This is a genomic window from Leptotrichia sp. oral taxon 218, from assembly GCF_018128225.1.
In the GTDB taxonomy this organism is placed as follows: Bacteria; Fusobacteriota; Fusobacteriia; order Fusobacteriales; family Leptotrichiaceae; genus Leptotrichia.
This window is the reverse complement of sequence record NZ_CP072377.1, coordinates 461,372-576,714: the sequence shown is the minus strand read 5'-3', so window position 1 is coordinate 576,714 and position 115,343 is coordinate 461,372. Positions and strand designations below refer to the sequence as shown.

The 115,343-nt window shown below is 29.3% G+C and carries 103 protein-coding genes, 3 tRNA genes and 2 pseudogenes (2 of these 108 running past the window's edge); 23 read left to right on the top strand and 85 right to left on the bottom strand.

Features of this window, described 5'->3' with window-relative positions:
- On the top strand, window positions 1-800 hold the 3' portion of the coding sequence (locus J5A73_RS02745) for a Gfo/Idh/MocA family protein (RefSeq protein WP_211616409.1). 181 nt of this gene lie to the left of the window's left edge; the window shows 800 of its 981 coding nt (coding positions 182-981); its start codon lies beyond the left edge, outside the window; the stop codon is at window positions 798-800.
- 290 nt (window positions 801-1,090) lie between these two features.
- Here J5A73_RS02745 and J5A73_RS02740 read toward each other — a convergent pair whose 3' ends face one another.
- The 11 genes and pseudogenes from J5A73_RS02740 to J5A73_RS02690 all read right to left on the bottom strand — a co-directional run bounded on the left by J5A73_RS02740 (window position 1,091) and on the right by J5A73_RS02690 (window position 13,607).
- Window positions 1,091-2,212, bottom strand: coding sequence for a hypothetical protein (locus tag J5A73_RS02740; protein WP_211616407.1), 1,122 nt, complete (start codon window positions 2,210-2,212; stop codon window positions 1,091-1,093).
- An 8-nt stretch (window positions 2,213-2,220) separates the two neighbouring features.
- Window positions 2,221-3,357, bottom strand: a complete 1,137-nt coding sequence (locus tag J5A73_RS02735) for a phosphoheptose isomerase (protein WP_211616405.1) — start codon at window positions 3,355-3,357, stop codon at window positions 2,221-2,223.
- 427 nt (window positions 3,358-3,784) lie between these two features.
- Entirely contained in the window at window positions 3,785-4,972 is a 1,188-nt protein-coding gene (locus tag J5A73_RS02730; RefSeq protein WP_211616403.1) for a YARHG domain-containing protein, read from the bottom strand.
- A gap of 203 nt (window positions 4,973-5,175) precedes the next feature.
- Window positions 5,176-5,832 (bottom strand): hypothetical protein, encoded by a 657-nt coding sequence (locus J5A73_RS02725; protein WP_211616401.1) that lies wholly within the window; start codon window positions 5,830-5,832, stop codon window positions 5,176-5,178.
- 115 nt (window positions 5,833-5,947) lie between these two features.
- A complete protein-coding gene (locus J5A73_RS02720) occupies window positions 5,948-7,045 on the bottom strand; it encodes an RNA-guided endonuclease TnpB family protein (protein WP_211616399.1) in 1,098 nt (365 codons plus the stop codon).
- Between the two features lie 273 nt (window positions 7,046-7,318).
- The gene (locus J5A73_RS02715; RefSeq protein ID WP_211616397.1) at window positions 7,319-7,627 is read right to left on the bottom strand and encodes a DUF898 family protein; all 309 of its coding nucleotides are present in this window, start codon (window positions 7,625-7,627) and stop codon (window positions 7,319-7,321) included.
- Window positions 7,628-7,710: 83 nt separating this feature from the next.
- On the bottom strand, window positions 7,711-8,184 hold the full coding sequence (locus J5A73_RS02710) for a hypothetical protein (protein ID WP_211616395.1): 474 nt from the start codon (window positions 8,182-8,184) through the stop codon (window positions 7,711-7,713).
- Window positions 8,185-8,387: 203 nt separating this feature from the next.
- Window positions 8,388-8,464 (bottom strand) — tRNA-Lys (locus tag J5A73_RS02705).
- Between the two features lie 180 nt (window positions 8,465-8,644).
- Window positions 8,645-10,243, bottom strand: a complete 1,599-nt coding sequence (locus tag J5A73_RS02700; protein ID WP_211616393.1) for a subtype B tannase — start codon at window positions 10,241-10,243, stop codon at window positions 8,645-8,647.
- Window positions 10,244-10,426: 183 nt separating this feature from the next.
- Window positions 10,427-11,389, bottom strand: coding sequence for an AEC family transporter (locus J5A73_RS02695; protein WP_211616391.1), 963 nt, complete (start codon window positions 11,387-11,389; stop codon window positions 10,427-10,429).
- Window positions 11,390-11,502: 113 nt separating this feature from the next.
- Window positions 11,503-13,607, bottom strand: a pseudogene (locus J5A73_RS02690) (glutamine synthetase III).
- A 453-nt stretch (window positions 13,608-14,060) separates the two neighbouring features.
- Between J5A73_RS02690 and gltB the strand changes: the two are divergent.
- Window positions 14,061-18,572 (top strand): glutamate synthase large subunit, encoded by a 4,512-nt coding sequence (gene gltB, locus J5A73_RS02685; RefSeq protein ID WP_211616389.1) that lies wholly within the window; start codon window positions 14,061-14,063, stop codon window positions 18,570-18,572.
- A gap of 2 nt (window positions 18,573-18,574) precedes the next feature.
- Window positions 18,575-20,023 (top strand): glutamate synthase subunit beta, encoded by a 1,449-nt coding sequence (locus J5A73_RS02680; protein WP_211616387.1) that lies wholly within the window; start codon window positions 18,575-18,577, stop codon window positions 20,021-20,023.
- A gap of 111 nt (window positions 20,024-20,134) precedes the next feature.
- On the opposite strand, the gene J5A73_RS02675 is transcribed toward J5A73_RS02680, so the two are convergent.
- The 49 genes and pseudogenes from J5A73_RS02675 to J5A73_RS02440 form a co-directional block, all read right to left on the bottom strand.
- On the bottom strand, window positions 20,135-21,079 hold the full coding sequence (locus J5A73_RS02675) for an acetyl-CoA carboxylase carboxyltransferase subunit alpha (RefSeq protein WP_211616385.1): 945 nt from the start codon (window positions 21,077-21,079) through the stop codon (window positions 20,135-20,137).
- Window positions 21,080-21,115: 36 nt separating this feature from the next.
- On the bottom strand, window positions 21,116-21,967 hold the full coding sequence (gene accD, locus J5A73_RS02670; RefSeq protein ID WP_211616383.1) for an acetyl-CoA carboxylase, carboxyltransferase subunit beta: 852 nt from the start codon (window positions 21,965-21,967) through the stop codon (window positions 21,116-21,118).
- Between the two features lie 133 nt (window positions 21,968-22,100).
- Window positions 22,101-23,027, bottom strand: a complete 927-nt coding sequence (locus J5A73_RS02665; protein WP_371813411.1) for a pseudouridine synthase — start codon at window positions 23,025-23,027, stop codon at window positions 22,101-22,103.
- A 29-nt stretch (window positions 23,028-23,056) separates the two neighbouring features.
- A complete protein-coding gene (rodA, locus tag J5A73_RS02660; RefSeq protein WP_211616381.1) occupies window positions 23,057-24,160 on the bottom strand; it encodes a rod shape-determining protein RodA in 1,104 nt (367 codons plus the stop codon).
- Between the two features lie 14 nt (window positions 24,161-24,174).
- Window positions 24,175-25,392 (bottom strand): pitrilysin family protein, encoded by a 1,218-nt coding sequence (locus J5A73_RS02655; RefSeq protein ID WP_211616379.1) that lies wholly within the window; start codon window positions 25,390-25,392, stop codon window positions 24,175-24,177.
- Window positions 25,393-25,412: 20 nt separating this feature from the next.
- Window positions 25,413-26,431 (bottom strand): annotated as a pseudogene (locus J5A73_RS02650) (LptF/LptG family permease).
- Window positions 26,432-26,521: 90 nt separating this feature from the next.
- Window positions 26,522-27,625, bottom strand: coding sequence for an LptF/LptG family permease (locus J5A73_RS02645; RefSeq protein ID WP_211616377.1), 1,104 nt, complete (start codon window positions 27,623-27,625; stop codon window positions 26,522-26,524).
- Window positions 27,626-27,642: 17 nt separating this feature from the next.
- The gene (locus tag J5A73_RS02640) at window positions 27,643-27,951 is read right to left on the bottom strand and encodes a hypothetical protein (protein WP_211616375.1); all 309 of its coding nucleotides are present in this window, start codon (window positions 27,949-27,951) and stop codon (window positions 27,643-27,645) included.
- A gap of 2 nt (window positions 27,952-27,953) precedes the next feature.
- The gene (locus tag J5A73_RS02635) at window positions 27,954-28,214 is read right to left on the bottom strand and encodes a hypothetical protein (protein ID WP_211616373.1); all 261 of its coding nucleotides are present in this window, start codon (window positions 28,212-28,214) and stop codon (window positions 27,954-27,956) included.
- Between the two features lie 10 nt (window positions 28,215-28,224).
- Window positions 28,225-29,307, bottom strand: coding sequence for an alanine racemase (alr, locus tag J5A73_RS02630; protein WP_211616371.1), 1,083 nt, complete (start codon window positions 29,305-29,307; stop codon window positions 28,225-28,227).
- Between the two features lie 52 nt (window positions 29,308-29,359).
- A complete protein-coding gene (gene secF / locus J5A73_RS02625; protein ID WP_211616369.1) occupies window positions 29,360-30,331 on the bottom strand; it encodes a protein translocase subunit SecF in 972 nt (323 codons plus the stop codon).
- Window positions 30,324-31,538: a protein translocase subunit SecD gene (gene secD, locus J5A73_RS02620; RefSeq protein WP_211616367.1), complete on the bottom strand. Its 1,215-nt coding sequence runs from the start codon at window positions 31,536-31,538 to the stop codon at window positions 30,324-30,326. Before secD ends, secF begins: the two co-directional genes overlap by 8 nt.
- Before the next feature lie 19 nt (window positions 31,539-31,557).
- A complete protein-coding gene (ruvX, locus tag J5A73_RS02615) occupies window positions 31,558-31,974 on the bottom strand; it encodes a Holliday junction resolvase RuvX (RefSeq protein WP_211616365.1) in 417 nt (138 codons plus the stop codon).
- Between the two features lie 98 nt (window positions 31,975-32,072).
- Entirely contained in the window at window positions 32,073-34,688 is a 2,616-nt protein-coding gene (gene alaS / locus J5A73_RS02610) for an alanine--tRNA ligase (protein WP_211616363.1), read from the bottom strand.
- Between the two features lie 71 nt (window positions 34,689-34,759).
- On the bottom strand, window positions 34,760-35,494 hold the full coding sequence (lptB, locus tag J5A73_RS02605) for an LPS export ABC transporter ATP-binding protein (RefSeq protein ID WP_211616361.1): 735 nt from the start codon (window positions 35,492-35,494) through the stop codon (window positions 34,760-34,762).
- 149 nt (window positions 35,495-35,643) lie between these two features.
- On the bottom strand, window positions 35,644-38,172 hold the full coding sequence (locus J5A73_RS02600) for an LptA/OstA family protein (RefSeq protein ID WP_211616359.1): 2,529 nt from the start codon (window positions 38,170-38,172) through the stop codon (window positions 35,644-35,646).
- Window positions 38,173-38,181: 9 nt separating this feature from the next.
- Window positions 38,182-40,878, bottom strand: a complete 2,697-nt coding sequence (gene mutS, locus J5A73_RS02595; protein ID WP_211616356.1) for a DNA mismatch repair protein MutS — start codon at window positions 40,876-40,878, stop codon at window positions 38,182-38,184.
- A 65-nt stretch (window positions 40,879-40,943) separates the two neighbouring features.
- Window positions 40,944-41,300, bottom strand: coding sequence for an arsenate reductase family protein (locus J5A73_RS02590; RefSeq protein ID WP_211616354.1), 357 nt, complete (start codon window positions 41,298-41,300; stop codon window positions 40,944-40,946).
- 142 nt (window positions 41,301-41,442) lie between these two features.
- A complete protein-coding gene (uvrB, locus tag J5A73_RS02585) occupies window positions 41,443-43,416 on the bottom strand; it encodes an excinuclease ABC subunit UvrB (RefSeq protein WP_305798729.1) in 1,974 nt (657 codons plus the stop codon).
- 66 nt (window positions 43,417-43,482) lie between these two features.
- Window positions 43,483-44,235 (bottom strand): tetratricopeptide repeat protein, encoded by a 753-nt coding sequence (locus J5A73_RS02580; RefSeq protein ID WP_211616352.1) that lies wholly within the window; start codon window positions 44,233-44,235, stop codon window positions 43,483-43,485.
- A 200-nt stretch (window positions 44,236-44,435) separates the two neighbouring features.
- Window positions 44,436-45,227, bottom strand: a complete 792-nt coding sequence (locus J5A73_RS02575; protein WP_211616351.1) for a lipopolysaccharide assembly protein LapB — start codon at window positions 45,225-45,227, stop codon at window positions 44,436-44,438.
- A 106-nt stretch (window positions 45,228-45,333) separates the two neighbouring features.
- Window positions 45,334-45,768: a HutP family protein gene (locus tag J5A73_RS02570; protein ID WP_211616349.1), complete on the bottom strand. Its 435-nt coding sequence runs from the start codon at window positions 45,766-45,768 to the stop codon at window positions 45,334-45,336.
- 18 nt (window positions 45,769-45,786) lie between these two features.
- Window positions 45,787-46,227, bottom strand: coding sequence for a type II 3-dehydroquinate dehydratase (locus J5A73_RS02565; protein WP_211616347.1), 441 nt, complete (start codon window positions 46,225-46,227; stop codon window positions 45,787-45,789).
- Between the two features lie 19 nt (window positions 46,228-46,246).
- Window positions 46,247-46,741, bottom strand: coding sequence for a shikimate kinase (locus tag J5A73_RS02560; RefSeq protein ID WP_211616345.1), 495 nt, complete (start codon window positions 46,739-46,741; stop codon window positions 46,247-46,249).
- 127 nt (window positions 46,742-46,868) lie between these two features.
- Entirely contained in the window at window positions 46,869-48,116 is a 1,248-nt protein-coding gene (locus J5A73_RS02555; protein WP_211616343.1) for an RNA-guided endonuclease TnpB family protein, read from the bottom strand.
- A gap of 426 nt (window positions 48,117-48,542) precedes the next feature.
- Window positions 48,543-48,659 carry a MarR family transcriptional regulator gene (locus tag J5A73_RS02550; protein ID WP_080667958.1) on the bottom strand — a complete coding sequence of 39 codons (117 nt, stop codon included), beginning with the start codon at window positions 48,657-48,659 and terminating at the stop codon, window positions 48,543-48,545.
- Window positions 48,660-48,698: 39 nt separating this feature from the next.
- Window positions 48,699-48,857, bottom strand: coding sequence for a DUF4250 domain-containing protein (locus tag J5A73_RS02545; RefSeq protein WP_211616341.1), 159 nt, complete (start codon window positions 48,855-48,857; stop codon window positions 48,699-48,701).
- A gap of 18 nt (window positions 48,858-48,875) precedes the next feature.
- Window positions 48,876-49,685 carry a hypothetical protein gene (locus tag J5A73_RS02540; RefSeq protein WP_249069359.1) on the bottom strand — a complete coding sequence of 270 codons (810 nt, stop codon included), beginning with the start codon at window positions 49,683-49,685 and terminating at the stop codon, window positions 48,876-48,878.
- Between the two features lie 215 nt (window positions 49,686-49,900).
- Window positions 49,901-50,362, bottom strand: a complete 462-nt coding sequence (locus J5A73_RS10640; RefSeq protein ID WP_256438647.1) for an RNA-guided endonuclease TnpB family protein — start codon at window positions 50,360-50,362, stop codon at window positions 49,901-49,903.
- A complete protein-coding gene (locus J5A73_RS02535; protein ID WP_256438646.1) occupies window positions 50,305-51,078 on the bottom strand; it encodes an RNA-guided endonuclease TnpB family protein in 774 nt (257 codons plus the stop codon). The genes J5A73_RS10640 and J5A73_RS02535 overlap by 58 nt, the downstream gene beginning before the upstream one ends.
- Window positions 51,065-51,667: an IS607 family transposase gene (locus J5A73_RS02530; RefSeq protein WP_211616339.1), complete on the bottom strand. Its 603-nt coding sequence runs from the start codon at window positions 51,665-51,667 to the stop codon at window positions 51,065-51,067. The genes J5A73_RS02535 and J5A73_RS02530 overlap by 14 nt, the downstream gene beginning before the upstream one ends.
- Before the next feature lie 68 nt (window positions 51,668-51,735).
- The gene (locus J5A73_RS02525; RefSeq protein ID WP_211616337.1) at window positions 51,736-52,590 is read right to left on the bottom strand and encodes a hypothetical protein; all 855 of its coding nucleotides are present in this window, start codon (window positions 52,588-52,590) and stop codon (window positions 51,736-51,738) included.
- Between the two features lie 37 nt (window positions 52,591-52,627).
- On the bottom strand, window positions 52,628-53,446 hold the full coding sequence (gene aroE / locus J5A73_RS02520) for a shikimate dehydrogenase (protein WP_211616335.1): 819 nt from the start codon (window positions 53,444-53,446) through the stop codon (window positions 52,628-52,630).
- Between the two features lie 91 nt (window positions 53,447-53,537).
- Window positions 53,538-54,293 (bottom strand): pseudouridine synthase, encoded by a 756-nt coding sequence (locus J5A73_RS02515; RefSeq protein WP_211616333.1) that lies wholly within the window; start codon window positions 54,291-54,293, stop codon window positions 53,538-53,540.
- A gap of 51 nt (window positions 54,294-54,344) precedes the next feature.
- Window positions 54,345-55,526 (bottom strand): chorismate mutase, encoded by a 1,182-nt coding sequence (locus J5A73_RS02510; protein WP_211616331.1) that lies wholly within the window; start codon window positions 55,524-55,526, stop codon window positions 54,345-54,347.
- A 136-nt stretch (window positions 55,527-55,662) separates the two neighbouring features.
- Window positions 55,663-56,910, bottom strand: a complete 1,248-nt coding sequence (locus J5A73_RS02505) for an RNA-guided endonuclease TnpB family protein (protein ID WP_211616329.1) — start codon at window positions 56,908-56,910, stop codon at window positions 55,663-55,665.
- A 465-nt stretch (window positions 56,911-57,375) separates the two neighbouring features.
- On the bottom strand, window positions 57,376-57,492 hold the full coding sequence (locus J5A73_RS02500; protein ID WP_211616327.1) for a MarR family transcriptional regulator: 117 nt from the start codon (window positions 57,490-57,492) through the stop codon (window positions 57,376-57,378).
- Window positions 57,493-57,588: 96 nt separating this feature from the next.
- A tRNA-Cys gene (locus tag J5A73_RS02495) sits at window positions 57,589-57,663 on the bottom strand.
- 15 nt (window positions 57,664-57,678) lie between these two features.
- Window positions 57,679-57,764: transfer RNA gene (locus tag J5A73_RS02490), tRNA-Leu, on the bottom strand.
- 217 nt (window positions 57,765-57,981) lie between these two features.
- Window positions 57,982-58,356, bottom strand: a complete 375-nt coding sequence (locus J5A73_RS02485; RefSeq protein WP_211616325.1) for a DUF333 domain-containing protein — start codon at window positions 58,354-58,356, stop codon at window positions 57,982-57,984.
- A gap of 121 nt (window positions 58,357-58,477) precedes the next feature.
- Window positions 58,478-59,119 (bottom strand): MliC family protein, encoded by a 642-nt coding sequence (locus tag J5A73_RS02480; RefSeq protein ID WP_211616323.1) that lies wholly within the window; start codon window positions 59,117-59,119, stop codon window positions 58,478-58,480.
- 248 nt (window positions 59,120-59,367) lie between these two features.
- Window positions 59,368-59,790: an integrase core domain-containing protein gene (locus tag J5A73_RS02475; protein ID WP_249069457.1), complete on the bottom strand. Its 423-nt coding sequence runs from the start codon at window positions 59,788-59,790 to the stop codon at window positions 59,368-59,370.
- Between the two features lie 5 nt (window positions 59,791-59,795).
- Window positions 59,796-59,975, bottom strand: a complete 180-nt coding sequence (locus tag J5A73_RS02470; RefSeq protein ID WP_211616321.1) for a hypothetical protein — start codon at window positions 59,973-59,975, stop codon at window positions 59,796-59,798.
- A 262-nt stretch (window positions 59,976-60,237) separates the two neighbouring features.
- On the bottom strand, window positions 60,238-60,855 hold the full coding sequence (locus J5A73_RS02465) for an SAP domain-containing protein (protein WP_211616319.1): 618 nt from the start codon (window positions 60,853-60,855) through the stop codon (window positions 60,238-60,240).
- 12 nt (window positions 60,856-60,867) lie between these two features.
- Window positions 60,868-62,295, bottom strand: a complete 1,428-nt coding sequence (gene rlmD / locus J5A73_RS02460) for a 23S rRNA (uracil(1939)-C(5))-methyltransferase RlmD (protein ID WP_211616317.1) — start codon at window positions 62,293-62,295, stop codon at window positions 60,868-60,870.
- 69 nt (window positions 62,296-62,364) lie between these two features.
- Entirely contained in the window at window positions 62,365-63,633 is a 1,269-nt protein-coding gene (locus tag J5A73_RS02455) for a M20 family metallopeptidase (protein WP_211617254.1), read from the bottom strand.
- A gap of 333 nt (window positions 63,634-63,966) precedes the next feature.
- Window positions 63,967-64,806, bottom strand: a complete 840-nt coding sequence (locus J5A73_RS02450; protein ID WP_211616315.1) for a metal ABC transporter permease — start codon at window positions 64,804-64,806, stop codon at window positions 63,967-63,969.
- Between the two features lie 125 nt (window positions 64,807-64,931).
- Window positions 64,932-65,648, bottom strand: coding sequence for a metal ABC transporter ATP-binding protein (locus J5A73_RS02445; protein ID WP_211616313.1), 717 nt, complete (start codon window positions 65,646-65,648; stop codon window positions 64,932-64,934).
- A gap of 48 nt (window positions 65,649-65,696) precedes the next feature.
- Window positions 65,697-66,614: a metal ABC transporter solute-binding protein, Zn/Mn family gene (locus J5A73_RS02440; RefSeq protein WP_211616311.1), complete on the bottom strand. Its 918-nt coding sequence runs from the start codon at window positions 66,612-66,614 to the stop codon at window positions 65,697-65,699.
- Window positions 66,615-66,854: 240 nt separating this feature from the next.
- Between J5A73_RS02440 and J5A73_RS02435 the strand changes: the two genes are divergently transcribed.
- Window positions 66,855-67,916, top strand: coding sequence for a succinate dehydrogenase/fumarate reductase iron-sulfur subunit (locus J5A73_RS02435; protein ID WP_211616309.1), 1,062 nt, complete (start codon window positions 66,855-66,857; stop codon window positions 67,914-67,916).
- A gap of 70 nt (window positions 67,917-67,986) precedes the next feature.
- Here the strand turns inward: J5A73_RS02435 and J5A73_RS02430 are convergent, their stop codons facing one another.
- From J5A73_RS02430 to speD, 9 genes are all read right to left on the bottom strand, one after another.
- On the bottom strand, window positions 67,987-68,781 hold the full coding sequence (locus J5A73_RS02430) for a viral A-type inclusion protein (protein ID WP_211616307.1): 795 nt from the start codon (window positions 68,779-68,781) through the stop codon (window positions 67,987-67,989).
- Window positions 68,782-69,046: 265 nt separating this feature from the next.
- Window positions 69,047-70,048 carry an aspartate-semialdehyde dehydrogenase gene (locus J5A73_RS02425; RefSeq protein WP_211616305.1) on the bottom strand — a complete coding sequence of 334 codons (1,002 nt, stop codon included), beginning with the start codon at window positions 70,046-70,048 and terminating at the stop codon, window positions 69,047-69,049.
- Window positions 70,049-70,175: 127 nt separating this feature from the next.
- Entirely contained in the window at window positions 70,176-71,021 is an 846-nt protein-coding gene (speE, locus tag J5A73_RS02420) for a polyamine aminopropyltransferase (protein WP_211616303.1), read from the bottom strand.
- Between the two features lie 114 nt (window positions 71,022-71,135).
- Window positions 71,136-71,339 (bottom strand): putative peptidoglycan-binding domain-containing protein, encoded by a 204-nt coding sequence (locus J5A73_RS02415; RefSeq protein WP_211617252.1) that lies wholly within the window; start codon window positions 71,337-71,339, stop codon window positions 71,136-71,138.
- 88 nt (window positions 71,340-71,427) lie between these two features.
- On the bottom strand, window positions 71,428-72,675 hold the full coding sequence (locus tag J5A73_RS02410; RefSeq protein WP_211616301.1) for an RNA-guided endonuclease TnpB family protein: 1,248 nt from the start codon (window positions 72,673-72,675) through the stop codon (window positions 71,428-71,430).
- A 419-nt stretch (window positions 72,676-73,094) separates the two neighbouring features.
- Complete coding sequence (locus J5A73_RS02405; RefSeq protein WP_080667958.1) at window positions 73,095-73,211, bottom strand: MarR family transcriptional regulator; 117 nt, start codon at window positions 73,209-73,211, stop codon at window positions 73,095-73,097.
- A 40-nt stretch (window positions 73,212-73,251) separates the two neighbouring features.
- On the bottom strand, window positions 73,252-73,569 hold the full coding sequence (locus tag J5A73_RS02400) for a glycosyl hydrolase 108 family protein (RefSeq protein ID WP_211616299.1): 318 nt from the start codon (window positions 73,567-73,569) through the stop codon (window positions 73,252-73,254).
- A 162-nt stretch (window positions 73,570-73,731) separates the two neighbouring features.
- Window positions 73,732-75,198, bottom strand: coding sequence for an aminotransferase class I/II-fold pyridoxal phosphate-dependent enzyme (locus J5A73_RS02395; RefSeq protein ID WP_211616297.1), 1,467 nt, complete (start codon window positions 75,196-75,198; stop codon window positions 73,732-73,734).
- Window positions 75,199-75,240: 42 nt separating this feature from the next.
- Entirely contained in the window at window positions 75,241-76,068 is an 828-nt protein-coding gene (speD, locus tag J5A73_RS02390) for an adenosylmethionine decarboxylase (protein ID WP_249069356.1), read from the bottom strand.
- Window positions 76,069-76,323: 255 nt separating this feature from the next.
- Between speD and J5A73_RS02385 the strand changes: the two genes are divergently transcribed.
- From J5A73_RS02385 to speB, 6 genes are all read left to right on the top strand, one after another.
- Window positions 76,324-77,313: an ABC transporter ATP-binding protein gene (locus tag J5A73_RS02385; RefSeq protein ID WP_211616295.1), complete on the top strand. Its 990-nt coding sequence runs from the start codon at window positions 76,324-76,326 to the stop codon at window positions 77,311-77,313.
- 311 nt (window positions 77,314-77,624) lie between these two features.
- A complete protein-coding gene (locus tag J5A73_RS02380; protein ID WP_211616293.1) occupies window positions 77,625-78,545 on the top strand; it encodes an ATP-binding cassette domain-containing protein in 921 nt (306 codons plus the stop codon).
- A gap of 30 nt (window positions 78,546-78,575) precedes the next feature.
- Window positions 78,576-79,538, top strand: coding sequence for an oligopeptide ABC transporter permease (gene opp4B / locus J5A73_RS02375; protein WP_211616291.1), 963 nt, complete (start codon window positions 78,576-78,578; stop codon window positions 79,536-79,538).
- A 16-nt stretch (window positions 79,539-79,554) separates the two neighbouring features.
- Window positions 79,555-80,448 carry an ABC transporter permease gene (locus J5A73_RS02370; RefSeq protein ID WP_211616289.1) on the top strand — a complete coding sequence of 298 codons (894 nt, stop codon included), beginning with the start codon at window positions 79,555-79,557 and terminating at the stop codon, window positions 80,446-80,448.
- Entirely contained in the window at window positions 80,445-82,217 is a 1,773-nt protein-coding gene (locus J5A73_RS02365; RefSeq protein WP_211616287.1) for an oligopeptide ABC transporter substrate-binding protein, read from the top strand. The genes J5A73_RS02370 and J5A73_RS02365 overlap by 4 nt, the downstream gene beginning before the upstream one ends.
- 89 nt (window positions 82,218-82,306) lie before the next feature.
- Complete coding sequence (gene speB, locus J5A73_RS02360; protein ID WP_211616285.1) at window positions 82,307-83,170, top strand: agmatinase; 864 nt, start codon at window positions 82,307-82,309, stop codon at window positions 83,168-83,170.
- Between the two features lie 170 nt (window positions 83,171-83,340).
- Here the strand turns inward: speB and J5A73_RS02355 are convergent, their stop codons facing one another.
- Entirely contained in the window at window positions 83,341-87,828 is a 4,488-nt protein-coding gene (locus J5A73_RS02355; protein WP_249069355.1) for an autotransporter-associated N-terminal domain-containing protein, read from the bottom strand.
- A gap of 338 nt (window positions 87,829-88,166) precedes the next feature.
- Between J5A73_RS02355 and J5A73_RS02350 the strand changes: the two genes are divergently transcribed.
- From J5A73_RS02350 to secG, 5 genes are all read left to right on the top strand, one after another.
- A complete protein-coding gene (locus tag J5A73_RS02350) occupies window positions 88,167-88,355 on the top strand; it encodes a hypothetical protein (protein ID WP_211616283.1) in 189 nt (62 codons plus the stop codon).
- A 189-nt stretch (window positions 88,356-88,544) separates the two neighbouring features.
- Window positions 88,545-88,982 carry an NfeD family protein gene (locus J5A73_RS02345; protein WP_211616281.1) on the top strand — a complete coding sequence of 146 codons (438 nt, stop codon included), beginning with the start codon at window positions 88,545-88,547 and terminating at the stop codon, window positions 88,980-88,982.
- A 32-nt stretch (window positions 88,983-89,014) separates the two neighbouring features.
- Window positions 89,015-89,929, top strand: coding sequence for an SPFH domain-containing protein (locus J5A73_RS02340; protein ID WP_211616279.1), 915 nt, complete (start codon window positions 89,015-89,017; stop codon window positions 89,927-89,929).
- A gap of 129 nt (window positions 89,930-90,058) precedes the next feature.
- Entirely contained in the window at window positions 90,059-90,826 is a 768-nt protein-coding gene (tpiA, locus tag J5A73_RS02335) for a triose-phosphate isomerase (RefSeq protein WP_211616277.1), read from the top strand.
- A 37-nt stretch (window positions 90,827-90,863) separates the two neighbouring features.
- Entirely contained in the window at window positions 90,864-91,070 is a 207-nt protein-coding gene (gene secG / locus J5A73_RS02330) for a preprotein translocase subunit SecG (protein WP_211616275.1), read from the top strand.
- A 117-nt stretch (window positions 91,071-91,187) separates the two neighbouring features.
- Here secG and J5A73_RS02325 read toward each other — a convergent pair whose 3' ends face one another.
- From J5A73_RS02325 to J5A73_RS02315, 3 genes are all read right to left on the bottom strand, one after another.
- A complete protein-coding gene (locus tag J5A73_RS02325) occupies window positions 91,188-91,385 on the bottom strand; it encodes a cold-shock protein (protein WP_068156890.1) in 198 nt (65 codons plus the stop codon).
- A 148-nt stretch (window positions 91,386-91,533) separates the two neighbouring features.
- Entirely contained in the window at window positions 91,534-92,403 is an 870-nt protein-coding gene (locus J5A73_RS02320; RefSeq protein ID WP_211616273.1) for a patatin family protein, read from the bottom strand.
- Window positions 92,404-92,506: 103 nt separating this feature from the next.
- Window positions 92,507-93,076 (bottom strand): hypothetical protein, encoded by a 570-nt coding sequence (locus J5A73_RS02315; protein ID WP_249069353.1) that lies wholly within the window; start codon window positions 93,074-93,076, stop codon window positions 92,507-92,509.
- 447 nt (window positions 93,077-93,523) lie between these two features.
- Here J5A73_RS02315 and J5A73_RS02310 point away from each other — a divergent pair, with 447 nt between their 5' ends.
- The 6 genes from J5A73_RS02310 (at window position 93,524) to J5A73_RS02285 (ending at window position 101,094) form a co-directional block, all read left to right on the top strand.
- Complete coding sequence (locus J5A73_RS02310; protein WP_211616271.1) at window positions 93,524-94,669, top strand: cysteine desulfurase family protein; 1,146 nt, start codon at window positions 93,524-93,526, stop codon at window positions 94,667-94,669.
- Window positions 94,670-94,721: 52 nt separating this feature from the next.
- The gene (locus J5A73_RS02305) at window positions 94,722-95,366 is read left to right on the top strand and encodes a Type 1 glutamine amidotransferase-like domain-containing protein (protein WP_211616269.1); all 645 of its coding nucleotides are present in this window, start codon (window positions 94,722-94,724) and stop codon (window positions 95,364-95,366) included.
- Between the two features lie 96 nt (window positions 95,367-95,462).
- Complete coding sequence (thiI, locus tag J5A73_RS02300; RefSeq protein WP_211616267.1) at window positions 95,463-96,653, top strand: tRNA uracil 4-sulfurtransferase ThiI; 1,191 nt, start codon at window positions 95,463-95,465, stop codon at window positions 96,651-96,653.
- A gap of 26 nt (window positions 96,654-96,679) precedes the next feature.
- Window positions 96,680-98,266, top strand: coding sequence for a YihY/virulence factor BrkB family protein (locus tag J5A73_RS02295; protein ID WP_249069352.1), 1,587 nt, complete (start codon window positions 96,680-96,682; stop codon window positions 98,264-98,266).
- Window positions 98,267-98,284: 18 nt separating this feature from the next.
- Window positions 98,285-99,109, top strand: coding sequence for a multifunctional transcriptional regulator/nicotinamide-nucleotide adenylyltransferase/ribosylnicotinamide kinase NadR (gene nadR, locus J5A73_RS02290; protein ID WP_249069351.1), 825 nt, complete (start codon window positions 98,285-98,287; stop codon window positions 99,107-99,109).
- 335 nt (window positions 99,110-99,444) lie between these two features.
- Complete coding sequence (locus J5A73_RS02285; protein ID WP_211616263.1) at window positions 99,445-101,094, top strand: Na/Pi cotransporter family protein; 1,650 nt, start codon at window positions 99,445-99,447, stop codon at window positions 101,092-101,094.
- A gap of 58 nt (window positions 101,095-101,152) precedes the next feature.
- Here the strand turns inward: J5A73_RS02285 and J5A73_RS02280 are convergent, their stop codons facing one another.
- From J5A73_RS02280 to J5A73_RS02225, 12 genes are all read right to left on the bottom strand, one after another.
- Window positions 101,153-101,767, bottom strand: a complete 615-nt coding sequence (locus J5A73_RS02280; protein ID WP_211616261.1) for a hypothetical protein — start codon at window positions 101,765-101,767, stop codon at window positions 101,153-101,155.
- Window positions 101,768-101,926: 159 nt separating this feature from the next.
- Window positions 101,927-102,925: an ABC transporter substrate-binding protein gene (locus tag J5A73_RS02275; RefSeq protein ID WP_211616259.1), complete on the bottom strand. Its 999-nt coding sequence runs from the start codon at window positions 102,923-102,925 to the stop codon at window positions 101,927-101,929.
- 161 nt (window positions 102,926-103,086) lie between these two features.
- A complete protein-coding gene (gene rpmF / locus J5A73_RS02270) occupies window positions 103,087-103,281 on the bottom strand; it encodes a 50S ribosomal protein L32 (RefSeq protein ID WP_211616257.1) in 195 nt (64 codons plus the stop codon).
- 212 nt (window positions 103,282-103,493) lie between these two features.
- Complete coding sequence (gene nadR, locus J5A73_RS02265) at window positions 103,494-104,618, bottom strand: multifunctional transcriptional regulator/nicotinamide-nucleotide adenylyltransferase/ribosylnicotinamide kinase NadR (RefSeq protein WP_211616255.1); 1,125 nt, start codon at window positions 104,616-104,618, stop codon at window positions 103,494-103,496.
- A gap of 149 nt (window positions 104,619-104,767) precedes the next feature.
- Window positions 104,768-105,169, bottom strand: coding sequence for a transcription antitermination factor NusB (gene nusB, locus J5A73_RS02260; RefSeq protein WP_211616253.1), 402 nt, complete (start codon window positions 105,167-105,169; stop codon window positions 104,768-104,770).
- Between the two features lie 158 nt (window positions 105,170-105,327).
- Window positions 105,328-105,960: an alkaline shock response membrane anchor protein AmaP gene (amaP, locus tag J5A73_RS02255; protein ID WP_211616251.1), complete on the bottom strand. Its 633-nt coding sequence runs from the start codon at window positions 105,958-105,960 to the stop codon at window positions 105,328-105,330.
- A 10-nt stretch (window positions 105,961-105,970) separates the two neighbouring features.
- On the bottom strand, window positions 105,971-106,354 hold the full coding sequence (locus J5A73_RS02250) for an Asp23/Gls24 family envelope stress response protein (protein ID WP_211616249.1): 384 nt from the start codon (window positions 106,352-106,354) through the stop codon (window positions 105,971-105,973).
- A gap of 142 nt (window positions 106,355-106,496) precedes the next feature.
- On the bottom strand, window positions 106,497-107,852 hold the full coding sequence (gene accC / locus J5A73_RS02245; protein ID WP_211616247.1) for an acetyl-CoA carboxylase biotin carboxylase subunit: 1,356 nt from the start codon (window positions 107,850-107,852) through the stop codon (window positions 106,497-106,499).
- 30 nt (window positions 107,853-107,882) lie between these two features.
- Window positions 107,883-108,278: a biotin/lipoyl-containing protein gene (locus tag J5A73_RS02240; RefSeq protein WP_211616245.1), complete on the bottom strand. Its 396-nt coding sequence runs from the start codon at window positions 108,276-108,278 to the stop codon at window positions 107,883-107,885.
- 134 nt (window positions 108,279-108,412) lie between these two features.
- Window positions 108,413-112,117 (bottom strand): DNA polymerase III subunit alpha, encoded by a 3,705-nt coding sequence (dnaE, locus tag J5A73_RS02235; protein WP_211616243.1) that lies wholly within the window; start codon window positions 112,115-112,117, stop codon window positions 108,413-108,415.
- Between the two features lie 15 nt (window positions 112,118-112,132).
- Window positions 112,133-112,924 carry a Cof-type HAD-IIB family hydrolase gene (locus J5A73_RS02230; protein WP_211616241.1) on the bottom strand — a complete coding sequence of 264 codons (792 nt, stop codon included), beginning with the start codon at window positions 112,922-112,924 and terminating at the stop codon, window positions 112,133-112,135.
- A 190-nt stretch (window positions 112,925-113,114) separates the two neighbouring features.
- A complete protein-coding gene (locus J5A73_RS02225; protein WP_211616239.1) occupies window positions 113,115-114,248 on the bottom strand; it encodes a cysteine desulfurase family protein in 1,134 nt (377 codons plus the stop codon).
- A 298-nt stretch (window positions 114,249-114,546) separates the two neighbouring features.
- Here J5A73_RS02225 and tnpA point away from each other — a divergent pair, with 298 nt between their 5' ends.
- The gene (gene tnpA, locus J5A73_RS02220) at window positions 114,547-114,948 is read left to right on the top strand and encodes an IS200/IS605 family transposase (RefSeq protein ID WP_211616237.1); all 402 of its coding nucleotides are present in this window, start codon (window positions 114,547-114,549) and stop codon (window positions 114,946-114,948) included.
- Between the two features lie 9 nt (window positions 114,949-114,957).
- Window positions 114,958-115,343, top strand: partial view of an RNA-guided endonuclease TnpB family protein gene (locus tag J5A73_RS02215; RefSeq protein ID WP_211615249.1) — the 5' end (the start) only. 1,042 nt of this gene lie beyond the right edge of the window; the window shows 386 of its 1,428 coding nt (coding positions 1-386); the start codon lies at window positions 114,958-114,960; its stop codon lies beyond the right edge, outside the window.

Genomic DNA, 115,343 nt, shown 5'->3' with positions numbered 1-115,343 from the left:
TTTATGACGATGAAACTGATATTATCTACATTACTACGCCTCATAATACTCACATAAAATTTATGATTGAAGCATTGAAAAATGGAAAACATGTGTTATGTGAAAAATCAATTACATTAAATAATGAAGAATTAGAAGAAGCTGTAAAATTGGCAAAAGAAAAAAATCTTATCTTAGGCGAAGCAATGACAATTTTCAATATGCCACTTTACGGTGAACTTTTGGAAATTGTAAATTCTGGAAAACTTGGCGATGTGAAAATGATACAAGTTAATTTTGGAAGTTACAAGGAATATGATATGACAAACAGATTTTTCAATAGAAATCTTGCAGGAGGAGCGTTGCTTGATATAGGTGTTTATGCAATTTCAATTACAAGATTATTCATGACTTCAAAACCTAATAACATACTTTCTCAAGTGAAATATGCACCAACAGGAGTGGACGAACAAGTAGGTATAATTATGATGAATAAAGAACAACAAATGTCAACAATCGCTCTTACACTTCATTCAAAACAGCCAAAAAGAGTTGTAATCGCTTGTGAAAAAGCATACATTGAAATCACAGAATATCCAAGAGCTGACAAAGCTAAAATCGTTTATACTGAAACAGGTGAAGTTCAAGAAATTCTATCAGGAATAACAGCAAATGCACTTCAATACGAACTTCAAAACATGGAAGAATCTGTAAGAACTGGAATTAATAAAATGAAACTTGATTATACTGTGGATGTTATGGATATTATGACAAAATTGCGTAAAGATTGGGGAATGACTTATCCTGAAGAAGAAGTGTAGAAAAATTTTATTGAGTGCTGTGATGGTGCTCAACAGTTTAACTACTTTGATATTTAAAATAAAATAAGGGTGTGTAAAAGTTTTTACACACTCATATTCTCAGTTAAGTATTTATTTTGAAGGAAGAATTTAAAAACAGGATGATAAAACTACCATCCTGTACCATAAATTCTGAACACTCTCACACACTCTCTTTCTTTTCCTTTTAATTTTTTAAAATATTTAATTTTTTTTTATAATTACAAATAAATTTTAATATTTTTTCAATCAATTTGGAAAAATTATAAACTTTATTTATCTAACTTCTGATGCCGTGGACAATCAATCAAAAAACAGTCATATAAAAATTTAGGATAAATTTTCACTTCTGGTTTATAATCTGTTTTCAATATTTTTTCATATTCTGCCTTCAAATTCTTTATTTGTCTTTTTATCTCCCTAATTTCTTCTTTTTTATACGATTTCGTACATTCTGTTAAAAATTCTCCATTTTTAATGCTCTCTACTTCTTCATCTTTAATCTTCAAAACTATTTTAAAATTTTCTTGTAATTTTTCTATTTCATTTAACTGCTTTAGAGAATAAAAATAGAATCTCAGCCACCAAGCTGGAAATTGATAATCTTGTATTTTAAACTTTGAATAAATTTTTCGGCTTTTCTCATAACTTCCCACCAAATAATATAGCTCTGCAAATTCTTCCTCAAAAAAATCATCTTTATTAACTGTTTCTAGCATTAATTCATTAATTTCATTCTCAATATTTTCAAATTTCCCTAATTGAATTTTATTTGCAATATAACTATATTTTATCTTAGCAAAATCCTCTTTTCCAAACTCAAAATCTTTTTTTATTAATTCTTCCAAAATTATTTTTGCCTCTCGATATTTTCCATTAACCATTAGCAAATTCGCATATTCAAACTTATAAATTGGATTATCCTCCAATTCACAAGCTCTTTTATACATTTCTTCCGACTTATCATATTTCCTTGCCCCATAATAATCCGCCCCAAGCCCATAATAAGCCTTTGAATTATTTGGATTAAATGCAACAGCCTTTCTCAAAGTTCTAATTGCTCTCTTACTGCCATATCTCTGATCATCATAATAATACCCTAAATTAGTATAAATCCGTGATTTTTCCTCATCAGTCAATTCATTTTCATATTTTTTAATAAATTCATTCAATAATTTATAAATCTCCTCCCATTGATAAGTTAATTCATTGTAAACTGCCGCTAATTGACAAATAACTTCCACATTTTTGGGATTTTCTTTCAATTCATTTTCCAAAAATGTTTTATACTCTTCATAAACAGAATCGTAATCACTATTATTTCTAATTTTTTCTTGAATATATTTTATCCATTCTTTTATCGTTTTTCTTTCTAAATTTTTTTGTTTTTCCAATTTTCCTCCTAATCTAATTTCTGATGCATTGGACAATCAACTAAATAGCAAGTTTTATACATTTTTTCTAAATTTATTTTTGTATTTTGAGGCTTATAATTACTATTCATTATCTTTTTATATATCTCCAAAATCTTTTTTATTTCATTCTTTTCTTCTTCAATAAATTCATCAATCTCTTCTTCATTCCAGTATTTTTTGTCATAAATTTCTCCAACTTCAATTTTTTCAATATACTTATTATGTTTTTGAATCAATTCTGACAATTTGTTTTCTGCTTTCTTAAAATTTCCTAATTTTTTTAAACTGTAAAAATAAAATGAAAAACCCATATTATAATAAAAACGTTCTTCCCAGTCAAGTTCATCTATCTCTTTTTCAAAAACCAAGACACACCTATCGTATTCTTCAAATAAATAATATAAGTCTATAAGTTCTTCAAATAAAATTTGCTCATCATAATAATATTTCTCTAACGACACTTTCTCTAACAATTTATCCAGAATTGGCTCAGCCAATTTTTTATCATTGGTATAATGTAAGCACAGTGCCAATGCATATAAAATTCCTGCACTTTCAGGTTCCTTTTCATAACATCTCAATAACATTTCTTTCGCTTTTTCAAAATAACCACAATAAAACAACGTTATCCCATAATTATAATCATCTTCTATTTCCTTCTCATCTGAAAATTTTTCCATTTCCTGAAAACATTCAAGTGCCTTTTTGTATTTTTTTCTTTTTAAATAATATTCTCCCAATACTTCCCATACAACCACTGATTGTTTCCCCATTTTAATTAATTTTGTCAAATAATACTTACACATTTTATCATCATAAGCATCTTTTTCATATAAATCAGCCAAATCCTGATAAATAATAGCCTTCTCATCATCATTTAAATCTTTTGAATATTTTTTCAAAAACTCCTCTAATACATTCACACTCGTTTTTCCATCTTGATACACCGTAAAATAAGCTATCGCTAATTGACATACCTTTTCTACATCTCGCGGATTTTTCAAAAGATATTTCTCTAAATAATCCTTATATTCAATAAACGCATGCTTATAATTATCGTAACTATCATTTTTTTGGATTTCATCCTGAATATATCTCGCCCATTCTTTTTGTGTTTGTTTCATAATTTTATTCCTTTCGTATTTCTTCAATCCTCATCAATTACCAAATGTTGTGGACAATCCACTAACCAACATTTATTTTCAAAAAACATAAATATTTCCATCTTAGGCTTAAATTCCGTATTTAATGTCTTTTGAGATATCAAAATAATATTTTTCAAACTATGTTCTTTATCTATTCACATAAATACCCCCATCAATATATTCTAAATTTTCACTATTTGTCAAAGTGCATTCTCATATTCTGTTCTATTTTCGCTCAAAGCCTTTTCCCTTATTTTCTCTATATACTCTTTCATTTTTTTACTCAATTTAACTTTAATATCCAATTTATTTCATTTCTCCTACTTTATTTTCCTTACATTATAACATTCTTTACAAAAATAAAAAAGGCTACAATAAAATCCCGTAACCTTTTTCTATCTTCAAATTATCTACTTCCATTCTTCCTATCATTTATAACTTTATCCACATCTTTAACATACTCATAATCAGCTTCTCCCAATTTCACATCTTTTCCAGTTGGCACATACCACAAAAATTTTGAAAAATAGTCTTTCAATTTTTTGTCTGAAAAATCATAACCTGCCATCGCATAAGGATAATTTCTCATTATTTTCAATTCTTCATCTGAAATACCTTTTATTTCATCTTTATCTAAATATTTTATCGCATAGGCATCGTCTGTCAAATCATCTTTAAATTTAAAACCTTTTTCCGTTTTATCAGGAAATACATAATTAACTCTCAAACCTTTTATTTCTGTCAATTCAAATTCTTCTTTAGGCTTGAAATTATTTGTTTTAAAATATAAATAACCTTTTTTTAATTTTGCATAAAGAACTTTGTATGGCTCATTTGTTTCATAGTTTTCTTTGTAAGCATAATCAACATTTCCTTCTCCAGCCAATTGCCATTTTATTTCTTTCCCATCTTTTGTTTTTACCACAGGCATCGCAATAAGAGCATCTCCTGGCTCAACAATCACTTCAAAATCATCCACCTTCTGATTTTTCCATTTTGAAATAGTCGACCAAACATAGTTGAAATCAACAGTTCCAACACCGCTACTTCCATCATAATGATAACTGTGCTCAACTACATTTTCTCCCTTTTTAAAATTAGCCTTAAAATAGTAAACATAACTCTTTTTGTAATATTCATATTCTTTTAGTATCTTTTCTTCATCATATTCCTTAAAATATTTTTTAACTTCTTCCAGTTGTTTTACATCTTTCGGTGCAAAATCAGTCAATCTATACGCTTTTGTACTCACACTTTGTCCATTGACAGAAGTCTTAAAATCCTTGAAATGATCTCTTTCGTCCCATGCTTCATTCCCACCTTCAGGCGTAATAAATCCAATATATCTCTCCCCAGCTTCAGGACTATCGAATACAAATCTAACAGTTACCACCATTTCATTGTCTATCGTCCCATACTCCGACTTAAATTTTTCCAATTTAAAACGAAGCCTCTCACTCTTTATCGAAACATTCGACACATTCATTGGCACAATATGCCCACCTTCCGACCCAAATTCCCAGTCATTCGCCAATAAGTTCGCACCAAAAATCATAACTAGAGCAAATAATAGCAGTATTCTGATTTTTTTCATGACTACCAACTCTCTTTCTTTTATTTTTATATTTCATTAAAATTATACCTTATTTTTAATTTTTATCCAATATATTTATTTTTATTTTTAAGAAACTTGAAAAAAATTAGAATATTTTTATAATTAAAAAAAATAGTAATTAAATATTGTTTAAAAAGTCTAAAAATTTTTTTGTTTCAGTAATTTTTTAATTAATCAATATTTTATTTTCCAAATAATGCTAAAAAAATATCTTTTGAATTTTCATTTCCAATAACATAGACACCTTCTTTTAGTATTTTAACATATGTTATTTTAACTATTGGTTCATTTGACATTTCAAGTTTTTCAGTAATCTTATACGCATTTTCTCCTATTTTTTCTACATCAGTTGATAATAATCTTAATTTGTATTCGGCTTTTTCTTTTTCATAATATTCTTTATATTTTTCATCTTTCCCATCATTAATTATTTTTTCAAAATCTTTTTTATCTTTTTCAACTATAAACAATCTTTGTAAAAATAAATTTTTCTTTTCTTTGTCATATAATTCTGAGATTACATTACTGTACTCATATTCTCTAGGTTCTTTTACTTTTCTAAACTCAAGTTTTTCAGGCATCAATATTGAAATATTTTCAAAAATTTCTTTATTTTTTCTTTTACTCAAAATTGTATTCTGAATATAATTTTTTTCTTCTATTTCTTTTTTCAATTTTAGTTTTTCATCTCTTTCAATTTGTTTTGGAGTCCTAGACTTTGGTTCAGAACATACTCCAAACTCACTACATGAAATTGCTACAACCCACGGTACTGCATATCCCACACCAGCTGCCACTCCTAATGCAACACAAGAATTTAATCCAAATATCCCTAACAACAGTGAACTACTCCCGCTTTTAGAAGTGGGAGCTTCTTGGGAAGTACCTGCTTTTGCTAGCCAAATATATTTACCAAGCTCTTCGGACAGTCCCTGCCCTGTTTTCTTTATTTTCCTAATATTCCAACATCAATTTTCCAATGTTTTTTATATTCACTGCAGCATTGTAATCTCTATCAATTTCAATTCCACAGTACTCACATTTATAACTTCTTTCTGATAATTCCAGTTTCTCTTTAACATTTCCACATTTACTACAAGTTTTCGACGATGGAAACCACTTATCTATCTTCAAAAATTGTTTTCCTAAAAACATTAACTTGTACTCAAGCATCCTCAAAAACATTCCCCATCCATTATCTCCTACACTTTTACCAAAATTTAATGCCTGGCTCATCCCTTTCATATTCAAATCTTCAACAACCATAGCATTATATGTTTCAGACAATTTTTTCGATAATTTATGTAGAAAATCTCTTCGACAATTTTTGATATATTCATGCAATTTTGATATTTTCGCTTTTTGCTTATACCAATTTTTAGAAAATTTCACTTTTCTTGACAATGACTTTTGTAATTTTTTCAATTTTTTCTCCAATATCCTAAAATATCTTGGATAATCAGCTCTTTGGTTTTCAGAGCTGACAAATAATTCAGACATTGAAAAATCAAGTCCAATTACTTTATCATTACTTGAATTTTTTTGAATTTCTTTTTCAAATTCTGTCAAAATAGAAACATAGTAATTTCCATTACTGTTTGTCAATGTTACCGACTTTATTCTATAATTCTTTGGTATTTCTCTATGATATTTTAATTTTATTCTTTTCAATTTTGGCAAGACCAAATATTTATTCTCCTCAATTCGTATCGAATTATTCACACAATTTGTCGTATAACTTTTAACATTATTCTTTTTAGATTTGAACTTTGGAAACTTCGCTCTCTTTTGAAAAAAATTCGTAAACGATCGTCTCACATTCAATTGAGCATTTGAAAGTGCCAGACTATCTACTTCTTTTAAAAATTGATTTTCACTTTTCAAACTGGCAGGTGTAATTATTTTATTTTTTCCAGTTTCTTCATAAATTTTATTAGCAATATATAAAATCGTATTGTAAACAAAACGGACACATCCAAAAGTCTTATTTATCAATAATTCCTGCTCCTTATTTGGATAAATTCTGTATTTGAATGCTAAATTATATTTCATAAATTACACCTCCTTTTGATTTTGAATATTATTTTTAATGACTTCTCTTCAATATTTTATACAAAAATTGTATCATAAGTGTATCCTTTTTTCAAATTTTTAAAAAAAGCAATTCATCTCCCACTTATAGAAAGCCTACGACTTCTTGCTATCTTTTTGTTAAAATAATTAATCCTAACATTCTAAAAAATTTTTTCATAAACACAATTCTCCTTCGTCAAAAATTATTCAATAAATACAAAAAGACTGAAATAATCAGCCTTCTATTAAAAATTAATTTAAAAATGTTGTATTTTTTACTTTCCACTGTTCCAGTTTTATTTGTACCCAAAAACCATATATTCCCAATGTTACTATTATTAATAATAACCATTTTATCCAGTTTCCAAACAATCCTACTGCAGTTCCATTAAATTTCAGTCTTCTTCCTTCTATAACAGTATGGTTTATTTTCCAGCCATAAATCATGCACAAAGCCCAAGGATAACAAATTCCAAATGTACATGAAGTTATTAGGCTTCCCAGAATAATCCATCCAACATAACTTAATAGCCCTCCATCGAAATGACTTCTATTTTCCAAATTTCCTCCTCACAATATATTTTTTTGTCAGTAACATAAAAAATGTCAATTTTCCAAAGAGTTTATATTGCTAATTTTTTTTATTATCTATTTTTTTTCAAATAATTAATAAGTTCTTGCTTATTATATTCATTTTTTTCTTTCAAAATATTTAACGAACTTGATAAAAATTTAAATGCATCAGCAATCCATTTGGTCTCTTTTGAAATATAAATCATTGCTTTTTCAAACATATTTTGTGATTTTTCTATAAGTTTTAACTGATCATCACTTGGTTTATTAAAAATATTTCCATACTGATCAGAAAATTCATATTTTTTCTTAAAATCATATTTTATTGTTTCTTTTCCATTCATCATCGCAATAATATGACCTTCAATCACAACTTCAATTTTTCCTTGAAATAAGCTTAAAAAATCACACTCTTGAACATCTAACAATTTTTCTAATCTTGGAAGATTTTCCACTGTCGAATTTTCATCAAAAAAGATTTCATCAACAAGTCCTTCTTTCCAAATGTTTAGTTCTACTCTCGTTTTATCATTTTTTAAAATCATCTCAATCCTTCCTTTCTTTTCTTTTTCTTTTTTTCTTTTCTTTATTTTATTTTATATAAATTTCAACTTAAGAATATTATAATTTTAAAAATAATCTCAGCTATTTTATTAATATAACTGTTATATCACATTATTAATATATTGTCAATTAATAATAAAAAAAGAGCTCTAAGAACTCTCATCAACTATTTTTAAAATTTTAGTGGTGGGACCGGTGGGGATCGAACCCACAACCTACCGATTAAGAGTCGGTTGCTCTGACCAGTTGAGCTACGGTCCCAAAAAAAACTTTCAAACAACATAATTATATTATCATAATTTATCACTTTTGTCAAGGATTCTATAAATTTTTTCTAAAAAGAAATTTGTAAATCTCTCACAAGTAAACAACTTGTATTATAAAAGTGAGAGATTTTTTTCTGATAATTATTTATTAAATTTTTATTTATTTTTTTAATTTCTATTTCCCTTCAGCTACAACTTTATCCATCCATCTGAATAATTCATTTAGATCATAATCCCCCGAATGCGGTGTCGCCCAAGGTGATGAAAAATCAACTTTTTTCCCAAGATTTTCCAATTTTATCGCAAGTATCGCAGGTATTGCAAGTGAAGTATCTTTGTCAACTGCACCGTGTCTTATTCTCCAATATTTCACTTTTGAATTTCCAATATAATTCATCGGATTCATCATTTTTATAATTTTCTTATCAGCCATTGTTCCATTTACTGTCGAATGTTCTAGCATATATTCTGTAAAATGCTTATTATTCGTAGTTTCATCTCCAAATTCATTATTTTCTCCTGTTGACAAATCCACATTATCAAAGGCTCCAGGCGTTTTTTGTCTACCCATATAAGCAATATATTTATCATAATCTAAATCTACAACTTTTCCATTTTTTATTGTTAAAAAGTCAAATTCTGATAAATCAGTTCCTTTTTTCAAAGCCGCATTTGCAGAATCAATGTAATACTGCTTAATTTGATTTTTAAAACTTCCATTTCCATCTTTATCCAACATTAAAAGTTTACCGTTTTTGTCCTTCAATTTCAAACTATTCACATAATCAGGAAACATTTTTTTCAAATCATTTGAACGTAAAATTTCATCATCAGTCAACGTACCCTCAGTGTATTTTCTTTCCACATTGTAATCTAGCATTGAAATTTCTATCTTTTTATATGTTTTCACATCATTAAACATCCATTCATACGCTGTATTTGCATTTTCTAAATTAGTTATTGGACAATAAGATGATACTGCATAAATATCATCTCTAGCCTTCAATGCTCCAATTTCCTTCAAATAAGGTTCGTAATCCTTGTTATTCCCAGTTGCACCTAACAGAGCTGAAACTGCTCCTCCAGCACTTGTCCCGTTAGAAATAATTCTGTCAGCTCTACCAGGCATTTTGTTATCATTATAACGCAAATATCTTACAGCTGCCTTCAAATCTACAATTACAGCAGGTGCCTTTCCTGTATATTTTCCATCTTTTTCCAAAGTTCTACCTCTAGCTCCAGGACTTGCCACAACATATCCATTTGACAAGGCAACTAATGAAGCATCAGGTTTCCCATCTCTTCCATTTCCAGGCACTCCAGCTGCTCCAGGCATGTATCCTCCAACTGTATTTGGGAAAAATATTGGTGCACTTTTTGCATTGTATTTCCCAACTGATTTATTTTTAAAATATTCTTCTGGAATATAGATATTTATAGTTTGATATGCAGTATCAACTGGTTTTGCAACATAAACTATATTTTCATAAGCACGATAAGTAACAGTTTTTCCATTAACAGTCGCTGTTTTTGTTGTATAATTTTTATTTGCATCAAAATTTAAGTTGTAACCATTTTCTATTTTATTTGTTATCATATCTTCGGTTATTACTTTTTTATTCATAGGTGCTCCCATTTGTGATTTTTTATCTTCATTCTTATTTACTTCAGTATTTTTCTGATATTTGCTGAAATCTGTTAATCCTTTTTCACTATCCATAGCCATTGAAAAAGCTGAAATCAATAAACTTAATATAATTAAATTTTTTTTCATATTCATAAATTCTCCTTCTACTTTATTTATAAACAAAATTTGATATTATTATACCCTATTTTAATTTTTTGTCAATTAAATTTACTTTTTTATTTTTCTAAAATTAAAAAAAAAAAATTCAAATTTTATATTTCAAAAACTTGAATTTTTTTATTAATTAATTTTTTTAAATTTATTTTAATTTTACAAAAATTTTAAAATTGTCATAAGTAAAGGTACTATTATTATAAATAAAATTGTACTTGTAGTTACGACATTTGTGGCATATCCAATATCTCCTTTTGTTTCGTTTGTTAATATTGGAAGTGCGGCAAATACTGGCGTTGCTGATTGTATTACATATGTGTTTAGATCATCTCTTGTTATATCCATATAATGAGCCGACAATTTTACCAAGACTATCATTACAATTGCCGAAATTACAAATCTTCCAACTAGTGCTAAAATTGTATCTTTGTCAAATCTAATGCTATGAAGTCCAGCGTCAGCTAGTACAATTCCAATGTATAAAAGTGCAAGTGGAGTAACTATTTCTCCAACATAGTCAAGCGTGTTAAATATTGGCTTAGGTATTTCCACTTTTAGCGCCAAAAATATGAATGATATTACAAATGCTACAAGTGCTGGAGATAACAATTTTTTCCAGTTAATTCCACTTCTTTTCCTATTTTCTGGATCCACTTCTGCAGGATCATTTTCTAAAAAAATGTATCCCAAAGTCCAAATTGATATAGTATTTGTAATATAATACATTAAATAATAAGGTAAGCTCTGCTCTCCAAAAAGTGCAACATTTAATGGCATTCCGATAAAAATTGTGTTACCATTTACGACAGCGTTGTAAAATGCTCCACGACGACCATCTCTCATCTTTACCGCCTTTATCATTAAATAAGCAACTAAATAACCTATGATTACTGACAAAAATGTAAAAATAAGTCTATTTGACAATTTTTCCAATACTTCTAATTTTAAATATTTGAATACTGAAACAAATATTGAAGCGGGTAGTGATACATTCATAATTAATTTTGACACATTTTCACTGAATGTATGATGAAACCAGTGTCTTTTTTTTAGAACATAACCTAGTGCGATTATAAATATAACGGGAAAAATACTTCCCAGCGATGTAAAAAATACCATTTTTTCTCCTCTCAAAACATTAATTTTTTTACAAAAACAGTATAACATTATAAAAAAATAAAATCAAGATAAAAAAATAAGAGGAGAAATTTTATCTCCCCTTATATTTTTTATTATAATTTAAATAATAAATCAGTATATGTTGGGAATTTCCATAAGTCTTTATCAATAATTTTTTCCAAATTATCGCAAGGAACTCTCAATGCTTCAAGTCCTGATACTAATTTTTCTTTTGCTAAATCAGTTTGTTTAGGTAAATCTTCTTCGTTTGAAACTCTTGCAATTTCTTTTTCAAGTGATTTTGTTTCTTTTCTCAATGCTGTCACATTTGATAAAACATCTTTTAGCAATTCTTCCTGTTCTTTTATGAAGGCTTTTCCGTATTTTGAATTTTTTTCAATGTGGTCTGCCAATAAGTTTGCAAATTTTAGAGCTGATGGCAAGATGTTTTTGTTTACGATGTCAATTAATGTTCTTGATTCGATAGTAAGCTGTTTTACATATCTTTCAGCATAAGCATTGTATCTTGCTAATGATTCTTGTTCTGACAGCATTCCGATTCCATCTACTAATTCCAAAATTTCTGGCTCAACCATTTTTCTAAGTGCTGTGTTTGCAGAAACTTCGTTTGTAAGTCCTCTTCTTTTTGCTTCTTTAACCCATTCTTCGCTATATCCATTACCGTTGAAAATAATTCTGTGGTGTTTTTTGTAAGCATTTGCGATGATTTCATTTATTACTTTTGGTAAAGTTTTTTCAGTCGCTTTTTCCAATTTGTCGGCATATTCAGACAATACTTTTCCAACTGCTGCATTGATTACTGCTGCTGTTGTTGCTGGAGTTGAACTTGAACCTGGCATTCTAAATTCAAATTTGTTTCCTGTGAATGCAAAAGGTGAAGTTCTGTTTCTATCTCCTGCATCCATACTGAATGTTGGAAGTACATCAACTGACAAGTTTACTTCTGAAGCTTCTGACACAGGTGCATCTTTTTTGTTGGCGATGTTGTCTAAAATTGTTGTCAATTCTTCACCTAGGAAGATTGAGATAATTGCTGGAGGTGCTTCGTGTCCTCCTAATCTGTGGTCATTTGTAGCAGTTGCAGTTGAATATCTCAACATTGGATAATATCTGTCAACAGCTTCAATTACTGCAGATGTAAAGATTAAGAAATTTGTATTTGTTTTAGGGTCTTTTCCTGGACTGAATAAATTATCCCCATCATCAGTTCCAAGTGACCAGTTGTTATGTTTTCCTGAACCGTTTACCCCATCAAAAGGTTTTTCGTGAAGTAATGCAACTAATCCGTGTTTTAGTGCAGTTTTTTCAATTGTTTCCATTATAATTTGGTTTTGGTCTGAAGCCAAGTTTGCAACTGAGAATAATGGTGCAACTTCAAATTGGTTTGGTGCAACTTCATTATGTCTAGTTTTTGATGGAATTCCTAATTTCCATAATTCAACATCGACATCGCTCATAAAGTTAATAACTTTATCTTTAATTTTTCCAAAGTAGTGGTCGTTCAATTCTTGACCTTTTGGTGCTGGAGCTCCAAATAATGTTCTTCCTGTAAGAAGTAAATCATCTCTTGCTTCAAACAATTCTTTTTTAACCAAGAAATATTCCTGTTCAACTCCAAGTGTGTTAAATACATGTTTTGAAGTTGTATTTCCCAATGCTCTTAATACTCTTAGCGATTGTTCGCTTATATATTTCATTGTTCTAAGTAAAGGAACTTTTTTATCCAATGCTTCTCCTGTAAATGAAATAAATGCAGTTGGAATATATAATGTAACTCCATTTTTATTTTCTCTTATAAATGGATATGAACTTGTATCCCAAATTGTGTATCCTCTTGCTTCAAATGTGCTACGAAGTCCTCCATTTGGAAATGATGAAGCATCAGGCTCACCTTTTATCAAATTGCTTCCTGAAAATTTGTAAATTAATTCTTCACTTTCAGTTGGTTCCAAGAATGAATCGTGTTTTTCAGCTGTTAAATCTGTTAGCGGTTGAAACCAGTGGCAGTAGTGAGTTGCTCCTCTTTTAGTTGCCCAGTCTTTTATTGCATTTGCAATTACTTCTGCTGCTTCTTTTGATAATTCTGTTTTTCCTAATTGCGATGCTTTAAATTCTTTGAAAACTTCTTTAGAAACTCTTTTTTAAGGTTGCTGTCTCTAAAGACATTTTCTCCAAAACTTTTCATAGCATTTTCCATAAATTTACCTCTTTCCTATTTCCTAATTTTCTAAATTTTACATTTTTTAAAGATTGAAAATGTGGTAATAAACTACACTTTTTCAAAACTCTTCCAAAACTTTTCATAGGCTTATTATACAATGTGCAAAATTATAAGTCAAATAAAAATTTTGATAATATTTTATTTTAAAAAATCTTTTTAAGTTTAGTGTTTATCGTGTTTTTATCCATTTTTTTTAAATGGATACTTTGGTTATCAAATTTTTTTTTATGTTTGCAAAATGATTTTGTGAAATGTATAATTGGTTCATAGCATATAATAAGGTTAAAATATTTTGTTAATATTACTTATATTTCTTATATTAATATATATTTCTTAACTAATATATTGATATATTAATATTCAATTATTAAATTACTTAATATAATAAAATATTTTATGAGAAAATCTAAAACATTGGAGGTACAGACTTTGGATAATAACATTCAAAATGTAAAATCACAAAAATATGAGCTTTCTAAAAATTCACTTTATGAGCCGTATTTTGAAAAAGACAACTGCGGTATGGGATTTATCGCAAATATTGACAATAAAAAAACTAATCAAGTTGTAAAAGGTGGAATAAGAATTTTAGCTGGATTGGAACACCGTGGAGCTGAAGGATATGACAGTGAAACTGGAGATGGAGCTGGACTTTTATTTGAAGTGCCACACAAATTTTTTGCAGAAATAGTTCCAAATCTTCCAGAATTTGGAGATTATGGAGTTGCTAACATATTTTTCCCGACTGTAAAAGAAGAATTTGAAAAAATAAAGGAAATTGTCGAAGAAACTGTAAAAAATTCAAAAGATGAAATCCTAACTTGGAGAGAAGTTCCTATAAAAAAAGATGCCGTTGGAGTTCAAGCGCAATCTACAATGCCATCTGTCTGGCAACTTTTCATAAAAAGAGTAAATTCATCAAAAGAAGATTTTGAAAAAAATCTTTATATTTTGAGAAGAAAAATTGAAAATGCCGTAAAAAAAGCAAACTGCGACACTGAAGATAAATTTTACATAACAAAATTATCTTCAAAATCAATAATTTATAAAGGTCTAGTAAAACCTGATCAAATCGAGAACTTCTATATCGACTTGCAATCAGACAAACTTGTAAGTTCTTATTGCCTAGTTCACCAAAGATTTAGTACGAACACTTTCCCATCTTGGAAACTTGCTCACCCATTCAGATTTTTAGCACATAATGGTGAAATTAATACTGTTAAAGGGAATGTAAACTGGATGAAAGCTAGAGAAATTGCATTAGCGTCTCCGAATTACGAAGATATTAAAGAATTATTCCCAATAAATGATGAAGAATGGTCAGATTCAGCTAATCTTGATGCAGTGATTGAATTGCTTGTATTTTCTGGAAAAACTTTGATGGAAGCGATTTCAATTTTAGTTCCTGCGGCTTGGGAAAAGGATCATACTAAATCTGAAGATCTAAAAGCATTTTATGACTATTATTCAGGATTAATGGAAGCTTGGGATGGACCTGCAGCTATGATTATGACTGATTCCAGATATTTGGTTGCAAAACTTGATAGAAATGGACTTAGACCTCTTAGATATATTTTAACTGATGATAATCAAATGCTTGTCGGTTCTGAAGTTGGAACTTTACCAATAAAACCTGAAAATATTGTTCAAAGTGGAAGAGTTAAACCTGGAAAAGTTTTTGTAATTGATCTAGAAAAGAAAAAATTGTATAGTGATGATGAAGTTACTGAAAAAGTCTTGAACGGAACAGACTTCAAAAAATTAATTAAAGATAAGAAAAATGTAAATGATTTAATGAAAGAAGCTAATTTTGATTACAACAAAACTAGCGATTTAGATGACATTTACAACAAATTAAAATTATTTAGCTATTCAAGGGAAGATTTACACATCTTGATTTCAAGAATGGCTATAACTGGACAAGAACCACTTGGTTCAATGGGAAATGATGCAGCACTTGCTATTTTTTCCGAAAAGCCAAAATTACTTTACAGCTACTTTAAACAATTGTTTGCACAAGTAACAAATCCTCCAATTGACCCAATTAGAGAAAATTTTGTTATGTCGCTTAGAACTCAGCTTTACAGAAAAGCAAATATTTTAGAAGAAATTCCTGAAGCTGGAGAAACTGTAGTTTTGGATTCTCCAATTATGGACAACAAAACTATGGAATTTTTGAAAAATTATGAAAGAAATGGGAAAAAACCTGCTGTTTTAGATATAACTTTCAAACCAACTGAAAACTTAGAAGAAAGACTGGATAAAATATTTAAACTTGCTGAAGATGCAATTGATAGTGGAGTAAAATCTATTATTTTATCTGACAGAAATGCTGATACTGAAAATGTGGCAATTCCAGCTTTACTTGCTGTTGCTGGGCTTCATCACTATTTAATTAGAAATAAAAAACGAAATGAAATTGATATTTTAGTGGAAACTGGGGAAGCTAGGGAAATTATGCATTTTGCATTGCTGATCGGATACGGTGCAACTGCAATTAACCCTTATTTGGCACTTGATTCAATTGAATATATGGTAAAAAATAAACTTTACTTGAATGCTGATGAATCTGAAATAAAAGATTTGCAATACAACTATTTGAAAGCTCAGAAAAAATCAATTTTGAAAACTATGTCAAAAATGGGAATTTCAACTGTTGACAGTTATAGAGGAGCACAAATTTTTGAAGCTGTTGGATTATCAACTGAATTAGTTAAAAAATATTTCACAGGAATTGTTTCAAGAATCGAAGGACTTACAATTAAAACATTGGAAGATGAAGTTCTAAATAATTTTGACGATGCAATTGATTCAATTAATCTTGGTGCTGAAACACTTTATGTGGATGGAGAATATTCTTGGATGAAGGAAGGAACAAATAGAATCTTGACTCCTGATGCGATTTCAAAAATTCAAGATGCAGCAAATAGAGATGATTATAACACTTATAAGGAATTTGCAAAAATTGTAAACGACCAAAGTCAGCATTTGCTTACAATAAGAGGAATGCTAAAATTCCATTCTGACAGAAAACCTGTTTCAATTGATGAAGTTGAACCTGTTGAAGCAATTATGAGAAGATTTGTTACTGGAGCTATGTCATTCGGTTCAATTTCAAAAGAAGCTCACGAAGCGATTGCAAGAGCATTAAATACGATTGGTGGTCGTTCTAATTCTGGAGAAGGTGGAGAAAATCCTGAAAGATTTTTAGACAACAGAAGAAGTGCTACAAAACAAATTGCATCTGGAAGATTTGGAGTTACAACCGATTACTTGGTAAATGCCGATGAGTTGCAAATTAAGATGGCTCAAGGGGCAAAACCTGGAGAAGGTGGACAATTACCTGGATTTAAAGTAAATAAAGAAATTGGTGCTACTCGTCATACAACACCTGGAATTAGCTTGATTTCACCACCACCACACCACGATATTTATTCAATCGAAGATTTGGCACAATTAATTTTTGACTTGAAAAATGTAAATGAAAAAGCTAGAATTAGTGTTAAATTGGTGTCTGAAGCTGGAGTTGGAGTCGTTGCTTCTGGAGTTGCTAAGGCAAAATCTGAAATGATCTTAATTTCTGGACATGACGGAGGAACTGGAGCATCACCACTATCTTCAATTAAACATGCTGGATTACCTTGGGAATTAGGACTTTCTGAAGCTCACCAAATTTTAAAGGAACATAAATTGAGAAGTAGAGTTACTCTTCAAGTTGATGGAAAATTAAAAACAGGTAGAGATTTAGTAATTGGAGCGATTTTAGGAGCTGAAGAATTTGGATTTGCAACAATGCCGCTTGTAATTTTAGGATGTATTATGATGAGAAAATGTCATACAAATATGTGTCCAGTTGGAGTTGCAACTCAATCTGAAGAACTTCGTAAGAAATTTACTGGACAATATGAAAATATTATTAGATACTTTAGATTTATCTCACAAGAAGCAAGAGAAATTATGGCTGAACTTGGAGTTACAAAACTTGATGAATTAATTGGAAAAGCTGATGAATTCTTGGAAGTTTCTAAAACTTCAAAATTAGAAAAAGTTAAAAATGTAGACTTAGGAAAAATTCTTTACACTAACAAGAATATCGACAGTCCAAATGTAAAAACTCAAAATCAAGACTTCAAAATGGAAAATATCATCGATAGAAAATTAATTAAACTTGCTAAAGCAACTTTTGAAAGCGATAAAAATAATGTTCAAAAAACTGTAATTAATGAAAAAATTGAAAACTTTGATAGAAGTTTTGGAGCGATGTTAAGTGGAGAAGTTGCTAGAACATTTGGTGGATATAAACTTGAAGATGATACAATTACACTAAACTTGGAAGGAATCGGTGGACAAAGTTTTGGTGTGTTTGGAGCAAAAGGAATTACATATAATTTGACTGGACAATCAAACGATTATATCGGAAAAGGATTATTCGGTGCAAAAATTATTATTAAAAAACCTGAAGTTTCTAAATACGAAGCAGATGAAAATATAATTGGAGGAAATGCCATTTTATACGGTGCAATCAGAGGAGAAGCTTATTTAAACGGAGTTGCTGGAGAAAGATTCTGTGTTAGAAACTCTGGAGCGGTTGCTGTTGTAGAAGGTGTTGGAGATCACGGTTGTGAATACATGACTGGTGGACGTGCTGTTATTTTAGGAGAAACTGGTAAAAACTTTGCCGCTGGTATGAGTGGTGGAATTGCTTATGTTTATGATAAAAACAATACTTTTGAGCAAAACTTGAATAAAGAAATGGTTGAATTTGATGAACTTAACGAAGTTTATGAAAATGAAATAAAAACTTATGTGGAAAAACACTTTAATTATACAGGAAGTGTCGTTGCAAAAGAAATTTTAAACAATTGGGAAACTGAAAAACAAAACTTTAAAGTTGTTATTGCACCTGAATTTAAAGAAATATTTGAGAGAGGTGAGGCTTAGAAATGGGAAAACTAGGTGGATTTTTAGAAATACATAGAGAAGAGAAAAAAATTAGGGAAATTTCTGACAGAATTAAAGATTTTAATGAAATTGACATCCCTTTAAATGATGAATACATAGAAACACAGGCGGCTAGATGTATGGACTGCGGAGTTCCTTTTTGCCACTGGGCCTGTCCTGTCGACAACCACTGTCCTGAATGGCAAGATTTAGTTTATAACGGTGAATGGAAAAAGGCTTTGGACTTGCTTTTGTCAACAAATCCATTTCCTGAATTTACTGGGCGAATTTGTCCAGCACTTTGTGAAGGAAGCTGTACTTTAGGAAAAAATGATAAACCTGTAACTACTAAAAATATTGAACTTGCTCTTATTGAAAAAGGTTGGGAAAATGGATGGGTAAAACCAAAAACTCCTAAAAAAAGATTTGATAAAAAAATTGCAGTAATTGGAAGTGGACCATCTGGACTTGCTGCTGCTCAAACTTTAAATAGATACGGTTATAATGTAACAGTTTATGAAAGAGATGAAAAACCAGGTGGACTTCTTGCTTTAGGAATTCCTGATTTCAAATTGGATAAAAAAATCATCGATAGAAGAGTTAAATTAATGGAAGATGAAGGTGTTAAATTTATTTACAATGTTGAAGCTGGAAAAGATATTTCTACTGAAGAATTAGAAAGCAAATATGATATTATTGTTATGGCTTGTGGTTCTAAACAAGGTAGAGATTTAAAAATAAAAGGAAGAGAAGCTAAAGGTGTTCATTTGGCTATGGAATTCTTAACTCAACAAAATAGAAAAGTTAGCAATGTTCCTTTATATGACGAAGAAATTAACGTAAAAGGTAAACATGTGCTTGTAATTGGTGGTGGAGATACTGGTTCTGACTGTGTTGGAACTTCTGTAAGACAAGGTGCTGCGAGTGTTAAACAAATTGAAATTATGGACAGACCATCTGAAATAAGAACAAAAAAGAATCCTTGGCCGCAATATCCATTTATTTTAAAAACTTCTACTTCTCACAAGGAAGCAACTAGCATTTATGGTGAAGACCCAAGAGAATGGAATATTACTACAAAAGAATTTATTAAAGATGAAAATGGTAAATTAACAGGTGTAAAAATTGCTAAAGTTGAAAGTTTTAAAGATGAAAATGGTAGATTAGGATTTAAAGAAATCGAAGGTTCTGAAGAAATTATAAAAGTTGATTTTGTATTTTTAGCAATCGGATTCTTGCATCCTTACTTTGAAGGATTAATTGAAAATTCAAAAGTTCAAATTGATGGAAGAGGAAATGTTAGTGCAAATGTAATCGACCACCATACTTCTCAAGAAAAATATTTCGCTGCAGGAGATGTAAGACGAGGGCAATCATTAGTAGTTTGGGCTATTAGTGAAGGTAGAAATGCTGCTAAGGCTATTCATGAACATTTGAGAAAAAATAAATAATAATAATATAAAAAACTCTTAGAAAAAATAAAATTCTAAGAGCTTTTTTTATTTTAATTTATAAATAAACTCAAAATTTAAATAAATTAATTTTTTTATTTTTAGAAAATCTTATTCAAAAAATTCTCCCATTTTTCTAAATTTTTCATATCTTCTATCAAGTAATTCTTCGATAGAAAATTTATCTATTTTTTCAAATTCTTTTAAAACAGCTTCTTTCAAATTTTGTGCCATTTTTTCAAAATCTCTGTGAGCACCACCTAACGGCTCTTCAATAATTTCATCAATAACTCCCAGATTTTTTAAACTTATTGCGTCCATTTTCAAATTTTTTGCAGCTTCTGGAGCTTTTGAAGCGTCGTTAAAAAGTATTGAGGCACATCCTTCCGGCGAAATAACAGAATATATACTATTTTCAAGCATAAGCACAGAATCAGCAACACCAATTCCAAGTGCACCACCACTTCCACCTTCTCCGATGACAACAGACACAATAGGAACTCTCAAGCCAAACATTTCTTTTAAATTCATGGCGATTGCTTCTCCTTGACCTTTTTCTTCAGCTTCAATTCCTGGATAAGCTCCTGCTGTATCTATTAAAGTCAAAATTGGCAATTTAAATCTTTGTGCCATTCTCATAAGTCTTAGCGCTTTTCTATATCCTTCTGGACTTGCCATTCCAAAATTTCTGTAAATATTTGAATCTATATCTCTTCCTTTTTGATGACCAATTATCATAAATTTATAGCCATCCACATCTGCCAGTCCTCCGACAATTGCGTGATCATCTTTAGATAATCTATCTCCATGAAGTTCGACAAAATCCTCAGCTAATGCATTTATATAATCTAATGTATACGGTCTTTGCGGATTTCTTGAAATTTGGATTCTAGCCCAAGCGTCCATTTCATTTTCTTCAAAATTTTTATATTTTTCTTCCAACTGATTTTCTAATTCAGAAATTTGAGCTGAAAAGTCAATATTTTTTTCTTTGGAAAAATTTTTTAACTCTGCTATGTTATTTTCTAATTCTTTTATTTCATCTTTTAAACTCATATTTTTTCCTCTCTAATTTTAATAAAATTTATTAAATTATATTAATTTTTCAATTATTCTATAAATTGTTTCTTTCAGATCTTTTCTTTCAGAAATAACATCTACCATTCCATGTTCCAACAAAAATTCCGCTCTTTGAAATCCTTTTGGCAATTTTTGATTAACAGTTTGTTCAATTACTCTTGGCCCTGCAAACGCAATTAGTGCATTTGGCTCAGTCACAATCACATCTCCAAGCATCGCAAAAGACGCTGTAACTCCACCTGTAGTTGGATCAACTGGAACTGAAATAAAAGGAATTCCAGCTTCATTTAATCTTTTCACAGCTCCAGAAGTTTTTGCCATTTGCATAAGCGAAACAATTCCCTCCTGCATTCTAGCTCCACCAGAACTTGACACAATTACAACTGGTATTTTTTTCTCAAGTCCTCGTTCCAGTGCACGAGTTATTTTTTCTCCAACAACAGAACCCATACTTCCACCCATAAAATTAAATTCCATTGCGGCAATACTGACATCTATTCCGTTTATTTTACCAACTCCACTAATTACACCATCAAGCATTCTACTTTTCTCTCTTGCCACTTCCAATTTTTCTTCATATCCTGAAAAATCTAAAATATTTTTTGAATTAATCGTCATATCTTCTTCAAAAAAAGTTCCATGGTCAATAAGAAGCTCTATTCGTTCAAAGGCTGTAAGCCTAAAATAATTTCCACATTTTGGACAAATATTTAAATTGTTTTTTAAATCTTCGTTGTAAATAATTTCATTACAACGCTTACATTTTTGCCATTTATTGTCATCAACGACATCTAGCGTCAATTTTGATTTAGATGTAAGTGTTGCATACTTTTTTTTTGATTTTCTGCTCGAAAATAATCCCATTTTTTTACCTCTCATATTTATTAATTTTTATTAATTTTTACTTTACTTAAAATAGTAAAATATAACACATGTTACACAAAAATAATACCTTATGATAATTAGAAAAAACTTTATTTAATATTATTAAATCATATTAAATAAAAACTTCACTTTCAATTGAAAACTCATAATTATCAAAAGAAACAAAATAGCAGCATAAATAAAACTTTTCCTCTTTTTTACCATATTTGGAATCTCCAATTATTGGTAAACCTGCATTTGCAAGTTGTGCTCTTATCTGATGCTTTCTTCCAGTTACCAAATCAACATCTAAAACTATATTTTTTTTATCTTTTAATAATTCAAAATTTTTTAAATGTGCAAGTTTTTTCTCTTTAAAATATGTGATACTTTTTTTTGAATCTTTTGAAATTGGACTATCGCTTACAATTACTCCATTTTTTTCTGTTGTCAAATAATTTTCAATCTTAAAATTTAATTTATTTTCTTTTTTTAATTCTTTTAATTCTTTAATATTTATATTATTATTATTATTATTATTGTTATTATGAACAATTGCAAAATATTTTTTTTTGACTTCATTATTTCTAATTTTTTCCGAAATATACCGCAAAAATTTTAAATTCTTGCAGCCAATCACAAGTCCCGATGTATCGTAATCCAATCGATTTGAAAAATTTATATTCTCATTCTGATAAATTTTTTTAAAAACTTCTGAAAGTCCGTAACTATGCCCAGTTCCTTTGTGCATAGCAATTTTTTCTTTTTTATTCACGATAAAAAAATCTTTATTCTCAAAAATTACCATTTTTTTATAATTTTCAATATCTTCTTTTTTTATCTTAATTTTTTCAAATTTATTTTCTTTTTTTTCAGAAGATTTTAGCATTTTTATTGTCAAAATATCGCCCAAAGAAAGCCGATAATTTTCTTTGGACTTTTTAGCATTGACCTTCACATCCCCATTTCTGATGGATGAAAAAATTTTATTGAGCGGCTCATTTTTAAATTGTTTTCGCAAATATCTATCAAGCCGCATATTTTCCATTTCAGAGTTCACAACTACTTTTTTTCTTCCAAATTTTTCTCCTAATCTGCGTGAATTTTTACACTTTCAACCAATCCTATCATAAGAAACGCTGCAAGAAATGAACTTCCTCCATAACTCATGAAAAGTAGCGGTTTTCCAGTAACTGGCACAAGTCCTATTGTCATTCCAACATTTACGATTACATGCATAAAAAACACGCCTGAAATTCCGTAGAGCAAAAGCTTCCCAAACTCATCATGAATAACACGGGTTATTCTCATTGTCCTAAATATAAGTCCAAAATACAGCAGCAAAGTTAGAACTGAACCAGCAAATCCCAATTCTTCAGACAAAACTGAAAAAATAAAATCTGTCTGAGCTTCCGGCAAAAATTCCAATCTACTTTGGCTTCCCTGCAAAACTCCTTTTCCAAGCGCACCTCCCGCTCCAACTGAAATTTTTGACTGAGTTACATGCCAACCAGTTCCTTTCTCATCTTTTGCTGGATTTAAAAATGTTTCCACTCTCGTTTTTTGATAATCACTTAGCACAAATCTATAAACAGGATAAATTGAGAGCAAAATAACTGTTCCAATTATCCAAATCGGCTTCATATTTGCACCATATAAAAATATCATAAACACATAAGCCGAAACTGTAATCAAAGTTGTACCCAAATCCGGCTGAATTAAAATTAAAAGAATAAGTGGCGAAACTGGCAAAACTGCTGTCACAATATCCATCAAATTATTAATTCCCTCTTTATATTCATTTGCAATTCTATATGCAATCATTATAATAATAGCGATTTTTACAAATTCTGACGGCTGCAACTGAAAAGGTCCGATTGAAATCCAACGCTGTGCTCCCAATGTTTTTTTCCCTAAAAATCTTACAACAAGCAAAAGAATAATACATATTCCATATATATGCTTAGTATATTTTCTTACTTCTCTATAATCAATAAACGATATAATAATTACTAAAATAGTCCCTATCGCAATCCACATGATATTTTTCCCAACAAATCCACTTTTTCTAGTTGCACTATAGACAAATATTGTACTAAGCGTCACAAGTGCATATGTTATCAACAAAATGATTTTATCCATCTGAGAAAAACTACTTTTTATCTGTTCTAACAATCTCTGATTTTGTAACATTTTCATCTCCTAATTTATTTTATATTTCCTAAAACTGTAATATTTTTTTTAATATATTGATTTTTTAAAAATTTATTTATATCTTCTAATTTTACGCCATTTATTTCATCTTTCAGCTTTTGTGGCTCTAAAATCTCATTTTTCCGAGAATAATAACTTCCAAGAATACTCATTCTAGCACGAGGATTTTCAAACGAAAACGCAATTTTACTCATATATTTATTTTTAGCCTTTTGAAGTTCCTCCTGAGAAACGCCATTTTCTCTCAATTTTTCAAATTCATTTAATGTAATTTCTATCGCTTTTTCATAATTTTGAACATTTGTACCAATGTAAGTCGACGAAACTCCTCCTGAGAGATAATATTGATTGTAAGTATAAACTGAGTAAGCAAGTCCATTTTTTTCACGGATTTCCTGAAAAAGTCTGGAACTCATAGAACCACCTATGATGTTCGAAGAAAGATCTAAATAAACTTTATCTTTGCTATCATATCTTTTCCCTTCAAAAGATATGCAAATGTTTACTTGATTAATATCTTTTTTTTCAATTCTCTTCCCTTCATTAAAAGAAAAATCAATTTTATCTCTTCTGTCAATTTTTTTATCTTGTAATTTATCAAAATATTCATCAACTTTCGAAATAATTTTATCTTTGTCAAAATTTCCTGAAACAACAACAAAAATATTATCTTTTGTATATCTTTCACTATAATATTTTTTTATATCATTAGAACTAAATCCTTTGACGCTCTCTTTAGTCCCAATAATCGGCTTTCTATACTGACCATTTATGCAGTCTCCATAATTCAGTTCAAAAACTAAATCATCAGGTGTATCTTTATACATTTTTATCTCTTCGATAACCACATCTTTTTCTTTTTCCAGTTCATCTTTGTCAATAATCGAATTTGTTACTATATCAAACAAAATGTCCACCGATTTTTCTAAAAACTCAGTCAGCGCATTTATATAAAAAACAGTTTCTTCTTTTGTCGTATGAGCATTAATACTTGCTCCAAAATAATCAATTTCACTTGAAATTTCAAAATAATTTCTCTTTTTTGTCCCTTTAAAAATCATATGTTCCAAAAGATGTGAAATTCCTTCTTCATTATCACTTTCATCTTTTGATCCAGTTTTTACAAAAACTCCAACTGAGCAAGTTGAAATATTTTCTAATCTATCAAAAATAACTTCTATTCCTGATTTTGTTTTAATTTTTTCCGTCATTTTTTAATCCTTTCTGAGTTTTAATATTCAGCATCTTTAAATAATTTCATTCCTATAACAAAAAATACAACTAAAGGTAAAAAACATGCCATATAAATTGGTATTGTTCCAGACACAGCAAGTGAACGCAAAATTGTAGCCGCACCATAATAAGCATATCCTATTATAACCGATAACCCAATATTTACTGCAGCTCCTCCTCGAACATATCTACTTCCAAGCGAAAGTCCAATAAAGCACATGACAAACGACGCAAGAGAAAATGCTATTCTATAATAAAATTCTATTCTCAAATCCAGTGAATCCGCTCCAACTCTTGTAAAATAAACAACTTTTTGCCGCAATTCAGGCATTGTCAAATTTTTTACTTTTACAGGACCTGCTAAAACATAATCCATCGAAGCAATAAAATTAAATTTTGAATTATCTATCGGCGTTGTCAAATTTGTTGTAAGATTATAGTCTTTTAAGTCTACAAATCTCCACTTATTTGTTTTTGGATTAATTCTAGCACTTTTTGCTGTATACATTTTTTCTATTTTTTTAAATCCTCTGTTCATTTTTATTATTATAATATCTTTCATCTCACCTGTCGTACGGCTTGCAAATCCAGCAAAAAGAACTGTATTTTTATCAATTTTTACAAAAATAAAGTTTCTTTCAGATTTAGATTTTTGAACATCCGTTTCATTAATTTTAAGTTCTTTTAAATTTTCTTTTTTGTGTTCGCTTTTCCCAAATAGCCATAATTTAGCCAAAATACACCAGCGCTTATTAAAAATGAAAATATGACTGGAAATAAAACTATTCTTGCAAAACTTATACCACTTGTCTTCATCGCAGCAACTTCCAGCTGTTTTGCCATTTTACTTATACATAAAAGACTTCCCAAAAGTACTCCAAGTGGCGCAGTATTTGTCACAATTTCAGGAATTCCATATCTCAAATATTTTATCGCATCATGAAACTTAAATTTCCCGTCCATCATCCAACCAGTAATATTAATACTTTCTGCCAATATAAATATTAAAAAGAACATCATCATACCCAGAAAAAAACTTTTTATATAATTTATAATTATATATCTATCTAATTTACTTATCATTGTTTAATATTCTCCTTTTTTGGCTTAATTCCCTTTCATTTTTTTCACAGAAAAATAAATACAAAGTAATAAAAGCACAAAATTTGGTGTCCACATCGCAATATTCGCTGAAACATGATTTTTTAACACCATAATTTTGGCATAACTGACTAAACCAATATATCCAAAAATTACAATAAGACTGACTCCAAAACTTATTCCTCTCCCGCTTCTTCTATGTCCAACTGAAAGTAGCACTCCCAACCAACACAAAAATGTACTTGCAAGAGGTCCAATAACCCTCTGATATATTTCAACTAACGCCTTTAGTGCATCTTCTCTTCGTTCTGGATCTTTATTTTTAATATTTTTTTTATAATAATTTTTTAATTCTTTTAAATTCATTTCTTTTCTGCTTTTTTCTTTAAATTTTTTTTCCGTTTTAAAAAATGTAGTGATTGGGACTTCCTGCTCTTGATATTTTGCTTGAACATGACTACTTCCATCGTTTTTAAACAAAAATCCTTCAATATTTTTAAACTTTATTATTCCTGGATCAAATTTTGCACTTTCTGCTAAAAATACTATTGGATAAGGATTATTTCCTCTTTTATTTATAAACAAAAAATGTTTTGCCGTCGCATTTTTATTATTTACTTCGTCAATATAAAAGCCAAATCCCTTTTCTTCATTTGTCAAAAATATTTTTTCTTCCGTCAACGAATTTGGTTTTGAAGCAAGTATTAACTTTGTCTGTGCATTAATATTTGCAAGTGCTCTAGGATTTACATAAATTTCCAAGCTCAAACCAATTATTGTTAAAACAAGTCCAAAGAAAAATGCAGGTCTTATTATTCTAAAAAGTCCAATTCCAGAACCTTCCATTGCAACAATTTCGTTAGTTTCAGAAAGTCCGCCGTAAACTAGCATCACTCCCAAAAACGCTCCCATCGGTATCGTCTGAACAAGTACTCCTGGCATTGCATAAAACACATAATCCACTATTGACATAGTTGGTAAGTCACTTGCAAATATTCGTTCCATAATTTCCATCACGACATTTAACATCATAATAAATGTAAATATGCTGATTCCAAATAGCGACGGTAAAATTAATGAACTATAAATATATCTATCTATCGTTTTCATATTATTTCCTTTATTTTTTAAAATTTAAAATTGTCATTTTTATCATTTTTTCTATAATAATCCAGCACTTCTTTTATTTTTTCTCTCTCTTTTTTTTCTTCTGTATAATTTTTAATGGAATATTTCATAAATTTTGGAAATAAATCTATATATTGAGGAGCAAAATCTGCTACGGTCTGTATCACTTTACTTTCTTTGCATAAAGTTTTAACTCTTTTACTTTTCATCCCGCCAATTACAACTATAACATAGATAATTAATACAACCAAAAACATTTTTATCCCAGCAAATAACATTCCAGCAGCTCCATTAAATCTTTCATCCACTTTTATTTTTTTAAAAATTGGGAATTTTTGAACAAAAATATTGTAATAATTAAATAAAGCAAGAATATTAATATTATGTAAAAATTCAACTGATTGAATAACGATGCTTTAGGTCTTTTAATAATTGTATCAAATAATAATTTTGAGAAAAACATAATAAATATCCATTTAAACATGTCATAAAATCCCAAAGTAAATCCATATCCGTATCCCATCACAAGAAATGCCACCAACATCATTACAAACATTGTGTCCAATATCATAAAATTTCTCCTATTTTACATAAATTCTTGGAACTCTCTGACTAATTCCACATAAAATCTCATATGAAATTGTATTACATAACTCGGCAACTTCCGAAACGCCTATATTTTCTCCAAAAAATTCAACCACATCGCCTTTTTTCACTTCATTCGCCAATTCTTCTGGAATATGCACCATAAGCTGATCCATGCAAACTCTTCCCACAATTTTGCATCTATGTCCCTTATAATAGACACATCCTTTATTTGACAAATCTCTTCTAACTCCATCAGCATAACCTATCGAAACAGTCGCATAAGTCTGACCTGCTTTTCCCAAATAAGTATTTCCATAACTTATAAAACTATCTTCTTTCAATTTTTTGATATAGCTAATTTTAGCAAAAAGTGACATCACGGGTTTAAATTTATAAGGTGTTGTCTCTTCATCGGTAACACCTCCGTAAATTATTATTCCAACTCTCACAAAATCATATTTGTCATTTTTTAATTTTAAACTTCCAAAACTGTTTAACAAATGTTTGTATTTTATAGATGGCAATTTTGAAATTATTTTTTTGCTAATTTCTTGAAAATTATTTTCTTGAAACTCAGTATATTTCGCATCTGTATCCGAAGAAGAAAAATGTGAAAAAATTCCTACTGGATTTACAAATTTGCAATTTTTTAATTTTTCAGTCAATTCGTCAATCTCATGCTTTTGAAATCCAACTCTTCCCATTCCCGTATCAACCGCTAAAAATACATCAGTTGGAATTTGAGATTTTTCCAAATATTTAATTTCTTCGAAATCTGTGACCATAAAATAAATATTTTTTTCTGAAATTTTATCCATATATTCATATTCTATCGGTCCCAAAATAAGAACGCTCACATCACTGTCAAATTCCTTTACTTTTAGTGCTTCTTCCGCAGTTGCAACAGCAAAATGCCTAATTCCTTTTTGAATCAATGATTCGCATATTTTTAACATTCCGTGACCATAAGCATCCGCTTTTATAACGGCTATCATCTTTTCTTTTGGTGCCACTTTTTCAATTTCATCTATATTGTGATATAAGTTTTTAATGTTTATTTCCGCCCAACAACGCATTTTAATTCACCTCTATAATTATTATAGGAGCAAAAAGCTCCTATTTTATTGATTAAACTAATACTTTATCTTTTTCATCGTATCCGTTTACTGTTTTAGTTGTTCTATTTGATTTTTCTTGTTTTTTATCGTTATTATTATTTTTTTTCAATTTTTTCATCAAATAAACTAGCGGACTTGCCACAAATATTGATGAATAAGTACCAAACAACATTCCTAAAAACAATGTCATACTAAAAGTTTTTAGCGAATCTCCACCAAAAATAAGTAAAACTATAACTGAAAATAATGTTGTAAGAGAAGTATAAATTGAACGAGCAAATACTTGATTTATCCCAGTTTCAACGATTTCCGAAAAAGGTTTATTTTCTCTATTTTTCTTACTTTTCTTTTCATTTTCACGAATTCTGTCAAATACCACAATCGTGTCATTTATTGAATATCCTAAAATTGTTAAAATTGCCGCAACAAACGGAGTATCAATTTCGTATCTGAAAAGCGCAATAAGTCCAAATGAAATAATTACATCGTGAAGAAGTGCCAAAATTCCAGCAATGGCATAAACTAATTCAAATCTTACAGTTATGTAAATTACAATAAATATACTTCCAATCAAAAGCGCCTTTATCGCATTCATAGTCAATTCTTTCCCGATTACCGCTCCAACTGTGTCATCTTTTGTAATTTCATATTTTCCAGTATTTTTTTCAAGCTGTGTCAACATTTCATTTTTTTGAGCATTTGTCAACTGACTTGTTCTAATTATAACACTGTTGTCTGTTTCTGAAAACTGTACTCTTTTTGTCTTTAACTGCGGAATTGCACTTATTAAATTATCTAATGTTCCATTTACTTTTACTTGTTCCACTTTTTGTGGATATTTTAACTGAATAAGATTTCCACCTTTAAAATCTATCCCCAAATTTAATTTTATAGTAAAAAGAAATATTAGGGACAATATTACCATTATTGCCGAAAACGACAAATAATATTTTTGATGTTTTATCACTCGAAATTTAGTCATTTTTTGGAACTCCTTTCCAGAACAGCTGTTCTTTTTTCAAATTAAATGCTTTTACGACAAAACGAAGTAATATTTTTGAAACAAATACTGCCGTTATTATTGTAACAACTACCCCAAGCGACAAGGTTACAGCAAAACCTTTAATCGGTCCTGTTCCCAAGAAAAATAATACTGCCGCTATTAGTAATGTCGTTATATTCCCATCAATTATTGCTGGAAGAGCATTACTGTACCCATTTTCTATCGCATCGTGCAAAGATTCCCCTTGCGCCATTTCTTCTTTAATTCTCTCATATGTAATTACATTCGAGTCAACTGCCATTCCAAGTGTTAAAATAAACCCAGCAATTCCTGGAAGTGTCAATGCCGCACCAACCATGCTAAGTGAAGCCAATACCAAAAATCCATTTATAAGTAATGCAATATCCGCCACAATTCCAGGTATTTTATAAATTGCTATCATAAAAATTGAAATCGCTAACATTGCAATTACTCCAGCTATTTCAGTTTTTTGAATTGAATCAACTCCAAGTGTCGCACCAACTGTTCTATTTTCAACAATTTTTATTTCTACAGGAAGTGCACCAGATTTTAATAAATTTGCCAAATCATTTGCTGATTCCATCGTAAAGTTTCCGCTTATACTTCCACTTCCACCAGCAATTTCTTCGTTAATTCTAGGTGCTGACTGTTCTTTCCCGTCAAGCATAATTGCAAGTTGTTTTCCTTTGTTTTCTCTTGTAATTTTCGCAAATTTTTCAGCTCCAGAAGGAGTTAGCTCAAAAGTTACAACTGGACGGCTCAAGTTATCTTGTCCAATTCCTGCATTTTTAAGTGCCGAACCTTCTAAAAGTGTAGGTCCATAATTCCCATTTGCATCTTTTATTTTAAATTCCAGCTTTGCTGTTGTCCCTATCAAGTCAACCGCTTTTTTAGGATCTTTAATTCCCGCAAGTTCTACGATTAACTTGTCATTTCCACTTATTTGAATTACAGGTTCTGCTACTCCAAGGCTGTTTACCCTTCTCTCAATAATGTCTTTTACTTTGTTCATCGTATCTTTGTCAATTTTCCCCTGCGCTTGAAGCACAACCGAAGTTCCTCCCCGCAAATCCAATCCAAGCTTTATTTTATTTAATGATAAAATAATAGCTGGAACAACTAATATAATAAGTAGCCAAATATAGTGCTTTTTACTATTTTCCATATTAAAATCCTTTCTCTATTTATTTCAATGTATCCAAATATTTTTGTAAAATTATCGAAGCTGCCACCATATCCACAACTTTCCTTCGTTCTTTCCCATTCTTTTTAGAATAATTTTTCAAATAATGTTCTGCTTCTGTCGTCGTGTAACGCTCATCTACAAAGAAAATTTGAATATTTGGAATATTTTTTTTCAATTCTTCCACAAATTCTTCCACTTTTTCAACTTGACGTTTTTTTGAACCATCAAGACTTTTCGGCATTCCTACGACAATTTTTTTCGTACCTTCATCATCTAAAATCTCTTTTATTCTTGCAATCGGATCTATCTTCGTCCTATCAATCACTTCAAGAGCAGTCGCAAGAATTCCCAAAGGATCGCATTTCGCAACCCCAATTCTCACATCTCCGACATCAAGTCCAATAAATTTTCTCATCTTTTTCTCATTTCTAAATTTTATTATTCAAATTATGAATTAATTTTTCGACAAGGGGATAACCTCCTTGCTAATTGGCATTTATTCAATTATATAAATTATAATTTTTCATTTACAAACTCAAATGCTTTATCAACAGCTTCTTTTACAGCATTTCCATCTTTTCCACCAGCTTGTGCAAAATCAGGTCTTCCTCCACCGTTTCCGCCAGCAACTTGAGCTGCAACTTTTACTATTTCTCCAGCTTTTACTTTTGAAATCAAGTCTTTTGTAACTCCAACTACGAAAATCGCTTTTCCGCCATTATTTGTTCCCAAAATAATAATTCCAGATTGAAGTTTTTCTTTTCCTCTATCTACGATTTCTTTTAATTCGTTTACATCTTTATTTGCAAATGCAGCTTTTAATACTTTTACTCCATTTATTTCATCTACATTTTCAAGTAATTCATTGATTTCATATTTTACTAATTTAGTTTGTAATTGCTCATATTCTTTTACGATACTTTTAGCTTCTGCAATATATTTCTCTACAACGTCAACCACATTTTTTCCATCAGTTTTCAACATTCCAGCAACTTTACTTAATTTTTCTTCAAGTTTATTAACATATTTCAAACTCGCATGTCCAGTTGTTGCTGTAATTCTACGAGTTCCTGAAGCTATTCCACTTTCAGATTCGATATTGAATAATCCAATTTCTCCAGTAGACTTAACATGTGCACCTCCACAAAGCTCGATTGAATATCCGTCAATTTCAACGACACGAACTACATCTCCATATTTATCAGAGAAAAGTGCCATCGCTCCTCTTTTTTTCGCATCTTCAATATTTTCAAAATCAATTTTAACTTTCAAGTTAGACAAAATAATGTCATTTACAGATTTTTCGATTTTTTCAATCATTTCTGGCTCAATTGCTTCATAATGTGAAAAGTCAAATCTCAATTTTTCATCATCCACAAGCGAACCAGATTGCTCAACGTGAGTTCCTAAATTTTCTCTTAAAACTTTATGTAAAATATGTGTTGCAGTATGGTTTCTTTGAATATCTTTTCTACGATCCGCATCAATTTTCATTTTTACTTCTGCACCAACTGATGGAGCAATTCCTTTTACAATCTCTACTTGATGAATAAACACATCATGTTTTTTCACAACATTTACAACTTTTCCTTCAAATTCTCCAGAAGTAATAATTCCAGTATCAGCAACTTGTCCTCCTGATTCCGCATAAAATGGCGTTCTATCAAAAATCACTTCATATCCTGAAATCCCTTCACTTTTAGCAATATGCAAAATCTTTCCTTCATCTTTAAATTTTTCATATCCTGTAAATTCAGTTTTTCCGTGTTCTTCAAAGAATTTATCAATAAAATCATCTTTTATCATATCTGAAACTGTAACTCTGCTATTTTTTGATCTTTTTACTTGTTCTTCTAATTTTTTGTTAAATTCTTCTTCAGAAACTTCATACCCTTGATTTTCCAAAATTAATTCTGTCAATTCAAATGGAAGTCCAAATGTATCGTATAATTTAAACGAAGCATCTGCTGAAAGTTTTTTAATTCCTTCTTTATCCATTTTTTCAATTTCTTCAGTTAGCATTTCAATTCCATTTTTCAATGTCAACGCAAATCTTTCTTGCTCAAGTTTTAAAACTTTTTCAATGTATTCTTGTTTTTCAACTAATTCTGGATATGCCTCTTTCATATTTTCCACAACATAAGGTACTAATTTATACAAGAACAAATCATCTTTCGTAATTTCCAATTTTTGTTTCGCAACGACTCCCGCACCAAATGCTCTTCTTATAATTTTTCTTAAAATATATCCACGACCTTCATTTGATGGCAAAACTCCATCCGCTATCAAAAATACTGACGCTCTAATATGATCCGCAATAACTTTTACAGTAATTTCAAATTCTTCTTTCTTAATATCTAAAACTTTTTCAATGCCTTTTATTATCGGCATAAATATATCAGTTTCAAAGTTATTATCTTTTTTTTGCACAACTGAAGCTATTCTTTCAAGTCCTGCTCCTGTATCAATATTTTTTTCTGGAAGTGGCACAAGCGAACCGTCTTCAAGTCTATTCCATTCAGTAAACACAAGGTTCCAAATTTCTAAGAATCTATCTCCTTCATCTCCTGGCTTACAGTTAATTTCTTCATTATTTTTACCCATATTTTGTGTATCGTAATAAATTTCACTACAAGGCCCACAAGAACCTACAGGTCCAGCTGCCCACCAGTTATCTTCTTCTCCAAGTCTAACAATTCTATCTTCAGGCACTCCAATTTCCTTATTCCAAATTTCATAAGCCTCATCGTCTGTTTTATAAACAGAAACATAAAGTCTTTCTGGATCCAATTTTAAAACTTTTGTTATATATTCCCAAGACCATTCAATCGCTTCTTTTTTAAAGTAATCTCCAAACGAGAAATTTCCCAGCATTTCAAAAAATGTATGGTGTCTAGGCGTTCTTCCTACATTTTCCAAATCGTTAGTTCTTATACATTTTTGATAAGTCGTAATTCTTGGAAACGGAGCTTCCTTCTCTCCCAAGAAAAATGGCTTAAACGGCACCATCCCAGCAACCGTCAACAACAAACTTTTATCATCTGGTATTAACGAAGCACTTTCAAAATGTTTATGCTCCTTTGATTTAAAAAAATCTACAAAACTTTTTCTTATTTCATTTCCTGTCATTTTTTCTTTTTTCTCCTTCATTTCTTAAATTTTTTATCTGTAAAAGCAACAATTTTTACATATTTTTTTATTTAATCCAACTTAAATTTATCTCCCAAATAAACTCTTCTAGCAGTTTCATCAGCCGCAATTTGCTCACCTGTTCCAGAAATCAAAATCGTACCTTCTGCCATTATATACGCTCTTTCTGTAATTCTAAGTGTTTCACGCACATTGTGATCGGTAATCAGAACTCCAAGTCCCCGCTCTTTTAACTGAATTATTATGTTTTGAATATCTTCCACGGCAATTGGGTCAACTCCCGCAAATGGTTCATCAAGCAATATAAAATCAGGATTTGTAGAAATTGTTCTGGCAATTTCCACCCTTCTTCTCTCCCCACCTGACAGCGCATAACCCAAACTTTTTGCCACATGCGATAATTTAAACTCTTCAATAAGGTTCTGCATTCTTGCAACTCTTTCTTTTTTTCTCACACCTCGCATCTCCAAAACTGAAATTATATTTTCTTCAACTGTCAAATTTCTAAAAACTGAAGCTTCTTGTGGCAAATAACCAAGTCCCAATCTTGCTCTTTTATACATTGGAAAATTTGTAATTTCTTGTCCGTTGTACATAACACGACCGTAATTTGGTCTGACAATTCCTGTAATCATATAAAATGTCGTCGTCTTTCCAGCACCGTTTGGACCAAGCAGTCCCACAACTTCACCTTTTTCCATTGACAAACTGACATTTTTGACCACTTCTCTTTTTTTGTATATTTTTTTTAAACTATCAGCTTCTATACTGATTTTTCTGGCCATTTTTTTCTCCTAATTTTTAATTTTAAAATATTTCTACTAAATTATTATAAATCATTTTCACTTTTTTTTCTACTTTTTTTTAATAATTGAAATTTTTTACTATAAAAAACAAAATAACAAAATAATAATTTTTTAGAAAATTTATAAAACTATTCTTCTTTTTCAAAATCTTTTTCGTACTGAACTCCGTCGTAATCTAATGTAGCCGTGTGCTTTTTACCATTTTTAGTCCATTTTACTGGCACATCTATTGCTTTTTTATGCACATTTATTTTCACAGTTGATGGCAAATTTTCTCCAGTTTCTGGGAAATAAATATTATCTGCCGCACGAGTTAGCATCTCTTTCGTACTTTCAGACGGCACTGCCTTATTAAAGTTTTTCTCAGCTGTATCAGTTCCAGCTCTAGCTTTTGCACTGATTGCAACTTCCTGAGTTTTTCCGCCATAAAATGATTTATTGACTTTTCCAGTGACTGACATAAGTGCTGAATTTGAAGATTTCCATTTTATCGAAACAGGCACTCCATTTGAAGCAGTCATTGATTTTGGCAAGACAGCTCTTCCATTTTCTTCGTTAAACGATAATTTATTTATAACTTCCTGTACTGCCGCCACATTTTTGGGATCTGATCTATTTTGCTCAAATCCGCCGTTGTTCAATTCATATTGCATCTGAATATTTCCATAATTTTCTAATACTCTATTTCTTATATCATATGTCGCTTCTTTGGAAGAAATCATTGTTTTTCCTTGATAAGTGACAACATTTCCATTTAGTCTTATCTTTTTGTCTTTTAAATAAATAATCGCTTTGTCTGCACTTGTATTAATCGTTTTAAACTGCGGCAATGTGCTCACAATTTTAACATTATTTCTTGCGTATCCTTCTTGTTTATTCATATCCATATACAAATAATTTGAAGTCATTTTAGTACTATTTTTAAAGTCAACCATTACTTTATCTCTAGCTAGAATTAGGTTTCTTAGTGAATCCATTTCATTGTACTGCGAATCAAGCGTGATATCTTTATAAGTCATATGAACATCCTGTTTAATTTCAGTACGAGTAATACTCATATTATTTCCTTTTTTGTGTTTTACAAAATAAACTTTTGCTGTATTTCCTCTAAAATGTACAGCTTCTGATTCCACAAGCGGTCTTGGGTCATTTGCCAAATCTTTTACATTTCCACGAATTTTACCAGTCACATGTCCGTCAAACCTAAATTCTTTTTTCTCAAAACTTCCCTGACCTTTATCCGCTGAAATTCTATCTCCTTGAACACTTGTCATAACCATTTTATTTGCATAAATATCTTTGGAGATCGTATTCATCGTACCATTTTCCCCATGAACTGTAAAATTTTGCTTTCTGACATTAAAAGGTCCGTTCATTGTCGCATCTCCTGTTGCAAAACTATACACAAGTCCAGTTCCATCCATTTTATAGTCATCGTAATTAACTGTATAATAATCATTTGTCGTCATAGTTCGTGATTTTAAATCATAAACTCCGCTTCTGTAAGTTCCTGTCGTTTTTCGTGGCAAATAATTATAAGTTCCGTTTCCATCGGCATTTATTATATTAGCAATCTTGTCAAAAAAAACATGGTCTCCAGTAATTATCATAGTTTTTCCAGTATAATTTACATTTCCTCGTCCGTCAACTTGCTTTTTATTAATAAGATACATTGCGCTGTCTGCTTTAATTACACTATCATTTCCAGTATACACAACATGTCCATTTCCATTGACCTGTTTCTGATCAACAAGATATACAACACTGTCCCCTGTTATCACGCTGTCTTTTCCTCGATAAACAACATGTCCATTTCCAGTAATCTGCTTTCTTTTAATAAAGTACACGGCACTATCCGCTGTTATCACGCTGTCATTTCCCTTATAAACAACATTTCCATAACCTTCAACTCTTTCATCGTCTTTCATATAATAATCCGCTTTTTGAGCGTCCAATGTATTTTTTGGATCTTTATAATGCACATTTCCTTCAGCATTTCCTATTTTATTAATGTCATCATATCTCATTTTATCAGCTGTCAATGTTCTTTTTTTCTTTTCTTCGGTATAAACGACATGTCCTTCTGCAAAACTTACTTTTGTTGGATCATTATAAGTTATTTTATCAGCTGTCATTTTCTTTTTATCTTTATTATTAACATAGCTTACATGCCCCGTCGCAACTATATCTTGAAAAGTTGTGGTCGTCTCAACTTTATCCGATTCAGAAACTGTCTTGTCAACATTGTTTACAAGTTTTGTCCTAACTGGAGAAATCAACTTGTCACCTTGTTTTTTATAGTCAACTCGCTCTGTGTAAATTTCCCACTTTTTGTCCTTTGTCACTCCTACGACTTTTCCTTTTAAAATCGTATCATAGGTCTTTGTGTTTACTTCTCCTTCTTTTCCAGAAATAAGCATTTTTTTCTTGACCAAATCAATTATAACTTTTTTAAATTTTACAACTTCATCGCCCTCAGAACCGATTTGCTCATCAGCATAAACTATTACTTCATCTCTCAGTCTATACACAACTTTTTTAGCCTTCATATCTTTTTGCATCTGCTCCAATGGCGTTGGAATTTTTTTAAAAAACACGGCATATATAAAGTATATCAATATTAAAAGCAATACTCCATAAGTTATTTTTTTCCACATTTTTTTCTCCTAATTATCTTTTTTTATTTTTTCTTTTAACTCAAACAGAAATTTCATCGCTTCCATCGGAGTCACATTATTTACATCATAATTTTCAATATCTAAAACAATTTTTTTTAAAGTTTCTTTTTCTCTTTCTATATTTTCTTTTTCTTTTTTTATTTCAAAAATTTCTTCTTTGTAAAAATTATTTGTTGTTTCCGTGTTATTCTCAAATCCTTGATTTTCTTCACAAACTTCAAGAATTTCTTCATTCTTAGAAAAAAGTGAGAGCTGTGTCACATCTATTGTCTTTTCTATAAGCTCCTTTTTCTGCTCCAGCCGCTTTAAAAACCTTTTTCCTTCACTCAAAATTTCCTTTGGAAGTCCCGCAAGTCTTGCAACTTCAATTCCATACGACTTATCAGCACCACCTTTTACAATATTTCTCAAAAACATAATTTTTCCATTTTTTTCATCAACTTCAATCCGATAATTTTTTATATTTTTAAATTTTGACGCAAGGTCAGTAAGTTCGTGATAATGTGTTGCAAATACAGTTTTTGCTCCAATTTTGTCGTGAATATAAATCGAAATTGCTGTTGCAATTGAAATTCCATCAAAAGTCGAAGTTCCTCTTCCAACTTCATCCAAAATCACAAGGCTATTTTTTGTCGCATTGTTCAAAATATTTGAAACTTCGCTCATTTCCACCATAAATGTACTTTGTCCTGATAAAATATCGTCTGACGCACCAATTCGAGTCAAATATTTGTCAACGATTGAAAGTTTTGCACTTTTTGCTGGAACAAATGAACCAATTTGAGCCATAATTGAAATTAGTGCAATCTGCTTCATGTAAGTCGACTTTCCCGACATATTAGGCCCTGTCAAAATCACAAAGCTCTCCGTTTCACTCAAAAAAGTATCATTTTCAACATAATCGTTTCTTCCAATAAGTTTTTCCACAACTGGATGACGCCCACCTTTTATTTCAAAATCATAACTTTCGCAAATTTCAGGTTTCACATAATTATTTTCAGTCGCAATAACCGCAAAAGACACAACTACATCAAGATAAGAAAGTATTTCCGCAAGTCTTGTCAAAATATGTCTTTTTTCTTTAATTTTAGTGCTAATTTCCTTAAAAAGATGATATTCCAAATCTTCAATTTTAGCTTTTGCATTAATAATCGTATCTTCATATTTCTTAAGCTCTGGAGTTACAAATCTCTCTGAATTTGTCAAAGTTTGCTTTCTTATATAACTTTCTGGCACTAAATTCAAATTTGATTTTGTTATTTCGATAAAATATCCAAAAACTTTGTTATATTTTATTTTCATATTTTTTATTCCAGTTTTCTCTTTTTCCCGCTTTTCAATTTCCAAAAGAAAATCTTTTCCAGAATTCATAATATTTCGAATTTCGTCAAGTTCTCGATTAAAGCCACTTTTTATAATATTTCCTTCTCTCACGGAAAACGGCGCATCTTCATTTATGCTCTCTTCAATCATTTGAAAACACTCAAAAAGCTTTTGCGCATCTATCTCACTAAAAAAATCATATTCTTTTAATAAATTCATAATTTTAAGTGATGATTTTATCGTCTTTTTCAGCGCCACCAAATCTCGTCCATTTTCGTTCCCAAAAACGATTTTCCCAACTAGCCGCTCCAAATCGTAAACTTCTTCCAATATTTCCCGCAAGTCTTCTCTTAACAAAATATTCTTTAAAAAACATTCCACATCATTTTGTCTTTTTTCAATTTCTTTTATATCAAGAAGCGGATTATTTATAAATCTTTTTAAAAGCCTTGTCCCCATCGAAGTTTTACATTTGTCAAGAACCCACAAAAGTGAGCCATAAACAGTCTTTTCTCTCTGATTTTTCAAAAGTTCTAAGTTTTTTTGAGTAATTGAATTAATTTCTGCATAATTTGAAACATTTATAAATTCCATTTTTTCAACTGTCAAATCATTTCCAACCTGCATTTCCATCACATAAAAAAGTGCCATTGCAGCAGCATTTATAACAACTTTTTTATTTTTTATCCCATAACTTTCTAGTGACATAACTTTAAAATAATCAGTTAAAAATTTCTCGCTATCCCTAACTTTTTCAGAAAAAGTTACAAGAGAATCATTTTTTTGCGTAAAATCATCCATTTTTTCTTTGATAATTTTATAAAAATCTTCAGTAATCAAAACTTCCTTTGGCTCAATTTTATTAAGTTCGTTAAATAATTTTATATAATTTTCATCTTTTTCAATCTCAGTAACTTTAAATTCCCCAGTTGTTATATCAATATATGAAATCCCAACTTTATTATTTTCTTCCAATATACTCATCAAATAATTATTACTTTTCTCGTCCAAAGATTCAATATCCATAATCGTTCCCGGCGTTATAATATTGACAACTTCTCGTTTTACAATCCCTTTTGCCGTTTTTGGATCTTCCACCTGTTCGCAAATTGCCACTTTATAACCTTTTGCAACCATCTTAGAAATATATGAATTTGCCGAGTGAAATGGAATTCCAGCTAATGGAACATCCATCCCCTTTTCCCTATTTCTTGAAGTAAGCGTCAGTCCCAGCTCCTTTGAAGCCGTAATCGCATCTTCAAAAAACATCTCATAAAAATCACCCAGTCTAAAAAACAATATACAGTCACGAAAATTTTCTTTAATTTCTGTATATTGTTTCATCAGCGGTGTCTGTGCCATATTTATAAACCTTCTTTCATTTTTACTGTTTTATTATTAGAGTATATCACAGTTTACTTGCTTTTTCAATTTTTAAAAACTTTTTCCCATTCGTTTTCCTTAAATCCAACTAAGATAAAATCATTTCCGATAACAAGCGGTCTTTTAATAAGCATTCCATTTGAGCAAAGCAGTTTTAACTGCTCGTCTTCTGACATGTCAGCTAATTTATCTTTTAATTTCAACTCTTTATAAACAAGTCCGCTCGTATTAAAAAATTTTTTTAGTGGCAATCCACTTTTTTTGTAAATTTCTTTCATTTCTTCAAATACTGGTGGCTGCTCTTTAATGTCCCTTTTTTCACATTCAACATTATTTTCTTTAAGCCATTTCAACGCTCTTTTACAAGTTGTGCATTTTGGATAATGGTATACTTTTATCATTTTTTTCACTCTCCTAATTTATTTTTATTTAATCTTTTTATTTTGATTCTTAAAAAATTTAAGTAACAATATTTTTCTTCACTTACCACTTTTTAGCAAGAAGTCAAGATCCCTTGTTATTTTATTATTAAATAATTTTTTTTTATAATTCCATCAAAACTTTTTTTAATTCATTCATTTTATCTCTCACTTTAATCGCTTCTTCAAAATTAAGCTCTTCTGATAATTCTTTTATTTTTTTCTCCATTTTTTTCACTTCTTTTTCAATTTCTTTTGTATTTTTATAATTTTTAGCAACCTTTTTGACTTCTTCTTCTTTTTCTAATTCATAGTCAACTAACGCCGCATCGATTTTTCTTTTTATTGATTTTGGATTAATTCCATTTTCTTTGTTGTACTGCTCTTGAATTTTTCGCCGTCTTTCCACTTCAGTTATTGCTTCTTTCATGCTATCCGTCATTCTGTCAGCGTACAAGATTACACTTCCTTCCACATTTCTTGCAGCTCTTCCCATTGTTTGAATAAGCGATCTTCTTGAACGCAAGTACCCTTCTTTATCAGCTTCCAAAATCGCAACAAGTGAAACTTCTGGAATATCAAGTCCTTCTCTCAAAAGATTTATTCCAACCAAGACATCAAATTCACCTTTTCTAAGTCCTCTTATTATTTCAGTTCTCTCAATCGTATCAATGTCCGAGTGCATATATTTTATTTTTATCCCGTAGTCCAAATAATAATCCGTAAGCTCTTCCGCCATTTTTTTTGTAAGCGTTGTAACGAGAACTCTTTCTTTTTTGGCGACTCTAACCTTGATTTCATCCATCAAATCATCAATTTGATTTTCAGTCGGACGAATGTCTATACTTGGCTCAACAACTCCTGTCGGACGAATTAACTGTTCCACAATTTCCCCTTTTGAGTGCTCAATCTCATAATCACTTGGAGTTGCCGAAATATACACCGCTTGTGGAACTTTTGCAAAAAACTCTTCAAATTTTAGTGGTCTGTTGTCAAATGCACTTGGAAGTCTAAACCCATTATCAATAAGCGACTGTTTTCTCGCTCTATCCCCTTTATACATCCCATTTATCTGCGGTACAGAAATATGCGACTCGTCCAAAAACACAACCAAATCATCAGGAAAGTAATCAATCAGCGTATCAGGTTCTTCTCCAGCATTTTTTCCAGTCAAATATCTCGAATAATTTTCTATTCCTTTACAATAACCAATTTCTTCAATCATTTCCAAGTCATATTTTGTCCGCTGCTCTATTCTCTGAGCTTCAACTAATTTATTTTTATCTCTAAACTCGTGAACTCTTGCTTCCATTTCTTTTCTTATCTCTGTAAGCATATTTTTTGTATCTTCTGTTGTTAAATAATGTGTTGCCGGCATTATCGTAAGTCTTTTTACTTCTCGAATTTTTTGTCCTGTAAGCGGATGTATTTCAAAAATACTTTCTAAGTCGTCCCCAAAAAACTCAAATCTATAAGCCGTGTCCTGATAAGACGGATACAAGTCCAAAATATCCCCTTTCACACGAAATTTAGAACGCTCAAAAGAAATATCGTTTCTTTCGTATCTAAGTGAAATAAGCCGTTTTATAAGCTCATCTCGCTCAATTCCAGTTTCTACATCAATTGGAATCGACTTTTCTTTATATGCTTCTGGCGATCCCAAACCATAAATTGCTGAAACTGATGCGACAATTATGACATCTCTTCGATTCAAAAGTGCCGCAGTTGCCGCATGACGCATTTTGTCAATTTCATCGTTAATTGACGAATCCTTTTCAATGTATGTATCCGTTGCCATAATATACGCTTCTGGCTGATAATAGTCGTAATACGAGACAAAATATTCCACAGCGTTTTCTGGAAAAAAATTTTTATATTCGTTGTAAAGTTGTGCCGCCAAAGTTTTGTTAGGTGCCATAATCAGCGCTGGTCTATTTATCTTTTCAATGACATTTGCAACTGTAAATGTCTTTCCAGACCCTGTAACCCCAAGTAAAATCTGATCTGTAATCCCATTTTCCAAATTTTCCACAATCTTTTCAATCGCTTTTGGCTGATCTCCAGTCGGACTAAATTCTGAATGTAGCTTAAAATCCAATTTTATCACCTCTTTTTATTTTAAAATAAAAGTTTAAATTTTCTCAACTTCAAGAAATATCTTTTTTTATTTTGCTTTTTTAATATAATCTAAATTTTCTTTTAGACTTTTTTGTAATTCCAAGTTATCTGAATAATCGCTTGATTTTTTAATCAATTCCAAGCCTTTTTCCAGCCATTCTTTAGCATTTTCATAATCGCCTAACGCAATGTAATCTACAGCTAAATTATTGTACGCCCACAAATCCCCTTTTTTTATAGAAGCTAAATACCATTTCATAGCTTCCTTCTGATTTCCTTCGTCATCAAAAATTACTCCCAATTGATTTTCTGAAAAACCGCCTTCATCAGTTTTAACAGCTTTTAAGTACCACTCTTTTGCATTCTTATAGTCTTCCAAATATGAATATGCAAACCCCATCCAGTAATAATTATCGGGATTATCTGCCACTTTTGCGTATTCCTTATAGTATTTTATCGCTTTTGCATAATCTTCCAACTCAATATAGTTATACGCCAAATTTGAGATTGCAATTAGACTCCCTTTATCAATAGCTTTTAAATACCACTTTTCAGCTTCCTTATAATTTTCTTCATCGTCATACAAAGTGCCTAACATATTTAAATAACCAGCATCATCTGGAAACTCATTCAAATATTTTACAATTAAACTTTTTCCAGTTTTTGTATCTTTCTTTTCATACGCTTTATTTATTTGATTTTCCAGTTTTTCTTTTTCTGATTTTGTCATTGCCGAGAATCCTTGGATTCCTAAACCTAAATTTATAGCTATCGACAATAAAATAAAATATTTTTTCATACTAAATTTTTCCTTTCCTGCAATTTAATTTATTCTATAAAATAAATTTTTATCTCACATAATATTTTTTATTTTTATAAACGAAATAAAATATTGGGGGATAAATAAAAAATATTAGAATTAAAAATTTATCCCTAAAATTTCTAATTTTTTTGATTTTAAAATTTTTTCTAATTTTATAAATATCAATCAGAACAAATTTAATTATTTTTAACACTCTCAATCATTTCCTGTATCTCTTTTACCTCCTCTGCATTTTTTTCTTTTTTCGCTGTTTCAAGAGCTTTTGTCATCCATTTTAAAGCTTTTTCTTTATCTCCCAGCATCTGATAAAGAAAACCTAAATTTGCTTGGCCTCCTGAATTTCCTTTACTTGCTGATTTTAAAAACCACTTTTGAGCTTCTTTTTGATTTCCTTCATCGATATAAATCTGACCCAAAATATTTTCTGAGAGACCGTCCTCATCATAAATATACGATTTCAAAAGATTTTTTTTTGCTTCTTCAATGTTGTCTTCCTTATAATTTAAAATACCTAAGATATAGTCTTTTAAGCCTTTCTGATTGTCAAGAATTTCATTAAAATCTTTATCATCAACTTGTTTTAGCCATTTTAATGCATTTTTAGTATCTTCAGCTCCAAAATATATTGATCCAATTATCAGTTTCACATCCTGTTTTTTCCCATTTTCATCAAAAAATGGATATTTTTTCTGCAATTCCACAGCTTCATTAAACTCTTTTTCAGCTTCACTATTCCTTTCCATGTCAATATAAATCATTCCTAACACTATTTTTAGAAAAACCGATTTCTCAGGATTTTCCGAAATTGATTTTTTTAATATTGATATAGCCTTCTCATTATTTCCTCTTTCAAGTTCTTTTGTTACTTCAGCCTCTATCTTATCTAACACCTTCGAATTTGCAGAAAAATTTTGTGTTCCAAAAGTTAAATTTGATAAAATTATCAAAAAAATTAATATTTTTTTCATTTAATAAGTACCTCTTTTAATTTTTTATTTATCTATCTTTTTAATTTAAATATTTTTTATTTACCAAAAAAAGCTCACACCAATGCAGTTTGAGCTTTCTTTTTTTTTATTTTTCATTTTCCAAGACGGAAACTGAACGATGTGCAACCGAAGTTATGACTTCGTTAAACTGCAAAATTCCAACGCTCAAAAAAATAGCGACTGACAAATGTTCTCCAGAACGAGCAATTCCTATTTTTCCACCGACGCTAAGTCCGTTTATAATTGTTTCAATTTGACTCATAGCTTCTCGCATGGCTCCAATAATTGCTCCGTCGTGAACATGAACATCCTGTATCAGATTATTTCTTTTCGCTGCAATAAGCGCATTTTCAATAAATTTAAACCGTGAATTTGGCATAACTCCACCGACATCGACTGCCGCCGTCTTTATTCCTTTCAACCTATAACTTTTCACAAGTTCCCGTTCTTCTTCTCGAGATGAAATCGCTAATTTTAGTGCTATTCTGCAGATTTCCACACTTTTATTATTTTCTTCCATTTTGCAATTCCTACTTTCCTATTTTTCTAACAAAAATTTAACAGCTTCGACATATCCGTCTTTACCTTTTCCATAAATTTGTGCAACACACGCAGGTGCTGTAACTGATATTTTTCTAAAGTCTTCCCGTTCGTGAATATTACTCAAATGAACTTCAACCGTAGGAATCTGAATTGACTTAATTCCGTCAAAAATCGCATAGCTGTAATGTGTAAATGCTCCTGGATTTATCACAATTCCATCGATTTTCTCAAAATAAGCTGACTGCAATATGTCAATTATTTTCCCTTCGTAATTTGATTGAAAAATTTCAATTTCCACTTCTTTTGGACTTCTTAAGTTAAATTGTCTCTTTATATATTCACAAACACTCTCATAGTCGTCATTCCCGTAAATTCCTTTTTCTCTAATTCCCAAAAAATTTAAATTAGGTCCATTTATAATCCATATCTTTTTCATCCAATTTTCCAGCCTTCTTCTATATTTTACCTTTTAGTGCCATGACAATTCTATTTATGATAACTTCCATATCATCGTCATTTTCCACAACAATATCAGAATATTTATGATAAAGTTTTATTCTTTCGTTATATAAATTTTTTAAATTGTCTAAATTTTTAAGAAGCGGTCTAGCTTCATGATTTTCTTTCGCAATGCTTTCCAAATTTCTATTCAAAAATATGACAATCCCATTTTTTTTCACAATTTCCATATTTTTTTCTTTTTTTACAGCTCCACCGCCAGTTGAGATAATTATTCCATTTTTTTTCGACAATTCTTCCAAATACTTAGTTTCCAGTTCTCTAAAATAATCTTCTCCATCTTCCGAAAAAATATCCGATATTTCTCTATTTTCACACTCTTCCAAATATTTATCCGCATCATAAAATTCAAAATCAATTTTATTTGACAGTAAACTTCCTATCGTGCTTTTTCCACACGCAGGCATTCCGATTAAAATAATATTTTTCATATAATGTGTTTTCTCCTATTTCCTTTTAAATTGATTTTCTTCTTTATTCTGAACCTCCCACGACTAAAGTCGCAGGGTTCTAAAATCTTTAAAAATATTCAAAAATTTTCTAAGAAGTTTGATAGCTTTACACTACCCTTATTCTTTTAGGCATGTCCAGCTCACCTCTATTGTATAGGATACTTAAATCCACAACTTTACTTTTCCTTAATATGTTTAATGCTCCATTACAATCTGCATTTATGAGTTTACCTATGCTTGTTTGATATAGTCCTCTTTTTATCCTTTTTCCACTGAATATATATTCTTTTTGATTTTCTTTATCGTATATTGGAATTTCATCTCCATCAAAGAAACTTGCTTTTGATGTATAACTCTCTTCTTGCAGTTTAAATTCTATTTCATATAGTTTACATAGATATATTAATTTATCTCTTAATTTTCCATATGGTATATTTACAAAGTTTTGATTATTTATACTTCCAATATTTGATTTTCTTTGAAAATCTTCATTATATCCTAGAACTAGTTTTCCTATATCATTATTAAGACAATAATTTACAATTATTCTTGCTGCTTTTGAAAGATAATCATTTATACGATTATTTCTCTTTCTAGTTATTCTCTTTTGCCTTAATGTTATATGCTCTATCTTTTGCTTATCTTTAATGCTTTGCAATTTTGCATTTGTCTTATTATAGTATTGATTTATTGATTTTAATTTTCTACCATCTATTATGAATGATGCTCCATTATTAGTTACACAAGTACACAGATTGTCTATACCTAAATCAATTCCTAGTGCATTATTTTCATTTAATTCCCTTTGAACTTCTTCCACTTCATAAGTATATTGAATTTCAAAGTACCTAGAATGTTGTTTTGGTATTATTCTAATCTCTTTTATCTTCTTGTCTTTTAATACTGGTGGCAGCTTAATTTTAACTTCCTGATGAGTTTTCTTAAACGAATTTGAATAAGGAACTATCAGAATATCATCTTTTAATCTTACAAAACCTATAATAAGAGTTGTAAATCCATCTTTAGCAAGATATTTAGGTAATTTTATATCTTTAAAATTATATTGACCATTCTTAGCAAGTTTTAAAAGTGCAAAGAACGATTTAAAACTTCCGTCTACTTCTTTTAGAATTTGTTGAGCCATATTAGAATTTAATTTCTTGTAATTCTCACTGTTTTTAAGCATTTTATAGTTTTCATTATAACTTAAATACTTTTTATTTTGAAAATAGTGTTGTCTAACATTATATATAGCTTCATTAGTTAAGTTCTTGGCTATATGAGATAAATATTTTAAATTTCTAAACTCTTTTTTACTAAGATGTTTTACTTGTTGTTTTAAAGTTAAATACATAGATATCACCTCCTTTTCATCAGAGATATTATACCATGTATTCTACATTTTATCTGTCAAAAAAAGTAATATTTTTATTTATTTTTAAATATTTTTAAAGTTTTTAAAACCCCACAACAGTGGGAAGCGTCGTTCACATAAATACGCTACCATTTATGCAGTTCTCTTATGAACTTCTTGTTATCTCTAACAAGCACAGACTATATCTTATCCATATCCTATTTCAAGGACTTAGGCGAAACCACTTCCAATACCTATCGCTTGTATTGTACTCCCCTCACGAGGGATAGTCGTTGAACTTTCCTTTTCAGGATTAGCTGCTGATTGTCTATTATCATAATGTTTAGGATTTAACCTTGCACCATCTAGTATATTTTTTCTGCTTTCGCCACCATCACACTTATACCATATATTATTACCTAGGTATTATGTTGTGGTTATACTAGCTTTAAGAGTTCCCAGCAGTTCAGTTTCTTTGTTGCACGGTTTTGCTCCGTGTCTACATACAAGTTTCCCTATATGCTTACTAAAATTTTCGTACAATTCATCTCACGACTAAAGTCGCAAGTGTTCTTGTACTATTTAATAAAAATACCCTGCTTTTTCCATTTTATCCAAAATTTCAGTTTTATTTTTTCCATAATAATTTACTAAATCATCTAAATCTTTAAATTCATCTCTAAGTTTAAGATTTAAAATACTGTAAAGTAAATTCATATCTTTTGTTTCAAAATTTATCATAATATTTTTATCCCCCAATTAAAGTATAATTTTTACCATTGTTTCATCATCTTCGTCAATATCTTTTATTATGCAGTTTTTAGAACTATCTGCAAACAAAGTATGATATTCATTGTCATCTTTTTTTTCTATAAAATCTCCAATTTCCACATTTTCAATACCAAGGTCGCCAGTTACTTCATAAATTTCATTGTAAATTGTTTCAAGAAAACTTATATCAAAAATTGTAAATAACTGTGCTTCTTTATTTAATCTAAGGAAAGATTTTTCTGGAATTATAAAGTACAAAGTTGATTCATAACCCATATTTATTCCAAAAATTTCCATTCCGTATGCTTTTAATTCATAATTTAAAATTGCATACAAAATATCAATCAATGATTCTTCATATTTTTCTTCTTTAGATTTTATGCTCTCCCAGTTTACATCAAGTTTATTTGGATCAATCCCCTTTTTCTCAACTAATTTTTTCAACCCTTCTGTATAACCTTTTGACATAAATTTATACAAAAAGCTATCCGCCTTTTTAGCTAAATATTGATAGTAAAAATCTGAAAATGTCTCAATCGCTTCACCTGGTTCTTCTTCTCCAAAAGCATTAAAAATCGCTTCCTTTGGCTCAAAAAAATACTCTCTTCTATTATTTATATAATCCAATAATTTTTCGCCTTCCAAAACTTCCGCCGCAAAATCATCCAACTCATTATATATTCTAAAATCAAAATTATTATTTTGTGAAATTTCCACATCAGACGCTTTTACAAAAGTCGAATTTTCATCTGGCTGAATTGGACTTTTCACTCCATAAACTTTATCTTTTTCATTCATCTTAAAACTCTGCTACTAAAAATGTATTAAAATATATTCAATACACTAGAATGTTGCTGCTTCAACGAACATACTTTTGATAAAAAATATCTACTCGTATTTGTTTTTGCTCTCCACAGCCGTAAATTCCCGACTAGCCATCGGTACATATAATATATTCTGTTTCACTAAATTGTAGCATTCTCCTTCTTTTTTTATTTAGAATATATTATTTATTATGCTAAAATCTTATAATTTTCAGCATTTTTTAGATTAAGACTAGCGTTAAAATCTCTATCCATTTCAATTCCACAACAGCTACATTTATAAATTCTATCTTTTAATTTCAAATCTTGCTTCTTATGTCCACAATTACTACATAATTTAGAACTTGGATAAAATGTGCTTACAATTCTTAATTCAATATTGTTTTCTTTGCATTTATTCAAAAGTTTTGTTCTAAATTCATAAAATTTTTGTTGTGAAATTGCCTTTGACAAATGCCTATTTTTCATCATATTAGAAACTTTCAAATCTTCTATTGTTATACATTTTAACTTGGTTTTTGTTAACATATTAACAACTTTATTAATATAATCATTTCTAATACAATTTAATTTAAAAAACAATTTAGCTATTACTAATTTTTGTTTTTGAAAATTTTTACATTCATAAAGATTTTTTCCATTTTTTTGCAAGACAAATATTTCCTTGATTTTTTTCTTTGCTCTCTTTTTAGTTTTTTTTCAATTTTTCTAACTTTAAAAGTTTTATTAATATTCTTAAAAACTTGTCCATCAGAACAAATTGCAAAATCTTTTATTCCTAAATCAATTCCTATTCCTTCTTTAGTTTCCAATTTTTTTGAAATTGAATTTTTAATTTCTTTTTTCATTTCTAAAATAAGCGACAAAAAGTACCGATCACCTTCTTTTGAAATTGTAGCACTTTTTATACTTGCATTTTTAGGAATATATCCATATTCTTTTAATCTTACAAATTTTAAAGTGGGAATTTTTATTTTATGTCTATAAAATTCAAAATCAGTTTTATTATTTTTAAAAAAATAACATTTTTGATTATTATGACTTTTCTTTTTAAATTTTGGAAAATTTGATATTTTGTTAAAAAATCTTTTAAATGCTTTTTCACTATTCATTATAGCTTGTTTATTAGATTTTGATGAAACATCTTTTATCCAAGATTTATTAGGATTTTCTTTTATAAAAACATTATTTATATATTTTGAAAATTCAAATCCTGTAACAAATTTTTTTTCTTTTTCGTAAATTTCTTTGTTATATGCTATGTAAAAATTATATAAAAATCTTCCTGTCCCAATAGTTCTGTTAATTTTTTCAATCTGTTCAGCTGTAGGTTTAATTTCAATTTTTATTCCTTTATAATTCTTCATCGTTTTTTATCTTTTTTTTATATTTTCTAAGTCCGTATATTCTACAAGAAAAAATATGAATAATCGAAATCAAATCTTCTACAAGTTCTTGCTGTGGTGATAAAGTTTGATTATTTACTACAATAATTTCACTTCCTTTTGATTTAAGGAAATTATCAAACCAGCTATATCCAAATCTAACAAATCTATCTTCATAAGAAATTAATATCGTTTGTTTTTTTTCAGAATATAAAATGGAATTAAATCCTTTTCTATTGTAATTTAACCCACTTCCAATATCTGTTATAATGTTTGAAACAATATAGCCTTTAGCATTAGCATATGTTTTTAAAAATTCTACTTGATTTTTCAAATCATCTTTTTGATTTTGGTTAGAAACACGAGCATATATAATTACATCGTTTACTTGATTTTCAGCATTTTCTTGTTGAATACCCATAATATTATAATAATCTTCTTCTGTATAATATCTTCTGTTTGTTGGGGTTCTCCGTGCTTTTAATATGCCTTCTCTATCCCATCTTTGCAATGTATTTACACTTCTTCCTATCATTTTACCAAATTCATTTGGCTTATATATTTTATTCATATCAATATGATAACATACTTTTTAATATTTATCAACACATTTAAAAAAACTATTTTTATCTCCTTTCCCTATTCGTTACTTGCTTTATCATTATCCTTATCTTTTTTTTCAATTGATTGCGCTATAAATTTAAGATTTGAAATATTTTCAAATTTTGCCAATTTTTTTAATTTTTCTTTATTTTCAGCCGATAATTTTGAAGCATCAATATATTTATCAAAATATCTGTCGTAACTGCTATAAAGTTTTTTTAATCTTTTCAAACTCGATTTAGAACCCGCAGCCGCTTTTTTTTCAATTTTTCCTTCCGCAGCACGGCTATCCAAAATATTTTCCAAATTTTGGTACTCTTTGTCTACAAGAAGTGCCATTTCACCACTTGACATTTTTTTATAATCATCTTTTGTTCTAGAATCTCCAATGCTATATAAATAGTCATAAACTGAGTTCACATTCTGGTCAATTGTTTCAGCATTTTTTTCGCCTTCCAAATATGTATTCATATTCAGATTAAAAGTTTCAAGTATTAAATATGTATTTGTATAAGTGTAAGACTGCATATCTCCCACATCTTGCAAAAAGTTTCCAAATGCTTTTTTCAAAAATTTTGGATATTCTACAACATAATCGCTGTAATAAGCGTACATTGATCTAAAGTCCGATCTTCTATTCCCAGTTAGCCTTGCGAATTCCTTGTCAAAATAACCTCTGTTTTCGCCATACAAATTTCTCATTATTTCCGCATAAACTTTATTCATCAAAGCCGTATTATCAGCCGCAACCAAAGGTGCTCCATTAAAATATTTGTCAAAAATTTTCTTTTGATATACATTTCCAGCATCAATCATTTCTTGATTAGTCACAGAAAATCCTATATTTGCAAGACTTAAAGAAATTATTGCCAGTGCTATTTTTTTTATCATTTTTTTCTTTTCCTTTCAAATTTCAAAATTTTAAAATTTATTTATATAATTTTTCAGACAATCTAGCGTGAATTTTTTCTAAAATTTCCACACTATATTCTTCTTCGTTCCAAATTTCTTCTGATTTTATCGCCTGTGAAATAAGCATCATAAGTCCATTTGAAATAACTTTTACACCTTTTTGCCTATACTTTTTCATAAGCACAGTTTCTTCAGGATTATAGACAATGTCAACTACGGCATTTGTATCAATTAAATTTGTGTCATTTAATGGACAGTCATTTATATTCGGATACATTCCCACAGGTGTACAATTTACGATTAACTCAATATTTTTAAGTCCTGAAACTGCTGAATAGTGAATCAATCTATCTTTAGTTCTCACTTTAAACGAATCATTTTCTTCAATTGTAGCAAGATAGATACTTTCAGCACCACTGTCAATCAAAACATTGTAAATTGCCTTAGAAGCACCACCAGTTCCAAGTACCAAAACTTTTTTCCCTTCTACATCAATATTATTAATTTTCAAAGTTTTTAAAAATCCAAAATAATCAGAATTATCTCCAATTAATTTCCCATCTTTACAAGTGATTGTATTCACAGCTCCAATTTGTTTTGCAATTTTAGAAACTTCGTCCAAATATTTAATCACTTCCACTTTATATGGAATTGTGACATTTATCCCATTAAATTTTCCACTTTTTATCTCTTCCATCAATTGAGCAATCTCGTCAATTTGTCTTTCAATCATTTTATAACTTGCACTTTTCCCAGTTAATTCAAAAAAAATCTCATGAATTTCTTTAGAATAACTGTGACCTAATTTTTCTCCCAAAAGTCCATATTTTTCCATTTTATCTCACTTTCCAAATTTTCGTCTTTTATTTTGTCAATTATAACACATTTTAAATTTTTTTTCGATTAATTATTTTTTTTAAATAAATTTAATTTAAAATCAAATTCATTTCTTCTTCGCTCAGTTCTCTATATTCTCCCAATTTCAAGTCTTCAGGAAGTAAAAGTTTTCCCATTTTAACCCTTTTCAAATATAAAACTTCGTTTTCAACAAACTTAAACATCCTCTTAACTTGATGAAACTTCCCTTCCGAAATCGTTATAAATACCGAATTTACTTCATTTGTATTTATATTTATATCTATATTTTTATTTTTATCTTTAACTTTATCTTTATCAATAATTTCGATTTTTGCCTTTTTTGTCACAAAATTTTCTTCCAATTTTATTCCATTTTCCAAAATTTCCTTTTTTTCAATTGTCAAAGGTTCTTTTAACTCCACATAATATTTTTTGTCAACATGCTTTTTCGGCGAGAGTAAGTTATGTGCCAAAACTCCGTCATTTGTGAGCAAAAGCAAACCTTCCGTGTCAATGTCCAGTCTTCCAACTGGAAAAACTTTATAATTTTTATATTTTTCACAAAGTAAATCAATCACAGTTTTATGTTTACCATCTTCTGTTGCGCTAATAACTCCACTTGGTTTATTCATCATTATATAAACAAAAGGTTTATAAGTAATTTTTTCACCTTCAATTTTCACATTATCTTTAATCTCGTCAATTTGAATTTTTGCATCTTTTACGATTTTTTCATTGACTGTTATTTTCCCTTTTTTCAAAATAATTTTGACTTCTTTTCTTGTCCCTATTCCAGAATTTGCCAAAAATTTATCTAATCTCATATTTTATTTTTATCCTTTTTTAAATAAATAAATTAAATCAAATTAAATATTTTACTGATTTAATTGTAAATTATAAACTTTGTAATTTCCCAATATTTGCAAATAATTTGATTTTTCCCTAATCTTTTCAAGTGCCATTTTTACATTTTCATTTTTAATGTTCCCTTCAAAGTCAATGTAAAAATAATATTCCCATGGCTTACTTTCACGAGGTCGAGATTTTAAATTTACCATATTTAAATGATATTCATAAAAAATTTGAAGCAGTTCCACAAGTGCTCCAGACTTATCATTTACACTTGTTACAATACTAATTTTATTACTTTTGTCAAGCACAATGTCCTCATTTGAAATGACAAAAAATCTCGTATAATTTTCTTTTTCATTATTAATATTTTCACATAAAATTTCTAAATCATACATTTCTTTAGTTTTTTTATTCGCAATACAAGCATTTTCAATATTTTTGCATTCTGAAACAAATTTCGCTCCAATCGCCGTATTCGACATTTTATTAAGTTTCCAGTCATGTTTAGCCAAAAACTCCGAGCATTGCATAAATGCCTGTTCATGTGAATAAATATTTTTTATATCCTCAATTTTACTACCTTTTATTCCAAGCAAATTATGCGAAATTTTATGCTGAACTTCTCCAATTATATGAATACTTTTTTTATTAATCAAATCAATACTATCCCGCACTTCTCCCACAATCGAATTTTCAATCGGTAAAATTGCAATATCAATTTTTTTACTATTTACCGCTTCCACCAAATCTTTATGACTTTTAAAATTAAAAATATTTTTATTATTTTCCAAATCTTTTTCATCAAATTTTTTATTATTTTTCAGTAAATTAATTAAAACTTCATACGCATAAGACCCTGGAACTCCAGTATATCCTATCTTTTTGTCAAAAAAATCCAAATCATTTATATATTTTGTACTAATTCCAATTTTAAATTTTTGATATTCTTTACTGGAATTCATTATATCTTTAAAAATTATTTTTATATAGTGAGAAAGTTCCGCATTTTTTACTTTCTTCAAATTTTTTACAACAACTTCCTTTTCCCTAACTTCATCAAAAATTTTTTTCCCAGTCTGCTTTTTAAACTGTGCAACTTCTTGAACAATCGTAAGTCTTTCCTCCAGAAGTTCCACTAATTTGCTATCAATTTCATCAATTCTGTCTCTAATTTCACCCAAATCAAGCCTTTTATTTATTCCCATTGATTTTTCTCCCTCGCAATAATTTAAATTTTTTATTTATTATACCACAATTTTCCTCTGAATCTCCCACGACTAAAGTCGCAGGGTTCTAAAATCTTTAAAAATATTCAAAAATTTTCTAAGAAGTTTGATAGTCCTATGCTATCCTTATTCTTTTAGGCGTGTCCAGTTCACCTCTATTGTATAGGATACTTAAATCCACAACTTTACTTTTTCTTAAAATATTTAATGCTCCATTACAGTCTGCATTTATGAGTTTACCTGCACCTGTTTGATATAGTCCTCTTTTTATTCTTTTTCCACTGAATATATATTTTTTTTGATTTTCTTTATCATATATTGGAATTTCATCTCCATCAAAGAAACTTGCTTTTGATGTATAACTTTCTTCTTGTAGCTTAAATTCTATTCCATATAGTTTACATAGATATATTAATTTATCTCTTAATTTTCCATATGGTATATTCACAAAGTTTTGATTATTTATACTCCCTATATTTGATTTTCTTTGAAAATTCTCGTTATATCCTAGAACTATTCTTCCTATATCATTATTAAGACAATAATTTACAATTATCCTTGCTGATTTTGAAAGATAATCATTTATACGATTATTTCTCCTTCTAGCTATTCTCTTTTGCCTTAATGTTGTCCGCTTAATCTTTTGCTTATCTTTAATGCTTTGCAATTTTGCATTTATCTTATTATAGTATTGATTTATTGATTTTAATTTTCTACCATCTATTATGAATGAAACTCCAGCATTTGTAACACAAGTACAAAGATTATCTATACCTAAATCAATTCCTAGTGCATTGTTTTCATTTAATTCCCTTTGAACTTCTTTTACTTCATAAGTATATTGAATTTCAAAGTACCTAGAATGTTGTTTTGGTATTATTCTAATCTCTTTTATCTTCTTGTCTTTTAATACAGGTGGCAACTTAATTTTAACTTCCTGATGAGTTTTCTTAAACAAATTTGAATAAGGAACTATCAGAATATCATCTTTTAATCTAACAAAACCTATAACAAGAGTTGTAAATCCATCTTTAGCAAGATATTTAGGTAATTTTATTTTCTTATTATCATATTGACTATTTTTAGCAAGTTTTAAAAGTCCAAAAAATGATTTGAAACTTCCGTCTACTTCTTTTAGAATTTGTTGAGCCATATTAGAATTTAACTTCTTATAGTTCTCACTGTTTTTAAGTATTTTATAGTTTTCATTATAACTTAAATACTTTTTCTTATTAAAATAATACTGTCTAATATTATATATAGCTTCATTAGTTAAGTTCTTGGCTACATGAGATAAATATTTTAAATTTCTAAACTCCTTTTTGCTAAGATGTTTTACCTGTTGTTTTAAAGTTAAATACATAGATATCACCTCCTTTTCATCAGAGATATTATACCATGTATTCTATATTTTATCTGTCAAAAAAAGTAATATTTTTATTTATTTATTTTTAAATATTTTTAAAGTTTTTAAAACCCCACAACAGTGGGAAGCGTCGTTCACATAAGTTCGCTACTACTTATGCAGTTCTCATGGCATATATACTCCTTAATAAATTAAGGAGATTAGCCTTGAACTTCTTGTTATCTCTAACAAGCACAGACTATATCTTATCCATATCCTATTTCAAGGACTTAGGCGAAACCACTTCCAATACCAATCGCTTGTATTGTACTCCCCTCACGAGGGATAGTCGTTGAACTTTCCTTTTCAGGATTAGCTGCTGATTGTCTATTATCATAATGTTTAGGATTTAACCTTGCACCATCTAGTATATTTTTTCTGCTTTCGCTACCTTCACACTTATACCATATTTGAACGAAGGTATTATGTTGTGGTTATACTAGCTTTAAGAGTTCCCAGCAATTCAGTTTCTTTATTGCACGGTTTTACTCCGTGTCTACATACAAGTTTCCCTATATGCTTACTAAAATTTTCGTACAATTCATCTTACGACTAAAGTCGCGAGTGTTCTTGTACTATTTAATAAAATAAAAAAAAATGACTACCAAACAGCAAATCATTTCTAAAAATCTATATTGGAGGCGACAACCAGATTCGAACTGGTGTAAACGGTTTTGCAGACCGCTGCCTAAGCCCCTCGACCATGTCGCCGAAACTTTTCAAAATTGGTGCCCGAGGCCGGAGTCGAACCGGCACGATATAAAATCGACGGATTTTGAGTCCGTTGCGTCTACCAATTTCACCACTCGGGCAAATTTAAATTACTTGATTATTATAATATATTTTTTCAATTTTGTCAACACATTTTTTATAATTTTTTATAAAATTTACAAGTTTTTCAAGATATTCTATAAAATTCTGTTTAAATTAAAAGGCAATCACTTTTAAACAATTACCTTTTATTTTTATTTTTATTTTTAACTTTTATTTTCAATTAATTTTTTAAAATATTAATTTTAATATTTAAAATTATTTTTTGTTATTTTCAGGAACACCTTTTTCTGTCAAATCATGATTTTTTCTGTAAAAATCCCATTCTTCCACTTCTTTTCCATCTTTAAATTTACAGATTCCATATTCATTTCCATCTTTATCTTTCACTATGACTGACTCCCCACCTTGTTTTATGCAATACACCGAAGCAGGATTAGGCATTCCAATCATTTTTTGCTCTGGAAAATCTTCATCTAAATTTTTATTATTATTTTTATCATTTCTATTTTTAATTGAAATATTTTGCTCTGCTCTCACTGGCTTTTTCACTTTCCTGCTCATATCTTTACTATGCGCTTCCAACGACATTGATAACAAACCAATCAATAAAATTCCAAATATTTTTTTCATAATTTTTTCTCCTAGTTTAACTTTTTTAGCTTAACTTTTAAATATAATATTTATAAAAGAACAAGGAGTAAAAACTCCTTGTTTTGAAATGTTTTTTTTTACTTAATTTTAAATAAATTTATTATTCTTCAATTGAACCATGATCAGTACTTTTTAATGTACAACTTTTATCTTTTCCATTTTCTGTATAAACAGCTTCATTTCCTTTCATATGAATTGAAACATTTCCGTCAGAATATTTTTCTCCACTGGCAGCTACTGATGAACTTAAGTTATAAATATTTCCATAACCATTAGCTAATTTTACTTTGTCTGTTGAAACATTTTCAACTGTTACATCTTGATAACCATCACAGCTAAATTTTCTTAATAAATTTTTACTTGAAGTTTGGTCTTTATTTGAATTTGTGTCGCTTGTCATATTACAGCTTTCATCGCTTCCTTTTGCTGTAAATACAGCTTCATTTCCTTTTATTTGAATAGAAACTCCATTTCCTGAATACAATTCTCCACTAGCAGATCTTGTCAATTTCAAATTGTAAACTTTTCCGCTGTCATCTGTCAATCTAACTTTATTTGTAGAAAGATTTTCAACTGTCACACTTTTGCTGCTGCAGCTAAATTTTCTTACCAAATTTTTAGAAGTTACTGCAGTTTTGCTTGTTGTTTTTCTTAAAGATCTTGATGTAGCTGAATACCCGATAGAAGCAATAGCCATTACTCCAATTAAAGTTGCCAAAATCATTTTTTTTGTTGATTTCATAATATTTCCTCGCTTTTCTTCAATTTTATTTTTTGAATTTTTTTTTGAAATTTTTTTAAATATCTTACCTCCAAATTTCAGTATGAGTATACTCCACTTTACTTTGTTTACAATATTTAATTGATTATAATTTTAATAGTTTTTCAATATAAAAATCATATAATTTTTAAAATTTCTGTTTTTCAAAAATCTTTTTAAAATCTTATTTATTCTGGTCTTGTGAGCATTCCAACACACAATGTCTTATCCTAATTGTTTGTCCTGTATTCTTTCAGCATTTCATTTGGACTTTTAAAATTTAATACTTTTCTTGATATATTATTGTATCTGCTGCAATATCTTTTTACTGACCTTCTTAATTCTTCCAGACTTCTAAATCTTTTTCCTAAATAATAATTGCTATCTAGCCTGTGGCTCCTTTCCACTTTTCCGTTCTGCCACGGCGAATACTGTCTTGTTCTCATGTATTCTATCACTAGTTTTTCCAGCTTTAACTCAAATAGTGTCTTTTTGCCATTTTCCGCATTCGTAAACTCCCTGCCGTTATCACTTTGTATTTTTTCTATTTTAAAGCCCAGCTCCGCTTCAAGCGTTTCTAGAAATTTTGTCGTCTGGTATGTACTTTTTTCATCCACTATTCTTAATACCCTCTTTCTTGTATACTCATCTATTGCTGTTATTTGATAGTAATTCTGGTCATTAGTTCCAAAACATATGCATTCTCTTGAACATATTTTATGTCTATCTGAACCTTTTCACCAGGATATGTAGCCTGCTTCACTTTTTTTGTGCTTTTGTAAAGCCTTTTCAGCTTTTTGGGCTTATTATCCCTAATTTTTCTTATTATTTTGCACATAGTTCCATAAGAACGGCTGTATCCCAGTTTTCTAGCTTCGGTATATATATGTAGTTTTGATCGGCTTACATTATATCAGAAACCTTTCTTTTTTTCTTCTTTTTTGTCACATATGTATTGTATCACGACACTTTTTATATTTATGGATGCTTTTTCTATAAGGCTTTTTTCTTTTGGGCAGAGAAAAACAGTAAACCTTTTTTGATTTACTGTTTTCGTGTTAGCTTTTATTAAATTGTTAGTTTAGCAAGCTGAAAATATCCTACTTGCAATACTCTTTTATTTTATAAGCATATTCAGTCAAAAGATTCTTTGAATAAATTTTTTCATTTCTTGAATTTCTAACTTCTTTCCAAAGAATGGAAGCTACTTTTAATTTATTTGAATAGTTGCAACTATTTTCATCTGCACAGAAATCCTTTAAAAATTGATTCCATTGACAAACCGAATTATCATACTTGGCATAATCTGATTCTCCATAATAAACTTTCAGCATATCTTGAATTGTAAAACTCAAATCATTTTCGCTTTTTACTTTTCTCCAAGCAGTAGCCATATCAGCAGTAAATTTAAATGGTGAAACATCTGTTAAAATTGAGAAATATTCTCTAAATTGTGTGTTAAAGGAGAACCCACATTCAAGTAATGGCATATCTAAGGTAATAGTTTCCACTTTTTTCTTTTCGTTTTTTATTGATGACTTTTTAATCAAATTACCCTTAAAATACTGCTCAATAATATAATTGAGTTCTTGTTTTATACCTCTATATTCTAATCCTAATGACTTGCATATCTGTGAAAGTTCTTCACGATACCAATAGTATTTACTAAATTCATCAAACGATGTAATTTTATCAAACTCAGGTCTACTTTCTATCAATATTTTACCTCCTCAAAACCAATTTGCTTTTTCATCATCTATATGCTTATCGACATCGAGTTTGGACAATAGTGCTACCGTCTCAATATGCGCCGTTTGAGGAAACATATCCACCGCAGTAATTTTTTCCAATTTATACCCTTTTTCAATCAAAAATTTACTATCTCTAGCAAAAGTTGCTGGATTACAAGAAATATAAACAATTTTTTCAATTTTATTTTTCACAACGCTTCTAAGTGCTTTTTCATCAATTCCTCTTCTAGGCGGGTCAAAAATTATTCCACTAATTTTCTCTTTTTTCAAAATTTCTGGTAAAACTTTTTCAACTTTTCCATTTAATAAACTCACATGCTTCAACCCATTTTCTTCAATAGTCATATTCCCTGCAACAACCGAACTTTCAACACTTTCAATACCAATTACTTTTTCCACATCTTTAGAAAGTATCATCGCAATTGTCCCAGTCCCAGAAAACGCATCAATCACGGTTCCTTTTTTATTTTCTCCAAAATATTCAATCGCTTTGTCGTACAATTTTATCGCCTGTCTTTTATTAATTTGAAAAAATGAATCTGGATAAATCTTAAATTTTATTCCTTCAATTTCCTCTTCCAAATAACTTTCACCAAAAATATGTCTACTTTCATCACCTAAAATCACATTATTCTGCTCTTTTTTTACTGAAATATAAACTGATTTTACTTCTTCGTTTTCTTCATACATTTTTTCTAGAACTTTAACTAAATTTTTATATTGCGAAGTTTTATTCACAACAACAACAATCATAACATCGTTTTTTTCGTTATTTCTAACCATTATATGCTTCAAAAATCCGCTATTATTGACTTCATTGTAAACTTTAAATTCATTTTTCGTTCCATTAAAGCTATTTATTTCTTCCAAAAATTTATTTATTATTTTATCAGCAATTTCTGAACGCAACAGATTTTCCTTCGCTGTAAAAACATCATGAGATCTTCTCGAATAAAATCCTGTCATAATTTTTCCATTTTTTTTATAAATCGGCTCTGCTGTCTTATTCCGATAATTTTTTTTATGTTCACTCGCAATTATGTTTTCCAAAATAACTTCTTCAAGATTTATCCCACCAATTTTTGTCAAGACCTCTTTCAACATCTCATTTTTATACTCTAGCTGCTTCTCATATTTAAGCATTCCAAAATCACATCCGTCAAAATCTTCAAAACTAACTTTCAATAAATCTTCAACCCTGTCCTTCGAAGGCTCAATAATCCGTGTAATAAGTCCTCTCCCGTAAGTTTTTTTCAAAGAAATTATCTCAATTTCAAGTCTATCTCCAGGCACACTCATCGGCACAAAAATCGCAAAACCATCAACTCTCCCTATTCCTTCGCCACCAAACACAATTTTTTCAATCTCAATTTCTACTTTTTGCCCAATTTCAAATTTATTTATCATTCCCTAATTTTTCTCCTAATTTTATAAATCATTTCTTCAATTCCAAAATAGTTACTTTAAAATTTCTTGCTATTTTTTCAAATATTCTAAAATATTTTTTAATTGCAATCCAATTCCATATTTTATTGCTTCTTCATCTACATTAAATTTTGGATGATGCAAATCGTAAACCATATTTTTCGCTTCATTTCTTGTTCCTAATCTGAAAAAACATCCTGGAATTTCATTCAAGAAATAACTTACATCTTCAACATCCATTCTAGCTTCTTTAATTGTTTCAAGTGCATCTTTCCCAAACAAATCAACAATATTTTCAGCAACAAAATCTGTCATTTCCTCATTATTTATTACAGGTGCGTAACCGAGTCTTATACTAACTTCAGCTTTTCCTCCAAGACTTTCCACAAAAATTGGTAAATCCCTCTCAATTGTCTCTTTTATAAAAAGTCTAGTCTCATTTGAAAGAGTTCTAATTGTTCCAAGCATCTCAACTTTGTCACAAACAATGTTATTTGTTTCTCCACCTTTAAATGATCCAATCGTAATAACCGCACCTTCTCTAGGATCAATTCTTCTACTCACAATTGACTGAAAAAATTCTAAAACTTTTGCTCCAATCAATATCGCATCAACCCCTTTATGTGGTAATGCCGCATGAGCTGAAACTCCATGAATAGTAGCTTTCAATTGTGCTGAACAAGCATGAGCCTTTCCAACTTTCACTCCAATTTTCCCAGTTGGAATTTCAGGTGCCATATGAAGTGCAAAAAACGCATCAATTTTTCTATCAGAACCTTTACTATTTTTCTCTTTATCCTCAAAATCACTATTCCCAGCAGATCTTTTTTCAAATTTCAAAGCACCACCTTTTATCATTCTATCAGCACCACCATCGGTTTCCTCTGCAGGTTGAAAGAAAAATCTCACAGTTCCATTCCATTTATCCTTATTTTCCGCCAAAACTTTCGCAACTCCCAATTGAATAGTTGTATGGGTATCATGCCCACAAGCGTGCATTTTTCCAAGATTTTTCGACTTATACTCCACATCATTTTCCTCAAAAATTGGCAACGCATCAATATCCGCCCTAGTCGCAACAGTATGATTTTTACCATTTTTCTCATCATCATTATAAATTGTCGCAACCACGCCAGTATTTATAATCTCAAAAAATTCAATATTATTTTTTGCCAAAAATTCTTTAATTAGTTTACTCGTTTCAAATTCTTCGTCCCCCAGTTCAGGATTCATATGTATAGTTCTTCTAATTTTCACCATTTCATCATAAATTTTATCAACATTTTCTTTTATAAATTTATTTAATTCTTGTGAATTCATCATTATCACTTCTTTCTCTTTTTGTTTCCTATATTATATTTGAAAAATCAAATAAAATCAATGTTTATTTGATTAATGACTAAATAAACTTTTTTAAAAAATTGTATATTAAAACCAAACTTAAAAGCTATGGCTATTTACTTAAAACCTAAATTTTTACCATTTCATTAGTTTAATTTCAAATTGATTCGAATATATATTTTAAAAAATAAAAATAATTATAAAAAGCACCAAGAAATTTTTTTCTCAGTGCTTTATTTTTTTATCTTTAAATTTAATAATAATCTATAATTATAATATTTTTAATTTAAAAATTAATTTAATTTACTGAATTTATCCTATTTTCTTTTTCACAAAATCTCCCATTTTCACAATTAACATTATAACAATCAAAGCCACTATTATAGCTGGTCCTGATGGAATATTGAAAATATATGAGAATAATAATCCGAATAATATTCCTAAAAATGAGAATAATATTGACAAATATATTATTACACTGTATTTTCTTGCGATAATTGCCGCTGTTGCTTGTGGTATTGTTAAAATTGAGATTATTAGAATAATTCCAATTGTTTTTATATTTATAATAATCGCTGATGAAATTATTATAATCATAAAATAATTTACAAACTTGACTGGTACGCCATATAATTTATAAAAATTTTCATCAAAACTTGAATAAACTATTGCTTTGTAGAAAATTACGAAAAATATAGTTGTAATAATGTCTAAAATTAATAGCGAAATTATATTTGTGCTATTTGACAACAAAATATTTCCAAAAAGATAAGTTGACATATCTGCTTGATAGCCTGGCGTCATAAAAGAAAATATAATTCCAATCGCCATTCCAAATGACATCATTATTCCAATTCCTAAATCACCATTTACACCAAAAAAATCTTTTAGTATAAGTATCAATACTCCCGATAATATTGAAAATATTAATCCAAAAATCAATGGATCATTTAGTGGCAATTTGAAAAAATATATTAAATATACTCCAATTCCGATTCCACCATATGAAGCGTGACTGATACTCGACGATATGAACACCATTTTTTTGTTTACTATGTAAGTTCCTATTATTCCACAACAAATGCTTGATAAAATCCCTACAATAAGAGCATTTCTCATGAAAGCATAGTTAAAAATTTCTAAAAATTCCATTTTTCTCCCATTCTTTATGCATTTCCTTTTTTGTAAAAATATTAATATTTTTATGACTTATTAATTTTACTGTATTCTTACTATTTTTGAAAAATTTATATTTTTAATAATCGTTAGCTAAAAATCTAAATTTTATGATTATGAACATGCCTGTGAGCAAATTCACTCTTGAAAAATTCATTTTTATCTTCAAAAATACGAATTTCTTCTTCCACAATAAAAATCGAATCGATATAACAGCACAATTTATCCAGTTCATGCGAAATTACAACAATCGTAGAATCCGATAATTGTTTTATTTTCTCATACAACTCAAACTCAAATTTTTTATCCAAAAAAGATTCAGGCTCATCTAAAAACAAAATCTCTGGCGACGATATCAAAGCTCTCGCAATCAAGGCCCTTTGCAACTGACCTCCAGATACTTCACTAATTAACTTATCTTTTAATTTTTCAATCCCAAATTCAACAAGCAAATCATTTGTCTTTTTTCTATCTTCTGCACTAAATTTTTTAAATAAATTCGACTTTTTTGTAAGTCCTGAAATCACTAAATCAAAAATATTAATCGGAAAAGAAGTATCAAATTCTCTAATTTGTGGCAAATATCCAATTTTATTCTTGTCAACATAATAATTTATTTCTCCAGATTTTTTCTTCAAAAAACCAAGCATCAGTTTTACCAAAGTTGACTTTCCGCCACCATTTCTCCCAATTATCGCAACATTTTTCCCTTTATAAATATCTAGCGAAACATCGCTCAAAATAGCATCTTTTCCATAATTAAAATTCAAATTTTTTACTGATATTAACTTTTTGTTATTTTGCTTATTATTCTGCATCTTTTCCCCTTAATTTTGTAACTCTGTTTATTCATTACACAAAAACAATTATTGTAAACTATCCACAAATTTTCTTAAATTTTCAAAAACATTTTCTTCATCTGTATTAAATGTTACAATTTTTGCATTTGGAATTTCTTTTGCAATAATGTCAATACTTTGTTTTGGAAATTGAGGTTGCACTAAAATAGTTGAAATTCCATGTTCTTTTGCTTCACTTATTATCTCTTGAATTTGCTTAGCTGATGGTTCTTTACCTTCAGATTCAATCGCTTCTTCTTCAATTCCAGTCCCTTTCAAGAAATATTCCAAAGCTGGATGGTAAATCATAAATTCTTTTTTTGTTTTTTTAGACATTTTTTCTGAAATTTCTTTTTTAAATCCATCCAATTCTTTTATAAAATCATTATAATTTTTCTCAAATTTGTCTTTTTGATTCGGATAAGTTTCAACCAATTTATTTTTTATATTTTCTGCAACTTTCGGCATCATCTCTAGTGAAAACCAAACATGCGGATCAAACTTCCCATTATGTTCATGCTCATCGTGATGATGTCCACCATGTTCGTCGTGATCATGATCTTCCAAAAACAAATGTGGATCAATTCCATTTAAAACATTCAAAACCTTATTTTTATCATTAATCGTACTTGTAATTTTTTCTTCAAAATTTAAAGCATCATATGTAAAAAATAATTTAGATTTTTCAAGTTTTATCAAGTCATCTGTTTTTGGCTCAAACAATTCGTGATTCATATTCGGCTGAATTACAGAAATCACATTATACTCGTTTCCTGCTATTCTTTGAACCACCCATTTTAATGGCGGAACACTCGCAACTAAAGTTTCTTTATTTTGATTTTTTGAAAAATTAGCATTTTTTAAGTTTTCTTTTCCATTTTCAGTTTTATTCCCACACGAAACAACAATTAAACTAAGTACTAAAGCAACAAAAATTTTCTTCATTTTTTTCTCCTTTCAAAATTTCATTCTATTTATAAATAAAATTTTACTACAAAACTTTTATAAAGTCAAATATTTATTTTAAAAAAATTTGACTAACAAATTTCAATATGATAAAATACTAGTAATTTTTTTCACTATCAATACGAAATACTCAAAAGAATTAAAATATACAAAAACTAAAAATAAAGTATTTATGTGAATAAAATAAAAATAAATCTATAAATTTAGTAAAGGAGATGTATGAGAAATTTTTTAAAATTAATTTTGTTGAGTTTAGTAATTTCGCAATTTGGATTGGCAAATCAGGATTCATTAAAAAAACTTAGTTTTCAAAGTGAATGGAGAAACCGTTATACAGATAGAACTGGAGATGAAGCAAATAACTTAGGGAATAAAGGATTTAAAGGATCAAATAGAAACAGAAGCCGTTTTCGAAACACAACTTCTGGGACGATGAAATTATCAGATGAATTTGATATGGACGGAAACTTTAGAATTTTGAGAAACCAAGATGTAATTTATGGAAAACCTAGTACAAGAACTTCGGAACACGAACTTTGGGAAACAGAGTTTTCACTTACAAAAAATTTAAAATTAGGAAATCTTGATACAAAATGGAACTTAGGCTGGGAAAATAAGACGAATAGACTAAGAGCCGAAAAAACAAGTGGAAGCTATAAAACTACAGGAGCTTCAAATGAAATCTATTTTGGACCTTCCTTCGACCTTAAATTATTTGGTCAAAAAATAGGAACTAGTTTACAATTGGCATATTTTGACATAAAAGATAATAAAACAGGCGATTATTATTTAATTGGAAGCAAATTAGCAAGAGGAAAAGGGGAAGGTTGGGGAATAAACCTTAACTTAAACAACTCAAATGACATTTTAAAAGGAAAATACGGAACTTTAAGCTATAACATTAATTTACTAAATAAATTGAGAGATATAAGAGGAAAAATAGCTGCAACGAATGAAGAAGCAAAATCAAGCGTCTATTTAGATTATGTGACAAATTTAGTATACACAACTCCTTCATTTGTTGGATTTACAGCATTTGTCTCACCTGGAAACGAATATGAAAAACATACGGCAAAAACAGGATATGACAACACATTTACGATTTGGACAGGTATTGGATATAAAAAATCGATTGAAACAAATGTTGGAACAATTACTCTTAATCCATCTGTAAAATACAGTGCACTTGAAAGATATACATACAAAACTAAAAACAATAAAAAAACAATTGAAAGAAATGAGTTGAGAACTGGAATAACAGTGAGTTTAGCGACAAAATAAAAAAAATTAAAAAAACTATATCTAAAATTAATTTAATATTTTTTAGATATAGTTTAATTTTTTATTTATATTATTTAATATATTCTTTTGCAACTTCTTCTACATTATAGTCTTTTGCAATTTGATCAATTAAGTTGTTTCTTTCTTGCACAGCTTTGTTGTTTAATAAACCATTTGCAATTTGTTGGTATGCGCTGTTTGGAGTCACATTTCCTAATTTTGCTTTTTCTCTTTCATAAATTTCTGTAATTTCTTCTTGAGTCACTTTTACATTTTTTCTAACTTGTAAATCCAAGTAATAGTTAATGTAAACATTATCTTTAACGATTTCCAAATCTTTTTTATTTTTTTCTTCAAAATCTTTTTCTTCCATTTTTTTAGCAATTATTTTTCCAACAATCAATGTTTTTAAAACTTCTGAATTTCCTTTAGAAAATAAAATTTCTTCTTTTGTAATTTCCACTTTATCTTCCATTTCTTGAACTAATTTATCTAATTCTTCAGCTTCAAGAGTTGCAACTTGTTGGTTTAACAAATCTCTTTGGATAATTTCTTTTGCTTGTGAAAAAGGAATATTTTGAGCATCGAAATTTGCTTTATTTTTAGTGTAAATTTCTGTAACTTCATTTTCATTTACTGAAATTTTTCCTTCGATTAATTTTGCAACGAAAAATTTATTTTTTTCATTTTTGTAGAAATAATCAAATTCTTCTTTTTCTTCATCTGTAAATTCATATTTTTTTGCTGTATCCAAAATTGCTTTATTAATCAAAAGATTTTTTATTCCATCTTCATTTAAATCTTTTATTTCGTCTTCAGTCAAAGTCAATTTTGTTTTTTCAATTTTTTCTTCTTTTTTAGCCATTGTATCTCCTAGTTTTATTATTTTTATTTTATTTTATTTTGTTACTCAATTATTTTACACTATTTTCAAAAAAATTTCAAGATTTTTTTTTAATTTTATATTAGTTTTCTAATTTTTTTCAAAAAAGCATAAATAGCAGGTTTTTCTGCGTTTTTTCCATTTTTTTCTTTTATATTTTACATAAAAAAAACTAATTATTATAAAATAATTAGTTAATTTTTTTAATTTTTATTGCTTTATCTTATTTTTTCGTGTTTTTTTATCTCTATAACTTTCCTTCTTTTATCAAAGTTTCTGCAATTTGAATTGTGTTTGTAGCCGCACCTTTTCTTATGTTGTCAGCAACTACCCATAAATTAAGACCGCTTTCAACTGTGTCATCTCTTCTTATTCTTCCGACATAAACTTCATCTGTGTCCTGTGCAATTATTGGCATTGGATAAACATTGTTTTTTCCGTCGTTTTGAACAATTACTCCTTCTTTTTCTTCAAACGCTTTTACAACATCTGCTAATTCAAATGGTTTTTCCAATTCCACATTCACTGAAACTCCATGTCCAAATTTAACTGGCACTCTTACACAAGTTGCAGTAACTTTTAAATCTGGTAAATTTAAAATTTTTCTTGTTTCGTTTATCATTTTTTCTTCTTCTTTTGTGTATCCGTTATCTAAAAATACATCTATGTGTGGCAATGCATTAAAAGCAATTTGATGAGGATAATTTGTTGAAGGTTTTCCTTTTAAATTATTTTCTAGATCATCTAATCCTTTTTGTCCAGAACCTGCCACAGCTTGATAAGTCGAGTAAACTACCCTTTTTAGTCCATATTTTTCTTGTAATACTTTTAGTACAGGCATAACTTGAATTGTCGAGCAATTTGGATTTGCAATAATTCCAGGATGATTTTCTAATGCTTCTGGGTTTGCTTCCGGCACAACTAATGGAATATTTTTTTCCATTCTCCAAGCACTACTATTGTCGACTACTACAGCACCTTTATCTCTAAATTTTGGTGCAAATTCAAGTGAAGCTTTTCCACCTGCAGAAAATAAAGCCACATCAATGTCATCTCTTATATTTTCATCTTTTAATTCGATAACTGTGTACTCTTTTCCATTCCATTCAACTTTTTTCCCTGCCGATCTAGCTGATGCATAAAGATAAAGTTCTCCCACTGGAAAATTTCTCTCTTTTAACACTTTTAAAAAAGTTCTTCCCACTAATCCAGTTGCTCCCACAACTGCTACACTATATTTTTTACTCATTGTAAAATCTCCTTTTAAATTAAAATATATAAATATAATACACTATTATTCCCATAATTTCAACACAAAATTTATTTCGTTATCTTATTTTTTTATTTAATTTAATAAAAATACATTTAGTAATTAACTAATCACTAATGAGTTCTTTTACATAATTTGGCAGCGCAAAAGCTCCTTTGTGAAGTTCTGTATTATAGTATTTCGTCTTTATCCCAAAACTGTTCCAGATATCAGCTTTTAAGTCAGTTACTGGATTATATTTTTTTGAAGCAAATCCAAATAGCCAGTGTCCTGATGGATATGTTGGAATGTGAAGCTGATAAACTGTTGCAAACGGAAAGACAGCTCTTAGCTGTTTATTTGCTCTTTTTGATGCAATTGCATCGGCTTCATAATAAGGACTTTCATGCTGATTGACAAGTATTCCGTCATCTTTTAGAGCATTAAAGCAATTTCCATAAAACTCCCTTGTAAACAGATCTTCTCCTGGTCCAAAAGGATCTGTGGAATCGACAATTACAATGTCGTATTCATTATGTTTTGATCTGACAAATTTTAAGCCATCTTCATAATATATATTTACTCTTTTATCATCTAATTTACAAGCAGTTGTTGGTAAAAATTCACGGCACAGGTCAACTACAGCTTTATCAATTTCAACCATATCTATTTTTTCAATATGATCGTATTTTACAAGTTCTCTTACTGTTCCACCATCTCCTGCGCCAATTACAAGTATTTTCTTTGCATTTGGATTAACTGCCATCGGAATATGAGTTATCATTTCGTGATAAATAAACTCATCTTTTTCTGTAAGCATCATAAATCCATCCAGCGTCAAAAATTTCCCAAACTCTTTCGATTCAAAAATATCAATTCTTTGAAACTCACTTTTAAAACTGACTAACTGCTTGTCAACTTTTATTGAAAAACGAACATCTTTTGTATGTTCTTCCGTATACCAAAGTTCCATAATTTCCCCTTTCTTTATTATTTTATAGATTTATTTTTTTTATTTTTCTATCTGTTTCAAATTTTCTTATTTTTTATTTTATTTTTTTTTATTAATTATTTTATTTTAAAATTTTTAAACATTTCTCAAATAACTTTCTTTTCTTTTAACTCTGTTTAACCAACCTGCTAAAAATACCTTTTGCTTTGGATTATTTTTTACGACGGCGTTATAATATTCTATTTGCAATTTGTGATATTCTGCTAAAAATTTTTCTGAATTTACCAAATTTAAATATTTGATCGTCTGTAGACCTATTACTCCATCAGCTGCTAAAATAGTCTTTTTCTGAACCTCCCACGACTAAAGTCGCAGGGTTCTAAAATCTTTAAAAATATTTAAAAATTTTCTAAGAAGTTTGATAGCTTTACACTACCCTTATTCTTTTAGGTGTGTTCAGCTCACCTCTATTGTATAGGACGCTTAAGTCCACAACTTTACTTTTTCTTAATATATTTAATGCTCCATTACAATCTGCATTTAATTGATAGCCTTTACTTGTTTGATATAGTCCTCTTTTTATCCTTTTTCCACTGAATATATATTCTTTTTGATTTTCTTTATCATATATTGGAATCTCATCTCCATCAAAGAAACTTGCTTTTGATGTATAACTCTCTTCTTGTAGTTTGAATTCTATTCCATATAGTTTACATAGATATATTAATTTATCTCTTAATTTTCCATATGGTATATTTACAAAGTTTTGATTATTTATACTTCCTATATTTGATTTTCTTTGAAAATCTTCATTATATCCTAGAACTAGTTTTCCTATATCATTATTAAGACAATAATTTACAATTATTCTTGCTGCTTTTGAAAGATAATCATTTATACGATTATTTCTCTTTCTAGTTATTCTCTTTTGCCTTAATGTTATATGCTCTATCTTTTGCTTATCTTTAATGCTTTGCAATTTTGCATTTGTCTTGTTATAGTATTGATTTATTGATTTTAATTTTCTACCATCTATTATAAATGAAGCTCCAGAATTTGTAACACAAGTACAAAGATTGTTTATACCTAAATCAATTCCTAGTGCATTTTCTTTATTTAATTCCCTTTGAACTTCTTCTACCTCATAAGTATATTGAATTTCAAAGTACCTAGAATGTTGTTTTGGTATTATTCTAATCTCTTTTATTTTCTTGTCTTTTAATACTGGTGGTAGCTTAATTTTAACTTCCTGATGAGTTTTCTTAAACGAATTTGAATAAGGAACTATCAGCATATCATCTTTTAATCTAACAAAACCTATAACAAGAGTTGTAAAACCATCTTTATCAAGATATTTAGGTAATTTTATTTTTTTATTATCATATTGACCATTTTTAGCAAGTTTTAAAAGTCCAAAAAATGATTTGAAACTTCCATCTACTTCTTTTAAAATTTGTTGAGCCATATTAGAATTTAACTTTTTATAGTTCTCACTGTTTTTAAGCATTTTATAGTTTTCATTATAACTTAAATACTTTTTATTTTGAAAATAGTGTTGTCTAATATTATATATAGCTTCATTAGTTAAATTCTTGGCTATATGAGATAAATATTTTAAATTTCTAAACTCCTTTTTACTAAGATGTTTTACTTGTTGTTTTAAAGTTAAATACATAGATATCACCTCCTTTTCATCAGAGATATTATACCATGTATTCTACATTTATCTGTCAAAAAAGTAATATTTTTTATTTATTTTTAAATATTTTTAAAGTTTTTAAAACCCCACAACAGTGGGAAGCGTCGTTCACATAAATACGCTACCATTTATGCAGTTCTCTTATGAACTTCTTGTTATCTCTAACAAGCACAGACTATATCTTATCCATATCCTATTTCAAGGACTTAGGCGAAACCACTTCCAATACCTATCGCTTGTATTGTACTCCCCTCACGAGGGATAGTCGTTGAACTTTCCTTTTCAGGATTAGCTGCTGATTGTCTATTATCATAATGTTTAGGATTTAACCTTGCACCATCTAGTATATTTTTTCTGCTTTCACTACCTTCACACTTATACCATTCACTTAGGTATTATGTTGTGGTTATACTAGCTTTAAGAGTTCCCAGCAGTTCAGTTTCTTTGTTGCACGGTTTTGCTCCGTGTCTACATACAAGTTTCCCTATATGCTTACTAAAATTTTCGTACAATTCATCTCACGACTAAAAGTTGCGAGTGTTCTTGTACTATTTAATAAACTTTATTTACCGCTTCCTGCGCTTTTTTTATTCCGTAGTTTCCAGAATTTACGACAAAGTCAAAAATGCTAAGAGCCATTTTATCGCTTTTAATCTTATCAATTTTATAGGCTTTGTAATATTTTTGCTCGTAAATTTTTTGTGCCATCGTTTTTGTCAAATCCTTCATAGCTCCTTTATATCCACAGCTTCTGGCAGTTTCTTTAGTAATTCCATATTTTGTTTCGCCACCATTATCATTGGGATGATTTGAATAATCTCCTTCTATGAATAAAAGATAGTCAAAAAATTTATTAAATCTGTCAACCATTGAATTTCACTTCCTTTTTTTTATTTTTATTTTATTTTTTATTTTTTTTTCTCTCTCTTTTTTTCTCCTTCTTCTTTATTTTTTATTTTTGCTTTTTTATTTTTATTTTTTTCTTTTTTCTTAATTTTCTATTTCTGACTTATTACTTTTTATTTTATAAAACTATTTTTCTACAACTACATTTATTTTATCAACATGCATATCTTCAGTTCCTGTCAAAAGACAACCTTTTTCTTTTGCATAAGAAATATACCGAATAATTTCGTCAGTAATTTTTTCTCCTGGCGCTAAAATTGGAATTCCTGGTGGATAAGCCATCACAAATTCTGCACTCACTCTTCCGACACTATCTAAAATTGGAATCATTTCTTTTTCAGAATAAAAGGCAGCTTGGGGAGTCATGACAACTTTTGGATTTATATATTCGTGGTCAAACATTCCTTCTGGACTTTTTGAATAAAGTCTTTTAATTTCAGCAAGTGACGAAATTAACCGTTCAATTTCAAGTCCTCTGTCTCCTGCAGTAATTATCGACAAAATATTTCCCAAATCTCCAAGTTCAATTTGAATTCCGTATTCATCTCTTAAAATATCATAAACTTCAATTCCTGCAAGTCCAATATCTTGTGTATAAACAGACAATTTAGTTGTGTCAAAGTCGTAAACTGCGTCTCCATCGATGAGTTCTCTTCCATAAGCATAATAACCACCTAATTTATTGATTTCACTTCGTGCATATTCAGCAAATTTTACAGTTTTCTCAAATAATTCTCGACCGTTTATGACAAGATTCTTTCTTGCCACATCAAGTGACGCCATAAGTAAATATGAAGCGCTTGTAGTTTGTGTCAAATTTATTATTTTTCGCACATAATCAGCATTAATTTTTTCTCCACTTAGCAAAATTGAGCTCTGTGTAAGAGAGCCGCCTGTTTTATGCATACTAATTGCCGCCATATCTGCTCCAGCTTCCATAGCCGAAATCGGTAAATTTTCATCAAAGGAAAAATGTGCTCCATGCGCTTCGTCGACTAAAACATACATTCCATTTTCGTGTGCCAATTTTACAATGGATTTTAAATCTGAGCAAATTCCGTAATAAGTCGGATTATTTACCAAAATAGCCTTTGCGTCAGGATTTTCTTCAATCGCCTTTTTTACATCTTTTATCGACATTCCAAGCGAAATTCCTAATTTTTTATTTAATCCAGGATTTATATAAACTGGAACTGCACCGCAGACAACCATGGCATTTATAGCACTTCTGTGGACATTTCTTGGAATTATAAGTTTATCTCCAGCTCGGCAAGTTGACATAATCATCGCCTGTACTGCTCCTGTAGTTCCGCTCACCATAAAATAAGCCTCTTTTGCTCCAAAAGCTTCCGCTGCTATTTCCTGCGCTTCTTTTATGACGGAAGTTGGATGACATAAGTTATCCAGCGGTTTCATAGAATTGACATCCATTTGCATGGCATTTAATCCAATAAAATCTCTAAATTCCTTATTTCCACGACCACCTTTATGTCCTGGCACATCAAATCTCACTACTCTATTATTTAAATGCTCTTTTAAAGCATCAAAAAGCACAGTTTTGTTCTGTCTTTCTAAATTAATGTTTTTTTTCATTTTTTGTTTTCTCCATATTTATTTTATATATAAAGTTTTGTTTTAATAAATATTCATTCCGCTGTAAATTTCTATCATTTCTTTTCTCAAATTATCCGTTATCTCAAGTCTTTCCCGTGGCGGAATTTCATACACATCACGGTTAAAAAGGTAATTTTGAAGCTCAATTTCCTTTATCAGCATCTTTGTGTGAAAAATGTTGGACTGATAGACATTTACATCAATTGCATCATAAATCTTTAGTTTATTAGGATCAATGTAATCCTGAATAGAAGTAATGTTGTGATCAGTAAAAAATTTTTTTCCTGAAATATCTCTAGTAAAACCTCTTATCTTATAATCTATCGTGATAATGTCGGATTCAAAACTGTCAATCAAGTAATTTAATGTATTTAACGGCGAAATTTCACCACAAGTCGCAATATCAATATCTACTCTAAAGGTCGAAATTGAATTGTCGGGATGATATTCGGGAAATGTATGCACAGTAATATGGCTTTTGTCTAAATGTGCGTGAACAGTATCCGTATCTTGAATTTTTAGATCTTTGTTTTCATCGAAAAAAGGTTTTCCTTGATTGCACGATTCGTCAATATTTGCTGGATCGATTCTCGCTTCCGCAATTAAAATATTGACAGAAGCTCCTTGTGGCTCATAATCTTGCTTTGAGATATTTAACACTTCTGCTCCTATCATTTTGGCTACATTTATCAAAATTTTTGTGAGTCTATCAGAATTGTACTGCTCGTCAATATAAGCGATGTAGTCTTTTTGCTCCCTTTGGGTTTTGGCATAACAGACATCGTAAATATTAAAGCTAAGTGTCTTTGTAAGATTGTTAAATCCGTATAATTTAATTTTATTTTCCAACTAATTCATCACTTCCCTTCAATTTTTTATCTATTTTTTTTCTTTTCTTTTCTTTTTTTTTTGTTTTTTAAAATTTTCTAATTTTTTTAAATTTTTAAAAAAAATTATTTTTTTCAAATTTTATAAAAATTATATCACTTATGGAAAATTTTTACAATTATAATTTTTAATATGATTTTTGTTTAATAAAAAAAATGTGATATAATTGTACTGTATAAATATAATATTTATTGAATTGAAAGGGAGTGAAAAATTTTGAGCCAAAAAGATACGCTTTTGAAAATAGAAAATCTGACTACAAGTTTTCGGATTGATGAAAAATATTTTCCTGCCGTTGACGATGTGTCAATTGAACTTAGAAAAAATGAAGTTTTGGCGATTGTTGGAGAATCTGGATGTGGGAAAAGTACACTTGCCACTTCCATCATAGGACTTCACAATCCGCTTAATACAAAATCCAGCGGAAAAATAACTTTTGAAGGAAAAAATCTTTTGGAAATTGATGAAGAAGAATTTAATAAAATAAGGGGAAAACATATTGGAATGATTTTTCAAGACCCGTTATCAGCACTTAATCCGCTTATGAAAATTGAAAATCAAATTGAAGAAAGCCTTATTTACCACACAAATTTCACAAAAGAAGAGAGAAAAAAGAAAGTTTACGATTTACTGCAAAAAGTTGGGATAAATAATTACAAAAGAGTTGCAAATCAATTTCCACATGAATTAAGTGGAGGAATGCGTCAAAGAGTGATGATTGCAATTGCACTTTCCTGCAAACCTAAAATTGTCATAGCCGACGAGCCAACTACAGCACTTGATGTTACAATTCAAGCACAAATACTAGATTTGCTAAAATCTCTTCAAGATGAGATGGAAGCTGGAATCATACTAATTACACACGATTTAGGAGTTGTTGCGCAAATGGCTGACAGAGTTGCCGTCATGTATGCAGGAGAAATTGTAGAAATTGCCGATGTCACTGAACTTTTTAAAAATCCAAGACATCCTTATACAAGATCACTTTTAAATTCAATTCCGCAACTGGATTCAGAAAATGAAAAATTACATGTAATTTACGGAAATGTGCCATCACTTAAAAACATTGAGAGAAAAGGATGCAGATTTGCTAATAGAATTCCTTGGGTTGAGAAAAGTGAGCACGAAAAAAATCCAAAATTGCATGAAGTTTCTAAAAATCATTTTGTGAGATGTACTTGTTACAAAAATTTTGAATTAAAATAAAAATTTAGAGTTAAAAATTTAAAGTTAAAATAAATTTAGTTTAGTTAAATTGAATTAAATTAAAGAATTAAATTAGAATAAATTAAATTTATGAAATTTATGAGATTTATAAAATCTCAAAAAAAAAATTAAAAATAAAATAAAAAAAGAAAGAAAGAAAGAATAGAAAAGTAAAATAAATAAAAATAATAAAAAATATATAAAATATATTAAAGTAAATTTTAAAATAAAAAAATAAATTAAATTAAAAAAATAAAAAATAAAATAAAAAATAAAATAAAAAAATTTAAAAAATAAGAAAGGAGAAAAATATGCTTGAAGTAAAAGACTTAAAAGTTCATTACCCAATTCGCAGCGGATTTTTTAACAAAATTGTCGACTACATCTACGCCGTTGATGGAGTGTCACTTACGATTGAAAAAGGAAAAACTTATGGACTTGTCGGAGAATCTGGCTCAGGAAAATCTACAATTGGAAAAGCAATAATTGGACTTGAAAAAATTAAAAGCGGAAAAATTATTTATAAAGGAAAAGAAATTGATAGAAAATTTAAAAATAGAAAAAATGAATATAGTAAAAATGTTCAAATGATATTTCAGGACTCACTTTCCAGTCTTAATCCAAAAAAACGAATAATTGACATAATAAGTGAACCGCTTAAAAATTTTGAAAATTTGACAGAAAGTGAAAATAAAAAAAGAATTTTAGAATTGCTTGAAATTGTAGGACTTTCTGAAGATGCACTCTACAAATATCCGCATGAATTTTCAGGAGGACAGCGTCAAAGGATTGGGATTGCAAGAGCAGTTGCAACAAAGCCACAGCTTATCATCGCTGATGAACCTGTTTCTGCACTTGATTTATCAGTTCAAGCACAAGTCTTAAATTATATGAAAGATATTCAAAAACAGTATAATTTAAGCTATTTATTTATTTCTCACGACCTTGGAGTTGTAAAGCATATGTGTGACTACATCTATATTTTAAATAGCGGAAGGTTTGTTGAAACTGGAACAAAGAATGATATTTATGAATCTTCTAAACATCCCTACACAAAAAGACTGATTGCCGCAATTCCTGAAATTCATCCCGAAAAGCGTCTGGAAAATGCGATAAAAAGAAAAAAAATTGAAGAAGAATATCAAAAAAATAAAAAAGATTTTTATGATGAAAATGGAAAAGTTTTTGATTTAAAAAAATTAACTGATACACATTTTGTCGCTTTAAAATAAAAATTTAACAAGACAAGAAAGGAAAAAAATATGTGGAAAACGATTTTAAGACGGTTTGTAATTATGATACCGCAACTATTTATACTTAGCGTAATTGTCTTTATTTTGGCAAAACTTATGCCAGGAGATCCATTCACAGGACTTATCACGCCACAAACTGATCCGTCCGCACTTGAAGCTCTGCGAAGAAAAGCTGGACTTCTTGACCCTTGGCATGTTCAATATATAAGATGGATTAAAAATGCTTTTTCTGGAAATTTGGGAATGAGCTACACTTACAATGTTCCCGTTAAGACTCTGATTGGGGAAAGAGCTGTAAATACTTTTATTTTGTCGCTTGTGAGTTTGATTTTGACATATTGCATCGCAATTCCTTTGGGAATGCTATCTGGACGATACCAGAACTCATTTTTGGACAAATTTGTAACTTTTTATAACTATGTGAGTTATGCAATACCGACATTTGTCTTGTCACTTATAATGATCTGGTTCTTTGGATATAAATTAGGCTGGTTTCCTACAACAGGTTCTGTTACCGCTGGACTTGAAACTGGAAAGATTGGACATTTTTGGGACAGAATTTATCACATCATACTTCCAGCCATAACTTATGCGCTGCTTGGAACAACTTGGATTATTCAGTATTTGAGAAATGAAGTCATTGAGGCAAAGTCGCTTGATTATGTGAAAACGGCTAAAAGTAAAGGAGTTCCTGAAAATAGAATTTATTCAAGACATATTTTTAGAAATTCAATTTTACCGATTGCAGCGTTTTTTGGTTATGCAATAACAGGATTACTTGGGGGTTCGATTTTTATTGAAAAAATATTCAGTTATCCTGGAATGGGAGGACTTTTTATAAATTCCATAGTAACCAGAGATTATAGCGTTGTAACCGCTCTTATCTTGCTTTTTGGATTTTTAACTTTGTTTGGAAGTTTACTTTCTGACATAATTTTGAGCATTGTCGATCCTAGAATTAGAATTAAATAAAGGTGGTGAAAAAAATATGAATGAAAAACCGACAGGTATTAGAATAATAGTAAAAGAACTTTTAAAGGACAAACTTGCACTTGGATCATTAATTTTACTTGCAATAATTTTTGGAATTATTTTTATCGGCTCACTTTTTGCAAATCAGGATGAAATTATGAAAATAAGTCTTTTAGATAAATATGCTATTCCGATGAAAGAAGGATTTTGGCTTGGGTCAGATTCAGGTGGTCGTTCAATTTTAGGACAACTTATATTGGGAGCTAGAAACTCGATTATCATTGGCTTTACAATAACTATCTTGACAAGTTTTCTTGGAACTTTTTTTGGAATGATAAGCGGATATTATGGTGGAATTATCGATAATATAATTATGAGAATAATTGATTTTATAACAATTATGCCGACACTTATGATCATTATTGTATTTGTTACAATTGTGCCAAAATATACAGTTAGCTCGTTTATTTTCATAATGAGTGCATTTTACTGGGTTTCAACAGCACGGCTTATTAGAAGTAAAGCTCTTGCAGAAAGTAAAAAGGAATATGTTCTTGCTTCAAAAACAATGGGAACAAGCGATTTTAAAATAATTTTTAGAGAAATCTTGCCAAATTTAAGCTCTTTAATAATTGTAGATTTGACACTTGCCTTTGCTGGAAATTTGGGAATTGAAACTGGACTTAGTTTTTTAGGATTTGGTTTACCTCCTTCAACTCCTAGTCTTGGGACACTTGTTGGATATGCAGCCGATCCAGAAGTTTTATCTTCAAAACTTTGGATTTGGCTTCCAGCTTCGATTTTAATACTTGTTATGATGCTTTGTATAAATTACATTGGACAAATGTTAAATAGAGCTGCTGATGCGAAAAAAGACGAGCATAATTTTTTTAGAAAGGAGAATTTATGAAAAAAATATTGATTTTTTTGATTGGACTTATGATAATTTCATGTAGTCCAGGTAAAAAGAGAAGTGAGATGCCGGGAGCTAAAATAAATTTGTCAATTTTCCCAATAAAAACTACAAATAATGAACCAGCTGTAGAAAATGCAACACTTCAAGTGGCTATTGTAAAAGATGATCCGCTTGTTGGAGTTTTTAACGAGATTTTGTATCAGGACGGATACGATGGAGATATCCTTTCAATGTTTTTAAGTTCCAGCCTTTTTGATGTGAATGAAAATTTTGAAATAATTGACACAGGGGTTGCAACATTAAATGTTGATGCAAAAAATAAAAAGGCAACTATAAAAATTAAAGATGGAATAAAATGGTCAGATGGCGTTCCACTTACTGCAGACGATATAGTCTATGCCTATGAAGTTTTGGGAAATAAAGATTATACAGGAATTCGTTATACTGAAGAATTTCAAAAAGTTATTGGAATGAATGACTATCACAATGGAAAAGCTAAAACAATTTCTGGCGTGAAAAAAATTGACGATAAAACAGTTGAAATTTCATTTTCTGAGATGGGACAAAGTATTTTTAGCGGTGGAAACGGACTTATGGCAAACGCACTTCCAAAACACTATTTAAAAGATGTTCCAATAAAAAATTTAGTTTCATCTGACAAAATAAGAACAAAACCCGTCACATTGGGGCCTTATAACTTGGTAAAAATTTCTCGCGGAGAAAGCATGGAATTTGTGGCAAATCCTTATTATTACAAGGGAAAACCTAAAATAAAAAAGGCTATTTTGCAAGTGGTCAATCCACAGTCAATTGTTGCGGCTCTAAAAGCTGGAAAATATGACTATGTTATGGAAATGCCAGACAATTTATACAATAATTATAAAGATTTTAACAATTTAGAAGTTTTGGGACAACAGGATTTGTATTACTCGTATGTTGGATTTAAATTGGGACATTTTGACAAAGCAAAAGGAGAAAATGTGAGCGATCCTAACGCTAAAATGGCGGATTTAAATTTAAGACAAGCGATGATTTATGCAATTGATGTCGATCAAATCACACAGGCCTTTTATTTTGGACTGCGACAAAGAGCGACTTCTACGGTTCCTCCAGTTTTCAAAAAATATTTTCCAAAAGATTTGACAGGATTTCCGTATAACTTAGCCAAAGCAAAACAGCTTCTTGACGAAAGCGGATACAAAGATGTGAACAATGATGGATTTCGTGAAGATAAAAACGGTAAGCCGCTTCAAATAAAAATGGCGTTTATGGCTGGTGGAGATGTGGCTGAGCCACTTGCTCAATTTTATCTTCAAAGCTGGAAAAAAATTGGATTAAATGTAAGCTTAACTTCTGGAAGATTACTAGCTTTTCAAAACTTTTACGAAAAAGTACAAGGTGACACAAAAGATATTGATGTATTTTTTGGTGCATGGGGAGTAGGAACTGATGTAAATCCGACTTCTTCGGCTGGAAGAAGTTCTCAATTAAATTATACAAGATTTACATCTCCAGAAAACGACAAATTTATTGACGAAATTTTAGGAGAAAAATCATTGACAATCCCAAATTACAAAGCGCAAATGTACAAAGAATGGCAAAAATATTACATAAATCAAGCTTCTGAAGTCCCACTTATGTATAAATATAAATTAACTCCAGTAAACAAAAGATTAAAAAATGTCTACATTGGATATGACAGCGCCTTAAAAGACGAAGGTATTCACAAGTGGGAATTGACAGCTGTAAATCCGATGAGATAAAATTGTAAAATTTTTTCAAATATGCTATAATGGCAAAAATTTTTTAAGTAAATTTAAGTAAATAAAAAAAATTAAGAAAGGTTAAAACTATGAGAAAGCAAAATATACATACATTTATTGGGTGCGACAATGAATATGACGAAAGCAACATCGTTATTTTTGGTGCTCCATTTGACAGCACTACTTCCTTTAGACCTGGGACTCGATTTGCAAGTTCCGTTATGAGAAATGAGAGTTTTGGGATTGAAACTTACAGTCCTTATCAAGACAAGGATTTGGAAGATTACAAAATTTTTGACGGTGGCGACTTGGAACTTTCTTTTGGAAATTCTAATTTGGCACTTCAAGATATTCAGAATGAAGCCGAGAGCATTTTAAACGACGGAAAAATTCCATTTATGATTGGTGGAGAACATTCTGTGACATTGGGAGCTGTAAAAGCGGCTTTTAAAAAATATCCAGACTTGCACATAATTCAGTTTGATGCTCATACAGATTTGCGAGATGAATATTTAGGTCAATATTTTTCACACGCTTCAGTAATCAGACGATGCTGGGATATGGTTGGCGACAATAAAATCTTTCAGTTTGGAATAAGAAGTGGAGAACGAGCTGAATGGGAATTTGCAAAAAAACATCTTCATACAACAAAATTTAATTTTGGCGATAATTTTGATGAACTTGATAAAGTTGTTGAAAAATTAAAAGGTAAACCAGTTTACTTCACATTGGACTTAGATGTGCTTGATCCATCAGAATTTCCAGGAACTGGGACACCTGAAGCTGGAGGAGTCACATTTAAAGAACTGCACAAAGCGATTGAAAAAATTTCTAAATTAAATATTGTAGGACTTGATATGAATGAATTATCGCCTATTTACGACCAATCTGGAAAATCTACTGCTCTTGCATGTAAACTTTTAAGAGAAATTTTACTATTCATTTCAAAATAAAACAAGGGGTTTTTACCCCTTGCTAAATAATTTATAAAATTTTAGTGATAAAGACTAATAAGCCAATTTAAATCCAAGACCTTCTCTAATATTTTTACCTTCCGTATCATATCCTAGATTTGCCGTCACTCCAAATCTTGAACTATTAATTCCAACATTTAAGTCAAATTTTATATTTCCTTTTCTATCTTCTTTTTCATTTTTAAATTATACCAATCTGCTGTAGTATGACGAACTCTCGCTTGATTTAATTTATTAAGTTTTCCAAGCTCATTTTCATACGCTGTCGAAAGTCCTACTGAAAGTTGAGTTCCCGCAGTTAATGGCTGAACATATTTAAGTTCTGCTCCGAACTTAGGTTTAATCGAGAAATAGTCGTTTCCTTTAACATTCAAATTCATTTGACCATTGTCTTCTTTTATCTTTGAAAATCTTCCATATTCTATTTTTAACGCTCCATAAGGTCTCAAATGAGTTCTTTCAGACAATTTTATATCATATCCCAATTCATTTTTCAAAGCTGCTCCATAAGTGTAATAATTAGCTCTGGATTCAAACACATCATCTACAATCCAAAATTTACGATGCATATTATTAATTCCACCGAATACATCTCCAGAAACTGTCCATTTTAGTGAGCTATTGTAATCATTTTTCGGTGACATTGTCTTAAATACCCCAGCTTTAACCATAGATTGCTGTTCAGTTGATTTTCCTAAATCTTTAAACTTAAATCTATTCGTAACAGCTCCAGCATACCATCCTTTGGGATTTTCCTTTTCAGATGTTTCATTTTCATTAACATAAGCCACTCCATAAGCATTGCTGTCATAATCTACAATTCCAGCTGTGTCTGTTTTATACTCATCTTTTATTCCAAACACTTTAATTTTGTTATTTTGCTTAAACGGATTATTTTCCCACTCTTTTCGTAAATATCCAATTTCCTTATCCAATTCATTTCCAGTTTCATTAATTCGCTGTTGAGTATTTGAATATTCATAACCTAGCATTTGACTTATAGCTTGTGTAAATATATGATCTTCGTCACTTCTTATATCGTTTAATTTATTAAAGACTTGTTTTTCTCTCGAATTTACATCTTCAACTCCATATCTCTGTTCAAGTCCATCTAAGAAATGTTCAGTATCTGTATCATTTTTTGCAAAATCAGTATAAGGAATTTTTTCCATATGCACAGTTTTTATCGGTGCATTTAAATTTCCTGATTTCACCATATGTGCTCTCCAAGTCAAACTTGCCGAGTCAACATTCAATTTAACTCCTGTTGGTATAACACTTCCCAAAGCATCATTATATGGTTGCAAAATGTCATCTCCTATTTGAATTGCTTTTGCATTCGTATTTCTTGCAGCCTCTGTTCCCATCATCAAATCTATATCTTTAAGTCTTGTTAAATTACTTAATCCTTGAATAGGATTTGTATGATTTATTCCTGAAGTATCCACATACATTTCTATACTTGAATCATTTGTACGATTATTACTACCTGATGCTTGCGGCAAATCTCCATTTGCATAATCTCCTAATGATTCAGCTAACACTGCAGGTATTGGTATTGACACTGGACTTGGATGTGCTGGAGTTTTTACTACTGATTTTTCTGCTACTGTTCTATTAACTCCTGTTCCTGTTAAAGATACAGTATTACTACTTCCTCCTCCTTGAACTTGGTATGCACCAGCTGTATCAGTTTCTACTCCTGTATTTCCACTTCCAGAAGCAATATTTATTGTTCCATAATTTTTAATAATTCCTCCATTTTTTGCAACCACACCCTTTATTCCAGTTCCACTTGCAATTGTCTGAATCGTTCCATAGTTTTCTCCAGTGGCATGATTGTCGATATACATTCCAACTGTATCATTACCTTCCAAGTTAATAATACCTCTATTTATTGCCTTTGAACCAGAACCTGATGCATACATTCCAACACTGCTATTTTTTGTCACATTAATTGTTCCGTGGTTTTCTATTGTTCCCATTGATGCCACTGTACTTCCTGTTGCCATTCCAATTCCGTATTTTCCAGCTGTCACATCACTCGGACCAACATCAATTGTTCCATAATTTTGTCCGATTCCTTGAGATGAATAAATTCCAACATTTCCAGTTCCTGATTTTAAGTTAATATTTCCACGATTTACAAAGTCTTGAGATGAATAAATTCCATAGCTGTTATTTCCATCAGTCACAATATTTGATTTATTTTCAATTTTCCCACCTAAACTTTGTGGTGCTCTCGAATAAATATAAACTGAATTTTCTCCAATATGAACATCATTTGGCGCTTTTGTATTTAAATCTGTCTTAGTATTTGCTGCTGTTATTAAAAATCCAGCTGAATTTTGCCCAACTTTCATATCCAAGTTTCCTTTAACAGTTGTAGGTTTTGGAGCTACTGTTGCGTCATCAATATACACTCCTACTGCATTATCATTACCTACATTAATTTTTCCTGCAATAATATCGACATCAGGCCCTTGAGAATAAATTCCTACTCCATCATCATCTACATTTATTGTCCCACCATTCATTTCTATATTTCTTGCAAAAATACCATAAGAAGATCGTCCAACATTTATTATACTATTGTTTCTTATTCTAGTTCCATTTTCAGTTTCTAATACATAAACTTTTGTCTTTGGATCATCCCCATACATTCCAATTGATTCATTTCCAGGAGAAGTTGCAGCAACATTTATTATCCCAAAATTTTTCAAATCGGTATTATTTGTTCCATACATTCCAAACGATTGCGTACCAAGTATATTAATTATCCCAGAATGATAAACATGAGTTACAGGATCTTCCCCTTCATAATTTGAAACTGCACCAAAATCAGATCCCATTCCTATCGCATGATTATTTCCTTTTATTGTAATAGTACCTTCATTTACACCAACAAGCCAGGCTTTAGATGTGGATGGAACAGATTTTATGGTCGGATCAATACTGTTATTTTTGGTAAATATTCCAATTGCGCCGTCATCATCCATCGTAATAACACCCCACGGCAAATTCATAATGTCTATTTTCCCTAAATTAGCTGGATTTTCAACACTTTTAAAATAAGATTCGTTAGATGGATCTACAGCTAAACCTGTAGAAGGATCTATTCTATATGAAAGCCCTAAAATCCCAATTGAATTTTTACCACCAACATTTATTGGACCAGAACTTACCATATTTGAGTTGTTTGTTCCATACATTCCAACTGCTCTGTCATTATGCGTTGGACCTTGCTCCACTTCCAGTTTTCCAGCATTATAGTTATTAATCCATCCGTAATCGGCATAAAATCCTATTCCACCTTGTCCAGCATCTGTCCTGTCAACAAAAACTTTACCTTTATTCCCAATTTCTGTCGTACTATTATTTACTGATTTTGAACTTCCTGCTATCGCAAGTCCAACTGGTGCCAAAAATCTGTCATCTATCGCCTTCATTTGTGCAGTATTTAAGGAAGCGTTTATCGAACCATACTCTGTTTCAATATGCAATCTTGAATTTTGATATAAAAATCTTTTTGTGAATACTTCACTGTCTGAATCACTTATTAAATTTGCTTTATCAATTGCCGATTTTATTTGAATTGTAGCATCATCCACCAAAGCATACTTGTAATTTGTTTTTCCATTTGAACTTGTAATATTTACATTTCCTCTAAGCAGTCGATTTTTTAAACTATCATTACCAGGTTTATTTTCCACATCTATGACAAGCGGACTTTTTGAATCTGTTAAATTTGCGATTACTGCGTCATCAGAAAGTACATCAACAGTTGTATTATTAAAAGTTACAGCATTTGGTTTAGCTTTATCAAACACATATCCAACGGCTTTTCCATCTAGTACCAATGTCGCATCTTTCATATTAATAGCACCTTCAGAATTACTTGTGCCATCAGTATAAAGTGCATAACCATTTCCTTTATATTCCACTTTACTGCCTTCTAAATCAATTTTTGAATTATTAAGTGAAGCAACGGTCTTTGGAGTGCCTGTCGCTTTTATCCAGTTTTTTTGCGCATTAATTATACCACCTTCATTGGCAAAAAGTCCAAATTTTGCACTTTTATTGATCTGAGAATCTACGAAAACATTTGGCTCTGATGGAAGAGAAGTTCTGTTCATTGTTATTGTTTCACCATGACTTGCATTAACTACTCCAGTATTGCTGTTTGTTTCTGTTTCTTTATCTGAATCCGAATTGTTTTTACCTCTAGCATATTTAACATCTTTTACTTTATCTCCACGACCTTTGTAATGTCCCTGCCAATTATTGGAAAATCCATTAATTCCAAATTGCCATCCTTCCAAAGGTGACTTAACCGTGTAATCTCCTTGATCCGTAATCTGAACTAAATCCGAATTCGCATTTTTAATAATTTTCTCACTTTTTTGTCTTGTCCATTTAAAGTCTTTTTTCTGCCGTGCAACCGAAGCATTTATCGTCTTTGACTGTGTTTCAAGCTCATTTCCATCTGAAAATAGATTAGCTGATGCACCTCTTCCTATTCCTATTGCACCAGTTAGTAAAAATGTGATAAGTGCTGAATCTGTGTATTTAAAACCTTTTACTTTTTTAGCAAACGATTTTAATTCTTGACTAAATTCTTCTAAATCATTAATCATAGTTCTTCCTTTCTAAAAATCAAAAAATCTGTTTAAATTATATAAAAGTTTTTCCTTATAATTTAATGTTTTTTAATTTTTACAGATAAAATACCGATTTTATCTTTATTTAACATATTATATTCTTATATCAGTCTTTACTAAATTATATAAAAGTTTTTCAAAAAAGTAAACTTTTTTTACTATTTTTTTTGATTTTTTATAAAAATTATTTAAAATAAAAATAATATTATTTTGAATTTTTTTTAAAATAAAATTTTTTTATTCTATTTTAAAAAAATATGGTATAATATTAGTACAAAATTATAAATTTTAAATTAAATTTGTAGGAGAAAAAAATGAAAAAATTAATTTTAGTCATTTTGACACTACTATCTCTAACTTCCTGCGTCACAGGCGGAATAAGTGTAGGAAGTAACGGAAAAATTCATGGAAATATAGGTGTCAGTACAGGTGGTCTGATTAATACCAGGATTGGTATTAGTACAGACGGAAAAATTCACGGTGGAGTCGGAATCGGATTTTAAAAAAATAAATTTATAAATTGAAAGGAGAAAAAATTATGAAAAAAATAATTTTAATGATTTTGTTGTTAGCTGCTCTAAGTTCTTGTCTAAGTGCGGGAATTGGAATTGGAACAAACGGAATTCATGGTGGTGTCGGAATCGGATTTTAAATTTTTAAGAAAAAAATTTTAAGTAAAAAAGGAGAAAAAAATGGGAGAATTATTTTGGGCAATAGCAACTGCAGTATTTGCAATACTTGAAATTATTATACCAGGACTTGTGACAATTTGGTTATCCCTTGCAGCACTTGTTTTAACTGGATTATCTTTTTTTATGAGAAATCCTGTCGTCGAAGTCTTTATTTTCTCAGTTTTATCAGTAATTTTTGTAATTTTCACAAGACCTGTCTTAAAAAATTACATTGAAAAAAGCAAAAAAACAAATTTTAATTCCAAAATGATAGGAAATGAGATAAAAATCGAAGAAATTTTAAACTTAACAAACTCAAAAAAAGAGTATGAAGTTAAATTTAAAGGAGTCATTTGGAAAGGAATCAGCGAAGATGTCTTTAAAAAAGATGAAATTGCTAAAATAAAAGGTTTTGTTGGAAATAAAATTATTTTAGAAAAAATAAAGAAAGAAAAGTAAAATTAAAATAATATCAAATTTAGGAGGTTATCATGGGAGTTATATTATTACCGTTAATCATTATTTTACTTGCTTTTTTTGCAGTTTTAGTACTAAAAGCAATAAGAATTGTGCCAGAATCAAAAGTTTACATTATAGAAAAACTGGGGAAATATTATCAATCATTAGATTCTGGATTAAGTTTTATAAATCCTTTTTTTGACAAAGTGGCAAGAGTTGTCTCGTTAAAAGAACAAGTTGTGGATTTTCCCCCACAGCCAGTAATCACAAAAGATAACGCCACAATGCAAATTGACACAGTCGTATATTTTCAGATAACAGACCCAAAACTATATACTTACGGAGTTGAACGACCAATTTCAGCAATTGAAAATTTGACTGCAACAACTCTAAGAAATATTATTGGGGATATGACAGTCGACCAGACTTTAACTTCAAGAGATGTCATTAACACAAAAATGCGAAAAGAATTGGACGATGCGACAGATCCTTGGGGAATAAAAGTAAACAGAGTTGAGCTAAAAAGTATTTTACCACCTGCAGACATAAGAGTTGCGATGGAAAAAGAAATGAAAGCTGAAAGAGAAAAAAGAGCAAATATTTTGGAAGCACAGGCAAAAAGAGAAGCGGCTATTTTAGTTGCAGAAGGAGAAAAACAGGCAGCCATTTTAAGAGCAGAAGCAAAAAAAGAACAGCAGATTAAAGAAGCTGAAGGGGAAGCAGAAGCAATCTTATCAGTTCAAAAAGCAAAAGCAGAAGCTCTAAGAGTTTTAAACGAAGCTGCTCCGAACGACAAAGTGCTATCTTTAAGAGGACTAGAAGCATTTGAAAAAGCGGCAGATGGAAGAGCCACAAAAATTATTATTCCAAGCAACATGCAAAATTTAGCAAACCTTGCAACTGTATTTTCTGAACTGACAAAAAAAGATGAAATTACAAATAAATAAACTTTAAAATAAAAAAATTAAAGAAATTTTTAGTTTTGACAAAAGATTTATAAAAAAAATTTCGTTGATAAAACTTTTGATATGTGATAAAATAAAATAAAAAATAAATAAATATTGGAGGAAAGATTAATGAGAAAAGTAATTGTAGCAGGAAACTGGAAAATGAATAAAACTGCAAAAGAAGCAGGAGAATTTTTCGCAGAATTCAAACCATTAGTAAAAGATGTTAAAAATGCAGGAATTATAATTGGTGCACCTTTTACAGCATTAGAAACAGCTGTTAGAGAAACTAAAGGAACAAACATTAAAATCGCAGCTGAAAATATGAATGCTAAAGAAAGCGGAGCTTATACAGGAGAAGTTTCACCTTTGATGTTAAAAGATTTAGGTGTTGAATATGTAATTTTAGGACATTCTGAAAGAAGAGAATATTACGGAGAAACTAACGAAATCATTAACGAAAAAGTAAAATCTGCATTAGCACACGATTTAAAACCAATTTTATGTATCGGTGAAAAATTGGAAGAAAGAGAAGCAAATACAACTGAAGATGTAGTTAAAAGTCAAATTATCGGTGGATTAAAAGATGTAACTGCTGACCAAATGGCAAATGTAATTTTAGCATACGAACCAGTTTGGGCAATCGGAACAGGAAAAACTGCAACTCCTGCACAAGCTCAAGAAGTTCACGCATTTATAAGAAGCCTATTGACAGATTTATTTGGTGCACAAGTTGCTGAAAATGTAACAGTTCAATATGGTGGATCAATGAATGACGGAAATGCCGCTGAATTAATCGCTCAAAAAGATATCGACGGTGGATTAGTTGGTGGAGCAAGTCTAGTTCCTGCAAAATTCACAGTAATAGTAAAAGCTGGAGACGCAGTAACTAAATAGTTATTTTCTCAGTCTTTGCACAATTTAGGAGGACTTAATGTTAGAAAATTTATTAATCGTAGCTTTAGTAATACTATCAATCATTATGATAAGCGTAATCTTATTGCAACCTGACAGAAGCCAAGGTTTAGCAAAAAGTGCAGCAAATATCTTAGATGAAGAAAAAGAAGGAATTGAAAAATTTACTGAAGTTGTTGCAACATTATTTTTGGTTGTTGCAATATTATTTCAAATAGTGAGATAAATTTAAAGAGAGAATTAATAATTCTCTCTTTTTTTATTTTAAATTTTTAAATAAAAAAAACTATCTTAAAAAACAAAAAAATTTTTCAAGATAGTTATTTAACAACATTTTTAACTATTATTGAGAAACTACATTTGTTGCTTGAGGTCCTTTTGGTCCTTCTTCTACATCAAAACTTACTTCTTCACCTTCGTTAACTGTTTTGAATCCTTCTTTATTGATTTTTGAGAAATGTAAGAAATAATCTTGTCCATCTTCTCCTGAAATAAATCCGAATCCTTTTTTGTCGTTAAACCATTTTACTTTACCTAACAAAGTATTACCTCCTAAAAATTTACACCTCAAACAACTTGTTACAAATATTAATTTTGTTACATTTTACTTGCTTTTGGTTATCTACAAATAGTATAGCACATTTTTTAAAAAAAGAACAGTTTTTTTTCAAATTTATTTAAAACTTTTTTTATTTTTTTAAATATTCTAAAAGTGAATTATATCTTTTTCTAGCTTCATTGTAGCCAATTTTGTAAACTTCTTCAAGTTTTTCCCTATTTTTTTCAATTCTTCCCAATGTAAGTGGAACTTGCGGCTGAATTATAAAAATTTCTCCTCTTTTCTCTAAATCATAAATATATTCTAAAGTTTTGTTGTATCTTGTATATCTTGTTTTCATAAGTTCCACAAATTTTGGATATTTTCTATATTTTACTTTCGAAATTGCACCTAACTTACTTTGAGTTTTTCTATAATTTTTATCTCTTGTAAGTACAACTATATTTTTTTTATTTCCTTTTTTTATTGAATATTTTAGTGGTATCGAGTCCGCAACTCCGCCATCTAAATATTTTTTACCTCCTAATATTACCATTTTTGACAAAAATGGAAGTGAAGCCGAAGCTCTCAAAATATCAATATCTGCAACTGTATCTTTAATTTCAGGATATTCTGGCAATCCAGTTTCACAGTTTGTTATAACCGCCTGAAATTTTATTGGACTTTTTTTAAATGTTTCATTGTCAAAAGGATTGTATTTTTCTGGTATGTCGTGATAAGAATACTGCGTTTCAAAATAGTTTCCAGTTTTAATTAAATTATAGAAACTTCCATACTCTCTTTTTTGAATATGATCCGCAATTGCTTCAAATCCTCTTTTTTCTTGCTTAGACAAATAATTAACTCCAAGCAGTGCTCCTGCCGACACTCCAATGCAATTGTCAACTTCCACATTTTTTTCCAAAAATAAATCTAAAACTCCAGCAGTAAAAATTCCTCTCATTCCTCCACCTTCAAGAACTAGTCCGATATTTTCTTTTTTTGCTTTTGCATTTTCCATATAAATTTCCCCTTTTCTAAACTTATTATTTTTTATTATATCACTTTTTTTATAATAAAAAAACAGAAAAAATTAATTTCTCAACTTTTTCTATTTTCTATTTTTATTTACAAAACTGTGGAAAATCTTCTTTCAAAGCACTATAAAGTCTATCTAACGCTTCTCTTATAACCCAAGTTGGTGCAGCTAAATTTATTCTCTCAAACCCACTTCCATCTTTTCCAAAAGTATATCCTTCGCTAAAATAAAGTTTTGCCTTTTCATTCATAAACTTTTTCAATTCTTCATTTGTAAGTCCCAAGTTTCTAAAATCTAACCATTGAAGGTAAGTTCCTTCGATTAACGGTGCACTTAAATTTACAAAATTTTGAATAAAAAAATCGTGAACTAATTTTTGATTTTTGTCAATTAATAAAATAAGTTCATCAAGCCACTTTTCACTTTTATTATATGCCAATTCACAAGCTTTGTAACCTAGAGCAGCAAATACATGAGAACTTGACTTGTCTTGTTCAATTTCAAATTTCTTTCGCAATTTTTTATTTTTTATGATAATATTTGAAATTCCGACTCCCGCTAAATTAAAACTTTTTGTGGGAGCAGTACAAGTTATTGTAATTTCTGATAATTCATCTGACAAAGTCTGAAAAACTGTATGTTTATAATTTGGCATTAGTGAACTACTCCCGCTTTTAGAAGAGGGAGCTTCTTGGGAAGTATCTGCTTCTGTTAGCCAAATATATTTACCAAGCTCTTTGGGCAGTCCCTGCCCTGATGTACGAGTATTATACCATATAATAATTATTATTTCAAGTTATGTTCTGCAATTCATCTCCCTCTTGTAGAAGAGGGAGACTTCTTGCTAGATATTGTTAAAATCATATTTTTTACTCATAATTTCACCATCCAAAATTTATTTTTGTAAAAAAATGATAACACATTTTATTTTTACCGTCAAATACTTAATTTATTTATTTATTTAAGTATTTACTAAAAAAATAAAATTTTGTAAATTAAAAATATTTTTTTATTTTATTTAGAATAAAATAAAGGTATTTATAATTTTTCAAAAATATAGTATAATATATGGGTAAAAATTTTATAAAAAGGAAGTTTTAAAATGATATATTTAGATAATGCAGCGAGTACAAAACCGAGAAAAGAAGTTGTTGACGCAATGGTTTTAGCAATGGAAGAAAATTACGCAAATGCCGATGCAATTCACGATTTTGGACATAAAATTTTGCTTAAAATAAAAAATGCTAAAAAAACTGTTGGAAAATATTTAGGAGTTAATCCTGAAAAAATTTTTTTCACTTCTGGAGGAGGAGAAGGAAATAACATCATTTTGCAAGGAATCATTAATGCAAATTCAAAATTAAAAAAGCATTTGATTACGACTAAAATCGAGCATCCATCAGTTTACGAAGTTTTTCGTCACTACGAAGAAAATGGATTTAGAGTTGATTACTTAGATGTTGACAAAAATGGATTTATAGACTTGGATTCGCTTTCTGAATTGATCTGCGAAGATACTGTTGTTGTGTCAATTGGTGCTGTAAATAGTGAAACTGGAACTATTCAAGATTTGAAAAAGATTTCTGAGATTATAAAAGAAAAAAATAAAAATACTTATTTTCACACGGATTTTGTGCAAGGATTTGGACTTCCGAATATAAATTTTAGTAAAATTAAAGTTGATGCTCTAACTGTAAGTGGTCACAAAATTTATGCTCCAAAAGGAATTGGTGCTATTTATGTTGGAGAAAATGTAAAAATTGACGACATAATTTTTGGCTCAAATAGTGCAAACGGCGTTATTAAACGAACTTTGCCGACTGAATTAATTTTGGCTTTTTCAAAAGCAGTTGAAATTCTTTCAAAAGAAGATGAAAAAGAAGCGATTCATTCTCAAAATTTTAAAATTAATCTTGCTAAAAAATTGTCAGAAGAAATTGAAAATATAAAAATAAATTCACTTTTGACAGAAAAATCAAGTCCAAAAATTTTGAATATTTCGTTTAATGGGACAAAAGGTGAAGTTTTGACACATTTTTTGGGAATGTATGATATTTTTGTCTCAACTGGATCAGCTTGTTCTTCAAAAAAAGGAAATAGCAGAATTCTTGCTGCGATGGGACTTAGTCAATCTGAATTGGACGGAGCGATAAGATTTAGCTTTTCTAATGAAAATAAACTGGAAGAAATTGAAGAAATTGTGAAAAGAGTTAAAGAAAGTGTTGCTAGAATTAGAAAGATGAGATAACAAAATAATAATTAAAAAATAAAAATAAAAATAAAGAAAGAAGAGTGATTTTATGAAAAAAATGTTTTTAACTTCATCATTTGGATATGTAGAAAAATTATTTAAAAATTTTTTAGAAAATGACTTAGGACTTGAAAATAAGCTGAAAGGAAAAACTGTGGCTCTGATTCCAACTGCGGCATTAGTGGAAAATATTGACATTCATATAAAAATAGCGATGGAAATTTATGAAAGTCTTGGAATGAATATAACACTTTTGGAACTTACAGAAGTGAGCGAAACAAAAGCCAAAGATTTGATAAATGATTCTGATATTTTGCACATTTCAGGTGGAAATACATTCTTTTTGATGCAAGAAATTCAAAAGAAAAATTTATCAGATTTTATTATAAAAAAAGTTGAAAATGGACTAATCTATGTGGGTGAATCTGCGGGAAGCGCCATCACAAGTCCAGATATTGAATATGTTTCAGAATGTGACGATAAATCTTTAGCAACAGAATTAAAAGATACTAAAGGTCTTAATTTATTGCCATTTTATCCAGTTCCACACTACCAAAGCGAACCTTACAAAGAAAGTTGCGATAGATTAGTCCAGAAATATAAAGACAAAATCCATTTAGTTCCGTTTAACAACATTCAAGCTATAACTGTTGAAGACAACGACTACAACTTAGTTACGCTTCAACAAATTTAAAAAAATAAAAAAATAAAAAAATAAAAATTAAGAATTGAGAATATAAGAATCAAAGAATTAAAAAATAAAAAAATTAAAGAAAGGGAAAAAATAAAAATGGAAAAATATACGGACAAAAGTTTGCTTAACGCAATAGGTCTTTCTTATGGCGAACTTTCGCTAAAAGGTAAAAATCGGGGACAATTTGAGCGAAAATTGAGAAATAGAATAAATAGAAACTTAAAAGGATTTGACTTTAAATTAATTGAAGATTTATCTAAATTATATGTTTTGACTGATCCAAAAGATTTGGAAAAAATCACAGAAAAACTAAAAAAAGTTTTTGGAATTGTTGGAATAAATCAGTCGACCAAAGTTTCGCAAGAAGATGAAAAAATTAAAGAAAAAGTTTTGGAATTTGCAAATTATGCGTATGAAAAAGGAGCCAGAACTTTTAAAATTTCTGTCAACAGAAGCAATAAGGGATTTCCCATTAATTCTATGGACTACGCTAAAGAAGTCGGAGCTTTTGTGTTAATTAACAGTCCTTTTGAAAAAGTTAAGATGAAAGATCCTGATGTTATGATATACATTGATATAAGAAAAGAAGTTTATATTTATACAACTAGAATCAAAACTTACGGCGGACTTCCGCTTGGATCGACTGGAAAAGGGTTAGTTTTGCTTTCTGGAGGAATTGACAGTCCAGTTGCTTCATTTATGATGGCGAAAAGAGGAATGAGAATAAACTTTGTGACATTTAACAGCTTTCCTTTTACAAGTAAGCAGGCACTTGAAAAAATTAAGGAATTAACCGATATTTTGACTGATTATACTGGAAAATCAAGACTTTATACGATTAATATTTTGAAGTTACAAGAAGAAATTAATAGCAAAACTAGAAAAGAATATGCGACTATTTTGACAAGAAGAGTTATGATGAGACTTAGCGAAAGACTTGCAAATACAATGCAATATCAAGCGCTAATTACGGGAGAAAGTTTAGGTCAAGTTGCTTCTCAAACATTAGGAGGACTTACTTGCACAAATGCCTGTATGGAAAAACTTCCTGTCTTTAGACCGCTTATCGGGATGGATAAGACTGAAATTATAGATATTGCAAAGGAAATTGGAACTTATGAGAAGTCAATTGAGCCGCACGAAGATTCTTGTGTAATTTTTGCTCCAAAACATCCTGTTACAAATCCAAAATTGGAAGATATACTAGAAGAAGAAGCAAAAATTGAAAATTACGACGAATTAATGAACGAAATTTTTAACGAAAAAGAATATTTTAATTTTGGATAAATTAAGAAAAATGGAGAAAAATGGAGATGAATTTAGAAAGTACAAAAAAAAGTTTTAATGATTTAAAAAGAATGATTTATTTAATTTACAAAAATTACAGGGATGGAGAAACTCAAATACTTGCGATTTCACTGACTTATTATTCTCTTTTGGCAGTTTTCCCGTTCGTGGCACTAATTCTTGGTATTACCAGAGGATTTGGATTTGACAAAATATTTATAAAAAAAATGTTTGAGCTGTTACCAAACAGTTCGATTATAAAATCTATTTTAAGCGTTGCACAAAGACTACTTGCTTCCACTGAAGGAAATTTACTGGCTGGAATTGGAATTATTGTTTTAATCTATTCTGTTGTAAAAGTTTTGATTATGCTAGAAAATTCGTTTAATAAAATTTGGAGAATAAATAAAAAGCGTTCACTTCCCAGAAGAATTGTCGATTATGTTGCAATTATATTTTTAGGACCAATATTTTTTGTGGCGTTGTCAGCATTAAATTCTTTTGTAATTGATGAACTTATTCATTATTTTTCAAAGCAATCAGTTTTTATTGATTTATTTATAGCAATTTCAGGTCCATTAACTTATATAATTTTATTTTCTTTTATATTTTATTTGATTCCAAATACAAATGTAAAAATAAAACCTGCGTTAATTGCTGGATTTATCACAACAATTTTGACTTTTTGCTGGAAACTGCTATTTTTACTACTTCAATCAATTATTACAAGCTATAATATAATTTATGGAAGTTTAGCGCTAATCCCTATTTTTTTGATTTTTATTCAATATATTTGGGTTACAATTTTACTTGGTGCACAAATTGCTTTTTCAATTCAAACTTCGGACAAATTTTTGTATAAAGAAGAGATTGAAATGCCAATTAAGATTAAAAGGGAAGCTGGAATGCTTATTTTATCGCTAATTATCAAAAATTTTGCACAAAAAAAAGAACCTTTTACTTTTCAAAAATTATCGGATCGACTTGGAATGGATGTGCTTTTTGTCAAAGATATTTTGTCCGATTTAGAAAAAATGGGATTTGTAAACGAAGTATTTTCAGGAAAAAATTCAGAATCAATTTATCAAATTGCCTACAATCCTGAAGCTATCACGATAAATGAATTTATGAAAGAGTTTGACACAAAAAATATTGAATATTATGCTGATGTATTCAAAAACTTGAATAGAGAAGACAAGAGAATTCTTGAGAAAATTCAGCAAAAATTGGCATTTAGAAAAATTGAAAAAAGAGATATTTTTGATATACAATTTCCTGAAAATGTCAAAAGTTATAATAAGCAAGGAATACCAACTTTCTTAGACGAACGACCAAAGAGAACTGAAAAACTTGGAACAATTGTAAAAAAAGAAGATGAAAATTTGGAAGAAGATAACGCAGAAAATAAAAATAAAAATGAAAATAAAAATAAAAAAAATGAGAATGAGAATGAAAGAGAAAAGAAAAAAACAGAGAAAGAAAAAGATAAAAATTCAGATTCTCATGATAACAAAGATGATTCAGAAAATGAGAAAAAAAATAATGACGACGGCAACAATGACGACGATTCACCAAAAATAAAATATGAAAATGGAAAATGGAAATTTTTATAAAAAATTAGGAGTGTAATTATGAAAAAAACTGGTATAATATTTGGAAAATTTTATCCAATTCATATGGGACATGTTGACTTTATTCAAAAAGCCAGTGGCTTAATTGACGAGCTTTATGTTGTCGTCTGCAGCGATAATACCCGTGACAAAGACCTGTTTAAAAAATCTAAAATGAAAAAGATGCCGACTATAAAAGATAGATTAAATTTTGTGGAAAGTATTTTTAAATATCAAAATAATATAAAAATTATTCATTTGGCTGAAGATGGTATTCCATTTTATCCAAATGGATGGAAACTTTGGAGTGAGAGAGTTTTTGAAACTTTATTAAAAAATAATATAAAAGTTGATGTAATTTTTTCAAATGAACCGCAAGATGTTGAAAATTACAAGAATAATTTTTTAACTCTTCCAAATTCTGAAAAAGTTTTTAGTAAAAATTTGAAAATTCAAACAATTGATATAAATCGTGACAATTTTCCAATAAGCGCAACTGAAGTGAGAAATTCTCCATATCATAACTGGGATTTTATGCCAAAACCTGTACAGGAATTTTTTGCAGTAAAAGTGGCAATTATAGGAACTCCACACTCAGGAAAAACAACTTTAGTTCACAAATTGTCAAATTGTTATAACACAAATTTTGTGGAAGATTACAAAAAAAAATATTCCCAAAAAAATAATTTAAAAAACTTAGAAGAAAAAGACTTTCAACATATTGCTCAAAAACACCAAGAAAAAATTTCAAAATCCATAAAAAATTCTAATAAATTAATTTTTATTGATACTGAATTTTGTTCACTTCAAGCTAATTTACTGGAATTGGATAAAAAAAGAAAATAATATTATTAATAATCTTATAAAAAAAGAAGATTTTGATTTAATTTTTTATATTGAAAACGAGAAAAAAACTCCTAAAATAAAAGAATTTGATGAAAATTTAAAAGAAATTTTAGCAAAAAATAATAAAAAAATGATAAATTTAAAATTAAAAAATAATAATTTTACAGAAATTTACAATTTATCCCTTGATTATATAAATAAACTGATTGAATAATTTAATGTAAATTTTATTAATATTCTGTAGGAAAATTCTTTAAAATATGGTATAACTACTTGTGAATGAATTTTTATTATTCATATAAAAAAAATTATTTTTAGAAAGGAATGAAAAATTAATGAATGCTGCGTCGATTAACTACCAACAGATGATATTCGGATTTTTAGGTGGACTTGGATTATTTCTATTTTATATGAAATATATGGGAGACGGACTTCAAATGGCAGCTGGAGACAAACTTCGATATATTTTGGATAAATATACAACTTCGCCTTTTTTAGGAGTCTTAGTTGGAATTTTAATAACAGCTCTTATTCAATCGAGTTCAGGAACGACAGTAATTACAATAGGACTTGTCGGAGCGGGATTACTGACACTTCGTCAAGCTATAGGAATTGTAATGGGAGCTAATATTGGTACAACAATTACAACATTTATCATTGGATTTAATATATCTCATTATGCACTTCCAATTATATTTATAGGTTCTTTATGTCTATTTTTCTTTAAAAATCAGACTATGAATAACACTGGGAGAATTTTATTTGGATTTGGTGGAATATTTTTTGCACTGAGTTTAATGTCAGATGCGATGGCTCCACTTAGATATCTTCCCGCTTTTAAAACTTTGACTACAAGTTTAGGAAAAAATCCATTTTTGGGAGTATTTTTAGGAACAGGAATGACCATGGCAGTTCAAGCGTCAAGTGCCACAATAAGTATTATTCAAAATATTTATCAAGAAGGACTTATGCCATTAAAATCTTTGCTTCCAGTACTTTTTGGAGATAATATCGGGACTACAATAACAGCTATCTTAGCTTCGATAGGAGCTAATACATCGGCAAAAAGACTTGCATTATCTCATACATTATTCAATATGATTGGAACTATAATATTTATGATTTTTTTAATTCCTTTTACAATGTATGTGACTAAAATGCAGCAAGTTTTTCATTTAAATCCAAAAGTTACAATTGCGTTTGCTCACGCTTCCTTTAATATTGCTACAACTATACTTTTATTTCCATTTATAAAAGTTTTAGAATATATAGTTGTTAAAGTAATAAAAGAAAAAGATGAAGACAAAGCAGAAGAATTTAAGCCAAAATATTTAGATATTGCTTTATTAAATGCACCTTCTATTGCAATTGGACAAGTTAAGCAGGAAATGTTAATTATGGTTTCAATGGCTCTTGAAAATTTAAAAGAATCAGTTGAGTTCTTTCATTCACACAATGAAAAATTAGCTAAAAATGTTGAACTTTCTGAAGATAACATAAATAGCATGGATCAGGAAATCACAAAATATTTAACAATGTTATCACAAGGAACTTTTACTGAAAAAGAGGGAGAAGAAATAAGCATCTACCTAGATATGTGTCGAGATGTTGAGAGAATCGGTGATCACGCTTTTGGAATAGTTAAAGATGTGCAATATGAAATCAAAAAAGAACTTGTCTTTTCTGAAGTAGCACATAATGAAGTGAGCAAACTTCTTGAAATTACTGTAAAATTAATTGAAACAGCAATTGAAGCATTAAAAGAAAATGACAATGAAAAAGCTTTTTCTGTAATTGATTTACACAATGAATTATATAGAAAAGAAAAAGAAGTAAGAAAAGCTCACATAAAAAGGGTAAGTAAACAGGAATGTGATGTAAAAGCTGGACTTTACTACATAGATGTAATTTCTCACTTCACAAGAGTTGGAGATCATGGAAGAAATTTAGTTGAAAAAATGATTGAAAACAAAGCTAGTAAATAAAAATATAAAAAATAAAAACTGCCTTACTTTCATAAATAAGACAGTTTTTTTATTTTATTTATTGTAATACAAATATCAACTGTTTTCCACCATTTCCATATAATCCTAATTTATTATTTTTTACTTTATAAGTGTAAGTTCCGTCCGATAAACTATCACTTTTTTGATTAAATGATAAATTTTTCTTTTCTACACTTGTCCCATTTTCACCTTCAACTGTATAAACCACTCTATATTGTGTTCCCTGTCTTTCAAAAGTGACCACTCTATCATCAAGTGAAAATTGATGTCCCAAAACGCCGTCTACATGTTTTAATGTCGGACTATTTTTTGCTTGAGGATTTGGAGTTTGTTGACCTCCACCTTGCGTCTGAGATTGAACTTGAGGTTGAGATTGAGATTGAGGTTGATCAGCATTTTCACTTTGACCATTTTGTGGCTGCAATGCTGTCTTAGTTGGATTTGTTGTATCCAAAGTTTGAGTTTGCTGTGATTGCTGTTGTCCGCTTGTTGCATCAGATGTGCTGCTGCTATTTTCATCGCTTGATTGAGATTGTGAAATATTTTCTTCAGGTTTTTCCACATTTGCTGGATCAGATTCTTTATTACAGCTAATTGCTAAAACTGATAAAATCCCAATTAAAAAGCATATTTTAAAAAAACTTTTTTTCATAAACTTTTTTCACTTCCTTTTTTGTTTTATTTTATTTTACTTTATTTATTTTATTTTTTCTTCTATTATTTTTTTATTTTTTTATTTTTTACTCTTTATTTTTTAATTTTCTATTTTTAATTTTTAATCTTTAATTTTTTCGATTGTTTAATTTTTCATTTATTTTTTTGTTTCTACATATTTTATATTTTTTGAAATACTTTCAGGAATTTTTATTCCCAATAATTCCATATTTTGTTTATTTACTTCAATTTTTAAATCTTTTACATTTTCAATTGGAATTTCATTTGGTTTTTTCTCACCTTTTAATATTTGAGCAGCTATTTCTCCAGAACGATAACCTATATCATAATCAGTTGTTCCTTGTGAAATAAATCCTCCAGCATTCGAATAAATATTATTTGTCCCAAAAATTGGTTTTTTCTCTTTGTTAAAAATGTCCAATATTGCTGAAATATATGAAGCGACTGTATTATCTTGAATTGCATACAATAAGTCAGCTTGTTTTACCACAAGATTAGCTGCCGACACAAGTTCAGTTCCATTAGTTACAGATTTGTCAACTACATTAAATCCATATTTTGGTGCTAATTTTTTCAAATTATTTACTTCAGAAACAGAATTTTGTTCAGATGAATTATAAATTATTCCTATATTTTTAGCTTTTGGTAATAATTCTTTCATCAATTTCAAATTTTCTTCAACTGGAGCTGCTCCACTTGTTCCAGTAACATTTGATATTCCCACTAATCCTGCACTTTTTGGATCTGTCACGGAAGCAAAGACAACAGGGATATTTTTATCCACTTGATTTTTTGCTGCTTGAGCTGTCGGTGTAGTTATTGCATAAACTAAATCTTTTTTGTCTGATGAAAATTGCTGCATTATTAAAGTTTGATTACTCATTTCATTATTTGCAATTTTATCATCATAATCCGCTTTTATACCTGCTTTGGCAAGTGCATCCTTAAATCCTTGTTTTGCCGCATTCAACGCTGGATGATCAACAATTTGTGACACTCCTATTCTATAAACTTTCTCATTTTTTTCAGCTTGTGAATTAGTAGAATTGCTAGAATTATTACTTTTATTTCCACAAGCTAAAATCATTCCTCCCAGCATACCGAATAACAGCACACCTCTCATAATTTTTTTCATCTGATTTTCCTCCTAAAATAAATTTTATTTTTTTAACACTTATATTTTACCATATTTTATTAAAAATAAAAAATTTTTTTAATAAAAAAAAACTGACTCTCGTCAGTGTAAAAATCGATAATTTTAATTTAAAAAAAATAGGAGTTTTTAAACTCCTGTAATTATTCAGCTTCTGTTGTTGTTTCGTCAGCTTTTAACACTTGTCTACCTCTGTATACTCCTGTTTCTAAATTTAATCTGTGAGGTCTTCTCACTGTTCCGTCAGCTTCTACTACGATGTTTGGAGCTGTAATTGCGTCATGTGCTCTTCTCATATTTCTTTTAGCTTTGGAAGTTCTTTTCTTAGGTACTGCCATTATTTATCGACTCCTTTCCATATTTTTATCATTTTATTTATAGATAATTTACTAAAAAATTTTTTTATTTTGACAAATTTGCCGCCTTTAAATTTTTTAGTTTTTATCATATTAAAAAAACTTTCTAAATTTTTACAGTAATTCATTATACCATATATTGATATATTTTGCAACTTGCCAAATGCGAAAATTTTTATTTTAACATCAAAAAATTACTCGTAGCTATCGGCAATTTCTTGCAAATTTTCTTCTCCGTTTAAATATGCCTTTATAATATGCTTACAAGCCAAATATCTGTTTTCATAGCTATTTGATTTCACAGTCACATATGAAATATTGTACTCTTTGTACAAGGTTTTTAATAATTTTTGAAATTTTTCTCTTCTGTCGTCATCTCCAATTGAACGAAGTCCATCATTTACCCATTTTACATTATTTTCCAAAAGTATAGTAAGATCAAATCTATAATTTTGCACAAATTCTCTGACAATTGGATTGTCCCTTTTTTCATAAGTCAAGCAAAATGCTAAAGTTGTGATGTAATCCGTATCAATCAGTGCAAATTTATTCGCATTTCTTGCAGCATACAAGACATTTGACTGATGTCCAAAAACTATCTTTTCATAATCCGAATATTGCAAAGCATCTTCATCTCCACCCAATTTTTCAAAAACATACTCTCGTCCATATTCCCAAGCAGAACTTGTATTAAACACATTGGCAAGTTTGTCTATCATAATGCTTTTTCCGCTGCTTTCACCGCCACATATGGTTATAATGGGGATTAAATGCTCTCTTACTTCTCGAGGTAAATAATTCCAATATTTACTTGGATTTTCTCTGATTTCGTGAGAATTTACATTATATTCATTGTAATTTTCATCAATTGATTTCGTCTGTGAGCCAAAATACTTTAAATAATATTTTTTATCATCTTTGTGATTACTTATGAAAATCACATCATTTTTCCAATCCAAATTTTTTTTGTTCTCTTCATTTTCTCTTTTTTCTCTATTTTCTCTTTTTTCAATTTCTTCTTTCAATAATTTTGACCACTTTTCCCAGCCATCTGGATACGGTGGACAATCGTCTTCGTTAAACAAAAAAGAAACTATATTAGGCTGATTTTTAAATGTCTGTTTTACAAAACGAAGTCTGTCCTTTGGTGTTATTTCTTTCACAAACCTAGAATTTGAAGTAATAAGATCATCTCCATCAGTCGAATATGAAACGACTACATATACCTTTTCCACAATTCCACTAGCTCTTTGAATCAAATTTACATGTCCTATGTGAAGTGGAAAAAATTTCCCTACGACAATTCCTATTTTTTTCATTTTTCTTTATTTTTTCCTTTCTTAGAATTTCTTAAATTTCTTAAATTTTCTAAATTTTTTTATTTTATTTTTTATTTTCGTTTAAATATTTATTATTTATATACAAAAACTTCTACATACCAAAAAAAGCACATAGAAGTTTTTTATTTTTATTTTATATCTTTTACTAATTTTGCAAGAATTCCATTTAAAAAATCCTTTGTATCATTGTAAGAATATTTTTTCGCAATTTCTAAAACTTCGTTTATTGCAATTTCATATCCCACTTTTTTTATAAGAATTTCGTAAAAAGAGATTTTTAATAGTACCTTTTCTATTGTTCCCAGTCTTTCGTAAGTCCAACCGTCAAGTATATTTTTTATTTTTTCTATTAAAATTTCTTCATTTTCAATAATTTCAGTTACATAACTTTTTAAAAAATCAATTTGGTCTTCTTTTGTAATTTTTTCTTCTTCAATAACTTCTTCAATTCTTTTCTGAATATCGTTATCAATTAGTTCATGTTCAAAAAGAAGTTTAAATATTTCTTCTCTAATTTTTCTTCTTGTCATCAAATTTCCCTTCCTAAAATCTTCAAAATACTCGAACTCCCATAGAAAAAATCCCGTGGTTCTCAATAAATTTACTGAGCTATCCCCATTGTTCTTACGGTTCTTACATTATTTTTTAGATAATATTTCCAATTATTCTTGCAATTTTATTTTTTAAGTTACTCTGTTTTTTCGCTTGTTTCAGAATTTTTCTCGTTTTCAGTTTCTTTTTTTTGTTCCCGATTTTTATCTGTATTTTCAGAAAAATCCACAGCTTTTTTTTCTGTTATTGTTTCACTTAAAACTTTTCTCAATTTTATTTTACTTTTTTTTACTGTAATTCCAGTTGAATGAAAAACATAATCGGTTAATTCATTTTGAATATTCGAAAGTTTGTCGTTTAAATCTTCCACATTGTATGTATCCACACTTGCTTCGATAACAACCGCTTTCCCTTTTGAATATGATCTCACTTTTGAGCTTTTTATAATTTCTTTTGTCTTTAAAAATTCTTTAGTAGTTTCATTTATTGTTTTTATCGATACTTCGATTTCGCCATTTTTATTTCTCACTTTTTTATTTTGAGAATATTTAGTAAGTTTGTTGACATATGAAAGTAAAAATAATACTAAATAAATTATTGCAACTACTCCAACTAAAATTTTAACATTAAAATCACTCAAATCAATTGCATTATCCAACTGATCCAAATATGTTGTTTTAAATAAAATATCTGAAATACTAGAAAAGGCAATTCCGATAAATCCCAATATTACTGATAATTTTGCTAAAAATCCTAATATAGCTGTCATTTATCCACACCTATTCCTCTGTTTTTTCTGCCACTACTACTTCATCTTTTTTATCATCTTCAACAATTTTTTGAATGTATACATTCACTTCCTGAACTTTTAGTCCAGTTGTTTCTGTAATTGCTTTTACCACTTTTGTTTGAATTTCTCCAGCAAGAGCAGGTAATGGATAACCCATTTTAGCTACGATATACAAGTCGATTGTGCATTCAGTTTCTCCAACTTCTACATCAATTCCTTTTCCTCCAGAAGATACGCTTTGGAAAAATTTGATTATTTCATTTTTTGATTTTCCACCAACTAAGCTGCTTACTCCTTCAATTTCCGAAACTACTAATTCTGCAATTGTTGCAACAACTTCCTGAGATATATTTACATTTCCTAATTCGTTCATTTTGATTCCTCCTAAATTTAAAATTAAATATTTAATTTTTTCAAACAATTTATCCCATTTTTAAAAAATAGGAAAACTTGCTTTTATTAATAAAATTATACCACAATTTTTTATTTTTTCCATCTTTTTTTAACAAATTTTTTTATTTTCCCAAAACTTCGCTAAAATAAGTTTCGATAAAGTTTGTATAAAATTTTCCTTCTCTAAACGCCTTGTTTTCAAAAACTTTTAAATGGAATGGAATTGTTGTGTCAATTCCTTCTACTATAAATTCTCTTAGCGCTCTTTCCATTCTCACAATTGCTTCTTCACGATTTTTTCCTTTAACTATTAACTTAGCTATCATTGAATCGTAATAAGGTGGGATTTCATAATTTTGATACGAATGTGAATCTATTCTCACTCCAATTCCACCAGATGGAATATATTTTTCCAAAATACCAGACGACGGCAAGAATCCATTTTCTGAATCTTCAGCATTTATTCTGCACTCAATTACATGTCCATGTATACTTATATCTTTTTGAGTGAAACTCAATTTTTCTCCAGCTGCCACTCTTATTTGCTCTTTTACTAAGTCAACTCCTGTAATTTCTTCACTTATTGTATGTTCCACTTGAATTCTCGTATTCATTTCCATAAAATAAAAATTCATTTCTTTGTCGACCAAAAATTCCAATGTTCCAACGCTGTCATAACCTATTCCTTTAGCTAATTTTACCGCAAATTTTCCCATTTTTTCACGAGTTTTCGCATCGATTCCAGTTGATGGACTTTCTTCTATCAATTTTTGATGTCTTCTTTGAATTGAGCAATCTCTTTCTCCCAAATGAACCACATTTCCATATTTATCTCCAATTATTTGAATTTCAACATGTCTTGGCTCTTCAACATATTTTTCGATATAAACATCAGGATTCCCAAAATTTGCATTAGCTTCATTTTGCGCAACAATATAATTTTCAACTAATTCCTTTTCGTCGTGAGCAATTCTCATTCCTTTTCCACCACCACCGGCAGTGGCTTTTATCATAACAGGATAAGTTATCCATTTGGCAACTTCTTTTGCTTCTTCAACAGTTGGGACAATTCCATCCGATCCTTTTGTCATTGGGACTTTATGCTTACTCGCAGTTTCTCTTGCAGTCGCTTTATCTCCCATCATACTGATAAGTTCTGGTTTAGGACCAATAAACACAATACCATTTTTTTCACAAATTTCAGCAAATCTCTGATTTTCTGATAAAAATCCATATCCTGGATGAATTGCTTCACTGTTTGTAATTTGTGCAGCTGAAATGATATTTGGTATTTTTAAATAAGAATCAGCAGCACTTGGTTTTCCAATACAAATTGCCTCATCCGCAAGTTTTACATGCAATGAATCTTTATCCGCTTCTGAATATACAGCAACTGTTGCAATTCCCAATTCTCTTGCTGCTCTTATAATTCTCACAGCGATTTCTCCTCTATTTGCTATTAATATTTTTTTAAACATTGATTCCTCCTAAATATTAACTTTTTTAATTTATTTTATTTCGATTTTAAATAATTCTTTTGAAAAATCAACGGCGATTCCGTCAGAAACCAAAACTTCTTTTATCACTCCGTCAACTGTAGATTTTACTTCATTTTCAATTCCCATTGTGTAAATTTTAGCTAATATTTCACCTTTTTTAACTTCTTTTCCACTGCTTACATCCAATAATTTTATTTTCCCAACATTATCTGACTTGATAATTTCTTCTTTTTGAACTTTCTCTTCTTTTTTAGCAGATTTTACAGGCTGAGCTATGTTTATTTTTGGACTGGCATCACAAGAATTAATCAGTGTCAATTTTACTTTTCCATATTGAACTTTCAGTTCTTCCAATTTTTCTTCTTTCATAACTTTCATCAATTCTTGAATATCTTTTAATTCCATCTTTTCTCCTTATTTTTAAACTGTCATTTTTAAAAATTTATTTTTTTATTTTGAAAAAATTACTTAATTTTGATAATTTATTATAACATACAATATTATATTTTACAATATTTTTAAGATTTTACCAAAAATCATTATCTTATCTTTAATTTTTCAAATCCGATTAATTTTACCAATCTACGCAAAAAATTTAAAGATAAATTTATGCTATATTTAGAAATTTTAAATTTATTTTTTTTAATTTTTTTAATTTCTTGATTTTCTTGATTTTCTTGATTTTTTTGCAAAACCTGAATAACTTTATTTTTTCCTTGATATTTCAAAATCAATTTTTTTATTTCTTGGGATTTTTTTATCGTATCTTCATCAATTTTAATAAATAATTTCAAATCCTGTCTTTTTTCTAAATTTTCCAATTTACAAATATTTTCTAAAAAAATATTATATTTTTCATCTTCAAAATTCACATTTCCTTCTAAAATGACAATTTCATTTTCTTTGATTTCGTCTTTAAAGTTCGCATATTTATTTTGAAAACAAATAATCTCAATATTTCCATCAAAATCTTCCAATTCAAATTTTGCCATATTTTCACCTTTTTTCGTATTAAAAATATTCAAATTTCTTATCATTCCAATAATTCTTAAAGTTTTTAAATTTTTTTTGGAAATATTTTTAATTTTATCGTGAGAAATTATATTTATCAAAACTTTTTTCAAATCCAATGGATGTTTTGAAACATAAATTCCTAAATATTTTTTTTCTTTTTCCAAAAGTTCTATTTGTGAAAATTTTTTACTTTTTATTTTTTCATCTTCCGAATTTTTTGAATCAGAAGCTTCAAGAAAAATGACATTTACCTCCTCATCTGCATCAAACAGTTCAAAATCTTTAACCAAATCAAGCATTTCTTTTCGACTTTTCCCAAATTTATCCAATGCTCCTGAAAATATCAAAATTTTAAGTTGTTTTTCCGTCATTTCATTGTCTTTCATTCGCATAGAAAAATCTTCATACGAGTCAAATTTCCTACTTTTTAACTCTTCACTCAAATTTTGAAATAACATTTCTCCTATTCCTTTTATTCCACAAAATCCAAAACGAATGCTTCCACATCTCTCATTTTCTTTTCTATATTGTTTTTCTTTGTTCTCCAGTTTTTCTTCTTTATCTTCTTCTTTTTTGTTTTCTTTTTCTCTTTCTCTCCTTTCTTCTATTTCTTCTATTTTTTTTATTTCTTTTATTTCTCTCTCTTTTTTATTTTCTTTTTCTTTTTCGTTTTTCACAACTTCAAAATCTCTATTGCAAATATTTACATCAGGTAAAAGTAAATCTATATTGTTTTTCTTAGCTTCATTTACAAAAACTTGAAATCTATCTAAATTTGAAACTTCCACCGACATTATTGCAGCAAAAAATTCCAAAGGATAATTTGCCTTGAAAAAAGCTGTCCAGTAAACAATTAGCGAATATGCTGCTGAATGTGACTTATTAAATCCATATCCACCAAATTTTTCAATTAAGTCATAAATTTCATTTGCTTTTTTTTGTGGATTTTCACTCTGCAAAATGCCTTTTTTTAAAGTATTTTTTACAAATTTTTCACGATTTTTTTGAATTGACTCAAGATTTTTCTTACTTATCGCCCTTCTCACTTCATCGGCTTCCCCAAGCGTATAATCTGCAAGTTCGCTTAAAATTTTCATAACTTGCTCCTGATACAAAATCATTCCATAGCTTTCTGATAAAATGTCTTTTAAAGAGTCATCAATATACTTTATTGTAGTTTTCGAATTTTTTTGTAAAATAAGGTCATCGACCATTCCACTTCCAAGAGGCCCTGGTCTATAAAGTGCAAGAAGTGCCACAATATCGCTAAAACTCTCAATTTTCATCTTTTTCATAAGACTTCTAATCCCAACTGACTCGCACTGAAAAACTCCCATTGTATCAGCATTTGAAAGCAATTCGTAAGTTTTTTTGTCATCTAATGGAATTTTATCAAGAAATACTTTATTTTTTGACTTTTCAAAAAAAATCTCATTATATTTTTTGCTCTCTTCCAAATTTTCAACAATTTTTCGCAAAATTGTCAAGTTTTTTAAACCTAAAAAATCCATTTTCAAAATTCCAAGCTCTTCCAGCTCTTTCATCTGATACTGAGTTGCCACAACTTTTGTCTTCCCATCAGAATAAATTGGAATTTCATCGGTTAAAATATCTTTTGAAATGACAATTCCCGCCGCATGAATCGAAGTGTGTCTGACTTGCCCTTCCAATTTTAAAGAATAATCAATGACTTCTCTTGTCTGCCTATCAGTTTCATACATATTTTTCAATTCTTTTACATTTTCTTTCGCTTCACTCAAATCCATATTAAACGGAATCATTTTTGCAATTTTATCAACTTTTGAAATTTTTACATTCAAAACTCTTCCCACATCTCTAATTACAAGTCTTGCCTTCAATGTCCCAAAAGTTATGATATGAGCGACATATTCACTTCCATACTTTTTATAGACATAATCTATAACTTGCTCTCTTTGCTCCTGATCAAAATCTATATCAATATCTGGCATAGAAATTCTCTCAGGATTCAAAAATCTCTCAAAAATCAAATTATATTCAATCGGGTCAATATCCGTGATATTTAAAGTATACGAAACTATGCTTCCTGCAGCAGAACCACGCCCAGGTCCAACATAAATTCCATTTTCCTTAGAAAATTTTATAAAATCCCAAACTATGATAAAATAACCGTTATAACCCATTTCATCAATAATTTTAAGTTCATATTCTGCTCTTTTTATTATACTTTTTCCATCCAAATTTTTTTCATTTTTAAATTTGTCGCTTGAAAATTTTTTGATAATTTCTTTTATATCTTCTTCATTTTCTGCCTCAAAATCTGCAATTGAATATCTTTTTACAATTCCGTTATAGACAAGTTTTCGCAAAAATTCTTTTTCAGAAATATTTTTTGGCAATTCATATCTAGGAAATTTAAATTTATGAAATTCAAAATCAATTTCACAATTTTGAACAATTTTTTGAATATTTTTTATTGCCTTTTCAAAAATCTCATTTTCATTCTCAAAAGAACTTTTTATTTCACCGTAATCTTTAAAATAAAAATCATTATCTCTAATTTCTTTGTTATTTATAATTTCTTCTGAATCCGACTTTTCCCCTCCTTTTATAAGTTCCACTATTTTTTTTAAAATTTTGTCTTCTTCGTTCAAATAATAAATGTCGTTTGTCACAACAAAATTACTTATTTTTTCTCTTTTTGCTGTTTCAACAAGAATATTTTTCACTCTCTCAAGTTTTTTTGACGCCGGAATTTCCAAAAAAAAATTTTCTCCAAAGTCAAAAAATAATTTTCTCATTATTTTTCGTGCAATTTCATTTTTTTCCTCCAAAATGTAATTTGTAATTTCTCCATTCAATCCGCTTGACAAAACATACAAATCTTGTGAATATTTTTTCAAATCTTCATACTTTATTTTATTTCTTTTTCTTGAAAATTTCTCAAATGAAATCGAAGACAACTTGCACAGATTTTTATACCCATTTTTATTTTTCGCAAGTAAAGTCAAAGAATATTCTCCAAAATTTTCCAATCCATCAAAAAAAACTTCAAGTCCGATAATTGGCTTTATTTTAGCACTTTTACACTTTTTAAAAAATTCTATCGCACCAAACATATTGACATCTGTTATCGCAAGAGAAGTCATACCGAGTTCACTTGCTTTTTTTACATATTCATCTATTTTCCCAACACCTTCCAGCAAAGAATACTCGGTGTGCAACTTTAGATGTACAAATTCACTTTCCATAAATTTTCCCCTACTCTACAAATTTTTTAAAACTTCATAAATCCCATCTTCGTCATTGGACAAAGTTATTCTGTCAGAAGAAAACTCTTTTTTCAATTCTTCGGTTGCATTTCCCATAAGATAACCATATTTTACAAATTTTAACATTTCCAAATCATTCCACTGATCTCCAAAAGCCATCGCCCTTTGTGGCGAAATATTATACTTTTCCAGCATAACTTTTACTGTCAATCCTTTATTTACTTCTTTATTTAACGCTTCCAAATATTTTAACTTAGAAAATACAAATGTCACATCAGGCATTTTTTCACAAAGTTCTTTTTTCAATTTCTGTAAAATTTCATTTTCATTGATAAAAAGCGCTTTTGTCGAAGTCTTTCCAAAAAAGTTATCAAAATTTTCTACATAATATGGAATCCCAACATTTTTTGCATATGCTTTTCCTTCTTCCGTTTCCTTTTCAATATATAATTTATCATCTTTATATAAATTCAAGTGAATATTTTTTTCTCTTGCAATTTTTATTATTTTCTCAACCGTCTGTGCATCTAGCGGTTTTTCGTAAATCATCTCTTTTGTTGCTGGATCCACAATTCTTCCTCCATTATAAGTAATAACTGGATTTTTTATTTTAAGCATTTCAACAAAAGGACTTGCAGAAGTAAATGTTCGTCCTGTCGCAATAAAAATTTTAACTCCTTTTTTTTCCAATTCATCCAATTTATTTTTCAAATTTTCCGAAACAGTATGCTCACTTGTAAGTGTCGTCCCGTCCAAATCCAAAAATATCGCTTCAATCTTTCCCATTTTCAACTCTCTCTCCTTTATATTAATTATCATATTTATTATATTATATTTTATATTAGATATGTTCGATAACCTAAGTTTTTTTATCTATACAAGGGGTCAAGACCCCTTGCTTCAAGATGTTTATTTTATTAAATTCTAAGTTTGTATAGTTATCGAACAGGTCTATTATATACATCATATATTATTTTTATATTATCTCTTTCAAATTTTCGATAAAATAATCAATTTCTTCAATTGTTGTATCTTTTCCAATACTAATTCTAAAAGAACTTTTCAGCTTCTCATCATCCATTCCCATCGCTTTTAAAACATGTGAATTCTCAAGCGATCCAGACATACAAGCTGAACCTCCGCTCACGCAAATTCCTCTCATGTCAAGCGCCACTAAAAGCATTTGAATATCTGTATTTTCTATAAATACATTAGTAATATTTTTCACTCTTTCTAAATTTCCGCCATTTATTTCAACTCTCTGAATTTTTCCAATTTCATTTTTTAATTTTTCTTCCAAATATTTCTGAATTTTTTCTTCGTTTTTCAAAACTTTATCCATTTTCTCATAAATTTCTTCAAGTGCCACGCCAGTTCCCAAAATTCCATTCACATTTTCAGTTCCAGCTCTTCTATTTCTCTCTTGACTTCCTCCACAAATTTCTTTCTCAACATTATACTTTTTATCAATAAACACAAATCCAGCGCCTTTCGGTCCATAAAATTTGTGCGACGAAACAGTCAAAGCGCCTATTTTTAATTCCTTAGGATAAATTTTAAATTTTCCAATTGCCTGAACTGCATCCGTATGAAAAAAAATCCCCTTTTCTTCCAAAAACTCACCAATTTCTTTAATTGGCTGAATAACCCCAGTTTCGTTGTTCACAAACATAACTGACACAAGAGCTGTATCTTCTCTAACTGCGTTTTTTAGCTGTTTTACATCAACAATTCCATCTTTTGTGACATCTAAAAAAGTTACTTCATATCCTTGTTTTTCAAGATTCTCGAAAGTCTTTAACACGCTTGAATGTTCGATTTTTGTTGTAATAATGTGTTTTCCTTTATTTTTATTTTCTTTTAAAAATCCTTTTATAACTAAATTATTTCCTTCAGTCCCACCAGAAGTAAAAACTATTTCTTTAGCTTCAACTTGCAAATTTTTTGCCGCAATATGTCTTGCATTTTCAACCACAGCTTTTGCCTTTTGTCCTAAAGTATGCGTTGAAAATGGATTTCCGTAAACTTCTTTAAACGATTTTGTCATCTCTTCAATCACTCTTTCTGACATTTTTGTAGTAGCCGCATTATCTAAATAAATTAATTCCATTTTTTCTCCTATTTTTTCTTATTTTTATTTTTTTGTTTTTTTTATTCTAATTTTTTTAATTGATTTTTTTATTTTTTTCTATTTTTTTTAAATCTCTATGTCTTTATTTTACCATATTTTAGAACTAATGAAAAAAATTTTTTGTGATTTTTTATTTTAATATTATCTACCAAAAAATTTTATGAATTATGCCAGAACACTTGCGACGCAAGGAATAAGATGAATGGCATATTTTTTTGGCAACGAAAAAATTTGAAATAGTTAAATACATATGGTATAATAAAAATGGTGATAAATAATGTTAAATATTAATTTTGGAAGAGGATATGTGTATTCAATTCAATATCATATAGTGTGGTGTGTAAAATATAGAAGAAAAGTATTAATTGATGATATTGAAAAAATTTTAAAAGAATTATTAATTGAAATTTCTAATAAAAATAATATAAAAATAATAGAAATGGAAACAGATTTAGACCATGTTCATATATTAATTGAATGTAGTCCTCAACATTTCATACCTAATATTTTGAAAATATTCAAGGGAATTTCTGCAAGAAAACTTTTTTTAAAACATCCCGAGATAAAAAATAAGTTATGGGGTGGACACTTATGGAATCCTAGTTATTTTGTTGCAACTGTTTCTGAAAATACTGAAGAACAAATAAAAAGATATATCCAAACTCAAAAAGAAAAATAAGGAGGAATTATGGCAAATTATGTATTGACATTAGCTTTAAAAACTGAACTATGGCAAGAACATATTTTAGAAAAAAGAATAAACATAGCTAGAATGATATATAATTCCTGCCTTAGTGAAATTCTTAAAAGACATAGAAAAATGATAATTTCTCCTGAATATAAAGAAATCAGTAATTTAGATAAAAAAGAGCAATCTAAAAGATATAAAGAATTAGACAGAAAATATTCAATATCTAAATTTGAATTAAATAAGTATGTGAAACCTATGACACAAAAATTTAAAAAGAATCTAGGTTCTCAAATGGGACAAGAATTAGCTGAAAGAGCTTTTGCGACTTATGAAAAATTTAAGTATGGTAAAGCTAAAAAAGTACATTTTAAAAGTTATGGAAA

Bases quoted from the DNA above. Each gene is read 5' to 3' on its own strand.
- J5A73_RS02735 (WP_211616405.1), bottom strand. From the start codon at position 3,357: ATGAAACAAACACAAAAAGAATGGGCGAGATATATTCAGGATGAAATC.
- J5A73_RS02730 (WP_211616403.1), bottom strand. From the start codon at position 4,972: ATGAAAAAAATCAGAATACTGCTATTATTTGCTCTAGTTATGATTTTT.
- J5A73_RS02720 (WP_211616399.1), bottom strand. From the start codon at position 7,045: ATGAAATATAATTTAGCATTCAAATACAGAATTTATCCAAATAAGGAG.
- J5A73_RS02710 (WP_211616395.1), bottom strand. From the start codon at position 8,184: ATGATTTTAAAAAATGATAAAACGAGAGTAGAACTAAACATTTGGAAA.
- J5A73_RS02700 (WP_211616393.1), bottom strand. From the start codon at position 10,243: ATGAAAAAAAATTTAATTATATTAAGTTTATTGATTTCAGCTTTTTCA.
- J5A73_RS02695 (WP_211616391.1), bottom strand. From the start codon at position 11,389: ATGGTATTTTTTACATCGCTGGGAAGTATTTTTCCCGTTATATTTATA.
- J5A73_RS02680 (WP_211616387.1), top strand. From the start codon at position 18,575: ATGGGAAAACTAGGTGGATTTTTAGAAATACATAGAGAAGAGAAAAAA.
- J5A73_RS02675 (WP_211616385.1), bottom strand. From the start codon at position 21,079: ATGAGTTTAAAAGATGAAATAAAAGAATTAGAAAATAACATAGCAGAG.
- accD (WP_211616383.1), bottom strand. From the start codon at position 21,967: ATGGGATTATTTTCGAGCAGAAAATCAAAAAAAAAGTATGCAACACTT.
- rodA (WP_211616381.1), bottom strand. From the start codon at position 24,160: ATGTTACAAAATCAGAGATTGTTAGAACAGATAAAAAGTAGTTTTTCT.
- J5A73_RS02655 (WP_211616379.1), bottom strand. From the start codon at position 25,392: ATGACGGAAAAAATTAAAACAAAATCAGGAATAGAAGTTATTTTTGAT.
- J5A73_RS02645 (WP_211616377.1), bottom strand. From the start codon at position 27,625: ATGAAAACGATAGATAGATATATTTATAGTTCATTAATTTTACCGTCG.
- J5A73_RS02635 (WP_211616373.1), bottom strand. From the start codon at position 28,214: ATGATATTGGACACAATGTTTGTAATGATGTTGGTGGCATTTCTTGTG.
- alr (WP_211616371.1), bottom strand. From the start codon at position 29,307: ATGCGTTGTTGGGCGGAAATAAACATTAAAAACTTATATCACAATATA.
- secF (WP_211616369.1), bottom strand. From the start codon at position 30,331: ATGACTAAATTTCGAGTGATAAAACATCAAAAATATTATTTGTCGTTT.
- secD (WP_211616367.1), bottom strand. From the start codon at position 31,538: ATGGAAAATAGTAAAAAGCACTATATTTGGCTACTTATTATATTAGTT.
- ruvX (WP_211616365.1), bottom strand. From the start codon at position 31,974: ATGAGAAAATTTATTGGACTTGATGTCGGAGATGTGAGAATTGGGGTT.
- alaS (WP_211616363.1), bottom strand. From the start codon at position 34,688: ATGACAGGAAATGAAATAAGAAAAAGTTTTGTAGATTTTTTTAAATCA.
- lptB (WP_211616361.1), bottom strand. From the start codon at position 35,494: ATGGCCAGAAAAATCAGTATAGAAGCTGATAGTTTAAAAAAAATATAC.
- J5A73_RS02600 (WP_211616359.1), bottom strand. From the start codon at position 38,172: ATGTGGAAAAAAATAACTTATGGAGTATTGCTTTTAATATTGATATAC.
- mutS (WP_211616356.1), bottom strand. From the start codon at position 40,878: ATGGCACAGACACCGCTGATGAAACAATATACAGAAATTAAAGAAAAT.
- J5A73_RS02590 (WP_211616354.1), bottom strand. From the start codon at position 41,300: ATGATAAAAGTATACCATTATCCAAAATGCACAACTTGTAAAAGAGCG.
- J5A73_RS02580 (WP_211616352.1), bottom strand. From the start codon at position 44,235: ATGAAAAAATATTTTATTTTATTGTCGATAGCTATAAATTTAGGTTTA.
- J5A73_RS02575 (WP_211616351.1), bottom strand. From the start codon at position 45,227: ATGAAAAAAATATTAATTTTTTTGATAATTTTATCAAATTTAACTTTT.
- J5A73_RS02570 (WP_211616349.1), bottom strand. From the start codon at position 45,768: ATGGAAGAAAATAATAAAAGTGTGGAAATCTGCAGAATAGCACTAAAA.
- J5A73_RS02565 (WP_211616347.1), bottom strand. From the start codon at position 46,227: ATGAAAAAGATATGGATTATAAATGGACCTAATTTAAATTTTTTGGGA.
- J5A73_RS02560 (WP_211616345.1), bottom strand. From the start codon at position 46,741: ATGAAAAATATTATTTTAATCGGAATGCCTGCGTGTGGAAAAAGCACG.
- J5A73_RS02555 (WP_211616343.1), bottom strand. From the start codon at position 48,116: ATGTATTTAACTTTAAAACAACAAGTAAAACATCTTAGTAAAAAAGAG.
- J5A73_RS02545 (WP_211616341.1), bottom strand. From the start codon at position 48,857: ATGATAAATTTTGAAACAAAAGATATGAATTTACTTTACAGTATTTTA.
- J5A73_RS02540 (WP_249069359.1), bottom strand. From the start codon at position 49,685: ATGAATGAAAAAGATAAAGTTTATGGAGTGAAAAGTCCAATTCAGCCA.
- J5A73_RS02535 (WP_256438646.1), bottom strand. From the start codon at position 51,078: ATGAAGAATTATAAAGGAATAAAAATTGAAATTAAACCTACAGCTGAA.
- J5A73_RS02530 (WP_211616339.1), bottom strand. From the start codon at position 51,667: ATGAATAAAATATATAAGCCAAATGAATTTGGTAAAATGATAGGAAGA.
- J5A73_RS02525 (WP_211616337.1), bottom strand. From the start codon at position 52,590: ATGATAAAAAAAATAGCACTGGCAATAATTTCTTTAAGTCTTGCAAAT.
- aroE (WP_211616335.1), bottom strand. From the start codon at position 53,446: ATGGAAAAATATGGACTTTTGGGAGAAAAATTAGGTCACAGTTATTCT.
- J5A73_RS02515 (WP_211616333.1), bottom strand. From the start codon at position 54,293: ATGAGATTAGATAAATTTTTGGCAAATTCTGGAATAGGGACAAGAAAA.
- J5A73_RS02510 (WP_211616331.1), bottom strand. From the start codon at position 55,526: ATGGGAATAAATAAAAGGCTTGATTTGGGTGAAATTAGAGACAGAATT.
- J5A73_RS02505 (WP_211616329.1), bottom strand. From the start codon at position 56,910: ATGTATTTAACTTTAAAACAACAGGTAAAACATCTTAGCAAAAAGGAG.
- J5A73_RS02485 (WP_211616325.1), bottom strand. From the start codon at position 58,356: ATGAAAAAAATATTTGGAATTTTATTGATTGGTTTGTTATCAATGTCG.
- J5A73_RS02480 (WP_211616323.1), bottom strand. From the start codon at position 59,119: ATGAAATCAACAAAAAAAATGATTTTGGCAACTTTAATTGGAGTAATG.
- J5A73_RS02470 (WP_211616321.1), bottom strand. From the start codon at position 59,975: ATGTGCAAAATAATAAGAAAAATTAGGGATAATAAGCCCAAAAAGCTG.
- rlmD (WP_211616317.1), bottom strand. From the start codon at position 62,295: ATGATAAATAAATTTGAAATTGGGCAAAAAGTAGAAATTGAGATTGAA.
- J5A73_RS02455 (WP_211617254.1), bottom strand. From the start codon at position 63,633: ATGAATTCACAAGAATTAAATAAATTTATAAAAGAAAATGTTGATAAA.
- J5A73_RS02450 (WP_211616315.1), bottom strand. From the start codon at position 64,806: ATGGAATTTTTAGAAATTTTTAACTATGCTTTCATGAGAAATGCTCTT.
- J5A73_RS02445 (WP_211616313.1), bottom strand. From the start codon at position 65,648: ATGCAGAATAATAAGCAAAATAACAAAAAGTTAATATCAGTAAAAAAT.
- J5A73_RS02440 (WP_211616311.1), bottom strand. From the start codon at position 66,614: ATGAAGAAAATTTTTGTTGCTTTAGTACTTAGTTTAATTGTTGTTTCG.
- J5A73_RS02435 (WP_211616309.1), top strand. From the start codon at position 66,855: ATGAGAAATTTTTTAAAATTAATTTTGTTGAGTTTAGTAATTTCGCAA.
- J5A73_RS02430 (WP_211616307.1), bottom strand. From the start codon at position 68,781: ATGGCTAAAAAAGAAGAAAAAATTGAAAAAACAAAATTGACTTTGACT.
- J5A73_RS02425 (WP_211616305.1), bottom strand. From the start codon at position 70,048: ATGAGTAAAAAATATAGTGTAGCAGTTGTGGGAGCAACTGGATTAGTG.
- speE (WP_211616303.1), bottom strand. From the start codon at position 71,021: ATGGAACTTTGGTATACGGAAGAACATACAAAAGATGTTCGTTTTTCA.
- J5A73_RS02410 (WP_211616301.1), bottom strand. From the start codon at position 72,675: ATGTATTTAACTTTAAAACAACAAGTAAAACATCTTAGTAAAAAGGAG.
- J5A73_RS02400 (WP_211616299.1), bottom strand. From the start codon at position 73,569: ATGGTTGACAGATTTAATAAATTTTTTGACTATCTTTTATTCATAGAA.
- J5A73_RS02395 (WP_211616297.1), bottom strand. From the start codon at position 75,198: ATGAAAAAAAACATTAATTTAGAAAGACAGAACAAAACTGTGCTTTTT.
- J5A73_RS02380 (WP_211616293.1), top strand. From the start codon at position 77,625: ATGCTTGAAGTAAAAGACTTAAAAGTTCATTACCCAATTCGCAGCGGA.
- opp4B (WP_211616291.1), top strand. From the start codon at position 78,576: ATGTGGAAAACGATTTTAAGACGGTTTGTAATTATGATACCGCAACTA.
- J5A73_RS02370 (WP_211616289.1), top strand. From the start codon at position 79,555: ATGAATGAAAAACCGACAGGTATTAGAATAATAGTAAAAGAACTTTTA.
- J5A73_RS02365 (WP_211616287.1), top strand. From the start codon at position 80,445: ATGAAAAAAATATTGATTTTTTTGATTGGACTTATGATAATTTCATGT.
- speB (WP_211616285.1), top strand. From the start codon at position 82,307: ATGAGAAAGCAAAATATACATACATTTATTGGGTGCGACAATGAATAT.
- J5A73_RS02355 (WP_249069355.1), bottom strand. From the start codon at position 87,828: ATGATTAATGATTTAGAAGAATTTAGTCAAGAATTAAAATCGTTTGCT.
- J5A73_RS02350 (WP_211616283.1), top strand. From the start codon at position 88,167: ATGAAAAAATTAATTTTAGTCATTTTGACACTACTATCTCTAACTTCC.
- J5A73_RS02345 (WP_211616281.1), top strand. From the start codon at position 88,545: ATGGGAGAATTATTTTGGGCAATAGCAACTGCAGTATTTGCAATACTT.
- J5A73_RS02340 (WP_211616279.1), top strand. From the start codon at position 89,015: ATGGGAGTTATATTATTACCGTTAATCATTATTTTACTTGCTTTTTTT.
- tpiA (WP_211616277.1), top strand. From the start codon at position 90,059: ATGAGAAAAGTAATTGTAGCAGGAAACTGGAAAATGAATAAAACTGCA.
- secG (WP_211616275.1), top strand. From the start codon at position 90,864: ATGTTAGAAAATTTATTAATCGTAGCTTTAGTAATACTATCAATCATT.
- J5A73_RS02320 (WP_211616273.1), bottom strand. From the start codon at position 92,403: ATGGAAAATGCAAAAGCAAAAAAAGAAAATATCGGACTAGTTCTTGAA.
- J5A73_RS02315 (WP_249069353.1), bottom strand. From the start codon at position 93,076: ATGCCAAATTATAAACATACAGTTTTTCAGACTTTGTCAGATGAATTA.
- J5A73_RS02310 (WP_211616271.1), top strand. From the start codon at position 93,524: ATGATATATTTAGATAATGCAGCGAGTACAAAACCGAGAAAAGAAGTT.
- J5A73_RS02305 (WP_211616269.1), top strand. From the start codon at position 94,722: ATGAAAAAAATGTTTTTAACTTCATCATTTGGATATGTAGAAAAATTA.
- thiI (WP_211616267.1), top strand. From the start codon at position 95,463: ATGGAAAAATATACGGACAAAAGTTTGCTTAACGCAATAGGTCTTTCT.
- J5A73_RS02295 (WP_249069352.1), top strand. From the start codon at position 96,680: ATGAATTTAGAAAGTACAAAAAAAAGTTTTAATGATTTAAAAAGAATG.
- nadR (WP_249069351.1), top strand. From the start codon at position 98,285: ATGAAAAAAACTGGTATAATATTTGGAAAATTTTATCCAATTCATATG.
- J5A73_RS02285 (WP_211616263.1), top strand. From the start codon at position 99,445: ATGAATGCTGCGTCGATTAACTACCAACAGATGATATTCGGATTTTTA.
- J5A73_RS02280 (WP_211616261.1), bottom strand. From the start codon at position 101,767: ATGAAAAAAAGTTTTTTTAAAATATGCTTTTTAATTGGGATTTTATCA.
- J5A73_RS02275 (WP_211616259.1), bottom strand. From the start codon at position 102,925: ATGAAAAAAATTATGAGAGGTGTGCTGTTATTCGGTATGCTGGGAGGA.
- rpmF (WP_211616257.1), bottom strand. From the start codon at position 103,281: ATGGCAGTACCTAAGAAAAGAACTTCCAAAGCTAAAAGAAATATGAGA.
- nadR (WP_211616255.1), bottom strand. From the start codon at position 104,618: ATGAAAAAAATAGGAATTGTCGTAGGGAAATTTTTTCCACTTCACATA.
- nusB (WP_211616253.1), bottom strand. From the start codon at position 105,169: ATGACAAGAAGAAAAATTAGAGAAGAAATATTTAAACTTCTTTTTGAA.
- amaP (WP_211616251.1), bottom strand. From the start codon at position 105,960: ATGACAGCTATATTAGGATTTTTAGCAAAATTATCAGTAATATTGGGA.
- J5A73_RS02250 (WP_211616249.1), bottom strand. From the start codon at position 106,354: ATGAACGAATTAGGAAATGTAAATATATCTCAGGAAGTTGTTGCAACA.
- accC (WP_211616247.1), bottom strand. From the start codon at position 107,852: ATGTTTAAAAAAATATTAATAGCAAATAGAGGAGAAATCGCTGTGAGA.
- J5A73_RS02240 (WP_211616245.1), bottom strand. From the start codon at position 108,278: ATGGAATTAAAAGATATTCAAGAATTGATGAAAGTTATGAAAGAAGAA.
- dnaE (WP_211616243.1), bottom strand. From the start codon at position 112,117: ATGGAAAGTGAATTTGTACATCTAAAGTTGCACACCGAGTATTCTTTG.
- J5A73_RS02230 (WP_211616241.1), bottom strand. From the start codon at position 112,924: ATGGGAAAGATTGAAGCGATATTTTTGGATTTGGACGGGACGACACTT.
- J5A73_RS02225 (WP_211616239.1), bottom strand. From the start codon at position 114,248: ATGGAATTAATTTATTTAGATAATGCGGCTACTACAAAAATGTCAGAA.
- tnpA (WP_211616237.1), top strand. From the start codon at position 114,547: ATGTTAAATATTAATTTTGGAAGAGGATATGTGTATTCAATTCAATAT.